This window comes from Paraburkholderia lebeckiae, assembly GCF_014201005.1.
GTDB classification, from domain to species: Bacteria; Pseudomonadota; Gammaproteobacteria; order Burkholderiales; family Burkholderiaceae; genus Paraburkholderia; species Paraburkholderia tuberum.
Genome location: NZ_JACHDK010000022.1, coordinates 1 through 86,946, shown reverse-complemented (window position 1 = coordinate 86,946; position 86,946 = coordinate 1). Strand labels below are relative to the sequence as shown.

The following is an 86,946-nucleotide window of genomic DNA, read 5'->3' as shown; positions in this document are numbered from 1 at the left end:
TTCACGCGATGCGCGAAACCAGCCCCAAACTTGTCTATCCACCGCCGGATCGATTCATGACTGACGATCACGCCACGCTCGAACAGCAACTCCTCGACATCGCGCAGGCTGAGCTGGAACCTGAAATACCAGCGTACGGCGTGGCTGATGACTGACGCCGGGAACCGGTGACCGTGATACAGCGATTTCGTTTTCTTCATCACTTCATCTTAACTGACCGCAGCGCCAACGTGACAAAGCCCAGTGATAGCAGCGGACGTCGCGCCGTAGCGGTGCCTGCAGTTGCGTGCCGTCTGTGGAGGGCAACGATCACGGCCAGGGAATGTTCCGGTCAATCCGGGCGCGTCCATACCCCGGCTCGGCGTGAGCGCTTCGCGCACGCAACGAGTGACGCCCAATTGGCGGACGGAGCGCCCAGTGTCTGCTGCCGGAGAAGGAACATGACCGAGCGTTGCGGGATTCTGATCGTTTACTACTCGCGAACCGGCACCACGCGACGTGTTGCCGAACTGCTCGCGTCCGAACTCGACGCCGACATCGAACCGATCCGCGAACGCGCCGGGCCACGATCGCGTGATGGCGCACGCGGCTACGTCAGATCGGTGATCGATGCGCTGTGCCATCGGCGCGCCGCCGTGATGCCGGCGCTGCTCGACGTCGCCGCGTACGACCTGGTCATCGTCGGCGCGCCCGTCTGGGCAGGCGGCGCGTGCGCGCCGGTTCGGGCGTGGCTGGAATCGAACGGAGGACAGATCCGTCACCTGGCGCTGTTCTGCTGCGAGGGCGCGCGCGGCAGCGGATCGGCGCTGAAGCAGATGTCGGAGGCGGCGGGCAAGACGCCGCTTGCGGCCTGCGTGATCAGCGGCAGCGACCTGTACCGCCGCAGGGACGCCGACAAACGCGTTGCGTTCGCGCAGACGGTCAGGCAAAGAATGGCGGCGCGGCGGAAGACGGAGTGGCTGGTGTAGCGCGGGCGGTCGCACGCGCGCTCGGGAAGGATGCAACTAAACCCGCAGCGAACCGCGCAACGCGCCGAAGTCGGTGCGTGGATGACGGTGCACCGGCGTTGCGTCCGGTACCGTGAAAGCTCGGCTTGTCGAGCTCCGGACGAATGACATCCGCGAGGTCGAAAGGGAAACGGTGACGCGCCGCGTCGTAGCGCCGTGCCGCTTCGTCATAGCGCTCGCGCGCGGTTTGATCGTCGTCAATGGAACGTGGATCGGCATTGCCGTGCGGATGTCTCCGGAGGCCGTGGCCACGCGTCGCTTGCAAGGTTTGATCCGGATCAGCTTGCATGTTGGGCGGGCCGCTATCGTGAGGGAGTTGCGGAGCCGCTCGTCGAGCGCGCGATGCACGAACGTGCGCGCGCGGCGCAAGCAGCAGGGAGTCTCGATGACCAGCAAGCTCAGTGAGATCGAAAGCCGCACCGCTTCGGCGAGGCAACTCGAAACGGTGATTGGCGCGATGCGCGGCATCGCCGCCGCGCGCGAGCGCGAGGCGCAGGCGCGGCTCGCGGGCATCCGCTCGACGGCGGCGACCGTCGGCGAGGCGATCGGGATGGTGCTGGCTGCCGCATCGTCGGCACATGCGGCGCAATACGCGCCACCGGAAGGCACCGCGCGCATTCTGATCGTGCTATGCACCGAGCAGGGTTTCGTCGGCGGCTTCAACGAGCATCTGCTGGCGCGCGTCGAACGATTGAAGGCGGACGAGCCGGGCGAGATTTTCATCGTCGGCACGCGCGGCGTGATGCTCGCCCACGAACGCGCATTGCATTACGGCTGGTCCGTGGGAATGGCCTCGCACGCGGAAGACGTGATGCGCGTGGCCAGTCAGCTCGCGGACGCGGTGTTCGCGCGCTTTCGCGATCAGGCGTCGTCGCAGATGTGGCTCGTGCACGCGACGCCCGGCCCCGGACTCGACGAGCGCATCGTGACGCGGCGGCTGGTGCCGTTCGATTTCACGCGCTTCCGGGTGGCGTCGCGCGGGCAGGCGCCGCTTTTGAACCTGCCGCTCGACGGCTTGCTGAGGGGCCTCACCGAGCGCTACGTGTACCTCGAACTGTGCGAAGGCCTGATGCAGTCATTCGCGGCGGAAAGCGCGGCGCGCGTCGGGGCGATGCTGGCGGCGAGCCGTCATGTGAAGGACCGGCTGCAGGAACTCACGCGCGACTATCGGATCGTCCGGCAGGACGAGATCACCGCCGAAATCGCCGAAATCGCCGAACTGGCCGCGACGGGCGCCTGCGTGCCGCCGGCTACGTCGGCACAAGGGCAGTCGTGAAGCGCGCCGCGTGCTGGCTCTGCGTGTCGCTGACCGTGTCGTCCGATCGTTCAACTGGGGTCAGCCGTGTTTCCGCCCGTTGAACAGGCACCGGCAATGAGCGCGCGCTACTTCTAAGCGCCCACCGGTATCAACGGATCGGGTAAAGCATCGGCCAGCCGTGATCGACGCGGACGCGACCTCGATCACGCGCGCAGATCAATGACCCCGCGTCGCGTCGGAACACGATCAGCGTGTCGCAAACGGCGCTGACTGCATCAGTGCAAGCACGGGTCGCCAGAACGCGGGCGAGTCGAACGCCGCCATCGGTACCGCGGTGTCGAATGACAAGGTCAACGCCTGTTCCGCGGGCGTCAGTGCGTCGGCGCTCGCGAGTTGACGCGCGAGCGTCGCGGTGTCGGCGTCGGATAGATCGCGCGGACCATGCCGGCGCGCTTCGATGCGTTGCGCGAGCACCGTTGGTTCGGCACGAAAGTAGAGAATGCGGGCCGGTACGCCAAGCCGTTGGGCGAGCGCGAAAAACGTGTCGCGGTGACGGAACTCGAGAAAGGTCGCGTCGACGATCGCGCTGTAGCCGCTTTGCAGCACGCGGTGCGCGAGTCGAAGAAGGTGGTCGTAGATCGCGTGACGTGCAGCTGGCGTGTAGCGTTCGGCGCCAAGCGAGGTTTGCGCGTCGGGCGCCGGCCGCACACGCTTGCGTTCGGCATCGCTCGACACTCGCACCGCGCCGCACAGGTCCGCAAGGGCCCGGCTCGCGACCGATTTTCCCGAACCGGAGTAGCCATGACACAGCAGCAAAACGGGTCCCGGCTTCTGCGTTTGCGCCCGCGCCACCTCGAGGTAGCGCAGGGCCGGATCCGGGATGGCGACATTGCGGCCCGCTACGTATCCCGCTTTCAGGCACGCGACCCACGCCCGCACCAGCGCGCGATAGGCGACGTACAAAGGCATCAGCGACAGCGCCGCATAATCGCCCGACGTTTCGAGCCAACGGTTCAACAGTCGATTGGCCATACGGGGCTCCGCTCGCGCGCACAGGTCCATCACGAGAAACGCGACGTCCGCTGCGACGTCGATCCAGCGGAGCGCATCGTCGAAGTCGATACAGTCGAACATCGCGATTGCGCCGCGCCAGCGAACCACGTTGTCCAGATGCAGATCGCCATGGCAGCCACGCACGAAACCCTCGGCGCGGCGCCGCTCGATCAGCTGCGCGAGTTGGTCGAGCTGTCGCGCGCACCACGCGGCAATGCCGGGCAGCGCGGGATGGCTGCAATTGGCCAGCAGCGCCGCGTTGATCGTTTCGATCTGCGTTCGCACCAGCGTGGCGCTCCCGTAGCGCGACGACGGCGCGTTGCGGGGCGCCCTCGGGTGATAGTCGGCGAGCCGCTTCGCCGCGCCGTCGATGTCGCGCAGCGTTAATGCTCCCGTTGCAGCGAGACTCGAAAAGAGCATCGCCTCGTCGAAGCGGCGCATCTTGACCGCGTGATCGACGGTCACGCCGCCGTCCCCGAGTGTCAGCACGCCGGCGTGGCGCGCAATCGGCAGCACGCCGGCGTAAATACCTTGCGCGAGTGGCCGGTTCAGACGGAGCTGGGCTTCGCAGCAGCGCTTGCGGGTCGCGGTGGCGGTAAAGTCCGCGAAACCCGGTGCGACGGGTTTGATGATCTTGTACGCGAAGCGCCCGGCGAGATACACGACGGATATGTGCGTTTCGATCCGGACGATCCTGCCCGCCGGATGACGGTACGTGCCCGGCCTGCGCAGCGTCGCGTCGAGTCCGCGCACGCTGCGGCGCGCGGCGCGGACCCGGTTGGCGAGATGCTGGATGCCGCGCATGCTTGCATTGGCGCGTCGTGAAGAAAGCTTACGGCTCCGTGGCGAACTCATGCCGGACTCCACCTCGCGGGCAGCTGCGCGGCCACTTCTTCGTGGCGACCGGTCGAGTCGACCGAGCCCGCGACAACCAGGCCGGAATTCGCAACGAGCGGCACGCCGGGCGCGCGTTCGACGATCACGCTGCGGCCGCTGAAACCAGGCATGACCTTGACGGCCTCGGCGAGCGCATTGACGCCATTGAGCAGCAATTGCCGGGCGTCATGGTGAAGCACGAGCGTCTCATTCGGCACGGTTGACCTCCGCGTGGTGGGACGGCCGGCGCCCGCCTTGCGCGCGAGCCGGAATCGTCTACTCATTTAAGCCATCGGGTATGGTAACCGGCTTGATCTGTATCAACGAGGCGGTAGCCGGGCATCGCCAGTCGGTCGGCAACTGCCTGTACGCTTCCATACGAAATGGAGCGTGGGTCACCGTTTGACCCCAGTCGAGCCGCGTGCGATCGTGGCAGCAACGGCGCCGGTGGAGCAGCGGATGAAGCGATTCGATATTTTCAATGGCGATGCCGACGGCATCTGCGCGCTGCATCAGTTGCGGCTCGCCGAGCCTGCCGACACCATCCTGATCACGGGAGCCAAGCGCGAGATAACGCTTCTGCAACGCGCGAACGCGCAGCCGGGCGACAGCGTGACCGTGCTGGATATTTCGCTCGACTCGAACCGCGAGCCACTCATCGCGTTGCTGGATCTTGGTGTAAAGATCGACTATTTCGATCATCATTTTCCCGGTCCCATCCCCGCACACGCGTTGCTGACGACGCATATCGATACGTCACCGGATAAGTGCACTGCGCTGATCGTGGACCGCCATCTGCAAGGCCGGTACACGCGATGGGCGGTGGTCGCGGCCTATGGCGACAACCTGCATCGGGCAGCGCATCGGGCCGCCACTGCGTGCGCGGTGAACTCGTCCGATGAGCACAAACTGCGCGAACTCGGCGAAGCGATCAACTACAACGCCTATGGGGACAGCGTCGTCGATCTTGCCGTCGATCCTGTCGAGATGTATCGCGCCATTCAACCCTATTCGGACCCGCTCGAGTTCATTGCGTCGACCAGCGTGCTGCCCGAACTGCAGGCGCGACGAACGGAAGACCTCGAGCTGGCCTTGGGACTCGCGGTAATGCGGCGGCTCGCCAATGGAACGCTGCACATTCTTCCCGACGCGGCGTGGGCGCGGCGCGCGCGAGGCGATTTCGCCAATCTCGTCGCGCGACGCGACCCGGCGCGAGCGCACGCGGTGCTGACGGCCCGCGCCGATGGCCGATACACGGCGAGCGTACGGGCTCCGCTCGATTGTCCGCGAGGCGCCGACGTCCTTTGCAGGAAGTTCGGAGGAAACGGCAGGGTCTCTGCCGCCGGTATCGACGGGCTCGATCGCGCGCGGCTCGACGAATTCGTGACAGCGTTCAGCGTTGCGTTTTGCCGCGACGTTCGTGGAGCGGGTGACCGGTAGGGCCGTGAAAACTTCTCCGTTCGGGAGGAACGCTTGATGCGGCCGATTGATGGCATAGTGGGTCTGGCACCGCGCACCGACGTTGCGGGAGGAAAAGCGATGGGCAACCTGTTTCGCGACCGCGCCGACGCTGGCAGACAGCTGGCCCACGCACTGCGCGACTATCAGGGTCGCGGCGATCTGGTGGTGCTGGCTCTGCCGCGCGGCGGCGTTCCTGTCGCGTTCGAAGTCGCACGGGCATTGCATGCCAGGCTCGACGTTCTCGTCGTCAGAAAGCTTGGGGCGCCTCAAGACGAGGAACTGGCGATGGGCGCCATCGCGACGGGGGGCGCCCTTCATCTGGAAAGGTCGGTGCTTCGCGAACTGCAAATCAGTGACGCCCAATTGGCCGACGTGATCGCGCGCGAAAGAGCCGAACTCGCGCGCAGGGAACTGGCGTACCGTGGGGAATGTCCGCCGGTGCCAGTACAGGGCAAGACGGTGATCGTGGTCGACGACGGCATCGCGACGGGGGCGTCGATGCATGCGGCGCTCGACGCGCTCGGCAGCAGACATCCCGCTCGGATCGTGGTGGCGGTCCCGGTGTCGCAATCCGATGCGCGCACGGCATTCGAAGGAATCGCGCACGCGTTCGTGAGCGTGCTGCAGCCGGATTGGCTGATGGGGATCAGCGGGTTCTATGTGAATTTCGACCAGACGACCGATGAAGAAGTCCGCGCCTGTCTCGCCGCCGCGCGCGGTTGGGAGCCCGAGCAGGGCTCGGACTCGACCGGATGACGGCGCCATGAAGGCAGATACGGCGGCGGGCCGTGTCGAACATGGGGCATCTATCGACGGCTCACGTTCCGACCGACACGTACAAGAGCACGATCGGCGCCTTCGAACCATTTGGTGTCGCCGAGCGTAATGGCGCGCCATAGGTGCAGCGCAAATCCACGAATCTCGACCATTGGACGCGCACGCCCGCGCCGACGCCCGCGAGCAGACCGGGGTTATTTTCGGCTGGCTGGTCGATCGTGCTCCATACGCGGCCCGCATCGAAAAACACAAAGGGTTGCACGACTGCGTTGCTCGCGCCGAGCGAGATCGCAGGCGTGCGCACCTCGGTCTGAATGTTCCAGCCGCGATCGCCCAGCGTGACGTATGGGTCGTAGCCTCGCACACTGGACTCCCCGCCGAGCCCCATCTCCTCGCTCGGTAATAACGTGTTCGGCGTCCACTGAAACGTTCCGTTCGTGATCAGCGTGAAGCCAGCCCCAAGCGCGGTGGCACGAGACGCAGTCAACTGCATATAGATGTAGCGGGCCGTCGCGCCCTGCCGCGCGGCGTTAAATGCCTCGTCCTGATTGTTGCCATCCAGTCCGCCCGGACTGGCGACGAGTGTCGCCGCGGCGTGCGCCGTGCCAGCCTCGGTCGGTTTGCTGATGTCGTATGACAACACGAACTGATGTATGTGCGTATTCGAGTTGAAAACCTGGGAGCCGCCAAATTCCAGATCGTTGTTGCTGCGCTTGAAGTCGTATCCGATCTGGATCAACTGCGTCGTGTCCGTGATGGTCGGCAGACGCAAGTCGTAGCGAAAGCTGAGCTGCGCAGAAATGCCCGTTTGCCCATACGTGTCGGGCAACCGTGGCGTGCTCTGCGCGTAGACGCCGAACAACTCGATACTGTCGAGCCAAGGCAGCGGCGCCGTGTAGTTCAGCGCGTGCGCGGTGAAGCGGGCGCGGTTCGGGCGGCCTTCGATATTCGGATTGCCGCTGAAAAAATCGTTGCTGGCAGTGAATTGATAGGCGATCTGCTGATCGAGACCAAGCAGGTTGCCGTAGCCTATGCCTGCAAAGAACCGATCACGGCCGAGGTCCGGCACGCCTTCATTGTCGTAACCCGCGCTTACGCGAAGCGGCAACCGGTCTTCGGTTTGCAACACGACGTCGGTCGTGTCGGCGGCCTCTCCGGGCGCAAAAACAGCATCGACCCGTCGATAAGGATTCGCGTTGAGCACCGCAAGTCCCTTCGAGACCGCCGATTGCAGGATCGGTCCGCCGGGCTCGAGCGGCATTTCACGTTCGAGAAGCCTGCTCGAAAAGTAGGTGTTGCCGCTGGCGTGAACCCGACCCAGTTTGAATTCGGCAATGGCGATACGCACGACACCCGAGCTCACGTCCTGTTCCGGTACGTAGACGTCGACGAGCGGCTTCCCCGCCGCCCGATAACGCGCTACTACGGCGCGGCGTATCTCGGCGAGGCGGCCGAAGGTCAGCGGCTTGTCGAGGTCCGTGTCGAAGCTCTGCAGGAAGGCGTCGTCGAGTACGGGCAGTCCTTGCGCGACGATACGACCTTGCTGCCTCGGCGATGCCGCCGCGGACGAGCCGGCCGGTTCGAAGATGAGCCCGGCAAGCCGCTCGACAGCGATCCGTGCGGACTCGGCCTGCGCTTCTGTGGAGGAGGGTGACGACGCGCTTCGCGGCGCCTGCGGTGCGGGTTGCGGCGCGAGGTCGCGCCATGCCTGTGCCGCTACTGGTGAGGTCTGCATGATGCCCGCAATGCACGTTGCGATCATCAGGACAGCAGTGCGGACGGCGGATCGCGGTTTCATCGATCGCTTATATGCAAAGCGCTGTGCCTATTGGCTGCCTGGCAGCAGGCTGCGGCGACCAGCAAGCCGCCGCCCTCGACCCGATGTCGCGCATGCAATACGAGCCTTCCGTCGTTCATGGCGATACCTATTAACGGGTGTGGTGCATCGAGTGCGGAGCCGCACCTCGAAATTATTCTAGTCGAAGCGCTTGCAGAGTTTCCAAAAGCGACCCGAACCCTCTTCGCACCTTGCGAGGAAACATTTGGCAAGGGTTTCCACCATATGTACTGGCCCGCATCTTGTCTTTACTCTTCAGACTTGTCATACAACTTCCGCCATGACGATTCTCTCATGCGCCTACAACTATTTGTCCGGAGGGGACTCCATGTCCAAGCTGTCGTGCGATCTTGATAAAAATGCGCCCGCAACGGGCGACACCTTGCGCATTTCGCGCCGTGGCTTCATTGGCCTAGGAGGCGCGCTAGCCGGCAGCGCACTCCTGCAGGCTTGCGGCGGCGGCAGCGGAGTTTCCGCTTCCGCGGCAGGCGGAAGCGGCAGTTCCACGCCAGCGACGGGAAGCACGCCGTCAACGGCTGCGGCCGACCCGATCTGGGGTCCCAACGGTTCAGCGACGAGCATCATTAATGCGCTGCAGAAAATCACGCAGAGTGCGTTCCCGGCCGTCGATTTCCAGGTCGAACAGTACGGTGCGCAACCGTGCGCGGTCATTGCCCAGGCCAACCCCTACACCGGCAGTTCATCGCCCCTGAGCACGGGGGCCGGCGCGACCAACGCACCGGGATCGTTCGATTCGCGTCCCGCTTTCCTCGCGGCAATCGCGGCCTGCAGTGCAGCCGGTGGCGGCCGGGTCGTGGTGCCGGCGGGCACGTGGTATTGCGCGGGTCCCATCGTGCTGCAGAGCAACGTCAATTTCCATCTGAGCGCGAACTGCACGATCTATTTCAGCCCGAATCCTGCCGACTATGCGAAGGACGGTCCGGTCAACTGCGGCGCCAACGGCAACCTTTACTACAGCCGCTGGCAGGCGAACGACTGCCTGAACTTCGGCTCGCCCGTGTACGCGCGAAATGCGAACAACATCGCGCTGACTGGCGAAGGCCCGACATCGGTGCTGAACGGTCAGGCGATGACGCCGTTCGCCGGAAGTGGAAACACCAGCACTTGCTGGTGGACCTACAAGGGTTCCAGCGGCGCATACGGCTGCGCGGGGTCGACCACGCCGTCCCAGGCCTATACGAACCCGAACAACGTCGATCTGATGGTGGTCGCCCCTACCATTTCGGCCTCGCTCTACACGCTATTGACCAATCCGGCTACGCCGTGGCAGCAAGACCAGAACTACCTGCCGGCGCTCTCCGAAGCGGGCGTGCCGCTCGCGCAGCGAATCTTTGGTCTCGGCCACTATCTGCGGCCGTGTATGGTTGAGTTCATCGGTTGTACGAACGTGCTGATGGAAAACTACCGAACCAACAACACGCCGTTCTGGCAGCATCATCCGACGGACTGCACGAACGTCGTGATCCGTGGCGTGACAGCCGACAGTATCGGACCGAACAACGACGGCTTCGACCCCGACGCCTGCAACACGGTGCTGTGCGACAGCGTAACGTTCAACACCGGCGACGACTGCATCGCGATCAAGTCAGGCAAGGATCTCGACACGGAGTACGGACCCGCGCAGAACCATGTGATCCAGAACTGCATGATGAATAGCGGTCACGGCGGCATTACGCTCGGCAGCGAGATGGGTGGCGGCGTGCAGAACATCTACGCGCGCAATCTGACCATGCTCAATCAGTTCTGGGCAACGAATTCGCTGAACATCGCGATCCGTATCAAGACGAACATGAACCGTGGAGGCTACGTCAAGAACTTCTACGTGAATGGCGTCACGCTCCCGCACGGCGTGAGCCTGACGGGTGGGGGCTACGGCAGCAAGATGCTGACGGGCAGTCCGATCAACGGCACCGTGCCCATCGGTGTGGCCACCGCAACAGCCGCCAACCCGTCCGCGTCTCAAGGCGGCCTGATCACGTTCGATTGCGATTACCAGCCTGCCGCCGATGCGATTCGCACACGCCCCGCACTCATTGACAACGTCAACATCACGAACGTCAATGCTTCGAACGTGACATTGGGCAGTACAACCGGCTCCTGTTTCCAGGCCATCGTTGCACAAGGTCCAGTTGCGTTCGACTACAACGGTCCGGCGCCTGCGCCGACCGTACCGGCAATCACGGGAGTGACGATTTCCAACTGCGACTTCGGCACGCCTGTGGCCGCAGGCCCCGCGAGCGCCAGCACGCCGGGTCCGATCTACCTCTACAACGTGCACGACATTACGTTGCAGAACGTGATCATCGCTGGGCAGACGCTCAATCAGACGCTGTCGGATCCGCGTTAAACACGACGCACCAAAGAGCGGCGAGGGCCGCTCTTTGGCGTCGCACAGCCAAAGTGAAGTTGTCGCGCCGGGGGCTCTCAAGACGAGCCACTTTGCAGCTCGCTCATCAGGCTCGCCGCGTAGGCCGGAATATTCGCCGCTGGCTGTGGCGCGGCGAAATAGTATCCCTGAACGATCTCCGCAGCCGGCCTCGGCAAGGAAAGCCAATTGTTCCGCTCGTTCGACGCCTTCCGCGACGACTTCGAAACGCAAATTGCGGGCGAGTGCGATGATCGCACCGATAATCGTCTCATCCGCGAGACTGCTGCCAATGCCGCGGATGAACGACATGTCGATCTTCAGACGGTCCGCGTGAAAGCTGCGCAGGTAAGCCAGGCTCGAGTAACCGGCGCCAAAGTCGTCGATCGCTATGGACACGCCAATGTCGTGCAGGGTGGGAAGGGCGCCCGGTGCAACCAGGCCTCCTTCGGTAATCTCCAGTTCGAGCCGGTCCGCGGCCAATTGTGACGCGGCAAGAGCACGACGCACGACGGCGCCGAAATCACTCGAAGTAAGCTGGCTGGGTGACACGTTGACCGACATGCGCAGCTCCGGCAGCACTTCCTCCCAGCGCTTTGCCTGTGCACAGGCAGTTTGCAGCACCCATTCTCCGATTGACGCAATCAAACCGATGTCTTCGGCCAGGGGTATAAACGTCGTTGCAGGTGTTTCCGGCCGCGCGGAATGATCTGCGATCTGCGGGCGCTCGCCACGCGACCGGCTGCACACCGCGCCGCCTGACTGGAGGGAGAAGATTTGAAACGTGAGCCGCCAACAGCTTGAGATTTCACCAGGAGTTTGCGCGTAGAATCCATTCACGAATCCAATACGCCAGCGTCCGGCCAGCCATGCATGCCACGTCACGATACGACGCAGTTGCGTGTGTTATCCACTGGCTTGCCGTGTCGCGGTCGTGCCTACCGTTCGTCGATGGGCACACATCGGGAGCGCTATAGTGAAAAGCTCTGCCACACGCTACGGTTCGATTGCCCAATTCCTCCACTGGTGCACGGCAATTGTCGTGCTCGTGACGTTCATGTATGGGCCCGGCGGATCTGAACAGCGCGTCTACTCTTCGGTGCACGAGTTCGACCGGCGACTGCACGAGACTTTGGGTTTGTGCGTGTTCGCGCTCACCCTCGTCCGCCTGCTGTGGCGAGCATACGACGCGCGTCTCGAGACACCTCCAGTTTCTCGCTGGATGGCTTTGATGGCAACAACCGTTCGATGGATGCTGTATCTGCTTCTCCTCGCGCTTCCGCTTACCGCCATCTCGGGCGCGTGGCTCGAAGGGCATCCGCTGACGCTGATCGGCGGTTACGATATTCCGCCTTTACTCAGTAGTTCGCATGAAGCAGGCTCAGCCCTCGCATCGCTGCACGCGTGGCTCGGCGACGCCATTATGTGGCTTGCGGGGTTGCACGCATTCGCGGCTATTTTTCATCACGCATTCCTTAAAGACGACGTCCTGATCGCGATGCTTCCGCGCTGGTTTCCGGCGGGACGGGCACGTACTGAAGGTCGTAGTTCGAGTAGCTAAATTGCGCGAACGCACCGATCCTGTCGGTGATCTTGCCGGCGAGGAAGATGCTGGCTGAATCGAAAATCGGCAGACCGTCTTTGGGCGAGACGATATTGCCGCTGGCATCATGGTTGAGCCTCGTCCTGGTCACGTCGAGCATCGCCATCACGGCCACTGGAATCGTACGTTCACCGAAGGTATATCCGTTCAGCTTGAACATTCGACCGTACGGCGTCAGTTCGGGAAACTGTCCGCCCGCGTGACATGCCACGCAGCTTTGCCCTGTTTGACGGGAAAATATAGGCAGCGCTCGAACTACCGCTAGATCTTCATGCGCTGCAGAACGCGGTCGCCGGCGACGAACTGATGAAACATCGCCGCTGCGATATGCAGGCAGATCACGCCGAATAGAACCCAAGCGAGGACGCCGTGAACATCGCCCATCGCATGTCCGAATGACGAACCCGGTGCCGACAGTGAGGGCAACGAAACAAGTCCGGCGAGGCGGACCGTCCACGTGCGCGACGAAGCGTTGATCCAGCCGAGCAGCGGCACCAGCACGAGCAGCACATACAGCGCGAGGTGCGTGAGCTTCGAAGCGGCGCGAAACAGCGGCGGCAGGTTGTCCGGCGGCGACCGATGGGTCACGCGCCACAGCACCCGCAACACCATCGCTGCGAGCAGTGCGGTGCCGACGCCAAGGTGCCAGGCGATTTCGCCGTCCGGCACGGTATCGCGGTGCACGTCCGGCATCGTCCAGCCGATCACGAACTGCGCGGCAACCAGCCCGACGACGAGCCAATGGAGCAAACGTGCGACGATGTCATAGCGGTGTTCAGTGGAGACTTGCATAGGGGAGCCTATGAGTTGGATTCAGTCGAAACAGATCGTACACGGCCGCGCCTTAAGGGCAGGTTAAGGGCCGGTTGCCAAGGCCGCCTGTCTGCGCCGTTCCAACCACTCGAAGACGGCCATTCCCGCGATCATCGCCGCCACGAACACCCACGCTTTCACCGACCCGAGTCCGAGCGCGACGAGCGCCGGGCCGGGACAGAACCCTGCAATTCCCCAGCCGACGCCGAACGCGAGGCTGCCCACCATCAGCCTTCGCGTGACGTGCGTTGACGCGGGAATCTGCATCGGCAATCCGAGCAGCGACTTGTCGCGGCGCTTCGCGATCGCGAAGCCGATTGCTGCGACAGCCACCGCGCCGATCATCACGAACGCGAGCGACGGGTCCCAGCGTCCTGCGAAATCGAGGAAGCCCAGCACTTTGGCGGGGTTGGCCATGCCCGACAACAGCAGGCCGAAGCCGAACAGCAGCCCGCATACGAATGAAACGACTGTTGCCATCCTAAGCTCCGAGAAGATGTCGCATGATATAGACGGTGACGAAGCCGGCCGCCATGAACGTCGCCGTCGCTACGAGCGAGCGCGTGGCGCCGCGTGAAATGCCGCACACGCCGTGTCCGCTCGTGCAACCGCTGCCATAGCGGGTGCCGATGCCGACCAGAAAGCCGGCCGCGATCACGGCCGGCCACGACGCGTCGACGGTGATCGCGACGGGCGCACCGACCGCGCGCGCGATTACCGCGGCAGCGACCAGCCCGGCAACGAAGGCGACGCGCCATGCGCCGTCTCGCCTGGTCCAGCGCAGCAGGCCGCCGACTATCCCGCTGATTCCGGCGATGCGGCCCAGCAAAAGCACCATCGCCGCAGCCACGGCGCCGATCAGCAGGCCTCCGCACAGGGACGCGAGCGGGGTGAAGTGGTCGAGATCGATCATCGTTCAGGTTGACTGTTGTGTGGGTTGGAGGCAAGCGGCAGCGCTTACATCAGCGCCGCTTTGACCAGCAGGCCGAGCGCCACGCAGACGAGGATGCTCGCAAAGCCCAGTTGCACCTGACGCGCGGCGATGTGATGCGACGCAAGCCGTCCGCTGAGCATACCGGCGGCGGTGGCGCCAGTGAACCACAACGCGACTTCGAGTGGAAGCGTTGCGCCGTGCGTGGCCGTCGCGAGAACGCCGCCACTGCCGACGAGTGCGATCACCATCAGCGAAGTCGCGACGATACCGTGCATCGACACGTCCGTCAGCCTGCGCATCATCGGCACGATGATGAAGCCGCCGCCGACACCGAGCATCCCCGTCATCAATCCCGTCAGCGAACCGGTGGCCGCGAGCGCGGCTGCGGTCGGCCAGGTCCAGCGAAAGCGGCCGGTCGCCGGGTCGACATGCGCGACGCAGATTGACGATTGTGCCTCGCGCGACGCGCGGCGCGCGAGCGTCTGACGCAACAGCCGGAGCGCGACCACCAGCATGACCGCGGCAAACAGCGCGAGCAGCACGCGTTGCGGCAACGCATGCGCGAGACGCGCGCCGGCGGCGGTCGCGGGCACCCCCGCGGCGGCCATCAGCAGCGCGGCGCGATAACGGACGAGCCGCTTGCGGAATGCCTCGAGCGCGCCCACAGCGGCGCTGCCGGCCACCGCGACGAGCGCGACCGGCGTGGCCTGCTGCAGCGGCCAGCCCATGCCGAACACGAGCGCGGGCACGGCAAGAATGCCGCCGCCCGCGCCGGTCAGCCCGAGAATCGCGCCGACCAGCGCGCCGAGAAGAAGAGACAGCAGCATCGATGACCCCGTGAGCAGTGTGTGCAAGCGCTCAGTCCGCCAGTTGCGGGTTCGCGAGCCATTCGCGTCCCTTCAGCATGCCGCGCCAGTAGAGCGGCGGCAGGATTCGCTCTTTCAGCAGCCACGCGAGCCGCGATGGCTTTTTGCCGTCGATGAGCCACGCGGGAAACGTCGGCGCGACCTTGCCGCCGTACAGAAACTCGGCGAGCACGATCTTCCCGCGCTCGACGGTGAGCGGGCATGAGCCGTAGCCGTCGTAGGTCGCAAGGCCGCTCGCCGCGCCCAGCGCGGCGAGCACGTTGTGCGCGACGACCGGCGCCTGCTTGCGCGCCGCGGCGGCGGTCTTCGCGTTGGAGGTGCTGGTCGCGTCGCCGAGTCCGAAGATGTTCTCGTGGCGCTTGTGCCTCAACGTGGTCTGATCGACGTCGAGCCAGCCGGCCGCATCGGCGAGCGCGCTGTCGCGGATGAAGTCGGGCGCCTTCTGCGGCGGCACGGCGTGCAGCATGTCGAAGCCGGTCTCGAACGTTTCCTTGCTGCCGTCGGCGAACGTCTGCGTGAATCTCGCCATTTTCGCGTCGCCGTCGACCGCACTCAGCGTGGAGCCGAAGTTCAGCGCGATGCCGTAACGCTCCACGTATTGCATCAACGCGGGCACGTAGTCGGCGACGCCGAACAGCGCCGCGCCGGCATTGCGGAACTCGACGCCGATATGTTGTAGGCGCCCGCTGCGGCGCCAGTGATCACACGCGAGATACATCGCTTTCTGCGGCGCGCCGGCGCATTTGATCGGCATCGGCGGCTGCGTGAAAAGCGCCCGGCCTCTTTCGAGCTGCTGCGTCAGCTTCCACGTGTACGGCGCGAGGTCATACCGGTAATTGGACGTGACGCCGTTGCGACCGAGCGTGTCGGCGAGGCCGTCGATCGCGTTCCAGTCGAGTTTGAGGCCGGGGCACACCACCAGCTGGCGGTATTTGACGGGGCGCGATCCGTCGAGAATCACGAGGTTTTCCGCCGGCTCGAAGCGTGTGACGGCGGCCTTGATCCGCGTCACGTTCGTGGGCAGCACGCTTGCCATCGGACGTGCTGTCGTTTCCGGCTGGAATACGCCGGCGCCGACCATCGTCCAGCCCGGCTGGTAATAGTGCGTGTCGGCGGGATCGATGACCGCGATGTCGAGATCGGGGCTGCGCGCGAGCAGGCTCGATGCCGTCGCGATGCCGGCCGCGCCCGCGCCGACGATCACCACGTCGTGCTGGTGCGCCGGCCGCATCGGTTGCGCTGCGACGGCAGGCGCATCGGCACCCGGCTTCGAAGGGGCTGTGAGTTTCGTGTTCCGCATGTCTGGTCCTCCTGTTTGCTCCAGGCCGCCGCGCTCACAGCGCATCGACCGGTACCTTGATGTATGACACGCCATCGCTTTCGGGCGGCGGCAGGTGGCCCGCTCGCATGTTGACCTGCACCGAAGGCAGGATCAGCACGGGCATCGCGAGCGTGGCGTCGCGGGCCGTGCGCATCGCGATGAACGATGCTTCGTCGACGCCGTCGTGGACGTGGATGTTCCGTTCGCGCTGCTCGGCCACCGTCGTTTCGAAGAGCAGCGGACGGCCGTCAGGCTGGTAGTCGTGGCACAGATACAAGCGGGTTTGCGGCGCGAGACCGAGGATGCGCTGGATCGAGCGGTACAGCGCCGCCGCATCGCCGCCCGGAAAGTCGCAGCGCGCCGTGCCGTAGTCGGGCGTGAAAAGCGTGTCGCCGACGAACGCGGCTTCTTCGCTGCCGTCGCTCGCGACATAGGTCACGCAGGCAGGCGTGTGGCCTGGCGTATGCATCACGCGCACTGACAGGTCGCCGACGGTGAACGTCTCGTCGTCGGCGAACAGGCGGTCGAACTGCGAGCCGTCGGTGCAAAACTCGGGACCCGCGTTGAACAGCTTGCCGAACACGGCTTGCACGCGCGTAACCAGCGCGCCGATCGCGATCTGACCGCCGAGCCTCGCTTTCAGATATGGCGCGGCGGACAGGTGGTCGGCGTGGACGTGGGTTTCGAGTATCCATTGCACGCGCGCGCCGAGGGACTGCACGCGCGCGGCAAGGCGATCCGCAGTGGCGGTGCGGGTGCGTCCCGACTTCGGGTCGTAGTCGAGCACGGTGTCGATCAATGCGCAATTCCTCGTGCCTGCGTCCATCAGCAGATAGCTGACGGTCGATGTTGCAGGATCGAAGAAGCCCTCGACGGCGAGCTTACCGTTTGCCATTTCAGTGGGTTCCTTACGATAGCGGACTAAGCCGGTCCGGGCGCCCACTAAAGCAGGAGTCGCGCCATCTAGTCGTAGCATCGCAAGGCTCGCCTGTAACGCACTGATTTTTATCGGTTTGTGACGCGCGATAGGGCGGATCGAAGATGCGCCCGCCTGACGATTGGCATGACGCGTGGCATAGAGTCACTGCCATTTGGCAGTCGTGGCAGACATGGCCGTTCCCGCGTATAGTGCGGCACTCCCGGAGTAACGACGATGATCCTGCCCAACCTTCCGCCCGCCGCTTCGCCCGAGCTTTTGCCGCGCCCGCCAGGCGCGGCTGACGACGTGCCCGCAGTGGTACCCGACGTAAGCGCGCTGGTGTCGTATCTGGAACACGATCCGCAACCGGCGATCGTGCTCGATCCGCACTATCAGATTCTGGCCGCGAACCGCGCATATCAGAGCCAGTTCGGCGTCGAAGGTCAGGCACACATCGGCCGCCGCTGCTATCAGGTTTCACATCACTACGACGTGCCCTGCGATCAGGCGGGCGAGCACTGCCCGATGAAGCGCGCGAGCGAAATTCGCGGTGCGGATCGCGTGCTGCATGTCCATCACACACCGAGAGGCCCGGAGCACGTCGACGTCGAATTGCGGCCGATCTTCGACCGGCACGCGCGAATCGTCGCCTATGTCGAGCGTCTCGCCACGGTCAGGAGCGCGTCCGCGCGGCCTAGCTCCGAAGGTCTGGTCGGGCGCGCGCCGGCATTCAACCAGGCGATTTCCGCTTTGCAGCGCGTCGCGCCTTCGATGCTGCCGGTGCTGCTGCTCGGCGAATCGGGCACCGGCAAGGAGTTGTTCGCGCATGCGCTGCACGAGGCGAGCAGCCGCGCCCAGGGGCCATTCGTCGTGGTGGATTGCTCGGGCATCACCGAGACGCTGTTCGAAAGCGAGTTGTTCGGCTTCGAGAAGGGCTCGTTCACCGGCGCGACGAGCCGCAAGCAGGGCCTCGTCGAAACCGCGCAGGGCGGCACGCTGTTTCTCGATGAAATTGGCGACGTCCCGCTGTCCATTCAGGTGAAGCTGCTGCGGCTGATCGAAACGGGCACCTTCAGGCGCGTGGGCAGTACCGATATGCTGCGCGCCGACTTCCGGCTCGTCGCGGCCACGCACAAGCCGCTCGAGCGGATGGTCGCGGACGGCCAGTTCCGTGCCGATCTGTATTTCCGGATCAGTGCGTTTCCGATTCATTTGCCCGCGGTGCGCGAGCGTATCGACGACATCGCGCTGCTCGCGGATTCGATCCTGCGGCGCATTGCATCGGCGCGCGCCGGATCGTCGCATAAAGCGTCGATTTCCACGGATGCGATGGCGCAGTTGCGCGCCTATGCGTGGCCCGGCAACATCCGCGAATTGCGCAACGTGCTCGAGCGCGCCAACCTGCTCGCCGACGGTGGCGTGATCCGCGCCGAACACTTGCCGCAGGCGGTCCGCGACAGGGCTTCCGGCGGTGGTCAGGATTCGCTGGCGGTGGGCGTGGGCTTGCCGCGCAAGCTGACCGATGCGGAACTCGCGCGCGCAGCGGCGCAATTCCGCGGAAAACGCAGTGAGCTTGCCGCGCAGCTGGGATTGAGCGAGCGCACGCTTTATCGCCGGCTCAAAGCGATCGCGGGCGGTGAGGGGGCCTAACGTTTCCTCGGCGTAGTGGGCGTTCACATCTTCTCCCCCTCGCACGGTCAGTGGCTTAGCTGCAAGTGAAACTGCTTGCCGAGTTCACGTCTCCGCTGGTATAGCGGGCCACCTTCGGATACGCGCAGAGCGGACGCGTGCGCCCGGCACCCCAGCTAGTCGGCACCTCGCTATTCGGTATCGCGTTGGTCGTGTCGCGAGCCGTTGCGATGACCCGGTTCGGCGCTTGCCCTTGCTCGACCCATGCCACCATAGGCGTCAGCATGTCGAACTGATCGGCCGTCGGACCGCCGCTGCAGTGGTTCATCCCTGCTACCGTGAAGAGCCGGGCGAAATTGCTCGCGTCACCACCACTAGCCGTCGACAAGCGCTGATACCAGTCGGTCGTATCGTTCGACGAGAACACTGGATCGCTCGTCCCGTGATAGACGATCAACTTCGCGCCCCGGCTCCTCAGACCGCTCAGATCAGTCTCGTTCGGCGGGGTCATGAATGACCACGAAGACTCGGAATAGACACCGCTCGTTGCGAAGATCTTCGGCGCGTCACTGTCCATGTTGAAGTTCAGAGCGTAGGCGCCGATGGAGCTGAGCAGCGAAGCGCTCTGAGGCGGTGAAGTAAATACAAAGGCCGCCGCGGCCGGGTCAAGGCTGATGGAATTGCCTTGCTTCCACGCGGCCCAGCCTGATCCGTTGACACCGACGTCATACGGAAAGCTCGCATAGAGCGCAGTGCCACCGCTATTTTTCGCCCCAGAGAAAATATTTCCAACGGCTTGCTTTTGAACCGCCGTAAGACAGGTGCCGTCGCGCCCATTGCTCGAACATGTCGGTACGTCCGTGGCCAGGTCGAAGCTCGCCTGGCACGCTTTGATGTCTTGTACCATCCCGTCCGCTACACCATCCAGCGAATCGCACTTCGCGACGATCTTCGACGCGATGAGCTGCCTTTCAGCAGTCGTCAAGCCGGTGGTGATATCGGCAATTCCGGCCGACGTTTTGGCGGTCGCGACGGTAGCTAGCTGTTGTGCGCTCCACATCTGCCCGATCGCCGCCTTTGGCAAATGGAAGCCGGGGTCGCCGGCAATGATGCCGTCGTAATCCGCGAAAGACCTGGCTGCCGCCACCATCGCATGACGGCCGCCGTTCGAGCAACCTTCGAAGTAGCTGCGGTCGGGGCCCTTGCCATAGGCCAACTTGATCACCTGCCGGGCCATTGGCGTGAGCGTAGCAACGGCGTTATAGCCATAATCGAGGCGCGCCTGGGGATCGAGACCAAACAGCGGGTTTTGCGACCCGGAATGACCTGCATCCGAACTGATCACGGCGAAGCCCATGTTTAGCGCGTTGTTCAGCGGGCCCCCGCCACTGAGCACCCCCGTCGCCGATGTCACATTACCGTCGAGACCACCGTTGGCCTGATAGAAAAAGCGACCATTCCACGCGATAGGTAGCCGCATTTCAAAACCAATCGCGTAAGTTTGGCCGTCAACGGCGCTCGTGCGTTGATTCATTTTCCCTTCGATCACGCAATGTTCGGGCACGGGCTTTCCCGCCACCGTGAGCGTTCCGGCCGGCACGTCGGTAACGGACGTGAACGTCGTGGCCGCAAACGTCAACCTGGCGGCGAGCGCGCTGCAGTTCCCTGACAGCGTCGCGGGTCGTGCTGCGGAAAGCTGAGGCAATTGTGTCGCACGGGTGGAGAGTGAGTCGGAACCGCCGCCGCAGGCCGCCAGCATCGCGGACACTGCCGATACGCACATAGCAATTGAAGTTCGTTTCATTCTCGCGCCCTATCAGAACATGTGTTTAATGCCGACCATCACGCCCGTTTGACCCATGCCTGCGCCTGGCGTGGTCCCACCGCCGCCACCGCTGACCGAATAGCGCGCCTTCGCGCTGTTCGCGAGATACGCAGCCTGCGCATAGACCGACGAACGCTTGCTCAGAAGATAGGTGGTGCGTAACGTTCCCATCGTGGCGCGGGTATCGTGGTCGCTATTGATGATCCGATACACCTCGCCATCGAGGAGGAACGCAGGCGTGACCATGTACGAAGCGCCCAGGAAGAACAGATCCGAACGGATATTCGGTACTGTCGGCGACTGGGTCACTACGCGGCGTCCAATCCAACCTGCGCCGATCTTCGCGCCTGCGTACTGCGCATAGGCGCTCAGTTGGGTACGGGCGTCCTTGTCCGCGGCGTTGATGAGAGGTGTCGGCGCAATTCCGTCGAAGAAGTTGGCGGCTGCGGTCGCGCCGCCGCGTTGCTCCTCGTACGACGCAGCAGCGCCGAAATATTGAGAGTCGTACTTGAGCATTGCGGACCAGTCGCGGCATTCCGTGGCGTGGCCTGGAACCGAGCCGGTACAGGTTCCTTGTCCCGGGGAGTTGCCGGTACCCGCCGCGTCCCGTCCGAATGAATAGCCCGCGCCCAGCGTAAAGCCCTTGTACGAGCCAAGATAGGTGATGGAGTTATCGGCGCGTGCGTTGGGCACATAGGCATCCAGGGAGCCCATGCCGTAAATGTCCGGACCGATGATGTCGGCGCCCTGAACCGCAAGATAGGTCATCGTGTACTGACGGCCGAACGCGAGCGTTCCATACGGGCTTTTCATGCCGACGAATGCCTGGCGTCCAAACAGCCTCCCGCCCTGTCCAGAACTGCCGTCGCGCACGTTAAAGCCGCTTTCGAGCGTGAAGACAGCGCTGTAGCCGCCGCCTAGATCTTCGTTGCCGCGCAGCCCCCAGCGTGATGGGAACTCTCCGGTAACGGATGGCATGCGAAAGACGCTGTCGCCCTTCGCGTTGGCGTGCGAGACATACTCGATCCCTGTGTCCACGATGCCATACAACGTGACGCTTGATTGCGCAAAGGCTCCAGTGCTCAGCGCGCATAGCGCACCGAACATGAGAACGTGAGTCGACTTCAATTGCATGGTGACGTCTCCAGACCAGTTGTATGTTTTTTTGTTGAACTGCGGTTGAGGATCTTCGGGTTTCAGGCGATTGCAGCGATGAGCGTTGACGGGGATGCTGGCCCCGATCGCCATTGATGCAATATCAGGCCAGCTGATATAAAGAACAAAATAAAGCACGTCCTGGAAGACGCGCCTGTCGGTCGCGATAGTTACGTATTTGATATCAGGCATCCTGACAACGCAAGCGCGAAATGTTCGGTAGATACCCTATGCAGCGGGATGGATGCGAGGCGAGCATTGATCGGTGACGGCCGCCCTTCCGACGAGCAGCGCAAACTGTACGAGCTCGCCTACGCGCAGGTCCACTTCAATATGGACGCTCGCTGGCTCACCGGTGTCGCCCACGCTGGCGCTGCGCATGCGGTGGGGCGAAGCTTGCCGGCAGGCCATCCTGCGTATCGAGCGCGATGTGCTCGAGCGTCATGCACAGCGACATTTCGGCGACGCGGCGCGTGGGGCAATCGAATTCGAGCCAGAATTCGCACTGACGTCGGCACAGGGGCAGTGCCTGATGCAGTTGCTGCCGATGCTCGTGGAAATCATGAGTACGCAGGCGGGCTCTGGTGCAAATAGGTGGTGTGGACAAGATTTTCGTATAGAAAAGATACCTCATGAAACAGACAGGACGGCCTTCCAGAGTGCGGGTGCAGCGGTATCTTTGAGGCCGAGCTTCCCGAGACTGAATTGGCGTTTGCGAATACGGTGTACCAACTCAATACCTGAGAGAGTGATCGCTGCGTTCCTGAAACGTTTGAGGCCGAGCATGACTTTCGTCCGGGACTTGATGTTGCGGTGGTCCTGCTCGACCGAATTATTGAGATAATTCGAGCATCGGACCCTCGAGTCCTCAGGCGGCAAGCCGTCGGCCTTCATCTCGCGCACGGCGCGGTGCGAGGCTGCGTAACCATCAAGCGTGATGGTCTTCGGTGGCTGGCCTTGATGTTTGATTGCCTTCCTGAAAAAGGCTTTTGCCGCCTTCACGTCGCGCCTGGCGCTGAGCATGAAGTCTACCGTCTGGCCCACCCGATCCACCGCTCGATAAAGATAGACCCACTTGCCGCAGCTTGAGATAAGTCTCGTCGACACGCCACGTCTGGCCAGTAGGCCTACCAAAGCGGTTCCACCGTTTGACGAACTCCGGCGCAAAGCGCCGCACCCAGCGCAGGATCGTCGTGTGCGCCAGCGACAGACCCGTTCCGCCATCATTTCGACCAGATCGCGCAGGCTAAGCTTGTAGCGCAGGTACCAGCGAACACACGGAATGATCACATCGCGGTCAAAGTGACGGCCTGCGAACAGTTCGTCAAGGCTCTTCGGCTTGCTCATCGTCGGCTCTCAATTCGTTCAGCCCCGATACCTTAACCGACTTGCCCCCGCGCTGTTTGCACCAGAGCCGGTCGAACGCCCTTTCGATGCGTCCGCAACAGAAAGGAGCACAGAAGCCGCCCTCCGACAGGGATACAGCATCAAGAAGTGGCTGATGTTACCTTTTCAGGCCGGTTTGGTAATGAAGAACGGCTTATACCGACCTATTATGTGCGCTAATTTGCCACGCCCCCGGGCAGCCGATACGGGGGATTCTTTTCCGGAGCAGTGATGTACGCAGACAGTATTGATAAGTTCTCGAAAGCCGGTGCGTATAAAGTGTCGGTCGTTCTCCGCTCGCCGCTCACTTTCCTTATCGGCGCGGCAATGGCTGGCGCCTATATCGGGTTCGGCGACATTCTTATGTTTTCAGTTGGCTCGCATGTCGATCCAGCTTATGTGCACCTCATCATGGGGGCGGTTTTCGCGTGTGCCCTCACCATCGTGGTATTCGCTGGCTCCGATCTGTTCACCGGCACGGCGATGTATATGCCGCTTGCTGTATTTCGGGGTGAGACCGGCGTGGGTGGCATGCTCCTGGTGTGGGTGACATGCTGGATCGGCAACCTGATCGGCGCTGTCGTGCTCGCGGTGATACTGCACGCAGCCGGGGGGGGAGTACTGCTAACCGACGGTTCAGAGATTTTCTTCAAGACGGTCGAGACGAAGATGGCGACGCCTGGGGTCCCGCTGTTCGCGAAGGGCCTCCTGTGCAACTGGCTTGTCTGCCTGGCGATCTGGATGGCAGCTCGAACGAACAATGACGGTGCAAAGCTGGGACTGATCTTCTGGCCCGTGTTTGCGTTTGTTGCCTGCGGCTTCGAGCACAGCGTCGCAAACATGTTCGTGTTCGCGCTTGCACTAATCGGCCAGCACCCGGCCAACATCACGTTTGCCGGCGCTTTGCATAACGAACTTTTTGTCACGCTAGGCAATCTGGCCGGTGGTGGAATCTTCGTCGGCCTTGGCTATTGGCTGCAAGAGAGCGGTCTTGGTCATCCTTCGAAAGCCCGCGCAGCCGTATCCGCGAGCGGCGTTCGCACGAACTAACGCGGCGATTTTTCTCGGGACTTCGCTTTGCCCCGCAGATGTCCGCGCGCGACAATTCGGTGCCGACAGAACCAGCGAGCGGTCCGCCTCCGGAAAGCGATTCGCAAAGGCGGCGGCAATCACGCGAACTGCCGACAATGGTAGCGGTGCCGATGTCCAGTGCCCACATGAGGTCCGTGAGCGCGTCGGCATGGCCCTCAATTCCCGGTGTCGCAACCCGCAATGGTGCGCTCTGACCGTAACCCGGAGCGACCCACGCCACGACCCGAAAGCTGTCCTGGAGACCGGCCGGCTGGGCGCGATACCCCGCGGAAGTCGAACCGATACCGTGAAGTAGAACTGCGGCGCGTCTCCCAGACACGGCGCCTGGCTATCGACCGTTCTTGTTTCGGAGCAGCGGCTCGGCATCCATATTGTCCAGTTCTGTGCTGCCGCTGCGATATCGGGCGATTCGCTTTGAGCCTGGCAGTAGCGATGGCGACGGCGAGTACCGCTGCGATCGTCAGCAAGTCGGCCGATAGCGCCGCGGCAACCGCTTGCGTGCGTGTATGGAAGGCGGACGCCGCGACCTGCAGCGCGGTGTCGGCAACAATCGAAATGAGCGTTCCCCAGACAAAACAGGTCAGCCCCTGGCGACCGACCGTGACCACTGGCGGTAGCGCCGCGGCCAGCCGGTCGATCCAACCGAGCCGGCTCAACTGGGCGACCAGCCAGGCTATCGAGACGAAGCTGACGACTCTCAGGGGACTCAGGTGCTGTTTCAAATAGCCGGGTTCCGGCTGGTTGTCAATCAGCAACCTGTAAGCGGCAAAAGCCAGCGCGATGACAAGCGCGATCCAGGTCAGCCGCAGTCCGGCGCGCGAAGCCTGGAACATGGCGGACACCGGATGCAGCCGGCATAGCATGCCAAGCATAAGCATCAACTGCCACGCGAACGGATCGAATGACCAGCCGATAGGGTCGGCGCTCGGCAGCAGATGCGCAAGCGAAGGTGCGCACAGCCACAACGCCAGGCTCGCCAGCAGCGCGGTGGCAGGCTGGCGGCGAACGACCGGCGCGACCAGCGGCACACACAGCGCGAACCCGATATACATCGGCAGCACGGCAGCCAGATCAGGCTGGCGCCGTAGCGTGGCGATATCGAGTAGCGTTTGGAGCGGCCGGACCAAAAACAGTGGCGCATCGGTGTAGGTTAGTACGGCGGTGTGAATGTGCAACGCGATCATTGCCAGGCCGCACAGCAGCATCAGAGCGGCCGTCAGGAGATAGCCACGATAGATTTCCCAACTGCGTTTTAGAAAGCGGCGCTGAGCCTGCGCTGCGCCACCGCGCGCTGTCATCGCGCAATAAGCGGCGGCGCTCGCATAGCCGCCGAGAAAGACGAAGACTTCGGCCGCGTCGCAAAATGCATAGGTATGCAGTGTCAGATGCGAGAGAGCGCTGTGCGAGACGTGGTCGAGTGTAATCACAATCAACGCCAGGCCGCGCAGGAAATCGACGCTCTTTGAACGAGTGGAATCTCGACTCACGGTGGTTTTTTCGCAGTAAGGAATGCTGGGCGAAGGAGATCGATATCCACAGTACTGCTTATATTGCGAGGTCGTAAAATCGGCCGGCGGTGGACAGATGGGTTCCGCGAACACACTTCATCTGTCCCTTGGCGATCATGTGCGTTACTTCGATGCCTGCCCAGCAGGATCCGGGCGCAGCGGAATGTCTTGAATCCCAGCATGGATCGCGTGCGTCGCCTGATCGCCCGACGGTCCTGTTCGACGAGGTTGCCGAGGATTCCACGCTCAGCCATCATTTCAGGATTACATCCAACCGATAGTGAAGGCGTTTGAGCAACTTGCTACGGCGGCGTTTGGCGTCTTCATTGTCGGTTACATCGTTCGTTTCAAGGACGCTCACCATCGCAGATCGTCTTACTGCGACAGAGCCCGACCCTGTGCGTCGAGATACGGTCCCAGTAACGACAGGTCAGGCGCCCCAAGGCGATCATGGGCCGTCTGTAGCTGATGCCAGTATGGATAGAGCAGGGGCGGCGCGCTCACCGTGTCGAGCCGCTCGCGCTGCTGTGCGGTCAACGTAAGATTCGCGGCGCCGAGGTTGTCGAGCAGTTGCGCTTCGTTACGTCCGCCGATAATGACCGAGGTGACGGCGGGGCGTCCGAGCGTCCACGCAAGCGCGACCTGCGCGGCCGAGACATCGTGCTCGCCGGCAATCTCGACCAGTGTGTCGACAATCGACCACAGGCGCTCCGCGTCGCGGATCGGCGGCTCGGTCCAGCCGGCGAGCTGGCGCGTTCCCTCGGGCGACGTGTCGCGGCGGTGCTTGCCGGACAGCAGGCCACCTGCGAGCGGGCTCCAGACAAGAATGCCGAGCCCTTGATCGAGCGCGATCGGCGCGAGTTCGTATTCCGCTTCGCGTGCTTCGAGCGTGTAGTGAATCTGTTGGCTCACAAAACGCGGCAGACGATCGCGTTCGCTCACGTGCAACGCCTTCATCAAATGCCAGCCGGAGTAGTTCGAGCAACCGACATACCGGATCTTGCCGTGCCGAACCAGCAGATCAAGCGCTTCAAGCGTTTCTTCCAGCGGCGTGAGTCCGTCCCATTCGTGCACCTGATAGAGGTCGATCACGTCGGTCTTGAGGCGCCGCAGGCTCGCTTCGCAGGCCTCTATCAGATGATGCCGCGACAGACCCCGATCGTTCGGACCGTCGCCCATCGGGAAGCGGGCCTTCGTGGCGATCAGCACGCCGCCTTTGCGTTTGCCGCCGAGCGCTTCGCCGACGATTTCCTCCGACGCGCCATTGGAATAGACATCTGCCGTATCGATCAGGTTGACACCCGCGTCGATGCACATGTCGATCTGCCGGCGCGCATCGTCGAGACCAACCTCGCCGACGCTCGCGAATTTACCCTTGCCGCCCATCGTCATCGTGCCTAGCGTGATGGTGGACACCTTCAGGCCCGAACGGCCCAGTTGACGGTATTCCATGATGAAGCAATCTCCATAAATGTTGCCCGGAATCCACGGCCGCGGTGCGGTCGTTAAGTCCCCACTGCGCGAGCACTTCGTGCCCGGTGGTCCTCTGACGCTCCGGAGCATCCGACAATATCGAAGATCGACTTAACATTCCAATAGAAAGATATGATCCAATTGTGCGGTTTTCGTGATTAATCGTCTGTGGTGAGAAGGGTGCTAACGTGGACTTGAAGCAGCTGGAACATTTCGTAGCGGTCGCAGAAGAGCGGCATTTCACGCGCGCGGCGCGGCGACTTAACCTCGTTCAGTCCGGCTTGTCCGCATCGATCCGCTTACTGGAGGACGAGCTGGGCGGACCGTTGTTCATCCGCAGCACGCGGCGAGTCGACTTCACCCCTGCCGGCGAAGTGCTGTTCGCGCAAGCGCGGCGGGTGCTCGCGGCCGCGCGCGACGCGCGCCACGCCGTGACGCAAGTGCACGGGCTCGCACGCGGCCGGCTCAGCATTGGCGCCATTCACGGTCTCGCGCCTTATGTCGATCTGCCTGCTACCTTGGGGCGGTTTCGGGCCGCGTTCGGCGGGATCGATATCCATCTGACACTCGATGGCTCGCGCGCGTTGATCGACGAGGTGCGGGAAGGACGTCTTGACCTCGCTTTTACCCAGCCCTCGGATTCGCCACCGGACGATCTCGGATCGCAAATGTTCGCGTGTGAGGGAATGGTCGTCGTCTGCGCGACGCATCATCGACTGGCGGGGGCTAACGGGCTAAAGCTCGCGGATCTTTGCGAAGAAACGTTCGCCGATCTGCGTCCAGAATGGAGCGTGCGACGGCTCGTCGATCGAAGCTTTGCCGCCGCCGGGCTGCAGCGCCAGATCAGCTTCGAGGTCAACGACATGCCGATGTTGCTTGAATTGGCGGCGCAGGGGCTTGCGATAACGATCGTGCCGGAATCTGTCGCCTCCGCCAGGGTGCGCGACACGCGTGGCGCGCCGATCGCCACGGCGACTCTGCGCGAAGCCGAGGAGCCGTGCTGGGAACTCGCGGCTGTTTTCAAGGGCAGCGCCGCAGAACCACTCGTGCCCGTCGCCCGTGCTTTTCTGGATTTGCTCAAATTACCCGCAGTGGCGACCTGACGCTCCACTGCATCAGGGCAATTATTGGGAACGTTCGCAAGCAAAGCCAGGCAGCAACACCGTGTCGGGCGAGGCGCAAGGCTTCGATGTGATCGGTTCGAAGGCGGTCCCGGATCGCTTCGATCAAGCCGAGATTTAATCGGCTGCTCGTCGTATCGTAGCGAATCAGTTCGTCGGCCAACGCGAGATAGGCGGGGCGTTCGTTAGTATCCAGTGCTGGCTTATCAAACATGACGTGCGCCCCTCGGGCTCTCATGGCAACATCGAGCGATTGTAGGTGGACGAAATTCACAGCATGCACGTGGTATTCGAATCCAGGGGCGGGCAAGAAGACCGCGGCCAAAGCGGGCGACGAGAACTTTTTCCTCTTCGGTCTGACTGCTGAACAGATAGAGCGGGTCAAGCACGAAAGGTATCGTCCCGCTGTGCATGTCGAAAGCAATGCCGAGTTGCGCGAAGCGCTCGATCTGATCGCAGGCGGATTTTTTTCCCGCGGGGACCCGCAGGCGTTTCGCCCACTCGTCGAGAACCTGCTGCAGGTCGATCCATTTCTCGTACTCGCCGACTATGCGGACTACGTGACTTGCCAGGACCGGGTAAGCGCCGCTTGGCAGGACCCCGGGCGCTGGACGCGCATGTCGATTCTCAACACGGCGCACTCGGAGAAATTCTCGTCCGATCGAGCGATTGATGAGTACTGTGAAAGAATCTGGAACAGTTGCCCGGTAAGAATTGTCCTTGACAGCCCCCGACACCGCACCGGTCCTCCCGCCTGAGCCATGGTATTGGCCCCGTCCGATGGCAAGCGCTTCGGCTATCTGGGTTCCGGGGTCTCTGAAATCTAAGCCGCGATGCTGATCGGCCCAAGGATCCGCAACTGCTTCATGGTGCGCGGATTCGACGACAGGAAGGAGATGCAGTCATGCATTTCCCACGTATTTCATCGCGAGGATGCAAAACCGAAATTTGACATAATGTAATAAGTCCGGGCTAACTTTAGCTGGCACTAAACCTGTGGAAACCAGACTCCACAAGCGTTAGCGTGTAGTGCCAGCGACCGAAAACCCTTGGATACGCTGCTGGAAATTTTTTCCAGTACGTCCTCCCAAACCTTCCGCACTTCTTCACTTTTTGCCCGTTGAATTTGCATCGCGGCGAAAATCTCCGCCGGCGAAATGCCGATCAACTTGGCAACCTTGATAGCCGTTTCCTCGTCGAAGTTCGACCTACCCATGCGGTAATTGCTAATCGCGGAAGGGCGGATGCCTAGCATCTTCGCTAAGGCGTAGTCGGACGGCAATTTCTGAGCTGTTTTAGCTGCGTCTAGGTAATGATCGCAGGTGAATTTCATCATGAAACCCCTTGTTTAAAGTCGCTCCCGGTTGCTTGCCGGGCACCGAACCAAGCTGTCTACTGCTAATCGTTTCGCTCGGCGATTGCCGAAACATCGGCGGAATCACCAATCAAATAAAGTTCCCATGCATTGCGCCAAATTGCCTTCGTACAGTCATCGCGCGAGCGCTCTGCACGCGCCGCGGCAATGACTTCGAAGGGATGAATCCCAAGAATTTCGGCCGCGCGAATGGCCGTGGGGTCACGGAAAAATGATTGGCCTGTTCGATATTTGCTGACAGCCGCACGCGTTACACCCAAGGCTTTTGCGGCTGCGTAGTCGGATGGAAGGCCCAATCGCGCCTTCACATCGTCGAGCCACTCGACGGTAGTTTTCATAGACAACCCCCAACAGTTCAACCCGTCTCGATGATAGTTCAATAGTCATGTCTATTGAAATAGACATGCCCCTTGATGCGTCAAGGTGCTTGACTATGTCATGGGCCTTGTCTATTCTTCGAAGCGTCGCCCGGCACTGGTTCTCAACCCCGCCGGATTGGACTTGCTATCCGATAGCCGGGCGCTTTTTTAAATTTTCATGTTCAAGGGGTTGAACAAGGGGATTGCAAATGCTGGTTTCTCAGCAACAAACACTTACACCTTCGGCGCTCGCGCGCCAGCTCGTCGAGCCATATTTCCGTGCGTGGATGGACTCAATGATTGGCCTAGTCCAGAAATGGACTTCAGTTCACACCGCACCGCATCGCGGGGTGGTGGCATGAGCGCCCGGCCGACAGATTCATCGCGTGACATTTTCAGGTGGACAGTCGTGGACTCCTGCTATGAACTCGACGTGATCCGCGAGTTCGAGCGGCGCGGCCAGGTAATTCTCACCACTGCAAAAGGGTTGCTTCGCGATCGCGCCCGTGAAGCGCTGCACCTTCTGAACGGCATGGCCGGGGAGTGGTGAACATGAAACGCAATAAGGGTTCGTCATACATCGCCATTGACCCATCGCATCATTTCGTCGTCTTTTTTCCGGTCGTGTGGGACTTGGTACCCGCGGGAACAGTGGAAACACTTGAGACTGCCGTTGTGACCCACAGGGGCGAGGACGACTTTGCGCGATCCGGCAGGGTCATCGAAGCAAGACTGGCAGATGTAATGCTCCGGTTGCGGCGGGGGTTCATCGCCGGATGCGGCGACGCTTGGAGCGAGATTCACACGATACGTAAAGACGCCGTCACCGAGATGGACAAGCGCGTAGCGGCTGCGCTCTACCATAGCTTCATTAACTTTTCGCAGTTCCTCTGTGGCGGCGAAATGCTTGCCCTGAAGTTCGAGGAGCTGGGTGTTATGAGCGAGGAGGCTGTTCTGAACTTCGAGCAGCTTCGCGTTCATGTCCGCAATGGTGGGTGCGACTTTGTTGAGGTCGCGCAATTCAAGCGCCGTTTTGCCGAGCTCAATGGCGGACTTGAGCGCGCCGACTGCCGAGCCGAACGATGCGAAATCCATACTGATCAATCTCCTTCGAATATCGGGGGAAATTCAGGCGACCGGAATTGTACGCGCGAGCCGGACGACACAGGGACGGCCACATCATGAAACCGATCCGCTATGAAGTCCTGTACGAAGGTGGGCCGGTCATGATCCTGGGCGAAGCCGTCGAAATCGAGAACGATCTAGGGCTTACATTCGGCGTCCACTGTAACGGTTGGCTTCCTCGCGAACACGATCATAGGTGGATCGTGACGCACACCGCGTCGGGACTGATGACGGGCTGGGGCGCGACGCGCGCCGGCGCCGTGCTCTGCGCAGCGGAAAGGGTCCGCAGTGCTACTGCGGGCGGATATCTCGCGGCGTCTATCGAAAGGGCGATGCGAACGCGTGCAGTCGCGATCTCGGCCGTCGCGGCTATCGGTAAGGCCAGAAACCAATCACAAATCCGCGCTCCATAGCCCGCGTTCGCCGGGCTCACTTTCCAGTTTCATCAAACGTCGATCTAGCTAGTTGACGCGCACCGAAAGACAAACGTGAAGTGCACTAATTCGAGGGGTTGAACAGTGAATACTAATAGGACTACTGATTTTATAGAGATGGAGACACGAGCGATTCAACGCATGGTGCGCGCGAGCAACGTCGAGCAAATGCTGCGACGCCGCAGGCGCGACGAGTTCGAAAAGCAAAGCGCCGTGCTGCGCCGCGTCGACGTGCTGCCTTTTATGAGGGGGCGTTGTGACCAGTCGTGAAATCGAGCCGGGCATCGTTGAATGTGGCCCGTTTCAGAGCTCGCCAGAAGCGCGCGGCGGCTATTTTGAATTCAGCGGCCGCGAGCTTCACTGGTACGAGCATTTGAAGGGCGGCCGCAATGTCGCATTTGGACTATCGCGCGCAGAAGCGCTGATGGTCGCGCGAGACTGCTGTCGAAGAAGCCGGACAACGAGAACATGAACAAGGCCACACCAGCGGCCGCGATTACCGCGCCGCTCATATCCTACTTTGGCGGAAAGTTCCGCCTCGCCGCCTGGGTGCTGTCGCATCTGCCACCACACGAAATTTATGTCGAGCCGTTTGGCGGCGCTGCGAGCGTGCTCTTGCAGAAGCCGCGCAGCAAGGGCGAGATTTACAACGATCTGGACGGCGAGATAGTCAATTTGTTTCGTGTCGTGCGCGATCGCGCGTGGCGCGCGCGGCTCATCGACGCGCTGACGTTGACGCCATATTCGCGCGTCGAATTTGCCGAGGTGTGGGGAGGAACACCCGATCCGGTCGAGCGGGCAAGGCGCCTTTGCGTTCGCGCGCAGATGGGATTTGGTGCAATGGCGTCAACGCGGCCGTTGCAGAGCTCGACCGGGTTTGCGGCCGACATGCAAAGCGACGGCGCAAAGCAATGGTCGCGGTACCCGAAACGTCTCGGCGCGATCGGCGAGCGTCTGCAGGGCGTCATGATCGAAAACCGACCGGCCGTCGAACTGATCGCGCATCACGACGCGCCGGACGTGCTGTTCTATGTCGACCCGCCTTATTTGCCAGAGACCCGGTCCGGTCACGCAGACGGCGGTGGGCGTGATTACCGACATGAAATGACGACCTTGGAACATGCGGATTTGCTCGCCATGCTTGCGAACCTTCGCGGAATGGCAGTTGTGAGCGGATACGCCTCACCAATTTACGAACGTGCGCTAGCAGGATGGGCGCGGGTGTCGCATAAGTCGCGCGCCCAGGGCCAAAGGGGCTCGGTAGCGCGCGAAGAAACCCTATGGATTTCGCCATCCGCGTGCGCGGCATCTGGCATCGAACCGGGCCATGTTAAATCGTCTGGCGATGAAACCGAATTGCCGCTCTTTGTGGAAGCGGCCGGGCGGACGTGACATGAGCACGCTCGCCTACATCACACCGACGCCGCGGGAAATGCTGATCGAGGATTTAGGCGAGTTGGGCGTAGGCGCAGGCGCTTTGCGTGCGTTGCCCGATCTGTCTATCCCACCACGTACCGCGGAATCGGACCGCGCAGAAGCCGACGCAATGCAAGTGCTTCGCCCGTTGCTGCGCGAAATATCAAAGCGTCGTTTTCTTTACCAATAGGGGCGCAGTGATGCAGGAATCGAAACACAAAATTTTGCCGCTTTGGGCGATCTGGCTGATCGCGATTGCCGTCGTCGTCGCGTGGTGTGTCGCGAATCCCGACGACGATGCGCGGACGGTGGAACCGGCAACAATGCATCGAGCGAGCAACGTATGAGCATTCGATTCGGCTCGGTCTGCTCCGGTATCGAAGCTGCCTCGGTTGCGTGGTATCCGCTCGGCTGGCGCGCTGCCTTCCTCAGTGAAATCGAGCCGTTTCCGTGTGCCTTGCTCGCGCATCACTATCCGGCCGTGCCAAATTTTGGCGATATGACCGCTTTCAAGGGGTGGCCTAATGCAGCTATCGATCTTCTCGTCGGCGGAACTCCCTGTCAGTCCTACAGCATCGCCGGGCTTCGAAAGGGACTGGCAGATCCGCGTGGCGACCTCACGCTCACCTATCTTGCCATTGCTGCGCGATATCGCGCCCGCTGGTTGGTATGGGAAAACGTCCCCGGTGTTTTGTCATCAAATGACGGACAGGACTTTGGAACCTTCCTCGGGGCGTTGGCAGAACTCGGGTATGGGTTCGCCTACCGCGTTCTTGACGCTCAGTACATCCGAGTGGAATCACACGCTCGCGCCGTCCCTCAACGACGACGGCGTGTGTTCGTTGTCGGATATCTTGGAGACTGGCGACCACCTGCAGCGGTACTTTTTGAGCGAGAAAGCCTGTGCGGGCGTCCTCCACCGCGCCGCGAAGCGGGGCAAGGAATTGCCCCGACCCTTAGCGCGCGCACTGGAGGCGGTGGCGGGCTCGGAACCGACTTCGAATGCGACGGCGGTCTGATTCCACAAGTGGCTCGACCGCTCACTACAAGTAATCAGCGAATCGACGCGGAAACGGAAACTCTGCTTGTCTCTCACACATTGCGCGGCGAAGGATTTGACGCAAGCGAAGACGGAACCGGGCGCGGTGTGCCATTGATCCCGATTGCGTTCGATTGCAAAGCTGGCGGCAACACCGCGTTCAGCATTGGTCCGGTAGCTGGGGCGCTTCGCGGCGAGGGGCATGGCGGCGGCCACGCAGCCGTCGCAAGCGACTGCGGTGTACGCCGTCTCACCCCGCGCGAGTGCGAGCGCCTGCAGGGCTTTCCCGACGACTACACACTAATCAATGTCCTCAGCAAGCCAGCGGCAGACAGCCCGCGTTACAAGGCACTAGGCAACAGCATGGCCATTCCGCCTATGCGTTGGATTGGCGAGCGGATTCAACTGGTCGACAAGATGTTCGGCGAGAACGGCGCGCATGCACCGAAAAAGGTAGTCGCATGAGCACACGACCAGTCATGCACGTCGTCTCAGTGTCATCGGGAAAGGACAGCCAGAAGGTGCTGCTGAAAGCGCTAGAACGGGTGCCGCGTGAATCCATCCGCGCGATCTACTGCGACACTGAAAACGAGCATCAGCACGTCTATGACCATCTGACGTACCTTCAACAGGCGCTGGACATTCCCATTGTTCGGCTGAAGGCGGATTTCACTGAGCAGTTGCTCGCAAAGCGCCTGTTCATCGCGCGCGACGTTCGAACGCGGCGTGAATATAAGCGCGTGCCGAAGATAGATCGCAATGGTCAGCCCGTCTATCAGAAAGATAGGGCCGGCAATGTGCACATGTTCGCCGTGTACGACGACGAGACCGGTGAGTTGCTACGCCATGAACCGAGACAGGTCATCGGCTGGGACGCCGGGCGCAAAGTGAAATGGTCGAACAAGGCAAAGCGGCGAGCACTGTCCGTGATGCACCCGAGCGGAAACGCGTTTCTTGATCTGTGCATGTGGAAAGGACGCTTCCCTTCGCGCAAGGCCCAATTTTGTACGGAGGAACTGAAGCGGAACATCGCCGTCGCGTATCAGATCGATCTCATCGACGCCGGCTACAACGTTGTCAGCTGGCAGGGCGTGAGGCGCGATGAATCGCAAAACCGGCGCAACGCGAAAGCGATAGAGCGAGTGGGACGCGGTCTATGGATCTACCGCCCGATCGTGAACGACACGGCCGAACAGGTCATCCACTTTTCACGCGAACGCGGAGTGCAACTCAATCCGCTATATCGCGAAGGGCGGAGCCGGGTGGGTTGCAATCCGTGCATCAACGTCAATAAAGCGGAACTGCGCCAGATCGTCGCGCGAGACCCTGAGCATATCGATCGGATTGAAAAGTGGGAAGTAATCGTCGGCATGTGTTCCAAGCGCGGTTTCTCGACGTTCATGACCGATGCGCACTCAGCGAAGGATCGGCGCCGCGTGTATGCCGACCTCAATATCCGCGCGCGCGTCGAGTGGGCCAAGACCACCCGCGGCGGCCGGCAATATGACTTACTCGCGGACGTCGAGCCGGCAACGGCGTGCTCGTCGGCATATGGCCTATGCGAGTGATTTTCAACGGCCAGCAACTAACCACCTCACCACAAGAGTCGCATAGGCACGCAATGAACTACCGACTAAATCAATTACTGGCGGGCTCGAGGACGGCATGAGCTATCACCGGATGTCGTCAGACGAACAGTGGGCAAGGGAGCGTCTACACGGATTGCCGGTGCGCTGGCGCGCGCGCATCGAGCGGCAATGGCGCGAGCGGTACGCTGCTTGCAATATCGATGCACGTCGCGTTGCAAATCTGTTCCTACTCAACATAACGGAAAACCTTAAGGCGATCCGTTTGCCTTTGAAGGCGCGCGACGAGCATATCTGCGCATGCGCTGAAGATCGCGCCGTCGAATGCCTCGCGCTCGCATCGGTCTACGGGGAAATCAAGGATAGGCGTGCAGCGCTTGAACGGCTTGTGCGCCGCTTTCACTGCGAGCCACCAGCGGCCGAACGTGTATCGAGGCGAACAGGAGAAATCATCGGCATGAGAGATCAGCCGGCGATACTTCGTATGACAGATGCAAAGTGGTGGCGCGAACAATTGCGCAAAATGCACGCGCAGTTTGTTGAAGCTGCGGCGATTCAGCTCGACTACGTGAACGCGCAGTGCGATATCTACGTGTCAAATGAATCGGTGGCCCGGCGCGGTCAACAGAAGAAGCGCAATCGGCGGATGCTCGAAAACACGATCGCGACCAACGAGGACGGCGACAGCTTTCCGCTCGCAGAGCTGCACGACAAATCTGTTTCCTGTCCATCAATCAAACGCGGCGAGTTGATGACGCGTATCAAGGGTTTCGAGGATATCGCGAGAGAAAGCGGCCACGTCGGCCTGTTCCTGACGCTGACATGCCCGTCGCGCATGCACCGGTTCACGAAGGGCAAAAGAATTCGCGTATCAAAAGGGCGGATCGTGCAGACCCGCAATCAGGTGCGGCCGAATCCACGATACGACAACACATCGCCCCGTGATGCTCAACGCTACTTGTCGACCACGTTCGCCCGGCTGCGCTCGTTCCTGAAGCGTCACGGCGTCCAGTGGTACGGGTTCCGCATTGCCGAACCGAACCACGACGGCACGCCGCACTGGCATCTGCTCGTTTTCTTTCCGCCGCATCTTTTCCGGCGTCGTCCCGGCGAGCGAAAACCCGGCCAACGCGGCCGCGTTAAGGACGTGTTCGAGGTAGACGAGCGTTGCGCGCTACTGCCACGCCTGTGCGCCTGGGTGCGCCGCTATGCGCTGATGGATTCGCCCGATGAGCGCGGTGCTAAAAATCATCGCGTCGACTTCAAGGCGATCGACTGGCAGCGCGGCACGGCCGCCGGCTATATCTCGAAGTACGTCGCAAAAAACATTGACGGCCACGGTATCGAGGCCGATCTCGCAGGCAATCCGGGGCTTGAAACAGCCTTACGCGTCGAGGCGTGGGCGTCGACGTGGCGCATTCGTCAGTTTCAGCAGGTAGGCGGACCGCCGGTCACGACGTGGCGTGAAGCGCGACGCCTGGACAAGGTTCCTGAAGGTGCACCAAAGGTACTCGACGAAATGTATGAAGCGGTCAACCGGATTCAGCGCGACGACGAGTCGGACGTCTCGCCGGCATCGTGGGCCGATTACGTGCGCGCGAATGGCGGTATTCACTGCGGCCGCGATGATCGGCCGGTTCGTATTTATCGCGAATTCGACTCGCGGATGGGCCGCTATGGTGAGCCGGTCGGCGACGTGGTGAAGGGGCTGGAAGCTCGTGAAATCCGCTTGGAGCGAGACGGCATTGTCGAATTGCCAAAACTGCGCAGCATGGTTGTTTTCACGTCCCGCCATACGTGGACGATCGAGCGGCGCAAGCCGACCGATATCGAGCTCGATCGCGCGCGCCACTCGACCGCGCAACGCCTGAATCTAGGGGTGGGTTTGGCGCACGCAGTGCGCCCTTGGACTCGTGTCAATAACTGTACGCATGCACCGCCTTTCGCGGCCGGCGCTGATCGCGATCGCGAGCCAGATCCCGACATAACAGACTGGCTCGCCGACTACGATCGCGCCGATCTAGCGGCGCGATCGCCCAAACCGCAACACAAACGAAGGAATTCGCATGAACGATATGTCGATTAAGTGCCCGGCGTGTGACGACGCGCTCGAGGCGCGTCATTCCGAAAGAATGTCGGACACGTTGCGTCGCCTGTACTTCTGGTGTCCGTTGTGCGGTTTTCGCGCGCCGGCAACGCTCGAGGTGTTGCACTCGCTTTCGCCGCCGGCACCGCGCTATATGCGCGACGATCTGGCGTTGCTGCCGGCCCGGCCGCTTGGCGGATCGGTCAATACTCGCACCGCCAAGCAAGTTCGGGGCTGAAATGCGGTGGACGATGCCTTGTCCGTGTTGCGGCGCGCGCGGTATAGCGCGGGCTATGCAGCAGACGTCCGCTTTGCGCTGGACGGTGGATTTCCAGTGCGACCGTGTGACGTGCGGCCACACATACCGCACCGAATTAACGATGCTGCCGGCGACGCCGGTTCAGAAGGCGAAACGTCGCGACACGCTGCAACTCTTTGATGATCTGCCGCTCGGCGAATCACTGCTGGTCGGCGACTCGCCGCCGGGGAATGGGGACAATGACGGTTGAAATCGAAGAAGGCGCAGCAAGCGCTGCTGCGCGATGGGCATGCATGGGGCTGGCCGTGGCCGCAACCGGAACCGCGCTTGCGCTGTCGGTGCTCAGCGGCTGGCAACGCGGTGGCACAAGCGCGGAGCGCGGAAACTGGATTGCGCTCGGCGCCGTGCTGGTGGTCAGCGCCCACCTGTTGCCAGCGCTAGTGCGCGGCGCGAGCGGACCTGTTCGCGCCGTCGCCTTCGCGCTGTGGATTGCATGCCTCGCGAGCGCTGGCTACGGCCACGCCGGTTTCTTTCTGCTCGCGCAGCAGCACGCCGGCGAGCTGCGCGCGCGGTCGATGGTTGTCGACTCGCCGGCGGTGGCTCGCACATTGCCGGCCGTGATGATGGAGCGTGTCGCCGTCGTTCGCCAACTCGGCGAAGCGCAGGCGCAACGCTGCACGGGACGATGCGCGGCGCTCGAGGCGCGGCGGGCGACGCTGGCAGCTCAGCGCGACGCGCTCGACGCTGAAGCCGACGAACTACGGCGCGACCAGGGCGCCGCCGACATGGCCGCCGCGCGCAGCAACGCGCGGCGCGCTGATCCGGTCACATCCCGACTGTCGGGCCTGTTAGCCGCGCCGGTCGCGCGGGTCGATCTGTTGACCGGGCTTATGCTTGCCGCCGTGCTGGAAGGGGTTGCGTGTCTGCTGTGGACGATCGCATTGCTGCCGGTAACGCGACCGGTAGTAACGCGAGTCGCGACCAGTCGCGCGAAAGCCGCCGACCGGCGCAAGTCGGGCGAAGCGACGCCACCGGCTATTCGAACCGCGGCGCGTGCGCCGGTAACGCCACGGCCAGCGGCGCGAGATGTCGACGAAACCGCGCGACTCGCGCGCGACGTTAAAGCCGGGCACGTCCGGCCGACCGTCGCCGATATCAGGCGGCATCTGCGCTGTTCGCAAGCGCGGGCGACCGCTTTGCGGCGGAAAGTCGTCGATCTCGTTCCGGCCTAGATCCGTGGGGATATCCGTATGAAGCGAGGAAAGCATCGGCCAGCGGAGAAGCCCGCACGATCCGAAAGGCGCGACGATACGGCGCTCTTGAACTGGATCGAATCAGTGCGCGGCTCGGATATCCGCCCGTGGGCTGACGGCTTCGAAGTCGTGACGCACGACGGAACAACGCTCTTTGCTGGCGGCTCGACCGTGCGGCTCGCGATCAAAGCAGCGATCGAAGCTCGAAGCAGGCCCCCGATCGACGGTCGGCGTCAGGATTCGGAAAAAAGCCGATGGACGACGCGCCGATGCACTTCGCCGGGTTATATTGCGCCGAACGATCAACGCGAGGGTGAAATGAGCGATTTGCTGGAATGGGTCGAAAAGTCTGCGATCGAAAACCTGAAAACGCACCATGCGTGCGCTGATGTGATTGCAAAGGACGCGGCCACTACATTGACCATATTTCTCGCTGCGGTAGGCGGGGGGCTGGCGTATGGGGCAAAGGCGATCGAGGGCGGTGGTGTTAGCTGGTTATCGGTCGGCGCAATGACCTTTACAGCGTGGTTCCTCATCCTGAGTCTACTTCTCGTCCAGCGATGTCTGATGTTCCGTGAACTGCCGTCGATCTATAACGAGCCCAAGAATCTATATCAACCAGAGTTCTCGCTGGATGCGATTAAGGAAGTGGAGATCGAAGGGCTGCAGGGAAGAATCGACGCCGCAGCACAACGGAACGCGCAGGTTGCGACATCCCTGAACAGGCTGCGGCTGGCGGCCGCAGCATCTCCAATTCCGGTTATCGCCGCGGCGGTTGTGGCGTGGAAGGCTGGGGCTTAGGCGCGTCTTTCCTGACTCCGTCGTGCGCCGGGCCGCGATAGACCGGTTGCGGAGGTGGTACGACTGGCTTATTTTCAGATCCAGACAGTCTCATTTGTACTCCCGTGATTTTCAGGTGTGAGAGCCGTAAACATACCAGAGTGCTTGAGAAGGCCGCCACGGCGGGGTTTTTTGTTGTTCGCCAATTTTCGCGAAAGGCGCTTGCCGACCCGGTTGCAGCCGTTCGACTCACCACTCGAAAGTGACGCTTCGCAGGCAAGGGGTACTGCTGCCTACGGGAATGCCGATGCCGAGCAAATTCAGCTGCTCAGGTCTGCAACGTCCAGACGTAGCTACAGTCGTTTGATCAAGCTCTTGACCCACGACATGCAGAACTCGATGGTTTGATCTATTTGCTGCGGAGCCAAATCTGGCATGTCTTTGGAGCCAGGTCCATGTCCCAAGTCGTTCCGCACGTCGCTGTAAAACCGCTGCATTGATTGCCGTTCCCAGCCCTCGATGAATGCGCCGTTCGCCTTGCTCTCAAGATGATTCAGGAAGTCGGACACACCTTTCTCATTACCGGCAGTCCACTTTTTGAGTTCGCAAATAATCTTGATAGTGCTTTCCAGTGCCTTGGCGGCGTAGAACGATGGATCGCGGCCGCCCGTATCTCTGCGATCGATCGCCTCGGCCATGTCAATGCTGACGTTCTTCCACTGAGCATCCTTTACCAAAAGCCAGAATGGTTGCTCGACTTGTTCTTGCAGCCGCTCGTCCTGCGTAATCTGCAAGTACCCATTGTGGTAGTGCAGTGGCATGCCAGCTTGCTTTAGGCGCTCGTTCAGCTCATGCACATTCGCCGCGAACGTCGTGTTCATGCCATCACTGATCGCTCGCACGCTGTCGGACAGCGCGCCAGGAAGTTGCGTGGGTCTCCGGGGCATCCTGTCTTGGAATTCAGCCTCGGCCAATCGTCGCGGAAACTCAGCGTTCGCTTGAGCTATTTGCTCTTCTCGCGTGCGGAAGGCCAATTCGACGAAGCTTAGGCGACGCTTGACGAACATGTCGGGGTCAAGGTCGTCAGTGAATTTGACGTTCAGCCACTGCTCGACCACCAAGTTCATGTCGTACCAACCCGAGTTCGTGAAGGGTTTGCCCATCCACTCGGTCTGGTAGGAGTAGTACTTCGGCGACAGTTCCTTGACCCCGATCTCCATTGACAGGCGGTCGTGAATAACAGTCCAGATCGTCTTAACACTCTCGTCGACCTTCTGGTCGTACCCGGAGTACTTCCAAATCTGTTCGTTGACGATTCTATATGCCTGAACAAAGAGTGCAGATTCCTTTTGCCCGACGCTTTCGAACATCGGGCGATCCGCGTACCTGCGAAAGAAGACATCAGTAAGCATGGTCAAATTCTCTCATTCCACCACTTGGTGGTGACGGTCTCATAAGATTCTCCCGGCTCATTCGCAGGCTGTCAGATAGTACAGACGTATTTCACGCATGCGTCGAACTGTCTAGCGCTTCACGCGCGGCACGCTCTAACACATGTTCCGACCATTGATTCACGCTTTCGTCGGCCATCGCGGCCGCGATCGCGATGCGCGCATGGATCGCCGGGTCGATGCGCAGCATGAATTTTCCCGAGGCTGGCTTTTGCGGCTCACGGCCAGCCTGGGCACAGTCGTCGAGATAATGATCGACGGCCGCATGAAAGTCGCGCGTCAACTCGTCGACCGTCTCGCCGTGAAAGCTGATTCTGTCGTCGACGCCGAGCACATGGCCCACAAAAATACTGTCGCGGCCGTCGAATTCAACGCGGGCGAAATACCCCTTATAGGTCATGGCGTTAGTCATGGCTTGATCCTCATTTCGATAAACCAGTCGCGCAATTCTTCCACCTGATACCGCTTTGCTTCCTTGCCTGGGTGCGGGCGGTGAAGGTAACGGCGTTGCCCGTCCAACTCGAAGGCGATGCGCGACCCCGCGCCTTCGTGAATGCTGCCGCCCAGAGCGACGACAAGCGACTCGATATCAGCAAACACGATCCCGCCCAACGTCGGTTTCGTAAAGATCGCGGTCAATGTGCGGCCGTGTTTCGTTTTCATGTCCGCATGATATCACGGAATGATACGGAAATGCTATCAAAAAATGATATCAATCGAGCGAAAACCCCGGCTAGAATCGGCGCGTAAATCCGGGCTTCTGAACGGCCGGCCGGCGAACAGTGCGCGCGCGGCCTCGCGGATGTCTCGCGAGCCCGTAGCGGTCCGGTTTCGCGGCCACGCGGGCGGCCGGCGAGCGGGGCAACGGGGGCGGGGGCGTCGATCCCGCCCCCGAAATCGCAGTCACCCTCCGCGCCTGCGATCAAAAAATCAGGCGTTTCTAGACGCACCTTCACTCGGTCCGTCGAACCCGCCCAGCCGGCAAGCGCGCCGATTTTGGATGCCTGCCGCTAGACGCGCCTAGACGCAGCAAGGGCAGGGCTAGACGCGGGGTCGAAAATCGAGGGTTTTCGGCCTACCGGGGCGCCGCTGCGCTCGTCTCGGGCGGGACGACGTAATCGCCAAACTGGACGATTTTTTCGCCGGCCCAATCGTTGATCCGCTCAAACTGCTGTTGAAGCGGCACGATTTCATTGCGGCCGAAGACGCGCGCGGCGGTGTCCGCGGCGCCGAAGCCGCCCGTATTGCTCGGCACGATGCCGATAAGCTGCGGCGGCACGCGGTGCGCGGCGAGGCTGTCGTCGCGCGTCACATTCTTGATGTTGAAAAATTCGTCGCGCGCGGCGACTTCGGAAATCGGAATCAGCTCGAGGGCGCCTTTCTCGCCGCGGCCATCGCGGCCGGTCGAATGGATAAACAGATTTCGGAAATTGCCCAGGTTCTTCGATTCGCGCAGTTGCTTGCGAATTTCGTCGACGTCGTTGGGATCGACGGAAGGATCGTTCAGGTACAGGATGAACCCGGCATGCGACCCGTTTGCATAGTAGCGGCGGCGGAACAGCGTCGCCGACTCGTTCAGCCAGGCCGCCTGCAGGGAGGCGATGTATTCGGGCATTCCATACACTTCCTGATTGACGTCCGGTTCCATAAGCTGAAAAACGGAACCGGCCGGGAACTCGTGCGCGATCTGCCAGCCGTCGAGCTGTACAAACGTTTCGAAGTCTGTTTTACGGCGCGTGTCCTTGGCGAGCGTGGGGCGATAGTTGACGGCGCCGCCAAATGCGTTCGTTTCCCGCTCGAGGTAGCAATCGCCAAAAACCAGAAAGTCGAGCGCAAGGCGCCGGAACGCGTCGCGCGAAAATTTCCTGTGCTCGACGAACGTCGACGCCAATACGTTGCGTTTGAAATACAGCGCAGATGCATGGTGCGTGCCGGCGCGAAGGGATTTCGCGAGTCCGACGCGGCTAATGGGCGGCTCGAAATAGTCGTTGATCGTCCACAACTCGCGGTAATTGAAAATGTCCGCGCTTTCGAGCGCGGTTACGGCGTCGCCAAACGTGAACGACGTCAGCGACGATAGCGGATCGCGTGCAACGATTTCGCTGGCGGCGCTGATGGTGGTGAGCGAATGGGACATTAGAAGAACTCCACGGTGCTACGGGCGCGCTGTGCGCCTTCGAGCGGTTCATTGTCGAGCGCATGCAGACAGGCCCACGCGAGGTCGGCGTGGCCCGTGTCTTCGCTGCGCGGGGCGGTATAGGTGAGGCGCGTGCCGCTCGCCGTCATCGAGCGGCGGATCGACATGAACGACTGGACCAGATCCGTCATGCCGGCGTGGAACTTGAGGCGGCCTTTCCCGATCACGGACAAGCCTTTCAGGATCAGGCGTGTTTTAACTTCCGGCGAATACTGAAGCGCGCGCGTGCGCGGAAAGAACTGTCGCACGAGCTGATAGACACCGTGACCGATGCCAGTCGCGTCGATAGTGATATCCGTCACGTTGTAACGCTGCGTTATCGCGCGGATGCTCTCGGCCTGCGCTTCGAAATCCATCCCGTGCCAGCGGTGGCGCTCCAGCACGCGGAATTTGCCGTTTGGTTCGGACGATGGTGCAATGACAACGCAACCCGCGGCATCGCCGCTCAGTGCCGGATCGTATCCGACCCATACCGCGCGCAGACCATAAGGCCGGGCTTCCAGCGGCTTCACGTCGTCCCACTCGACCCAGGAATCGACCATGCACGCTTTCATCGCGTCGAACGGAAAAACCGACGCCGTGTCGTCGACGAAATCGCACATATACAGGTTGGCGAAGTCGGCGGGGCTGTTGTGCTGGCGCAGCTCGTCGACGTCAAGTTTGTCGAAGCCCGCGGCGACGGCATCCTCTACAGTCACCATGTGGCGCCACTGCCCATCGGGGCAGATCAGGCCGCGAGCGAGCGACGTGTGCGAGACGTCGATTTCAACGCGATCCTTTTCGGCGCGGCCTTTGTTGTAGTGCGAGCCGGTCCAGAACGAATACGCTTCGTGCGTCGTCGTCGACGGCGTTGAAAAGTGCGTCATTCGCAAATGCTTGTGCGTCGCCATGCCCTGGGCGACTTTGTTCAGCGTTGCGAAATTGCTGACCCAGAAATACTCGTCGAAATAAAGGTCGCCGTTGTAGCTCTGTGCGGTGCGCGAGCTCGTGCCCAGGAAAATGAGCGACGCGCCATTCGGAAGGATGATCGGATCGCCGGTCAGTTCAACTTCGGCCGCTTGCCATGCGAATTTCTGGATATACGCGCGAAACACGTGCGCTTGCGCGCGGCTCGCGGATAGGAAAATCTGGTTGTAGCCGGTCTCCAATGCACGCGCGAGCGCTTCGTGCGCGAAATAGAACGTCGCGCCGATCTGCCGTGATTTCAGAATGTTCCGGCGACGCATCGCGCGGTTCGCATACCACACGTGTTGGTGGCCGATCAGGGAGTCCCTGACGGCGGAAATCAGTTTTTGCGACTGTTCTTCGGATATCGCGTTGCGCCGCGATTTGCGCCCGGCCGCGCGCGTCGTGTCACGGCCGGCGCTGCCAGCCGATTCGCCGGCGCTCTCGCCATTGGCCCGCGCCGCTCGCGCGCGGATGCGGTGAAACCGTTCAACCTCACGGCCAAGCAGATCGATTTCCTTGAAATCCTTCCCGTCTTTGTTGTCCTTTGCGATCAGCACGCGCATGCGCTGCTCGAGCGCGGCGTCGATTCGATCGGTTACGTCTGCTTCGCCCCAACGTTCGCGCTGTTTCCACGTTTCCACGGTCGAGCGCTTTTCGCCGATGTAATCGGCGATGGCGGTGATTTTCCAGCCGGACCAAAACAGATCGCGCGCGACGCGGCGCACGGCCAGATTGACGACGTTGGAGACAGCGGGGTCATCGGTCGCCGGGAAATCGGCAAAGGGGTTAAAGGCGCTCATGCAACGAGCGTATCGCGCGCGCAAGCGCGTGCGCGCAGCGGCAATCTGTACACAGTCGCACGAGCAACGCCGCACATTGAAGCCTCGGAAACGCTCGCGCACGATGCGAAGGGTAGCGCAATCGGCGCCTTGGCACAGACAGCGGCCGCAACGAACAGGACAGGGAGAAACGCAAATGACGTTGAAGTTCAAACGGGTCGCGACGGAAGGCGCGACGACGGACGGCCGAGAAATTTCACGCGCGCAGATCCAGGAAATGGCCGACACATACAATCCGGCGACGTACGGCGCGCGCGTGTTTTGCGAACATATGCGCGGCATGGTCCCGGATGGCCCGTTTCGAGCCTATGGCGACGTCCGCGGCTTGAAAGCCGAAACCGTCGAAGGCGGAAAGCTCGCGCTGTTCGCGCAGATCGACCCGACCGACGATCTGAAGGCGATGACGAAAAGCCGTCAGAAAATCTACTCGAGCGTCGAAATCGATCCGAACTTCGCGAACAGCGGAAAGGCGTATCTGGTGGGTCTCGGCGTGACCGACAGTCCGGCGAGTCTCGGCACGGATGTGCTCACGTTCGCGCAGCAACACCCGGAAATGTTCCGCTCGCGCAAAGTGCGGCCGGAAAACGTGTTCGCGGCCGCGGCTGAAATCGACACGGATTTCGGCGAGCACGACACGCCGGCGGAGAAAGACGGCTTCACACGGATGATGGAATTTTTCTCGAAGAACTTCGGCGGCAGCTCACGACAGGAGGCGCCGCAAGCAAGTTCAACGCCGCCGGTGGCGCCACCGGCCAACGGTGGCGCTGGCGTCCAACAGTCGTCAGCACTGGATGCTGCAGGCGTGCAGATGTTTATGGCGGCGCTGACCACGCTGAACGAACAGAACAACACGTTGCGCACGGAAGTGGCGGGCGTCAATCAGAAGTTTTCCGATCTGGCGGCTAGGCTCGAAAACACACAGTTCAGCCAGTCGCGGCCGCTTTCGACCGGCGGCAACGGCGGCGATCTGACGGATTGCTGATCGGCGAGGCACCCCGGAACCACACAACGCGCAACACGAACAGTCGAAAGGATCAATCAGATGACACCGCAAACCCGCGCCGCGATCGAGGCATATTCGAGCCGTATCGCGCAGCTTAACGGCGTGCCGACCGCAAGCCAGCAATTCAACGTTGCGCCCAGCGTGCAGCAGACGTTGGAGAAGCGCATTCAGGAATCAACCGCTTTCCTGGGGGCGATCAACGTGATCGGCGTAACGGCCCAGCAGGGCGAAAAGCTCGGGCTCCTCGTCGGATCGACCATTGCGAGCACGACCGACACGAGCGCGAAAGAGCGCGAACCCTTCGACCCGACGGACATGGACCCGAATGCGTACATGTGCACGCAAACGAACTTCGACACGGCGCTGAACTACTCGAAGCTCGACGCATGGGCGCATATGCCGAATTTCCAGACGATGATTCGTCAGATGCAGGTTGTTCAGACTGGTCTCGACCGCATCCGCATCGGGTTGAACGGTACGTCGCGCGCGGCGACATCGGACCGGGAGCAAAACCCGAATCTCGAGGACGTGAACGTCGGCTGGCTCGAGAAGTTCCGCACGCAGGCGCCCGCGCAGGTCATGAGTGACGCTATCGTCATCGGGCCGGGCGGCGACTACAAAAACCCGGATGCGCTCGTGCATGAAGCGGTCAATTCGCTCATCGCGCCGTGGCACGCGGACAATCCCGAACTCGTCGTCCTGTGCGGCCGGGAAACGCTGCTCGATCGCTATTTCGTCGTGCTCAATGACGACAACCGGCCGGTCGACCAACTCGCGGCCGCGACGATCGTCAGTCAGCAGCGCATGGGCGGTATCAAGGCGATGCGTGTGCCGTTCATGCCGCGCGGCAAGCTCTTTATCACGCTGCTCAAAAACCTGTCGCTCTACTGGCAGATCGGCGGCCGCCGGTCGACCCTCATCGACAATCCCAAGCGCGACCGTTACGAGTTTTTCAACTCCAGTAACGACGCATACGTGGTCGAGGACTACGAGGCGGGCTGTCTGATCGATGACGTCGAATTCGCGGGCGCTGCTGCGCTGGCCGAAGCATAAGGACCGACATGACTCGGGACACGCCAATTTCCCGGCATCTGAAGAAAATCGCGGCCGCGGGCGGCGATGCCGGGCGACCCGCGGGGAGTGCGCCGCGCCTTCAGGCGCGCGCGCAGGATCTGATGCGCGCGAAGCTCGCGGCCGATCAGCAGCGGTTGAAGGCGACGAAATCGATTGAAAAAAAGATCGAGATCAAACGCGAAGTGCTGCCGGATTATGGGCCGTACGTGACCGAAGTTGTCGCACGGGACGCGGGCGGCCAGGATGACGTATTGCTTACGCTGATGGTGTGGCTCGTCGACGTCGGAGCCATCTATGACGCGCTCAACATCGCGGAATACGCGATCCGGCACGGCCTCACGATGCCCGCGCCTTTCGAGCGTTCGCTGGCGGAAGTTGTCGCGGAGAGTATCGCGGAAACGCCCGATGTGCCCGCGACACTGCTCGCGCGCGTGATCGCGCTAACGGACGATCACGACATGGTCGATCAGGTGAGGGCGAAACTGTACAAGGCGTACGGGCTCGCGGTCGGCGCCGATCGTCCGGTCGTCGCGGCCGAAGCGCTGCGCCGGGCACTCGCACTAAACGACAAGATCGGCGTCAAGCGCGATATCGCCCGTCTCGAAGCGTCTATTTCCGCGTCTGGCGGGTCTGAAAAGGCCGCAGACGCCTAACCGTGTCCCCCGCGACAGGGCGGCACGCGCACCACGCGCCGGCATTGTGTCCGGCCTGTTGGTGCGCGTCCACCGCCCACTCTGTCGTCATATGGAGAACCTGTGAGCGGATTTGTTTCGACCGCGCCCATACCGGCGACGACTGCGCCGGCGCCAGACGATCCACCGGTCGACCCGGTCATCGACGGCGATGGATGGTATCCCGACATCGAGCTGCGCGACGCGCGCGCCGTGCTTCGTCTCGACGGCACGGTGACGGACGCACGGCTACGCGAGGCGGTGCTCGAGGGTGTTTTTCATACGGTCGAAGTGCTGGCCGACTGGCGCGAGAAACAGGAAGCGCAGGGCGCGGCCAATCTGGCCGCCACGCGCGCGACGACCATTGGCGGCGAAAACGTTCAGATCGCCCGTTACCGGCGTGCGGTCTACGGCTGGGCGCTCGCGCTGCTGGTCGAGCGGTATCGCGGTTACGACACGTCGAAGGATGGCGAGCGGCGCGTCGATGCGCTTGCGATCTCGCCCGATGCTGCACGGCGCGACGCCTATTGGGCCGTCAGCGACATCATGCGCCGGCCGCGGCTGACTGCGGAGTTGATCTGAAATGAACGTTAGGGCGCTGCAGGGCGAAACGATCGACGCAATGTGCTGGCGTATCTACGGCCGCACGGATGGCGTAGTCGAGGCTGTACTGGAAGCGAATCCGGGTCTGGCGGCGCAGGGGGTTTTTCTGCCGGCCGGATTCCCCGTGAGCATGCCGGACCCGACAGGCGTCACGGGTACCGCACAACTCGTGCAGCTTTTCGATTGAGGTGGATATGCGAAGCACGCCGCAATTCTGGAGGATGCTGATGGTTGACGTTGTGTTGCGTGCCGCAATCGCGGCACTGGCGGTGTGGGTAGTGGTTGGCGGATTCATGATGCCGTACTCGGCGATGGAAATGATGCTTTACGTCGACAACATGATCGGCGCGCTGATCGCCTTCGTGATGATGGCGGTTGCGGCATTGCTGATTCTCGACGTCCTGATGAACGCGGTCCCGCAGCGCTACAGGTGGCGATGGCTCGACGTGCATCGACACCATGTGTATGTGGCGGCGGCCGCCTGCTATGTGATCCCGCCTTTCGTGCTGGCACGGCTCACCGGCGACTCGCTTGGCACGTGTGCGCCCTGGCTCGGTGTGGCGGTTGCCGCGTTGCTCATGGCCTTCATTGATCAACACGAAAAGCGACACCGGGGGGCAAAGTGCGAAATCTGAGGCGCTATCAGTGGACGTGGCTATGGATCGCGCTGGTGTGGCCGTTTTCCGCGTGGGCGCTCGGCTCTGCACTAGCTGACGAAGTATCGAGCCTGTCCATGTCGGCCGCGCTGATCTGTGCTTTTCTCGCGCTGATTGGTGGGTTGGCGAGCACGCTGCAGAAACTCGCCGAAGGCACCACAGAACATCGCAGCGTGTGGCTCGAAATCTTACGCGACATGGTGACGTCGCTTGTCGCTGGCATCGCGACGTTTCTGGCGCTCGAGTACTTCAAGTCGGACGCGATTCTCGAAGCGGGCGCGATCCTGATCGCAGGCTATGGCGGTTCGCGTGTACTGAGCCGCTATCTCGACCGGTTCATGCAGGCCGTCGACCGCAGCGCAAACACGCCGAAGTAAGACGGCCGAACGATCGGAAACAGACACTTACGGGAAACGACAATGGTGGCACCTGACACGTATATCGAAGCGTTGATTCCGCGCGAAGGCGGATACGTCAACAATAGCGCGGACCGTGGCGGCGAGACGATTTGGGGGATCACGGTCGCGACCGCGCGCGCGTATGGGTACAACGGCGCCATGTCGCAAATGCCGCGCGCTGTCGCGGTCGACATTTACCGGCAACGCTACTGGATTCAACCGCGGTTCGATCAAGTCAACGCGATCGAGGCGGCGCTCGCCGAAAAGCTGTTTGATATCGGCGTGAACATGGGGCCGGCCACGGGTGTGCGGTTCCTGCAACGCGCGCTGAACGTGCTGAATCAGCAGGCGCGAAGCTATCCCGACATTTCCGTCGACGGCGGTATCGGACCGATGACGCTTGCCGCGATGAAGGCGTTCTATGCGCAGCGCGGCCAGGACGGAAAACGCGTGCTGTTCAACATGGTCGCGGCGCAACAGTCCGTGCGCTATATCGAAATCGCGGAAAAAGATGCCAGTCAAGAAACGTTCGAATACGGCTGGCAGTTGAACCGCGCTTTCGGGGTCGCGCAGTGACGCTAAAGTTCGGAGTCATTCTGGCGGCCGTGCTCGCTCTGCTCGGCGGCGTCCATTACGTGCGCGGGCTGCAGGCCGATGTTCAAACAGCGCAACAGGCCGAACGCGACGCGAAACAGTCGCGCGATGATGCGCGACAGCAGGTGACAAATCGCGATCAGGTGATAGAAAAACTGAAGCGCAACGCCGCGGAACGCGACGCGCAGCAAAAGCAGCTTGAGGCGTCGCGCTCGAAGGTCGAAAGCGAGCTCGCGCGCCTGCATGACGACTACCGGAGAATCCTGAATGAATCGCCAGAAGCCCGCGCGTGGGCTGATACTCGCCTGCCTGATGATATTGCCCGCCTGCAAACAGGCCCCGCTATCACCGGCGCCTGTGGTTTCTATCAACGAGTGCCAGACGGTGACGCGCTGCAAACTGCCTGCAACGGCGCCGACGACGAACGGCGATCTGAACAAGGCGCTGACGGCCGCTAAGGGGGCGTGGGCGAACTGCGCGGCGGTGGTCGACATGATTTATGAATGCCAGCAAAAGCGGGCCGCAATGCCCGCGCCAACTTCGGCGCCCGCACCATGAAAAAAATCGATTCGCTGCGCGCGGCCATTACGGCGGCTTTCCCGCAGCTCGCGGAGAACCCCGACAGGCTCCTCGTGTTTATCGACAATGGCTCGGTGACGGGCACCGGCACCAAATCAGCATCATTTCAGTGGACGTATGTTGCCTGGCTGCTGCTGACGGATTTCACCGGAGACAATGACGTATTGATGGCGGCCATTCTCGAATGGGCAAAAGCCAATCAACCGGACCTACTCGATAACCCCGACAATGCAACGACCGGTATCACGTTCGAAGCCGATATTCTGAACAACGCATGCGTCGATCTGTCGATTCGTGTGCGCCTCGTGGAACGTGCCGTCGAGGTCCAACACGAAGACGGCTCGCGCACATTCAAACGCGTCGATGACAGTTTGCCGGCCAATATCAATCTGGACTCGGCCGGATGGCTGCGGCCGCGCGACGCCGCGACCGGCGCCAAACCGATCGACGACACCGGCCCATGAATGACGATCTGACGGCGCCGATCGAGGCGTGGGCGGGCGAACTGCTGTCGAAGCTCGCCGCGCCAAATCGGCGCGCGTTGCTGCTCAAAATCGCGCGCGAGCTGCGCAAGCGTCAGAGCGCGCGCATCGCCGCGCAAAAGAACCCGGACGGGTCCGCCTACGATCCGCGCAAGCGAAAGCGCGGGCGCAGGAAAGCGGGCGCGCGTGCGAGCGTCGGCCGCATTAAGCGACAGGCGATGTTCGCCAAACTCCGCACGGCGAAATGGCTGAAAGTCGAAGTGACAGACGGCGGCCTTGCCGTTGGGTTCGAGGGTCGCGTGGCGCAGATCGCGGCGGTCCACCAGGAGGGGCAGCGCGCGCCCGTCGATCCGCACGGTCCGACCTACCGGTATCCTCGTCGCGTGCTGCTCGGTTTCACTGACGCCGATCACGCATTTATCCGCGACATGCTGGTCGAGCACATAAACTCGTAATCGTCGCGCCGCTCCACTGGCGCGCGCATTCCCCCTGATTCTGTACCCAGTCCGAGTCCCGGCGCGATCACTCGCCCGGCGTGTGCGCGCGCGGCACGATTAGCGTATTCAGGAAATTCGCACGGGATCACGGTGGACAAGGCAAACGAAGCGCAGCGCAGGGCGCGGAACACGATCCAGACAGGGCGGGTGATCGACGTCGACGTTTCCGATGCAGCGGCGCCGCGCTGTCGCGTGGCGATCGGCGATCCGTCGATCGACGATCAGGGACAGGAGTCCGACTGGATTCCGTTCGAAGCGGCGCGCGCCGGCAGCATGCGTTCATGGAGCGCGCCGACGATCGGTGAACAGGTGCGCGTGGCATGCCCGAATGGCGATCTGTCACAAGCGACCGTAACAGGTGCGCTGTATTCCGAAGAAAACCCGGCGCCGTCCGCGAGCATCAGCGAGCACGTGTTTCAGTTTGGCGACGGCGCGCGTATCACGTACGACGAAGAAGGCCACGCGCTGACGGTCGCATTGCCGGAAGGCGGCGTTATCAGAATGGCGGCGCCGGCGACCGTCGAGATCAACACGAAAACCGCCACGGTGCAGGCGTCGCAATCCATCACGTTCGACGCACCGCAGACCACCTGCAAGGGCGCGCTGACTGTCGAGGGTCCGCTTTCCTTTCTGTCTGGCGCAACGGGCGAGGGCGGCGAGGGCGGCGCATCGGTCATCAGGATCAAGGGCAGCGCCGAATTTACGGGCCCCGTGTCCGCGCCCGATTTCGACTCCGGCGGCGTTAGTCTCGTCAATCACCCGCACGACGCTCAGGGCGAATTCGCGCGAACCAGCAAACCGATCCCGACAGGCGGCGGCTCATGATCGGCATGAACGCCAACACCGGCCGCTCCATCAGCGGTGCTGCCCATCTTTCGCAATCGGTCGGAATCATCCTGACGACGCCGCTCGCACTCCGCGTCAAGCGTCGCGCGTTCGGATCGGAATTGCCTGATCTCGTCGACGCTATCGGCAACCGCGAAAGCATGGCGCGCATTTATGCGGCGGTCGCAACGGCGCTGATGACGTGGGAGCCGCGTCTCGTGCTGGAGTCGGTCACTTTCGACAGTGCGGCGATGGCCTCCGGCGAATTCCGCGATGGACGACTTCCTGTGCTGATCAAGGGTTACGAAGTGACGAACGGAACGCGTGTACCTATCCGCACGACGGTCGCCGTCAAGGGGAATCAATGAGTACGGCGCCGATCGATCTGTCTCGTCTGCCTGCCCCGGATGTTGTCGAACAGATCGATTTCGAGGCAACTCTGGCGGAACGCAAGGCCGGCGTGATCGCGCTCATGCCGGAAGATCGACAGGCGGAAGTGGCCGCCACACTTGAACTGGAATCCGAACCGCTAACGATTGCTCTGCAGGAAAGCGTCTATCGCGAGATTTATCTGATCCAGAAAATTAACGATGCCGCGCGAAGCGTCTTGCTGGCGTTCGCTGAAGGAACGACGCTTGAGCATCTGGCCGCGTTCTTTGACGTCGAGCGGCTGGAGATCGAGCCGGCCGACCCTGAAACCGGCGCGGCCGCCGTGATGGAAAAAGACGGCGATTTGCGATATCGAACGCAGCTCGCGCCGCAAGGGTTCTCTGTCGCCGGGCCGGAACTTGCCTATCAGTCGCACGCACGCAACGCACACGGCGACGTGCTCGACGCCTCAGCAACGTCGCCAGAACCCGGCGATGTGCTCGTGACGATCCTGTCACGGCGTGGCGACGGCACGCCGGATCAAAGCGTCATTGATGCGGTGAACGCGGCGTTGAGCGATGACGACGTGCGACCGATTACGGACCACGTGAAGGTGCAGGGCGCTGAAGTTGTGCGATATAGCGTCGTCGCGAGGATCAGACCGTTTTCAGGACCCGATTCGAGCGTGGTCCTGCAGGAAGCTCTCGATCGCCTGGCCGACTATCGGGAACGGTCACACCGGCTCGGGCGCGAGGTCACGTTATCGGGCATTTATGCGGCGTTGCACGTCGAAGGCGTCGAGCGTGTAACGCTCATCGAACCGGCCGCGGACGTGACGGTAACGAGGACACAGGCGCCCTGGTGTGACCCGGCGGACGTCGATGTAGCGATGGAAAGCCCCGATGACGAATAGTGTATTACCGCCGAATGCAACACCGTTGATGCGCGCGATTGCCGCGATCAACGCGCGCATTGGCGAATTGCCGGTTCCGATCGCCGACCTGAAGAACCCTGACACGATCCCGCTCGATCTGTTGCCGTGGCTCGCATGGGAAGTCGGGGTGATGACGTGGAGCAACGACTGGCCGGAACGGATCAGGCGTGCTCGTGTGAAGGCCGCTATTCCGATCGCCATGCGCGCCGGCACGGTCGCGGCGGTTCGCGCGGCGGCGCAGAGTTTCGGCGGAAATATCGCCATACGCGAATGGTTCGATATGGAGCCGCCGGGCGAGCCTTACACGTTTGATCTCTACATGACCGTCGCGGCGCACGACGGCAATCCGGTATCGGCCGCTTACATTGCCGACATTCTGCGCGAGGTCGATCGCGCGAAGTCTCTGCGCTCGCACTACACGTTCACACAAGCGTTTTCGGTAAACGCAACGCAACCGGTTATCGCGGGCGCTCAGGTCGCGACATATCGGCGGCTCTCACTGACGGATTGACAGCAAATCATGGACGAAACAGGAATTCCGTTTCGCATTACCGATGCCGGCCGCGCCGCGTTCGTGTCGCTGGGCAACACGGGCACGAACAAAAGGGAAGTCGTCGAAATCGGCGTCGGGGTGCAACCGTTCGAATTCGCGCCGGACATGACGGTCATGCCGGGGGAATACAAGCGCATTTCCACGTTTGGCGGCCAGAACGTCGCGCCCGATCAGATCCACGTGACGATGCTCGATACTGATCGCGATCAGTACACGATGTACGCGTTCGCGCTGTATCTTGATACCGGCGAGTTATTCGGCCTGTATGTGCAGGACACTCCGATAACAGAGAAATCGCCGCAGGCAAAGATGCTGCTTTCGGCCGACGTCAAATTTGCGTCGTTCGATGCGTCGCAGCTCGTTCTTGGCGACACGATGTTTCTGAACCCGCCGGCGACAACTGATGTGCTGGGCGTGGTGCGGCTCGCCACGCAGGCCGAAGTAGATGCGGGCACGGATGACCGGAGCGTTCTCACGCCTAAAACGGCTGGGACTCTATACGCCAAACGCACGGGTGACGATTTCAGCGGTCGCGTACGGATTAATACGGTGCCCACCCTTACCGATGCGCAGCTAGAGCTGCGGGGCACCAGCGGTGGGCTTGGCCGGGAAGCGAAATTGCGGTTTCGACCGACCTTCGGCACTGGCACGGACACCGGAGCGTGGCTTGCCGCGTCGATTCGCAGCGGATTCGATGGCGGGACATGGGGTAAGGAATATCTCGACTTCTATGTCAACTCTGTCGCCAATAGCGCAGGAAGCGATGCTAATCAGGTCCGCGCAATGAGGATCACGTACGGCGGTCGGGTTTTGATCGGCGTGCGCGACGACGACGGCAAGAAAAGACTTCAGGTCGCCGGCGATTCGGTGTTTGATGGGAATGTGTCTATGACGGGGGCAAAGACCTTCCAGAACGAATACCGGATGGGTATTGCCCGGGACGATCCCACCTATCAGCCGCATTTCGTGTTTGCGAACAGCACCGTGCTGGTTGCGGATCCGCCGGCAGTACAAAGGACTGTCGGTTCAATTTTCTTTCGGTGGGGCTCAACCACGTCGGATGCGCTGGCCGGGCAGGCCGCAGCGGAAATCAACGGTCACATCAACCCGGACGGAAGCAGCACCTTAAGCTGGATTACTCGCAACGGGGAAGCCGGAATCGTCGGCCGCATGTATCTATCGGGCAAGGGTAACGCGATCGTTGGTACGGGCGTCGACGACGGTGAGAACAGACTGCAGGTCAGCGGGTCGGGTGCGTTCAGTGGCTACATCACGGCGAGGACTCCCCTGGTCGGAGACGTATCAACAAAACTTGTCACGACGGAATTCCTGAATTCGGCAATCTCGGCAATCTCGTCGGCGACGATCGGGCAGATCGTATTCGAACCGCGCACGGCAGCGCGTGCGGGCTACCTGAAGGCGAACGGCGCGTTGCTCAATCGTGCCGACTACCCGGTCCTGTGGGCCTATGCTCAGGCGAGCGGTGCGCTCGTCGATGACGGTCAGTGGGGCGCGGGAAATTGGGGATGCTTTTCCACTGGCAACGGCGCCACCACGTTCCGAATTCCTGAGTTGCGCGGAGAAGGAATCCGATGCTGGGACGATGGTCGGGGCATCGACGCGGGGCGCGCAATCGGATCGTGGCAGGACAGCCAGAACAGATCGCACACGCACGCAGCATCGACGGCAGCGGAAGGATCGCACGACCATTTGGGTTGGACAGACGCGCAGGGTCTTCACTCGCATGGTGGCTACACTTTAGCTGAAGGGCAGCATCAGCACGTAGTTCCATGGGGAGAAAACTACTCAGGTTTTCCGTGGGGCACATATGGATCATCACAGATAGGTTCGAGTCAGCACGACAATGACAACTTCTGGATGCTCACAAGCCCGGAAGGCTTGCACCAACACCAGCTATACGCAGATGGTAATCACGCGCACGCAGTAGGTGTTGCGGCAAACGGTTCTCACAGTCACGCAGTCACAATCAACGCGGACGGCGGCACAGAAACGCGCGTGCGATCGGTCGCGCTTCTGGCGATGATCCGCGCTTACTAGGAGGGGGAGCAATGCTTGTACATCAGTACGACTCGGGAACCGGCGCTTATGTCGGCAGCAGCATGGCGGATGCGGATCCGCGCAATGATGGGCGATGGCTATTTCCTGCATTCAGCACGACGGATCAACCGCCTGATAGGACGGCAAGGACATGGCCGTTTTACAGGGATGGCGCGTGGACGCTGTTGCCTGATTATCGTGGGCGCATGCTGTACAGGACGGATAGCGGTGAGCCAACGGAAATAGTAGCGCCAGGCGTCACACCGGAAGAGTTGGGGCTCACGGAAGATCCGAGGCCGTCAGATAGGCATACGTGGATAAACGGTGAGTGGGAAGTTTCGCCGGAGCTGATCGAGCAGGAAAAGCGCGCGGCGATGATGGCCGAATTCGAAGATCGCATGCAGCGCGCGAAAAGCGAAAACGCCGGAAAAGCGGACGCGCTCACCGCGGGACTGCTCGATGATGAAGCGGTCTACTACTTCAAGGCGTGGTCTGCGTACCAGATGGCGCTGGTGAGTGCGATCGGAACCGCGGCGTCGCTGGACGACGTGCAATGGCCCGATACACCGGCCCCGTGGACGCCGCCACCGCCGGAAGCGGAGCCTGAACCGGAACCGCAGATTCCACCGGAGCCACATTTCGAACCGGAGCCCGAAGCGGATTCAATGGAACCAGCCGCGTCGCAGACGACACGCTCACGAAAAGCGAAACGAAACAGGAATGAACCGGCGTAACGCCGCAACACCGGCGGGCCGGTTGCCCGCTCTGACGACAGGAGTTCGACATCATGGCGCAGGACTTTCACCACGGCGTAACCGTCGAAGAATCGCCCGATAGCGTACGGCCAATAACGACGATTTCGACCGCCGTTATTGGCATCATCTGCACGGCAGACGATGCCGACGAAGATGCTTTTCCGCTTGATACGCCCGTGCTTCTGACGGACGTGGAAGGCGCGCTCGGCAAGGCTGGCACGTCGGGCACGCTGTACAAGGTGCTCAATGCCATTTCGCTGCAGGCGCGGCCGCAAACCGTTGTCGTGCGCGTCGCGGAAGGCGAAAGCGCGGCCGAAACAACGTCAAACGTGATTGGCACGGTCAAGCCCGATGGGACGCGTACCGGCATAAAGGCGCTCGAGGCGGCGTCCGGCATTGTCAGCGTGAAGCCGCGCATTCTTGCTGCGCCGTGGCTCGACACGCAACCGGTTGCGAACGCGCTGGCGTCGCTCGGACAGGCAACGCGCGCAATGGCGTATGTCGCCGCGCGAGACGACGACGGCGAGCTCGTTCAGACGAAAGAGGCGGCCGCGCTGTACCGCAAACAGTTCGGCCAGCGCGAAATCATGATCATCTGGCCGGATTTCATTGCATGGGACGATCAGGCGTCCGAGTCGATCGAGGTTCCGGCCGTCGCCTACGCGGTCGGTCTGCGCGCGAAAATCGATCAGACGATCGGCTGGAACCGGACGATTTCCAATATCAGCGTCAATGGGGTGACCGGCATCAGCAAATCCGTTTCGTGGGATTTGCAAAACCCGGCGACCGATGCGGGTTTCCTGAACGAAAATCAGGTTACGACGCTGGTCAGCCGCGATGGCTTCCGATTCTGGGGTTCGCGCACGACGTCGGACGATCCGCGATTTGAATTCGAAAGCTACACGCGCACCGCGCAAGTGCTCGCGGACACGATCGCAGAAGCGCAAATGCCGGTTATCGACGGCGTGATTGTGCCAATGCTGCCGCGTGACATCATCGCTTCGATCCGCGCCAAATTCCGCTCGATGGTCGCGCAGGGTCAGTTGATCGGGGCGGGCGCCGATTTCCCGGTTGACCGCAACGGCGTCGCTGAGCTGATCGACGGCAAGCTCGCCGTGCGATACCGCTACACGCCGACACCGCCGCTCGAAAACCTGACACTCATTCAGGTCCAAACGGACGAATACCTGATGGATTTTGCCCAACAGGTCGCCGCAGGCTAACGGACTGGCCGGCGCGATCGCGCCGAGCCATTGATACAGAAAGGAGTGCAAATCATGGGTATGCCAGCGGTCCTGAAACACTTCAATGTGTTTCAAAACGGCGTGTCGTATCGGGGCAAGGCGGAGGAAGTCACCCCGCCGAAGCTGACGCGGAAAATGGAGGAATGGCGAGGCGCCGGGATGCTCGGACCAATCCAGCTCGATATGGGTATGGAGGCAATGGAATTCGAGTGGTCGGTCGGCGGCATCGACAAAGATATGTTGACGCAGTTCGGCGCGATCACTGCCGACGCAATCATGCTGCGCTTCGCCGGCGCCGTGCAGAACGATGATACCGGCGACTGGTCGGCGGTTGAAATCGTCGTACACGGCCGCCAGAAGGAACTCGATTTCGGCTCATTCAAGCCGGGCGACAAGACGACCGTCAAGGCGACGATGCCTCTCACGTACTACAAGCTGACGATCGACGGCGAGGACGTGATCGAAATCGACATGATCAACTTTATCGCCGTGATGGGTGGTAAGGACGTGCTCGCCGAAGTGCGGCGCATTCTCGGTATCTGATCGCGCGCGGTCGCGGGGTCGTGCATTCATTTATTCAACTTTCAGCAACAGGAGCAAACTCAGTGAACAGCCCACTTCAGAATAGCGATGCAGTGCTCGGCGCTCAGGAAGCCAGTCAATTCGCGACCGACATGAGTGCGTACACGATCGGCCAATCCGAGCCGGCCGCCGTGGCTGCGCAGACGCCGGACAACGCGATCATGCTCGACGAGCCGATCCGCCGTGGCAATACTGACATCGGCCAAGTTGTATTGCGCAAGCCAAGTTCAGGCGAATTGCGCGGCGTGCGGCTCGATGATCTGTTGAGCGGCGACGTTAATGCGCTGCTGCTCGTGCTACCGCGCATTTCCATGCCGACTCTGGTCAAGCACGAGGTCGACGGACTCGACCCGGCCGATCTCGCCAAGTTCGGCGAGGTCATCATCGGTTTTTTTCTGCCGAAGGCGCAGCGCGAGAAATTGGCATCCCGGTCGTAGTCGAAGACGCTATGGCAGACATCGCGACCGTGTTCGGCTGGACGCCTGACGTGATGGGCGCAATGTCTGTCGACGAGCTCTCAGACTGGCGGGAACGGGCGCGCGCCCGTTATGAAAATGATGTGATAGCCCGCAACCCTTGGGCGGAGAAAAAGTGAATCAGGATCTGAAGCTGCGCGTCGTGTTCGACATGGTGGATCGCGCCGCGCGTCCACTGAAAAACGTCATGGCGGGCAGCAAGGGACTGTCGCGCGCCATTGCGGAAACCCGGAAAGAACTGGCCGGACTGCAGAAGCAACAAAAGACCGTGAACGCAGTCCGCGCGCTGCGTACGGAAATGGGACAGACGGCGTCAAAGCTGAAGGAAGCCCAGGGCAACCTGGCCGGACTGCGGGAAAAGCTGAACGCAACGAGCGAGCCGACGAAGCGCTTGCAGAACGAATTCCGGCGGGCGTCGAATTCCGTGGTGACGCTCACGCAAAAACAGGAACAGCAGCGCAACCGCCTGGGCGAACTGAATAGCCGCATGCAGGAAGCCGGGCGCGGCACACGCACGCTGGCGAATCATGAAAACGCATTGCGAACGAGTATCGAGCGCACGAGTACGGCGCTCGGCAAGCAAAGCAAGCGTATGCAAACCATGCAGGCGGCGAGCGAGCGCCTGGGCAAACGACAGGCGCTGGCGTCGAATATGGCTGTCGCCGGATATGCGGCCCGCGCGACTGGCGGGCGGATGGTGGGCGGCATTGGAAGTGCTCTCGATCAGGCGAAAGCATATGAGCAACAGCTGTCGCAGTTCCGCGCGCTGGGTGTCAGCAACAAGGAGCTAAGCGGAGCGGTGGGTTTCGCTGACAGGATGGACGTCAAGGGAGTAAGCAAGCTCGACCGCCTGAAGCTCCTGAAAGAAACCTACACGATCACGCGCGACATGCACCACGCCGAAGAAATGGCGCCACTTCTCGCGAAGATGAAGGTGGGCATCGAAACAGTAATGGCCGGCCGCGGCCACGGCGAAGGCCACGGCGAGCAAGCCGAACAGATGCTGATGGATCTGGTTAAGACGACGGAATTGCGCGGCTCACTCAAGAGCCCCGCGGCGTTCAAACAGGCCGTCGACAACGCCACCAAAGCCTATGTCGCTTCCGGCGGCACCGTGAAGCCTGAAGATTTCCTGAATGCGATCAAGACGGGCGGCGTAGCGGCAAAGCAGCTCGGCGACAACGCCTTTTATTTTGGTCTGTTGCACACGATGCAGGAAATGGGCGGCTTTCGCGCGGGTACGGGGCTCATGAGTGCGTACACGAATTGGGCGCAGGGACGCACGACGCAGCAGTCCGGCGAGGACTTGGTAAAGATGGGTCTGATCGATGAAAAGTCGGTCAAGTACGGGAAAACCGGACACGTTACGAAGATCATGGGCGACGCGCTCAAACAGGTCGATCTGTACAAGACCGACCCGTTTGAATACCTGATGAAAGTCGTTATTCCGAAAATAAATCCGACTGGCAAGCTGAACGATCAGCAGGTCATCGGGAAGATCAGCCAGCTATTTTCGTCGCGCAAGGGCGGCGATCTGTTTTCGTCGCTGTATCTCGAGCGCGCGAACATTCTGAAGCACCGCGAGAGTGCGCCAAAAGCGTTCGGCGTCGACGCGTTGTATCGCGAAGGGATGGGCACCGCGTACGGCGGCGAAATGGATGCGCTCGCGAAAAAGGCGACGCTCGAAAAGGAGCTCGGGGAAAAGATTTTGCCGATGTACAACCGCGCGCTCGGTTTGACCGCGTCGTTGATCGACCGCGTGACCGGCTTTACGGAACGGCACCAGACGGTGACAAAGGCGCTGGTGGTAGGGCTCGCTGGGCTCGGCCTGCTGATCGGCGCCGGTGGCACGATAACGCTCGGTCTCGCGTCGATGATCGGTCCGCTTGCGCTGACGCACTACGGCATTGAAATGCTTGGCGCCAAAGGCTCAGTCACAGCACGTATGCTGGACGTCATGGGCGGCGGCTTCAAGGCGTTCGGCTCCGCCGTATTCACCGCTGGACGGGCGCTACTGATGTCGCCGATCACATGGATCGTGCTCGGAATCGCCGCGGCGGTCGCGTTGACCGCATACCTCATTTACCGCTATTGGGAGCCGATTTCGGCGTTTTTTCGGTCCCGATGGGCGCAAATCAAGGAAGCGTTCGGCGGCGGCATTGAGGGTGTAACGAGACTGGTGCTCGACTGGTCGCCGCTCGGCGCGTTCTATACCGTTTTCCGCGCCGTCATGTCGTGGTTTGGCGTCGAGCTGCCGGCGAAGTTTTCGGACTTCGGTCTGAACATGATGGCGGGACTTGTCAACGGCATGACGACCGGGCTGGCAACAGTCAAACAGGCCGTGATGAATGTCGCAGACTCGACGGTCTCGTGGTTCAAGGAAAAGCTCGGCATTCATAGCCCCAGCCGCGTATTCGGCCTGCTCGGGGGCTTTATCGGACAGGGCGCGGCGATCGGCATCGAGGGCGAGCGGCCACGCGTGGCCGGCGCTGTCGCGAGGCTCGCCGGAACGGCCGTCAACGCGTTTGGTGCGGGCGCTGCGCTGTTCGCGTCCGACAAACCCATGTTCGACCGGCGCGGCCCGATCGCCGCGGCGCCAATACCGGCCGGCGGCGGTGCGACGACCTATACGATCCACTTCAATTTTCCGGCCGGCGCGAGCATGCCGGATTCGTCGGCACTCGCGACGCTCGAAACGCGGTTCCGCAATTTGCTCGAGCAACACGAGCGGGACAAGGCGCGTCGCGCTGGATCGAGTTTTTCGGACAGGGGGTAATTCGCAATGGTCGTGCTCTGTCTTGGTCAGTTCGTGTTCAGCATAAGCACGGCGCTGTTTCATGAGCTGCAGCGCAAACGCAACTGGAAGCATGCGAAAAACTCGCGCGTCGGCGCGCGTGATGCAAACCAGTACAACGGGCCGGGCGACGACTCGATCACAATCGCCGGCGTGATTGCGCCGGGGCAGCTCGGCACCGCGGCATCGCTCGACATGCTTACTGACATGGCCGACACAGGCGCGGGCTACGTGCTCGTGGATATGCTAGGCAACGTCCACGGCGTTTTCACCATCGGCTCACTTGACGAAACGCAGACCTATCACGACGTGATCGGGATTGCGCAGAAAATCGACTTTACGCTGACGCTCGATCGCGTCGACGATCTGGCGCTGACCGGCGCCACCGCGGCGAGCGGCGTTGCGGCAACCGGCGCACGGCCGGCCGGTTCGCTTGATGCCGCACCGGTCCCGGATGCGCCCGCGTACGTGAAGCCGAAAAAGAAGGGGTAAGCGTGTCGACACTTTCTTTGCTGCCGGCCGCCGCAGCTCAGGGCATTCCACAACCGCAGGCCGATTATCGGCTCACGCTCGACGGGCGCGATCTGTCACGCACGGTCGCCAGGTATCTGATCAGCCTTTCGCTCACTCAGTCGCGCGAGGATGAAGCCGACATGCTCAATCTTGTGTTGGACGATTCCCGCGGCGATTTGGCGATCCCGAAACGCGGCGTCGAAGTGCGTCTGTCGATCGGCTGGGTCGGCGAGGCGCTCGTCGACAAGGGGACATACACCGTCGACGAAGTCGAGCACGGCGGCTCGCCGGACCGGATAACGGTCAGCGCGCGCTCGGCGTCGATGACCGACGAAATGCACGTTCGGCGCGACACGAGCTGGCACCGCAAAACGATCGGCGATATCGTCAAGGCGATCGCCGCGCGTCACGGTCTGAAACCGGCGCTTAATGACACGCTCGCGAGTACGACCATCGCCCATATCGATCAGACCGGCGAAAGCGATCTGTCATTCCTGACCCGGCTCGCGAAACGTTACGACGCCGTGATGACCGTCAAGGATGGACGGTTGCTGTTCATGCCGATCGGCACCGGCGCGAGCGCGAGCGGCCAGCCGTTGCCGACACTCCTGATCACGCGTATCGACGGCGACTCGCACCGTTATCACGTGTCGCAGCGCGAAAGCTATACGGCGGTTCGTGCGCGCTGGCATACCGCGAAAAAGGGAAAGCAGGAATCTGTCGTCATCGGCGGCGACAACAATAAAAACGTGAAGTTGCTGCCCGAAACGTACGCGTCGCGCGAGGAAGCGACGGCGGCCGCGAAGGCCGAATATGCGCGCACCCAGCGCGGCCAGGCGACGTTCGATCTCTCGCTCGCGCTTGGTCGACCGGATGCTTACCCGGAAATGTCGGTCACGGCGACGGGCTGGAAACCGGAGATTGACGAAATCCCGTGGCTGATCAAACGCGTTGTCTCGAAGATGGACAGTAGCGGGGGATTTACGACCGATCTCGAAATGGAGATGGCTGACGATCCAACAACAAACCGTCACCGATCGCACTTCGCAAAAGCCCGTTAGCGAAGGATTTCGAGACAGTCAGTCCGGTTCGGCGGCAAACATCACGCTGGCGTCTGTGATGGTCATCATTAGCTTGACGCCATTAAACTTCCGCCGCGCAACCTCATTGGGCTCAGCGACATGAGCATGAATAAGTGCCTCAATTTCGGGGGTTATGGTACTGGCCGATCCGTTCGGGGTTGCTGCGCCTAACGCGGCAGTAGCCGCATAGCCGATATCTGATACGGAGCGTTTTGTGCCGTCACTTGCACCCATTAGCAGCACGGACATTACCTTGCCCGACTTCGAGTCCACCCTGCCCATGACTTGCAGATGATCGTTCAGTGCGATGCTGAAGCCGCGCGCATCTGTAGCACTATCGATACGGGTACTTTTAACTTTGATGCGGTACGGCTTATTCATGCTCAGCATAATGTCGTTGAACCGACGCTCATACTCGACGGGCGTGACGTCAAGGTGATCTGATTCCGGCATTTCAGATGCAGTGGACATGGACGCAGCGAAATCGCTTGAAAGAGATTTGTCCTGTGCGGCGCGCGCTGGCGGCATTTCAGACGCGGCGGCGACAGCCTCATTTCGGGTGGTGGTTTGCACGGGAAACAGCACACCAACCACGATAACCAGAGAAAAAACTCCACCCAAAATGATTCCGACCCACTTGAGAATCTTCTTCATGCATAACCCCTACTCAAAATACATAATCAACGGTTTACAAGCGAAGGCGCGGGATTTTAACATCGCGCCTCGTCGTTTTATCTCATTAATCTAGAGAAGGGGAATTGAAGTTCCTCGCAGATCAGCGCTTCATCGAGGAGAAACGGGGGCGTCGTCGCCACAGAAAAGCGGGCCGTGGCGCCATCTTCGGATTTCGACTTTTGCCAGGGTGCGCCAACGGCGCAGGACGTCGGAGAATTGGCCGGCCGCCTTCGCGCGTCGGATTTTGCCCGCAACGTCCCAGCCTTTCAAATACAGTTCATAGGCGCGACGGCTCGAAAGGAAATGAGGCGCGACAATGCTCACCCATGCGAGGCATTCCTGTTCTTCGGTCACAACGTCGGCCAGTTCGGAACCTTCAGGAAGGGGCGGTGTGTCGGGTTCGGCGGCGACGTTCGCGCGCCAGATCCGCAGGAATTCGATTCGCCACCACGGGACGGGGGATCGACCGGCCAGCCAGTTCCGCACACTGCGCGTGCAGCAGTGCAGCACTTCTGCAACCCGGTCAATCGTCAACCCTTCGGTTAGCTTAACGAATTGTTCGCGCCTGTCATTGTCCGCATCAGAGCTCATTATGGCGTCTCCAGCGGGGTCCATTCGGCGATGCACGGCATATTGCTTGCTGCTCGCCGTTGTTGTAGGGGAAGTTATAGAAATATGCGATGCCTAAATAAAATTTATTTTGTCTTTTCGCTTCGTTAGCTAATAGCTTTTTTTTGCGCTCGATAGGCGCGCGACGACGCTGCCACGGCTTGGCGCGGCGGATTTCCATTCTGAATTTATTTACCTTTTTTATCTAAAATGCATTGACGCTCAATCTTATTCCGCTGATTGCAGATTTATCGATTTGTTAAACAGTATTAATATTGAAAGCGCGCTCGCTGGCGCATCTCGATCGGCTGGTTGAAGAATTTGCGGCATCTTGCTTGCCATAGTGCGATCGATGGTTCTAAGGCTTGAGACTTCGGTTAGCTGTTAGCCCGGACTTGACATAATGTAATTTATCAACGAAAAGTCTGTTAGTCCAAAGTTCAGATGTCGCGTTTCCGCTAAATTGAAATGTCGTGTTTGCGGGTTCAGGCTGGCGGCCAGTATCTCTTCAGGAGCGCTGGCCATGAACGGACGTGGATTCGTCACGATCAGCATGCACGAGCTCGAGCGCGTGAAGATCATCGAGGCGGTCGTCCAGCATCGCCTGACGATGGTACTGGCGGCTGAACGGCTGCTGCTCTGGGCGATCGTGCAACTGGGCAAGCCGCTGTCGTCGCTCACGCACGAAGACCTGCAACTGTTCCGGCAATTCCTCAAAGATCCGCTACCGCGCGCGCTGGGTCGCCGACGGCGGGCGCAAATACCCGCGCCATGATCCGCTCTGGCGGCCGTTTTACAATACGCTCCGGCCGAGTAACCAGTACCAGGCGATGGTGATCATCAACGCGCTGTTCGCGTGGCTCGTCGAAGCCGGCTATCTGGCTGGCAACCCGCTGTCGCTGTCCCGGCAGCGCACCCGCCGCTCAAAGCCACGCATCACGCGCTACCGCGACCGCGAACTGTGGAACGAAGTGAAGCTCCATATCGACAGCTTGCCGAAGGACACCCCGCGCGAGCGGGAGCGCTACCTGCGCGCACGGTGGCTGTTCACGCTGTTCTATCTCGGCGGCCTCCGTATCTCGGAGGTCGGCGGCAACACGATGGGCAGTTTCTTCTGCCGGCGCGATGCCGACGGCCACGAGCGCTGGTGGCTCGACGTGCTGGGCAAGGGCGACAAGGAGGGGCTGGTGCCCGCCTCGGCGGAAATGATGGTGGAACTTGGGCGCTACCGGCGTGAGCGCGGCCTGTCCGCCCTGCCTTCAAGACATGAGGACACCCCGCTCGTGCTGGCGCTGGGCAAATCCATGAAGCCGCTTACCCGCTCCGCGCTGCATACGATCGTGAAGGCGATCTTTGCCGGCGCGGCCGAACGGCTCCGCCTGCGTGGCGACGGCTTCGCGGCACAGGCGGATCTGCTCGAACAGGCCTCCGCACACTGGTTGCACCACACCGCGGGTTCGCACATGGCCGACGGCGGCGCCGATCTGCGTACCGTGCGCGACAACCTGCGCCACGCGTCCCTGACGAGCACCAACATCTACCTGCACACGCCCGACGAAAAGCGCCATCGGGAGACAGAGGAAAAGCACCGCATTGAATGGTAGGCCTTGCCTGAGCGGTCAGTGGCGTGTCGCTGCGATCGGGAAAACCAGGGCGTGCCCCACGCACTCCGCATGTGCATCGCGCCGACGCTGCGCGACCACCCACCGCAGATCGCCGCTCGCGGTATTGCACGGTACGGGCCGCCGCGTCTTCTTCGCTTCCAGTGATTTTATAACCTGTTTTCTCCGGAGCGCCTGACCCTGCTGAAAGGCCGGGAGCATGAAGGGGGTGACGGTATAGCCAGCCGACCGCAATCCGCCCCGTAGTCGCTGACTATCACCACGCAGTTGCCTGAATGCATGTCTATGTCACAGTTCGGAGAGTGTCTTGCGAACACACAACTTTGCCTCCCGGCTCCAATAAAAAAACCCCTCCAGAGAGGGGGCGATGAAGCGCTCGCGAACCGTGCTTTTCGCATCGGATCAAAGCGCCGTCAATTTCCCCATAATGAGACTTGCGAGCATCTCTGCGAGCCTTGCCGTCACACCAGCTTGATCGATGTCGGGTCTGCTGTCAGATAGCCGACCGACGCGCCGAAGCGATCCCTGTAATTCGCGCGCACAAGCGGATCGAGCGTGTCCCTGAGCGCCGGCGTATGCTGGCTGCCCCAGTCGCCGGCATGCTGGAAGTTGCTCATGATGTAGGTCCAGCCGTTGAGTTCGTCGACCGCATGCAGACCGGTCGATTCGGCGCCGGCGGGTGTCGACAGCAGACGCGTGAGCTGCTTCGTGTCGACGTTGTACGCCCACAGGAAATTGTTCACGTGGTAGCCGCTGTCCTCGCCGATAAAGAGCGTTCGCAGCTTCTCCGAGAATTTCAGGTTGTCCGGGTTGGCGACCAACTCCGGGTCGGCCTTGTTGCCGAGCGCGTCGGCGGCGATGTCCTTGCCGACCAGCAGCGCGCTGGTGTGCACCGGCACCCACTCGCTGTTGATCGCGCCACCCTGGTTATCCTTCTGACCGCCCGCGAGCTTGTGCTGAAGCACGCCGCCGGCGTTGATCGCGGCGTCGACGGAAATGTTGCTCTCCGCGTTCCAGCCCTTCGCGTTGCCCTTCACCATCGAGTCGACGATGTTCTGCAAAGCGGAGTACGCGATCTTGTCCTTGATGTTGACCGTCGTCCCTTCCATCTTCGTGAAGCCCATGCTGCCGCCCGCCAGGTAAGCGTAGCGATGGGTTTCGAGGAAAGCCGCAACCTTCTCCTTGCCCGGCATGATCCTGACCCACTGCGCGGTGCCGCCGGCGAAGATCTTCCGGTAGTTAGCGTCGGCAGGATCGGTCCACTTGACGTCGATGACGTCCTGCGGCCGATTCGACTTCGCCATGGCCTCGACTTCCGCGCTCGTCGCGTGACCGAGCCTGATCCACGTCAGGTCCGCGCCCGCCGCGGCCGGATCGACCGAGAAGCCCGCGCCCACTTTCGCCACATACAACGTGCCGGCCGACAGGTCCTTCTCGTTGTCCGCCACGAACATGAAGAGGCCGCTGTTGGTCGCGTCGTCGCCCATCAGGACCGTGCGGTTGTCCGGCATCACCTGCACCAGTTCGTGCGAAATGCGCCCGAGGCAATAGTGCTTTCTGACCGAGCCGGTGCCATCCGCCTTGACCGTGATTTCCGGCAGATGACCATAGAGATACGGGTTGAAAGCAATGTTCGTGTTGCCGTACAGGTTATCGTTGAACGCCTTGTACTGCGCCAGATTGCTCGAGCTGGCCGTGAACGCATCCGGCTCGTATTCCTCGCTCGACAGATGCGTGTTCCACGGCGACAGGCTCGCGCCGCAGGTGATCCACAGTCCATTCGCGGGCGACGTGTCGACGTTGTGATACTTGACGAGCGTCAACTTGCCGGTGGCCGGATCCTGATCAAGCGTCAGCACCGCGATCGGCGACGGGAGGCGGCCATACATGTCAGTGCCGGACTGCGAGCGCGTCGTGTATTCGAACTGGACGACAGCGAACACCGTGTTGCCCTTTACGCCGGCGACCTTCGCGCCATCGATCTTCAGCAGCGACGTACCGTCCGGCGAGTCCGAAAAGAACTGGCGCCGTTGCGCGGGCACCGAATCGTCATCGATCGGCTGGTTGTTGATGTCGAAGTACCCGCCTGCCAGCACGGTGCCGCCGTTGCCGTCCGGGACCAGATCGCCGGTCATGAAGAACGGCTGGTACGCGAGTTTGTAAGCCTTTTGGGAGCCGTCGGAATACGAAACCGTCAGGCCTGAGCCGACCGTGGTGGTTGCCATCAGCGACGGATTGGCGAGCGACGGCGGCGGCATGTTGGTGAAAGACGCCGAAGTGAAGTTCGCGACCGGGGTGGCAGGCGTAGTAGGCTCGGCGGAATTGGCCGACGGAGTCGCCAGATCGCCGCCGCAAGCGGTCAGCATCGACGCCGTGGCGATGCCGCCTAGCGGCAGCATCGGCGCACCGGCAAGTAGTTTCAGGGCCTTGCGGCGGGAAATGTCGAACGGCTCTGCCATGTTGTCGTGATCCAGGGTTCGGGTAGCGTGGGTGAATGCACAGCCGGCACGCAGTCAGCCCCAAACCACATGGTTCACGCTCGCGCCGCTATGACGCGTGGATTCTATGAAGTTAATATGAAAGTATATTGACAGGCTTTAGTAATTTTTGAATCAGCCTGGTCAGCCGGCCTGCCCCGCCTCTAGCCCGGGCGGCGAAATTCGTTTTCGACCCAGGCCACAGCTCGCCTTGCTGAGCTTGACGCTGGGCGCGCCCTGCACTTGCGCCAACTGCTCGCCGAAGGTGTCGAGCGCGGTCAGCAGCGCGTACGGTTCGATGTCGTCCGGAACAATGTCCAGCGTGATGTCGAGTTCGTCGTTACGGTCCGCGCTCGCCACCCGCACTTCTTTATGGAGTTGCGCACGCCGTTGCTGCTCATGGCGGCACAGGACTTCTGAGGCGGTCTTCACCAGCGTGTTGAACGCCGACGTGTCGAGGGGTTTCGGATCCTTCTTGTTGCGGCCCATCGTCCACGGCCCGACGAGCGCCGGTTCCGCTTCGCCGTCCTTGATCATTTAGACGGCCCAGCCTTCGTCGTCTTCGTTCTTGATGACGCGCGGTCCAGCCGTCGTCGCGCCAGCCACAGACGTGCTTCGTGCACGGCTTCGCCTAATCCGGACGAGCCTTCCGTCGTGGAATCAGCAGCGGTGTCGGACGATGGAAGGGGTGTATGCAACGCTGCACGTTTGGCGTCGACACGAAGCCCAGCGCGAATAGCTTTTGCGCTTTACGTCCGGCGGACCGGTTCTGTTGGGCGGTTTCAAGGGTGAAGCGCAACGGGGTTAATGAAACGCAGGCGGAGGCAGTGAAGCGGCTTCGAGCATGCGTGCGAAGACCTCCAGAGGCGAGTGAAATGCGTGCGTAGCACGTAGCCTGCTATTCATGCTGTCAGCGATGGCGTCAAGTTCATCCTGGCTGCACACGGACAGATCCGTACCAACAGATTGCGGCGTGGCGGGCTGCTTGCCAGGCGGCCAACGCGAATGCTGCCGAGCAGGCGCGCGAGCAGCGTCATCAGTCGAAAGATGGCAAGAAGCGCATCCAGCAGCTTGAGAAGGAATTGCAGCGCAAGGAGAAGGCGCTGGCGGAAGCGGCTGCGCTTGTGATTCTGAGCAAAAAGTCCGGGCGATCTGGGGATGTCCCGCTGAATCTGGTGAGGGCTATTGCATATGGCTCGTCACTACATGGCCGCGCGGCCCTTTCCTACCCCAGGTCCAAAAACTCTCTGTACGGCGTCAATTCGCGAATTTACGTCGAGCTTTTCGAAGATATTTTTCAAATGCCACTTGACCGTCTCGGGTGCCAGTTTCAACGACCGGCCGATTTCCTTGTTCGAAAGACCGCGGGCAACGCACTCGAGTACCTCAAACTCCCTCGCACTAAGAACATCCGGTGACAGCGGCACGGCCTCAACATGCGCGGGCGACGCAGCCGGTGAATTGCCGAAGGCATCAAAAGCTGTAAGCAGCCTGTCGACATACGCCGTTTCTGCCGTAGGAACATTCGCTGAAGCCAAGCGAAATTGCTGTAGCAACGCGCGCACGGGTGGCCCCTCATCCACGAAGCTGTTAATCATGCCGCTCTGCCTTCCGAGCCGTAGCGCTCGTTCGAGCGCATCAAGCGCCTTTTCGGACGCTCCGCATTGCGCGAGCGCGCATGAGAACAGCAAGAAAACCACAGCCTCCGAATAGCGCCTGCCCGTAGCAGCCAGAGTATCAAGCAACGGTGTGAGAAGCGTGACGGCTTCATCTGCACGATCCCCGGCGATCAGTACGCGAGCCTGCAGGAGACAATAGCTTGTCCAGGTGTCTACCGCGCACCCAGTCCGCCCTTCGCACATCATTGGCACGCTCTTACTCAGCTCGTCGGCGATCTGCCTCGCTTGAGCAACGTTGCCTTCTACAAGGAGCAATCTTACCGTTTCGGCATCCAACGCCAACTTCAGACGTAGCCAGTGTCGGGTTACGGCAGCCTGTCGACCGTCTTCGACAATAGCCAGCGCCGAACCCATCTCCCCGTCGCGCCACAGCAAGCGTGCTGCAGACAGTATATGGCGCATCAAACCAGTTAGCGGCGAGGTTTCCAGTGCAGCGGTCGTGCGGCCCGCGATCATCCTCCGCGCTTCAGGCAGTTCGTTGCACTCATAGTAGATCGCAGCAAGGCAACTGGCCGCCCAGGTTGCGCAGGATGACGAGTGGCCCCATGCTTTTTCGATGCGGTGGAACATCGCCTCAAAAATTCGCCTTGATTCAGACAGCTCGCCATGCATAAATGCAGCAACACCGAACGACGAGCGTCGAAACATATCCGAGTAGTCGGGCTCCTGACCCTGTTCAACTCGCTCGCCGACGGCGTCGCGTATTTCACGTATCTGGTCGAACCTGCCCATGTGCATCAAGCCGAAGAGCTGCGCGAATTGCGCACAGCGCTGCACCCACGGCGCTGTAGGCGCCATTGAGGCTTGAGCAGCACGCCCTAGTTCGAGCGCCCGCTCGCTTTCCTCCACCATGGTGGCGATCAGTGCGCTGACCGCGTTGATCTCCGCCAATGCCGCTTCCTCTACCATGCTGGTATCCTTGCGACGCCCCCGAAAGAATTCGTTGGTAACAGCAGCAACCTCCCTCGAGGCGGCGTCCGGCTGAATCGAGAACACGAGCGCCCATGCTTTCGTCAGGCGCAAACGAAGCCGTCTCTGGATGACATCCGGTGGCAGTTTCCCGATCCAACCTAGCAACGTGTTCAACTCCCCGCGCTCGAGCATCTCCGTCGCACAGTTTTCAACCCACTGTGCCGCCTGCTCGAGTTCGCCTGCAGCCAAGGCATGTCTGACTGCCTCGGGCCAAAGACGTACTCCTGCAAACCATTGGGACGCACGACGGTGCAGCAACGGGACGTGTTGCGGCATCTGGCGAAGAAGGCGCCGACGAAGTGCGTCGGACAGAAGCGCATGATAGCGGTACCAGTGCCGTGTTTCATCCAGCGGCCGGATGAACACGCTGTGCCGCTCGAGCCAGTCGAGCTGGCCCCCGCTTCCACTTCCCTTGCCCATGATGGCATCGCACAACTCAGGGGCGAGTCGTTCAAGAATCGACGTGTACAGCAGAAACTTCAGCATATGAAGCGGCAGATGTGCGAGCACGGTATCGTTCAGGTACGAATCGATTCCGGAACTGACTCCGACCAGGGCACCGGCGACCTTGGCCGCATCGCCCACATCGCGTAGCGCAAGAGCAGCAAGTTGCAAGCCAGCGACCCACCCCTCCGTTGCCTCGTTCAGCAACTCAACACTGGTCCGGTCAAGCGGCACGGTGCCTGTCCGGTCAAAAAATGCCTGCGCATCGGCGATCGAAAAACGGAGATCGTCGACATCAATACGTACTAGTTCCTCTGGAGCTCGAAACTGACCAACCATCAAGGCCGGTTCACCTCGCACCCCGAGCAGGACATGCATGTTCTCGGGGGCATAGCGAAGCAGACGGGAAGTAATCGCAAGAACTGGTTTCGCGGTCAGACGGTCGGCGTCATCCAGCACGAGAAAAACGCGCCTGCCGGATGCAGCGATCCCGTTCAGGAGTATTGAAATGACCGTTCTGATAGGAGTCAGCGGATCGTGATCAAGGATCTGTTGCGCTTGCGAGGCAATTTCCGCCGAGGCCCTGGCGAATGCGGCCACCAGGTAAGCGCAGAACTGCTGCGGATCATCGTCTTCTGCGTCGAGGCTGAGCCATGCAACAACATGCTTTCGCTGCGACAGCGCTTCACACCAACCAGCAAGCAATGTCGTCTTGCCGAACCCCGCCGGGGCGGTCACGACGGTGATGCTGCGAACCGGCCGCTTATGCAACCACTTAAGCAACACGGGTCGTTGCACGCAGCCAGACGGAATACGCGGCGCGATCATTTTGGTCTGGATCAATGACACGCTCCACTCGCGATCGGAACTGTTTGAAGAGGCTTCCATGACTATTCCCCACCCCGCCGAACCACCGCCCAAAAGGACGTCTCCGTTGTCTGTACGGGGGACGTTTTATGTATACGTTGAATTGCTTTAGTACTCAACACGAATTGCTCGCTATCTTAATATCCAGAAACACCCAATCCGCGTAAATCGTAGAAACGATTCGCGAAGTTGCTACGGCGCGACATCGCGTCTGACGACGAAGGTCACCGTGCCCACGTGCATGGAAAATTACGACAGCACCCAAGTGCAAGTGACGGCCCCGTGATGGCGCCGCTGGCGCAGGCAGCAACGAAGTGGCGGCGCCAATCGCAACGGAAGCGGGCAACAGAAGTGGATCGGGAAATGGAAGCAGAGTAATCGCGAATGACGTCGACTTTTAAAAAATTCACATCGAGCTATTGGCCTTCTGATACCTTCGGGCCTGCATCAAACGCCTCGCCACCTACTCATGATTCGACTGCACGCACGATATGACTGGACCATGAGCGCTCCAGTCTCTAGAACCATTCCTTGCTAGCGTTGAAATCACTTGAGCGGCATCTGACGGTATGCATTGCTGATGCCGCATATCGTTTGGCACACGTATAAATTGAATGTCAGATATTGAAAAGTAGCTGATGCTGACGATAGTCTCTCATACGCGTATCGGAAGCGCTGTGCCATTGGCATGGCCAAGCCGCTGCCCACCTGTGTCCGCATATGTGTGGAAGCAGTTATCCTCCGGCATTCTTCTTTGTGCGCGACGCGACGCGCTTTATTCAGCAGTCCAGACACTTTGCTGGGAACCGCGACGCATTGAGCAGAATGCCGTCTTTGCTCTCGCACTGAAGGAACCTTGCACGGACGTCGTGACGGATGAGCCATCCGCGTCTCGCCATTCGCAAGCGCGTCGGCGTGTGTTCGCCGGACCTGCGTTTCTGATTGGTGGGGTCGTCGTCTGCGCGTGGATCGCGTTCGGTCATCCTCCGCTACGTGAATCCTGGTTTCAGGCTGATGTCGTCTCTGACCCGGCCAGGCAGCGAGCGGTGGCGCCCCGCAAACTCCTCAGCCAGTGCAAAGTCCCGCAGCCGCGCAGCACGGCGCTACCCGTGGCGATTGAAACGGATCGCATGCCTGCGCCGGTCACGATGAAAACGAAGGTCGTTCGCGCCAGACCACAACCGGTTGGCAACGGCACGTCTGACGTGTCACGCAAACATCGACAGCATGACCGTCAGGCAGCGCCGCACACTTGGCTACCGTCGGATTCGATGGGCGAGCAAACCCGCCTCGAGGCCGCGCATCGGCCGCACGCGCGTGATCGCGCCGCGGATCGACACCAGTGGGCACGACCGTCGATGAGCGGCGCTAACCAGGATGCGTCGTTTGGACATTGGCCCGACGAACGACCCGTCACTGCGGTGACATGAGGATTGACAGCCGCCACCAACCCGGATGCAACCGACTGGATGAACCATATCGTGCAGCGCCGAATCACAGACGTAGCCGAACAGCTTTCCGGGTCCAGGTAGCGTTGCCAGGTTCGTGCTCTCAGAGCGTTCCGTCGCATCACGAGCTGATGGCGCGCGTCGCGCGCAGAGTCCGCGACAGCCCGCCGATGCAGGGCCGGCTTCAGACCAGACGCAAGGAAACGCGCCCTGCTCCGATCCGAAGTCCTGGCCGATGCTGCTCTAGCAGGCCGTTGGCAGGAGCCAGGGGTTGGGTTCAGCACGCTCTTCCGACGCCTCACAGACCAGCGTTTCGCTTGCCGCGCTATGCACGACAACCTCGTCCAGGCGGTATCCGTGCGTATAGACGGTGCTCAGGCGCACGCCGTTCTCCGAGTGCAAAGACAGCTTTCGCCGCAACCGATAGATATGGGTGTCGATCGTGCGGGACATACTATCGAGTTCGCGTCCCCAGGCAAGCTTCGCCAACAGGTCCCTGGAAACCACGCGCCCGATATTGGCGAAGAGAAACGCGGCGACGTCGAATTCCTTCGCCGTCAACTCTATTGTCTTGCCGTGAAGAGAGACGTTGCGGCGCTCCACATCGAAGACGTAGGGCCCCACGGCTATCGGGTTATCGACCTTTTCCTTGCGGTAGGTGCGACGCAATAAGGCGCTGATTCTGGCAACCAGTTCGATCGCGCGGAACGGTTTCACAACGTATTCGTCGGCGCCCGCATCGAGCGCACGCACAACGTCGACCTCCAGCACTCTGCTCGTCAGGAACAGCACGGCGACATCCCGACCGATATTGCCGCGTATCCAGTGCAGGACTTCTAGTCCGGTCATTCCGGGTAATTTCCAGTCGAGCACCACGAGATCGACTTGATTGATCTTAAGGAAGCGCACGGCATTTTCGCCAGAATCCGCCCGGCTTATTCTGTGCCCCGGTTGCTGCAATGCTTTTTCAACAGCCGAAGCTTGCGCAAGATCGTCTTCCACCAACAGGATCTTCATGTGTCACCTCTTTCTTTCGAGCCGACGGACCTGCGAATCGAGCATCCGGCGGAACGAACCGGAGTGCGCGATCTGGACCGCCCCATCGGGATGGCCGAGTCGAGTAGGCGCGCCCCCCTCACGGGGCAGACATCCGGCGATCGTTCTGGGTTGCACCCCCAACAAACGCCGTCGTTCCGCATAAACTTTGCGAACTTCTGAAGTTCAGGATAACCAGTGTGCATCGGCAACATAGCCCCCCATATGGGGGGCGGGAGATCTGTTCGGCGGGTTGCAGGCCATCCGTCTCCCCGCCATGTGAAGATCACAACCGAGGCCAACGCAATGCTTTCGAAACGAGATCGAAATATCGGGCAGCGATGCATATCGGTCAGCGATACGGGCGAGTCATCAGTTCGTCGAGCAGCGCGGCGTAGGTTGCGACCAACTGCGCGTTGTTCGGCAAATACCGTTCGATTAATGCCCGTTGCCGCTCCCGATACGACGACGCCTGCGCATCGTGTGTGTCGATGGCCTCGATGACGCGTCGCGCGCCCTCGGTGGCATCGTTATCGCGATAGTAGTAGCCAAGATCGTCACAGAGCGACGCGTTGTGTATCAGCGGGTAGCCTTGCCAGCACACTTCCAGGTAGAAGTAATTAAGCGGATTTTCCATCTGGTGCGAGACGACGATGTCCGTATTGCCGGCGAGGAATGCTGGTGTGTCGTAACGCCCGAGAAACACGGCCTTGTGTTCCTTCACGATATTCAGCTGATTGAGCAACGTGATGAATTCGAGGCTTTCCGTCGCGATCGCCTCCGCATTGGTCACCTGCAGAATAGCGATGCTCTCGGGCCGCTCGCGATAAGCAAGCTCGGCGATCAACGCGGGATACAGGCAGAACTTCACGACGTTGATATTCGGCTCCATCACGCTCAGACGCTTCGCGCCAGACCGCGGCTGGTATTCTCCGGCATGTTCGATGGCAGCGACGCGTTCATCGAGAAACATGGGACTCCATACAAACGGCACGACGCGTGCGGTCTGACGCCGCAAGACCTCGAAGTAGGACTGGCTGATATGCGCAACCTGTGGAATGAGCCAGATGTCGTCGTAACGCTGATTGACGAACAGGTTTTCACCCCACAGCCGCCTGCGAAAAAGCACCGACTCCATCGCGTGAATGTATTCGAACCCGCAGCAATAGGAGACGAGGCGCGCGCCGCGCTGCTTCAGGTAATCGGTCCGCGCGCCGTCGATCTGCCCTCCGAGTTCGATCAGCACATCCACCGAGTCTTTCGCGGCTTCGAAGCCGACCGTCGGATAGCGGGCGAGATCCCACGGCAACGCCGGCGTAACCGGCACCGCCGTCGTATTGACCAGCACCACACCGGCCACCTGCGGGCAATGCCGCAACGCCTCGGCGAGGAATACTGCGTTCTGTTTGATGCCGTTGTTCCACAACGCCTCGCCCGTGTGATGCAGGCCGATCGTGATGCCGATGCGCAGTGCGCTCATTTCGCGCCGGCGCGCACGGCGCTCTCCGCGCCCTGGGCTTGGGCTTGGGTCAGACGCGGCGTATATCCGGTCAAGTGCCATTGCCCGTCGGCTCCTAACTGGAAGCTCAACAGTTCGAAAGCCGTGTGGCCATTGGCAAGTGTCGATGCGGAGTCCACGTTCGCATAAAGACCATCGGGCATTCCGGAGACGCCAATGGACTGGATGCGCGTGACCGACGACCAGCCACGCCGTGTCACCGCTCCAAGCGTGTGACGAGCGTCGCTCATTGTCTTGACGAACTGGTCCTGCGGAATTTTCCCCTTGATGAATGGCGCCGCATCCTGCCAGACCTCGGCGTACCTGTTCGAGTCGAACTGCTGAAAGATACGCTCGGCATCGTTCAGCAATTCGTCGGCCGAGTTACCTTGTGCGGCTGCGGCCAGCGCGGCCGACATGGTCAGTGCGCAGACGGCCGCCAGCTTGAAGATCGTGGTGACGTGTTTCAAATGATGCTCCCCGTGTATGAATATGTACTCGTATAAAGAAATAGTGATGTGGATAGTCCTCGCAAGCAAGGACGTGTTCCGGCCCGCTCACTCTCGTTCATAAAGCGCAGCCAACGCATCGCTGTATATCCGCACGTTGTCATCGTGCTCGGGATCGAGCCCGCGCAGGAATGCGTTCGCCGTGCGCCGGTAGGCGTCAACATGCGTATCGTGCCCGGCGAACGCCCGCTGCAATGCCCGGCCACCCTCCTCGCAATCGAAGCCGTGATAGCGATATCCGCAATCACCAATCAGGTGCGAGTTATGAATCAGCGGATAGCCACCGTACAGCGCCTCGTAGTAGACATAGTTCTGCGCGTTTTCCCAGTGATGACTCACGACGACATCAACATGCTCCGAGACCACGCGACAAAATGGAAAGCGCCCTTCGAACGAACTCAGGCCATGCTTCACGATATCGAGGCTGCGGACGAAACCGTTGAAGCTCACGTGCTCTTTCATATGGAACGTGTTGTACGCCCACACTTTTTCGATCATGTCCGGATTCGCACGATGCGCCGCTTCGCAGGTCAGCAGCGGAATGAAGCTCGTCTTCACCATGCAGATGTTGGGCTCGAACAGACCGGCCCGCCAACGGCGACGTCCCGGCTGGTAGCCGAAGTTGAGCCCCTCCGGTAGACGCGCCGCTTCGCGCTCCAGCATGACGGGACTCCACAGATGCGGCATCACGCGCACTGGACAGCGGAACGTACTGGCGTAATACGGCACACAAGTATTCTCGTACTCAGGCAGCGTCCAGACTTCGTGATACGGCGCGGCCGTGAATAACAATCCATGCGACTTGTCGAAGATCATGCGCTCGATATCGATCACATAATCATTGCCCACTCGCATCGACACGATCTTGCCGCCGCGCTCGCGAAATGCCACGACCCACTCGCGCGCAAGTTGCGCGCTCATTTCGATCATCACGTCGAGCGTCGCGGCCGCTTCGTCCATATCGATCAGCGGCACCGGCGAATCAGCCAGAAAATTTCGCGCGTCCTCGGGACTGCCGTCGCCTCCTCCCGCCACGAGATACGTGGCTTCGACTAGCGGCGAGCGCATCAGCAGCATCACCAGAAAAATGCAGTTCTGGTAGATGCCGTTTTCCCAGACCGACTGCTCGCCCTTGCGCACGAAGATCGACACGCCCACGCGTAAGTTTCGGGGGACCGAATGGGGATAGGGTTGGACACTCATGGGCGGCTCGCGGAATTGGCAAATTTCGTGTTACGGCACAGATGCAGGAGCCGGGCCGCATAGGCGTCGAGATTGTGCTGGTTGAACGGATCGACTTCGGCGAACACGCGTTGCGAGCGGGCGCGGTAGTCGTCGATACCGCTTGCATGTGCAACGGCCGCGCGCTGCAATTGCACGGCGCCATCGCGCGCGTCGAAGCCGTGGTAGTAGTAACCTGCTTCGCGCAGCCACGGCGAGTTGTGAATCAGCGGATAGTCGCCATAAAGCGCATCGAGATAGCTGTAGTTCTGTTCGTTCTGCCATTGATGCGACACGATCGCATCGGCATGCTGCACCATGAAGCCGACAATGTCGTGCCGGCCATGAAACGTGGCTTTGTGCTGACGCACGAGGTCCAGCGAGTTGGCCAGATAAAGCATCGTAGGATGGTCTTTCATGTGCAACGTATTGAGCACATGCATCGCTTCCACCGCGCCGGCATCCGCACGGTACGCCTCGTCGCACACCAGCATCGAAATGGTCGAGGCCTTCACGACCGAAATGTTCGGCTCGAAAATCGCCACGCGCAGGCCGCGTCGTGCGCTGGCGGCGACAACATCGCCCGCGTTGCCGGTAGCATCGCGCGCGTCGAAACCGTAGCGAAGGCCGAGTTCCTCGACCTCCCTCACCCGTTGCTGAATGAACTGCGGATGCCAGATGAACGGCACCTCATGCAAGTCGCAGCGGTTCAGCAGGCGCATCATCGGCGCGTACGCTGCGTCTTTCGGCAAATACCAGATTTCGTCGCAACGCTCGGGCCGCGGCGAGTATGAGGGCTTTGAGAAGATCGCCGGTTCGACGAGATTGACATACGGCTGACCGCAGCAGTGAAACACCACTTTCTTGCCACGCGCACGTATCAGATCGAGCCATTCGATATCGAGTGCGCCTCCCATTTCGATGACCACGTCCACTTCGTCGGTGGCCTCGCGCACCCTCGTCAGCCTGAGATTGCGTGCGGCCAGATCGATTTGCGGCGGCATCGCATTTTGGTCGCCGACATCGATCAGCAGCACCGATTCCACAAAGGGCAAGCGCTGAAACAGTTCGGCAAGAAAGAAGACATTCTGGCCAAGGCCGTTCTCCCAGATGCTCTGCCCACTACGACTAATAACGGAAATTCCGATTCGCACGATTCAGTTCTCTACGCAATGTCATCAACCCTCGCTCGTCGCCAGGGTTTGCAGCTTGATTCGCCATACTGGCGAAAATGATTCGAGGCCACATCGCCTCGATGGATATTGGCATGCTCACGAAGCCACCGTGGGTTGTGCATACTGCTCCAACGCCACCGCGACCCGCCCTATGACCTCGGCCCAATCCCCGGGCGTCGCTTGCCGGTAGATACGCATTACGTGCGGATACCAAGGGGAATCGGTCCTGCCGTGCATCCAGCGCCAGTCCGTCCACGGCTTGTGCAGCAGGAGCCAACACGGCTTGCCGAGCGCCCCCGCGAGGTGTGCGACCGCGGTGTCGACGGAAATCACGAGATCCAGTTGGCTGACGAGGGCCGCCGTATCGGCGAGATCCGTCAGGTCTGGCGCGGCGCACACCATCGGCAATTGCTTCGCCAGAGCCGCAGGTTCGTCTTCGCCTTGCCCTTTCTGCAGACTCACGAACGTTACGTCCGGCACCGACCAAAGCGGCGCGAGCGACAGCAGACCAGGCAAAGACCGGTCTGCGTCGTGACTATGTGAAATCGAGCCCTTCCAGACGAGTCCAACCTTGATCCCGTGTGCGGGCAAGCAGGTACGCCAACGCCGTACCCGATCGGGCAGCGCGCGCAGATACGGCAGACGTGCGGGAATGTTTGCGGTCGTGGTGCCGACATGCAAAGGCAGGCTCATACTCAACGACCAGAAATCGTGCGGTCCGACTTCCTGCATATTGCAGACCACTTCATCCACGCCTTCGAGCGTCTTCAGGAGTTCCTGCAACGGCTCGGGGCAAAACAAAGTAAGACGGCGCAGGCCTCGCGCCTTCAAGAGCGGCACGTATCGGGCAAACTGGATGGAGTCGCCGAGACCTTGCTCGTGACAGATCACGAGTGAGCGGCCGGCCAGCGGTTCGCCCCGCCACTGCGGATAGCCCGGATCGGGGAGTAAAACGGGAGTCGTCCGATGCATATCGTAGCGAGCCTCCGCATGCTGCCAGCCCTCCGCGTATCGCCCCTGAGCCAGCAGCAGGAGCGCCAGATTCCAGCGGGCATCCGCGAAATCAGGGCACTCCTGCAGCACGCTCCGGTATGTCGCCTCGGCGTCCGCGTAACGTTGCTGCTCCCGCAGCGCTGTACCAAGATCGTTCTGCGCGTCGGCGTACGCCGGATCGATTTCGAGCGCGTTTCTGAAGGCCAGTTCGGCCTCGCCGAAACGGCCTGCTCGCAGAAGCAGTAAGCCGAGGTTGTAATGCGCGCGCAAGTAGCTGGGATCGTTGCCGATCACGCGACGGTATGCGGTCTCGGCCTCGTTGGTGCGCCCCATGTCTTGAAGAAGGACGCCGAGGTTGTTCAGCGCGTCGTTCGACGCAGGGGCGAACGTCAATGCCTGACGAAGCGCGTGCTCCGCCTCGTCCCTGCGCCCCGTCGCCATGAACAGCAGACCGAGGTTGAAGTGGGCCGGTGCATGGTCGTGCTTCAGTTGGATCGCGCGGCGGCATGCTGCCTCTGCAGCCGCATGCAGTCCCTGCTGGCGTAGCACATCACCCAGGTTGCCGAAGTAAACGGCAGTCGGCGTGATGCCAACTGCCTGCTGCATCAACGCCGCAGCCTCGGGCAACGCGCCTCGTCCGGCGTGAATCAAACCCAGCAAATGCAGCGCATCGGCGTGCCGGGGATCGTACTCGAGTACGCGGCGATAACCTGCTTCGGCTTCCTGAAGATGCCCGCATCGATGTGCCTCGAACGCCCGCAGAAAGATCGCTTCGCACGGCACCATCACGCGCTCGCCTTTTGAGTCAACTGGTGCGTTGCCGTCACGACTAGCGCCGCGAGATCACGCGCGACATGCGTCAGCACCGGTTCCCATTGGCCATAGACCTGTTGCCGGTACAGCCGGATCGACGGATACCACGGGCTATCGTTACGTTCGATCATCCAGGTCCAGTGCGGTCTGACGTCGAGCAAGACCCACGCGCGCACGCCTAAAGCGCCGGCCAGATGTGCGACCGACGTACACACGGTGATCACCAGATCCAGGCTGTGCAGCAAGGCCGCCGTGTCATCGAACGACCGGAGTTCGCCAGTTGGGTCGGACACACTCATCCCGGCCTCGCGCATCGCTTTCGTCTCACTGCCGGCGCCGATCTGCAGGCTGACAAAATCGACACCCCGCACGGCGCCGAGCGCGCTCGCAAGGACGCGCGGGTCGACTGAGCGCAACGGATTGCGCTGATGCGTGCGACTGCCGCTCCAGACCAGCCCAACCTTGAGTCGGCCCGTGTCCGACTCGTGCCGCGAACGCCAGGCACCGACCTTCGCGTGATCCGTCTTGAGATAGGACGTCGCGGCGGGAAGCTGGTCCGGCGTCACACCGAACGCAAACGGCAGGCTCCCGAGCGGCAAGTGGTAATCGATCGCAGTCTCGGGAAGCGGCTGCTCGCTCGGGATGACCGTCTCCACCTCATCGCCAAGGCTGCGCTGCATGAGCGTCAGGAGGCTCGCATAGCAAATGAAGATGAGCTTGCCCCCCGCCTTCCTGACATTTCGGGCAACGAGCGGCAGGAACCGTGCGAATTGCAGAACATCGCCGTTGCCCTGTTCACTCCACACGGCAACGCTCTTGCCGGCCAGGGATTGCCCTGTCCATCGCGGCATCGGTAAATTAGGCCAGCTGCCGCTCAATTCAGGGGAGCCGTCCCATCGCGCTTCATGGTTCAACCAGCCCGCCGCATAGTCGCCACGCAGCAATTGCAACATCGCGAGCGACCAGACGTAAGACATATTGGCCGGCTCAAGCTCTACCGCGCGTTGCGCAAAATGCAGCGCCATGTCCCATTGCTGCAATTCACTGGATACATTCGCGCAGCACTGCAGCGCAACGGGATAGTTAGGTGCGAGCGAACAGGCACGCTCTGCTGCCACCTGGGCTGCTGTCGGATCGCCCCGTTTCAGTAGCATCGTCGCGAGATTGGTCCAGGCCAACGCATTGCCGGGATCATCACGGAGAACATCCCTGAGCAGCGATTGCACCTCGTGGTAATTTTCCGTCGCAATGTAGGCGGCCGCCATATTGTTGCGCAGCATTGGCAACGCTTGATCGAGCCGCATCGCACGCTCGTAAGCGTCGAGCGCCAGATCATGCCGCTTGCCGAGCTGGTACGCGAGGCCAAGCGAGAACCAGCCTGAAGCGCTCCCAGGCATGCGTTCGCAATACGTTGCCGCGACGCGTTGTGCCACATCGAACCGGCACAGACCGCACAGGAGATCGATCCAGTCCAGTACCCATTGCTCGCCTTCCGTACCTTTGCGGTACGCTCGCTCGAACCACCCATCGGCCACTTCGCGCTCGCCAAGATCCCGCGCGACATACGCAAGCTCTGTCACCACGCGGGTGTCGTCCAAAGCGCCCTGCAATGTACGATCCAGCAATGCACGGGCTTCCGCGTGGCGTCCTCGCAGACGCAAAAGCCGCCCAGCCGCCGCCACTATGCCCGGATCGCCGGGGGGCGAAGCACCGTGAGCCTCCAGCAGACGCCAGGCGCCAACGAGATCCCCCTCGGCCATCAATTCATCAATACGTTCGGAGTACGATGCCATCGCGCTGCTCATTGTGCACAATCCCTCCAAAACGGCCCAACTCCGGCGCTCCAGGCCCACGGGCGCAGAACGGTCCAACGTGATGCAAGCTCGCCTGCGCTCATCCAAAGCCTCGGCGCTGGAGTCTGCACGTTGTGCTCCTGTTCACGTGCCTCATGCTCCTCCTCATGCGAGGAAGAGACGTGATTGACTGCGTTGCGCGGTCTCCTCGACATCCCCTACCTCAACTGCGCGATGATAGAAACCGCGGCGGCAAGACCCAAAACGAAACCAGTCGCCCGACCCTGCCACGCCCCCGCGCGCGGCCGGGTTTCGGCGAAGAGCGTGCGTCGGGAGCGCGCACATACGCGCCATAGCCAGGGCAAGACAAACAGGATGACAGAAGCCAGCAGTACAACCAGACATAGCTGCACAACGTCCGGCGTCATGCCGCCTATGCCGTTCGCGAACCAGTTGAAATAGCCGACGACAGACATCGTCAAGCACGTCACCAGCCCTCCCGCCAGCAGATTGGATATGAAACGATCGGTGTAATCCGTCACACTCATACGCGCTCCTTCACTCGCGCCATCCGCCTTACCATTGATAGCCAATGCCAGCTCCAACCACACTGCCCGATCCGCTGGTACTCGCGCCGCCCTTGATCTTCAGATTGTCGGTAAGGCGTGCCGAGAAGCCGATCGCGACCGCCGAGTAGCCCTTGTAGTTGCCCGAGCCGATCCCGATCGCCAAGGTTTTGCCCGGGTCGACGTCGGGAATCATCGTCAGAGCGGTTGCGCCCGCGATACCGGAGTACGCCTGCCGCGCCAGCGCGTTCACGCCCTGCTGAACGGAGTTCAACTGCGACATGTTGACCGCATCGGTCGGATTCACACCCGGCGCCACGTTCGTGAGGGTCCGCTCGCTGCCCGGCGAGCCGAACGACACCGAATTCGCCTCGTTGGCGATCGAGCCGGAGCCCACCGCCACGGAGTTCGGCGCGGCGGCCACCGCGTTCGAGCCAATCGCCGACGAATTGGAGCCCGTCGCCTGTGCACCCGAACCCACCGCAACGCTATGGGCCGAGCTCGCGGTCGAATTGCCGCCGACCGCCACCGATTCAGTCCCCGTAGCACTCGCCGCACTACCGGTCGATTTCACAGAGACATACTGCGACGACGTGCTGGCGACTGTCGACTGCGAGGTCTGCGGAAGCTGGGCGCCGAGTGAACCGTTGCCGAGCGAGCTGATTTGCGTTTCGAGCGCAAACAACTGGCTGCCGTTGATCGCATCGGTGCTGGTGGCGGAGATCGTGCCCGCGGCTACATTGGTGAGCGCGACCGCCGAGCTCGCACCGACGCCGCCGAGCGTCACGCTGTTATGCGTGGCGCTGTCGTACAGCACGGCGTCGTTTGCGACCGAGGCCACCGCCTGCAACTGGCTCACGTTCACCGCATCGGTCGGCGCCGTACCGGCGGCGACGCCGGTCAGCTGACGCGCGCCCGCGGTGCCGGTGAAGTCGACGCTGGTGCCGCCCGTGCTGGCTCCCACCGTGATGACCCCGTTGCCCGGCGCGCCGCCTACCTGCTGCACGAGACCGATCGTGCCTGTGGCGATGCCCGTGGACAGCGCGCTGACGCCGCTGGTTGCCGTACTAACGCTGGTGGACAACAGTGCCACCGTGCTGTTGGTCGTGCTCAGGCCCGTCGACAGGGACGCCACGCCGCTCTGAACCGTGCTGAGGCCCGTCGAGGTCGACGTCGACAGCGAGGTGAGGCTGCTGTTGGTCGTGTTCAGGCCTGTCGACAAGGACGCAACGCCGCTCTGAACCGTGCTGAGGCCCGTCGAGGCCGACGTCGACAGCGAAGTGACCGTGCTGTTGGTCGTGCTCAGACCTGTCGACAACGATGTCACGCCGCTCTGGACCATGCTGATGCCCGTCGAGGCCGACGTCGACAGCGACAGGAGACCGGTCGAAGTCGAAGTGGACAGCGACGCGACCGTGCTGTTGGTCGCGCTCAGGCCCGTGGACAGCGAATTCACACCGCTCTGCGCCGTGCTGATCCCCGTCGAGGCCGACGTCGACAGCGACGAGATACCCGTCGATGCGGAGGTCGACAGCGAACTCAGGCCCGTGGACAGCGAATTCACGCCGCTCTGCGCCGTGCTGATGCCCGTCGAGGCCGATGTCGACAGCGACGAAATACCCGTCGACGTGGAGGTCGACAGCGAACCCAGGCCTGTGGACAGCGAATCCACACCGCTCTGCACCGTGCTGATCCCCGTCGAGGCTGACGTCGACAGCGAGCTCATACCCGTCGACAGCGAAGAGATGCCTGTCGAGGTCGACGTCGACAACGACGAGATACCCGTCGACGTGGAGGTCGACAGCGAACTCATACCCGTGGACAGCGAATTCACGCCGCTCTGTGCCGTGCTGATCCCCGTCGAGGCCGACGTCGACAACGAACTCACACCCGTCGAGAGCGACGTGACCGCGCTGTTAGTCGTGCTCAGGCCCGTCGACAGTGACGAGATACCCGTCGATGTGGAGGTCGACAGTGAGCTCAGACCCGTGGACAGCGACGAGAGGCCCGTCGAGGTCGACGTCGACAGTGACGAAATACCTGTCGACGTGGAGGTCGACAGCGAACTCATACCGGTGGACAGCGACGAGATACCCGTCGATGCGGAGGTCGACAGCGAGCTCATACCCGTCGACAGCGAAGAGAAGCCCGTCGACGTGGAGGTCGACAGCGAGCTCACGCCCGTGGACAGCGAATTCACGCCGCTCTGCGCCGTGCTGATGCCCGTCGAGGCCGACGTGGACAGCGACGAAATACCCGTCGACGTGGAGGTCGACAGCGAACCCAGGCCTGTGGACAGCGAATCCACGCCGCTCTGCACCGTGCTGATCCCCGTCGAGGCTGACGTCGACAGCGAGCTCA

Annotated in this window: 82 protein-coding genes and 12 pseudogenes; 51 read left to right on the top strand and 43 right to left on the bottom strand. The window is 61.4% G+C overall.

Going from position 1 to position 86,946, the window contains the following annotated elements:
* A pseudogene (locus HDG39_RS34715) lies at positions 1 to 200 on the bottom strand (IS6 family transposase); the annotation flags it as partial.
* A gap of 240 nt (positions 201 to 440) precedes the next feature.
* Between HDG39_RS34715 and HDG39_RS28765 the strand changes: the two are divergent.
* Both HDG39_RS28765 and HDG39_RS28760 read left to right on the top strand, forming a co-directional pair.
* Positions 441 to 968 carry a flavodoxin family protein gene (locus HDG39_RS28765; protein ID WP_184010791.1) on the top strand — a complete coding sequence of 176 codons (528 nt, stop codon included), beginning with the start codon at positions 441 to 443 and terminating at the stop codon, positions 966 to 968.
* Between the two features lie 424 nt (positions 969 to 1,392).
* The gene (locus tag HDG39_RS28760; RefSeq protein WP_184010789.1) at positions 1,393 to 2,283 is read left to right on the top strand and encodes a F0F1 ATP synthase subunit gamma; all 891 of its coding nucleotides are present in this window, start codon (positions 1,393 to 1,395) and stop codon (positions 2,281 to 2,283) included.
* Positions 2,284 to 2,511: 228 nt separating this feature from the next.
* Here HDG39_RS28760 and HDG39_RS28755 read toward each other — a convergent pair whose 3' ends face one another.
* Positions 2,512 to 4,173 carry a bifunctional aminoglycoside phosphotransferase/ATP-binding protein gene (locus HDG39_RS28755; RefSeq protein ID WP_184010787.1) on the bottom strand — a complete coding sequence of 554 codons (1,662 nt, stop codon included), beginning with the start codon at positions 4,171 to 4,173 and terminating at the stop codon, positions 2,512 to 2,514.
* Positions 4,170 to 4,478 (bottom strand): hypothetical protein, encoded by a 309-nt coding sequence (locus tag HDG39_RS28750; protein ID WP_184010785.1) that lies wholly within the window; start codon positions 4,476 to 4,478, stop codon positions 4,170 to 4,172. The genes HDG39_RS28755 and HDG39_RS28750 overlap by 4 nt, the downstream gene beginning before the upstream one ends.
* Before the next feature lie 175 nt (positions 4,479 to 4,653).
* Between HDG39_RS28750 and HDG39_RS28745 the strand changes: the two genes are divergently transcribed.
* Together HDG39_RS28745 and HDG39_RS28740 are read left to right on the top strand one after the other, a co-directional pair.
* Positions 4,654 to 5,634, top strand: coding sequence for an acetyltransferase (locus HDG39_RS28745; protein WP_184010783.1), 981 nt, complete (start codon positions 4,654 to 4,656; stop codon positions 5,632 to 5,634).
* A gap of 99 nt (positions 5,635 to 5,733) precedes the next feature.
* A complete protein-coding gene (locus HDG39_RS28740) occupies positions 5,734 to 6,411 on the top strand; it encodes a phosphoribosyltransferase (protein ID WP_184010781.1) in 678 nt (225 codons plus the stop codon).
* A gap of 61 nt (positions 6,412 to 6,472) precedes the next feature.
* Here HDG39_RS28740 and HDG39_RS28735 read toward each other — a convergent pair whose 3' ends face one another.
* Positions 6,473 to 8,194 carry a ShlB/FhaC/HecB family hemolysin secretion/activation protein gene (locus tag HDG39_RS28735; RefSeq protein WP_184010779.1) on the bottom strand — a complete coding sequence of 574 codons (1,722 nt, stop codon included), beginning with the start codon at positions 8,192 to 8,194 and terminating at the stop codon, positions 6,473 to 6,475.
* A gap of 403 nt (positions 8,195 to 8,597) precedes the next feature.
* On the opposite strand from HDG39_RS28735, the gene HDG39_RS28730 reads away from it, so the two are divergent.
* Positions 8,598 to 10,637 carry a glycoside hydrolase family 28 protein gene (locus tag HDG39_RS28730; RefSeq protein ID WP_184010777.1) on the top strand — a complete coding sequence of 680 codons (2,040 nt, stop codon included), beginning with the start codon at positions 8,598 to 8,600 and terminating at the stop codon, positions 10,635 to 10,637.
* Positions 10,638 to 10,874: 237 nt separating this feature from the next.
* On the opposite strand, the pseudogene HDG39_RS28725 reads toward HDG39_RS28730, so the two are convergent.
* Positions 10,875 to 11,405: pseudogene (locus tag HDG39_RS28725) on the bottom strand (EAL domain-containing protein); the annotation flags it as partial.
* Between the two features lie 151 nt (positions 11,406 to 11,556).
* Here HDG39_RS28725 and HDG39_RS28720 point away from each other — a divergent pair.
* Positions 11,557 to 12,216, top strand: a complete 660-nt coding sequence (locus tag HDG39_RS28720) for a cytochrome b (protein WP_311667605.1) — start codon at positions 11,557 to 11,559, stop codon at positions 12,214 to 12,216.
* On the opposite strand, the pseudogene HDG39_RS28715 reads toward HDG39_RS28720, so the two are convergent.
* The 7 genes and pseudogenes from HDG39_RS28715 to HDG39_RS28685 all read right to left on the bottom strand — a co-directional run.
* Positions 12,191 to 12,505: pseudogene (locus HDG39_RS28715) on the bottom strand (cytochrome C); the annotation flags it as partial. The gene HDG39_RS28720 and the pseudogene HDG39_RS28715 sit on opposite strands and share 26 nt — an antisense overlap.
* A 14-nt stretch (positions 12,506 to 12,519) precedes the next feature.
* Positions 12,520 to 13,050 carry a cytochrome b gene (locus HDG39_RS28710; RefSeq protein ID WP_184010775.1) on the bottom strand — a complete coding sequence of 177 codons (531 nt, stop codon included), beginning with the start codon at positions 13,048 to 13,050 and terminating at the stop codon, positions 12,520 to 12,522.
* A gap of 63 nt (positions 13,051 to 13,113) precedes the next feature.
* Positions 13,114 to 13,551 carry a YeeE/YedE family protein gene (locus HDG39_RS28705; RefSeq protein ID WP_184010773.1) on the bottom strand — a complete coding sequence of 146 codons (438 nt, stop codon included), beginning with the start codon at positions 13,549 to 13,551 and terminating at the stop codon, positions 13,114 to 13,116.
* Between the two features lies 1 nt (position 13,552).
* Positions 13,553 to 13,984 (bottom strand): YeeE/YedE family protein, encoded by a 432-nt coding sequence (locus tag HDG39_RS28700; RefSeq protein WP_184010771.1) that lies wholly within the window; start codon positions 13,982 to 13,984, stop codon positions 13,553 to 13,555.
* A 44-nt stretch (positions 13,985 to 14,028) separates the two neighbouring features.
* A complete protein-coding gene (locus HDG39_RS28695; RefSeq protein ID WP_184010769.1) occupies positions 14,029 to 14,832 on the bottom strand; it encodes a sulfite exporter TauE/SafE family protein in 804 nt (267 codons plus the stop codon).
* Positions 14,833 to 14,863: 31 nt separating this feature from the next.
* A complete protein-coding gene (locus HDG39_RS28690; protein WP_184010767.1) occupies positions 14,864 to 16,171 on the bottom strand; it encodes an NAD(P)/FAD-dependent oxidoreductase in 1,308 nt (435 codons plus the stop codon).
* 34 nt (positions 16,172 to 16,205) lie between these two features.
* Positions 16,206 to 17,087, bottom strand: a complete 882-nt coding sequence (locus tag HDG39_RS28685) for an MBL fold metallo-hydrolase (protein WP_184010765.1) — start codon at positions 17,085 to 17,087, stop codon at positions 16,206 to 16,208.
* 258 nt (positions 17,088 to 17,345) lie between these two features.
* On the opposite strand from HDG39_RS28685, the gene HDG39_RS28680 reads away from it, so the two are divergent.
* Positions 17,346 to 18,761, top strand: a complete 1,416-nt coding sequence (locus HDG39_RS28680) for a sigma-54 interaction domain-containing protein (RefSeq protein WP_260328321.1) — start codon at positions 17,346 to 17,348, stop codon at positions 18,759 to 18,761.
* Positions 18,762 to 18,816: 55 nt separating this feature from the next.
* Here HDG39_RS28680 and HDG39_RS28675 read toward each other — a convergent pair whose 3' ends face one another.
* On the bottom strand, positions 18,817 to 20,544 hold the full coding sequence (locus tag HDG39_RS28675) for a tannase/feruloyl esterase family alpha/beta hydrolase (RefSeq protein ID WP_184010763.1): 1,728 nt from the start codon (positions 20,542 to 20,544) through the stop codon (positions 18,817 to 18,819).
* Positions 20,545 to 20,556: 12 nt separating this feature from the next.
* The gene (locus HDG39_RS28670; protein WP_184010816.1) at positions 20,557 to 21,699 is read right to left on the bottom strand and encodes a porin; all 1,143 of its coding nucleotides are present in this window, start codon (positions 21,697 to 21,699) and stop codon (positions 20,557 to 20,559) included.
* A 286-nt stretch (positions 21,700 to 21,985) separates the two neighbouring features.
* Between HDG39_RS28670 and HDG39_RS28665 the strand changes: the two are divergent.
* Positions 21,986 to 22,285: pseudogene (locus HDG39_RS28665) on the top strand (AraC-like ligand-binding domain-containing protein); the annotation flags it as partial.
* Positions 22,286 to 22,350: 65 nt separating this feature from the next.
* On the opposite strand, the pseudogene HDG39_RS28660 reads toward HDG39_RS28665, so the two are convergent.
* Positions 22,351 to 23,067, bottom strand: a pseudogene (locus HDG39_RS28660) (IS6 family transposase).
* A gap of 270 nt (positions 23,068 to 23,337) precedes the next feature.
* Here HDG39_RS28660 and HDG39_RS28655 point away from each other — a divergent pair.
* Entirely contained in the window at positions 23,338 to 24,156 is an 819-nt protein-coding gene (locus tag HDG39_RS28655) for a formate/nitrite transporter family protein (RefSeq protein ID WP_184010760.1), read from the top strand.
* A 197-nt stretch (positions 24,157 to 24,353) separates the two neighbouring features.
* Here HDG39_RS28655 and HDG39_RS28650 read toward each other — a convergent pair whose 3' ends face one another.
* From HDG39_RS28650 to HDG39_RS28640, 3 genes and pseudogenes are all read right to left on the bottom strand, one after another.
* Positions 24,354 to 25,685, bottom strand: coding sequence for an OpgC domain-containing protein (locus HDG39_RS28650; protein ID WP_311667599.1), 1,332 nt, complete (start codon positions 25,683 to 25,685; stop codon positions 24,354 to 24,356).
* Between the two features lie 58 nt (positions 25,686 to 25,743).
* Positions 25,744 to 25,942: pseudogene (locus tag HDG39_RS28645) on the bottom strand (IS6 family transposase); the annotation flags it as partial.
* Between the two features lie 139 nt (positions 25,943 to 26,081).
* Positions 26,082 to 27,158: an aldo/keto reductase gene (locus HDG39_RS28640; protein WP_184010758.1), complete on the bottom strand. Its 1,077-nt coding sequence runs from the start codon at positions 27,156 to 27,158 to the stop codon at positions 26,082 to 26,084.
* 209 nt (positions 27,159 to 27,367) lie between these two features.
* Here HDG39_RS28640 and HDG39_RS28635 point away from each other — a divergent pair, with 209 nt between their 5' ends.
* Complete coding sequence (locus HDG39_RS28635) at positions 27,368 to 28,282, top strand: LysR family transcriptional regulator (RefSeq protein ID WP_184010756.1); 915 nt, start codon at positions 27,368 to 27,370, stop codon at positions 28,280 to 28,282.
* On the opposite strand, the gene HDG39_RS28630 is transcribed toward HDG39_RS28635, so the two are convergent.
* On the bottom strand, positions 28,257 to 28,514 hold the full coding sequence (locus HDG39_RS28630; protein WP_184010755.1) for a hypothetical protein: 258 nt from the start codon (positions 28,512 to 28,514) through the stop codon (positions 28,257 to 28,259). The genes HDG39_RS28635 and HDG39_RS28630 overlap by 26 nt on opposite strands.
* Before the next feature lie 85 nt (positions 28,515 to 28,599).
* Here HDG39_RS28630 and HDG39_RS28625 point away from each other — a divergent pair.
* Positions 28,600 to 29,058 (top strand): annotated as a pseudogene (locus HDG39_RS28625) (glycogen/starch/alpha-glucan phosphorylase); the annotation flags it as partial.
* Between the two features lie 230 nt (positions 29,059 to 29,288).
* Here HDG39_RS28625 and HDG39_RS28620 read toward each other — a convergent pair.
* Together HDG39_RS28620 and HDG39_RS28615 are read right to left on the bottom strand one after the other, a co-directional pair.
* The gene (locus tag HDG39_RS28620) at positions 29,289 to 29,636 is read right to left on the bottom strand and encodes a helix-turn-helix domain-containing protein (protein ID WP_311667594.1); all 348 of its coding nucleotides are present in this window, start codon (positions 29,634 to 29,636) and stop codon (positions 29,289 to 29,291) included.
* Positions 29,637 to 29,698: 62 nt separating this feature from the next.
* On the bottom strand, positions 29,699 to 30,013 hold the full coding sequence (locus HDG39_RS28615) for a hypothetical protein (protein WP_184010754.1): 315 nt from the start codon (positions 30,011 to 30,013) through the stop codon (positions 29,699 to 29,701).
* A gap of 430 nt (positions 30,014 to 30,443) precedes the next feature.
* Here HDG39_RS28615 and HDG39_RS28610 point away from each other — a divergent pair, with 430 nt between their 5' ends.
* Positions 30,444 to 30,584 carry a hypothetical protein gene (locus tag HDG39_RS28610; protein WP_184010753.1) on the top strand — a complete coding sequence of 47 codons (141 nt, stop codon included), beginning with the start codon at positions 30,444 to 30,446 and terminating at the stop codon, positions 30,582 to 30,584.
* A gap of 23 nt (positions 30,585 to 30,607) precedes the next feature.
* On the opposite strand, the gene HDG39_RS28605 is transcribed toward HDG39_RS28610, so the two are convergent.
* On the bottom strand, positions 30,608 to 31,129 hold the full coding sequence (locus tag HDG39_RS28605) for an RING finger protein (RefSeq protein ID WP_184010752.1): 522 nt from the start codon (positions 31,127 to 31,129) through the stop codon (positions 30,608 to 30,610).
* An 86-nt stretch (positions 31,130 to 31,215) separates the two neighbouring features.
* On the opposite strand from HDG39_RS28605, the gene HDG39_RS28600 reads away from it, so the two are divergent.
* From HDG39_RS28600 to HDG39_RS28555, 11 genes are all read left to right on the top strand, one after another.
* Complete coding sequence (locus HDG39_RS28600) at positions 31,216 to 31,572, top strand: hypothetical protein (RefSeq protein WP_184010751.1); 357 nt, start codon at positions 31,216 to 31,218, stop codon at positions 31,570 to 31,572.
* Positions 31,573 to 31,734: 162 nt separating this feature from the next.
* A complete protein-coding gene (locus tag HDG39_RS35310; protein ID WP_260328319.1) occupies positions 31,735 to 31,863 on the top strand; it encodes a hypothetical protein in 129 nt (42 codons plus the stop codon).
* 198 nt (positions 31,864 to 32,061) lie between these two features.
* Complete coding sequence (locus HDG39_RS28595; protein WP_184010750.1) at positions 32,062 to 32,985, top strand: DNA adenine methylase; 924 nt, start codon at positions 32,062 to 32,064, stop codon at positions 32,983 to 32,985.
* Between the two features lies 1 nt (position 32,986).
* Positions 32,987 to 33,199 carry a hypothetical protein gene (locus tag HDG39_RS28590; RefSeq protein ID WP_184010749.1) on the top strand — a complete coding sequence of 71 codons (213 nt, stop codon included), beginning with the start codon at positions 32,987 to 32,989 and terminating at the stop codon, positions 33,197 to 33,199.
* A gap of 153 nt (positions 33,200 to 33,352) precedes the next feature.
* Positions 33,353 to 34,513: a DNA cytosine methyltransferase gene (locus tag HDG39_RS28585; protein ID WP_184010748.1), complete on the top strand. Its 1,161-nt coding sequence runs from the start codon at positions 33,353 to 33,355 to the stop codon at positions 34,511 to 34,513.
* A complete protein-coding gene (locus tag HDG39_RS28580; RefSeq protein WP_184010747.1) occupies positions 34,510 to 35,616 on the top strand; it encodes a phosphoadenosine phosphosulfate reductase domain-containing protein in 1,107 nt (368 codons plus the stop codon). The genes HDG39_RS28585 and HDG39_RS28580 overlap by 4 nt, the downstream gene beginning before the upstream one ends.
* Positions 35,617 to 35,776: 160 nt before the next feature.
* A complete protein-coding gene (locus tag HDG39_RS28575) occupies positions 35,777 to 37,720 on the top strand; it encodes a replication endonuclease (protein ID WP_184010746.1) in 1,944 nt (647 codons plus the stop codon).
* Positions 37,701 to 37,958: an ogr/Delta-like zinc finger family protein gene (locus HDG39_RS28570; RefSeq protein WP_260328318.1), complete on the top strand. Its 258-nt coding sequence runs from the start codon at positions 37,701 to 37,703 to the stop codon at positions 37,956 to 37,958. Before HDG39_RS28575 ends, HDG39_RS28570 begins: the two co-directional genes overlap by 20 nt.
* Position 37,959: 1 nt before the next feature.
* Positions 37,960 to 38,229 (top strand): Ogr/Delta-like zinc finger protein, encoded by a 270-nt coding sequence (locus HDG39_RS28565; RefSeq protein ID WP_184010745.1) that lies wholly within the window; start codon positions 37,960 to 37,962, stop codon positions 38,227 to 38,229.
* 55 nt (positions 38,230 to 38,284) lie between these two features.
* Entirely contained in the window at positions 38,285 to 39,211 is a 927-nt protein-coding gene (locus tag HDG39_RS28560) for a hypothetical protein (RefSeq protein WP_311667588.1), read from the top strand.
* A gap of 87 nt (positions 39,212 to 39,298) precedes the next feature.
* Entirely contained in the window at positions 39,299 to 40,033 is a 735-nt protein-coding gene (locus HDG39_RS28555; protein ID WP_260328317.1) for a hypothetical protein, read from the top strand.
* Between the two features lie 332 nt (positions 40,034 to 40,365).
* Here the strand turns inward: HDG39_RS28555 and HDG39_RS28550 are convergent, their stop codons facing one another.
* The 5 genes from HDG39_RS28550 to HDG39_RS28530 all read right to left on the bottom strand — a co-directional run bounded on the left by HDG39_RS28550 (position 40,366) and on the right by HDG39_RS28530 (position 45,408).
* Positions 40,366 to 41,424 carry an AbiJ-NTD4 domain-containing protein gene (locus HDG39_RS28550; protein WP_260328325.1) on the bottom strand — a complete coding sequence of 353 codons (1,059 nt, stop codon included), beginning with the start codon at positions 41,422 to 41,424 and terminating at the stop codon, positions 40,366 to 40,368.
* A gap of 91 nt (positions 41,425 to 41,515) precedes the next feature.
* Entirely contained in the window at positions 41,516 to 41,875 is a 360-nt protein-coding gene (locus HDG39_RS28545; RefSeq protein WP_184010743.1) for a type II toxin-antitoxin system HicB family antitoxin, read from the bottom strand.
* Positions 41,872 to 42,126, bottom strand: a complete 255-nt coding sequence (locus HDG39_RS28540; RefSeq protein ID WP_184010742.1) for a type II toxin-antitoxin system HicA family toxin — start codon at positions 42,124 to 42,126, stop codon at positions 41,872 to 41,874. Before HDG39_RS28540 ends, HDG39_RS28545 begins: the two co-directional genes overlap by 4 nt.
* A gap of 412 nt (positions 42,127 to 42,538) precedes the next feature.
* Positions 42,539 to 43,600: a phage portal protein gene (locus tag HDG39_RS28535; RefSeq protein WP_184010741.1), complete on the bottom strand. Its 1,062-nt coding sequence runs from the start codon at positions 43,598 to 43,600 to the stop codon at positions 42,539 to 42,541.
* Positions 43,600 to 45,408, bottom strand: a complete 1,809-nt coding sequence (locus tag HDG39_RS28530; RefSeq protein WP_184010740.1) for a terminase large subunit domain-containing protein — start codon at positions 45,406 to 45,408, stop codon at positions 43,600 to 43,602. Before HDG39_RS28530 ends, HDG39_RS28535 begins: the two co-directional genes overlap by 1 nt.
* Before the next feature lie 175 nt (positions 45,409 to 45,583).
* Between HDG39_RS28530 and HDG39_RS28525 the strand changes: the two genes are divergently transcribed.
* From HDG39_RS28525 to HDG39_RS28410, 25 genes and pseudogenes are all read left to right on the top strand, one after another.
* On the top strand, positions 45,584 to 46,429 hold the full coding sequence (locus HDG39_RS28525; RefSeq protein WP_260328315.1) for a GPO family capsid scaffolding protein: 846 nt from the start codon (positions 45,584 to 45,586) through the stop codon (positions 46,427 to 46,429).
* A 60-nt stretch (positions 46,430 to 46,489) separates the two neighbouring features.
* Complete coding sequence (locus tag HDG39_RS28520) at positions 46,490 to 47,503, top strand: phage major capsid protein, P2 family (protein WP_184010738.1); 1,014 nt, start codon at positions 46,490 to 46,492, stop codon at positions 47,501 to 47,503.
* Positions 47,504 to 47,511: 8 nt separating this feature from the next.
* Positions 47,512 to 48,177, top strand: a complete 666-nt coding sequence (gene gpM, locus HDG39_RS28515) for a phage terminase small subunit (RefSeq protein ID WP_184010736.1) — start codon at positions 47,512 to 47,514, stop codon at positions 48,175 to 48,177.
* A 102-nt stretch (positions 48,178 to 48,279) separates the two neighbouring features.
* Complete coding sequence (locus tag HDG39_RS28510) at positions 48,280 to 48,777, top strand: head completion/stabilization protein (RefSeq protein WP_184010734.1); 498 nt, start codon at positions 48,280 to 48,282, stop codon at positions 48,775 to 48,777.
* A 1-nt stretch (position 48,778) separates the two neighbouring features.
* Positions 48,779 to 48,985, top strand: coding sequence for a tail protein X (locus HDG39_RS28505; protein WP_184010732.1), 207 nt, complete (start codon positions 48,779 to 48,781; stop codon positions 48,983 to 48,985).
* A gap of 7 nt (positions 48,986 to 48,992) precedes the next feature.
* Positions 48,993 to 49,433: a hypothetical protein gene (locus tag HDG39_RS28500; protein WP_184010730.1), complete on the top strand. Its 441-nt coding sequence runs from the start codon at positions 48,993 to 48,995 to the stop codon at positions 49,431 to 49,433.
* On the top strand, positions 49,421 to 49,831 hold the full coding sequence (locus HDG39_RS28495; protein ID WP_184010728.1) for a phage holin family protein: 411 nt from the start codon (positions 49,421 to 49,423) through the stop codon (positions 49,829 to 49,831). Before HDG39_RS28500 ends, HDG39_RS28495 begins: the two co-directional genes overlap by 13 nt.
* Positions 49,832 to 49,873: 42 nt before the next feature.
* On the top strand, positions 49,874 to 50,428 hold the full coding sequence (locus HDG39_RS28490; protein ID WP_184010726.1) for a glycoside hydrolase family 108 protein: 555 nt from the start codon (positions 49,874 to 49,876) through the stop codon (positions 50,426 to 50,428).
* Positions 50,425 to 50,790 (top strand): annotated as a pseudogene (locus tag HDG39_RS35305) (protein lysB); the annotation flags it as partial. The gene HDG39_RS28490 and the pseudogene HDG39_RS35305, both read left to right, overlap by 4 nt.
* Entirely contained in the window at positions 50,714 to 51,004 is a 291-nt protein-coding gene (gene lysC / locus HDG39_RS34710; protein ID WP_221305891.1) for an Rz1-like lysis system protein LysC, read from the top strand. The pseudogene HDG39_RS35305 and the gene lysC, both read left to right, overlap by 77 nt.
* Entirely contained in the window at positions 51,001 to 51,489 is a 489-nt protein-coding gene (locus HDG39_RS28480) for a phage tail protein (protein WP_184010721.1), read from the top strand. Before lysC ends, HDG39_RS28480 begins: the two co-directional genes overlap by 4 nt.
* Positions 51,486 to 51,962, top strand: a complete 477-nt coding sequence (locus HDG39_RS28475) for a phage virion morphogenesis protein (RefSeq protein WP_184010805.1) — start codon at positions 51,486 to 51,488, stop codon at positions 51,960 to 51,962. Before HDG39_RS28480 ends, HDG39_RS28475 begins: the two co-directional genes overlap by 4 nt.
* A 132-nt stretch (positions 51,963 to 52,094) precedes the next feature.
* Entirely contained in the window at positions 52,095 to 52,829 is a 735-nt protein-coding gene (locus tag HDG39_RS28470; RefSeq protein WP_311667581.1) for a phage baseplate assembly protein V, read from the top strand.
* A complete protein-coding gene (locus HDG39_RS28465; RefSeq protein ID WP_184010719.1) occupies positions 52,826 to 53,197 on the top strand; it encodes a GPW/gp25 family protein in 372 nt (123 codons plus the stop codon). The genes HDG39_RS28470 and HDG39_RS28465 overlap by 4 nt, the downstream gene beginning before the upstream one ends.
* Positions 53,194 to 54,111, top strand: a complete 918-nt coding sequence (locus HDG39_RS28460) for a baseplate assembly protein (protein ID WP_184010717.1) — start codon at positions 53,194 to 53,196, stop codon at positions 54,109 to 54,111. Before HDG39_RS28465 ends, HDG39_RS28460 begins: the two co-directional genes overlap by 4 nt.
* Positions 54,101 to 54,643: a phage tail protein I gene (locus HDG39_RS28455; RefSeq protein WP_184010715.1), complete on the top strand. Its 543-nt coding sequence runs from the start codon at positions 54,101 to 54,103 to the stop codon at positions 54,641 to 54,643. Before HDG39_RS28460 ends, HDG39_RS28455 begins: the two co-directional genes overlap by 11 nt.
* 9 nt (positions 54,644 to 54,652) lie before the next feature.
* On the top strand, positions 54,653 to 56,743 hold the full coding sequence (locus HDG39_RS28450) for a phage tail protein (protein ID WP_184010712.1): 2,091 nt from the start codon (positions 54,653 to 54,655) through the stop codon (positions 56,741 to 56,743).
* A gap of 11 nt (positions 56,744 to 56,754) precedes the next feature.
* Positions 56,755 to 57,477, top strand: coding sequence for a tail fiber assembly protein (locus HDG39_RS28445; RefSeq protein ID WP_184010710.1), 723 nt, complete (start codon positions 56,755 to 56,757; stop codon positions 57,475 to 57,477).
* Between the two features lie 53 nt (positions 57,478 to 57,530).
* Positions 57,531 to 58,721 (top strand): phage tail sheath subtilisin-like domain-containing protein, encoded by a 1,191-nt coding sequence (locus HDG39_RS28440; protein ID WP_184010709.1) that lies wholly within the window; start codon positions 57,531 to 57,533, stop codon positions 58,719 to 58,721.
* A gap of 54 nt (positions 58,722 to 58,775) precedes the next feature.
* A complete protein-coding gene (locus HDG39_RS28435) occupies positions 58,776 to 59,285 on the top strand; it encodes a phage major tail tube protein (RefSeq protein WP_184010707.1) in 510 nt (169 codons plus the stop codon).
* Positions 59,286 to 59,305: 20 nt separating this feature from the next.
* The gene (locus HDG39_RS35710) at positions 59,306 to 59,761 is read left to right on the top strand and encodes a phage tail assembly protein (protein ID WP_311667575.1); all 456 of its coding nucleotides are present in this window, start codon (positions 59,306 to 59,308) and stop codon (positions 59,759 to 59,761) included.
* 11 nt (positions 59,762 to 59,772) lie between these two features.
* Entirely contained in the window at positions 59,773 to 59,919 is a 147-nt protein-coding gene (locus tag HDG39_RS28425) for a GpE family phage tail protein (protein ID WP_184010705.1), read from the top strand.
* The gene (locus HDG39_RS28420; protein ID WP_184010703.1) at positions 59,916 to 62,576 is read left to right on the top strand and encodes a phage tail tape measure protein; all 2,661 of its coding nucleotides are present in this window, start codon (positions 59,916 to 59,918) and stop codon (positions 62,574 to 62,576) included. The genes HDG39_RS28425 and HDG39_RS28420 overlap by 4 nt, the downstream gene beginning before the upstream one ends.
* A 6-nt stretch (positions 62,577 to 62,582) precedes the next feature.
* The gene (locus HDG39_RS28415) at positions 62,583 to 63,086 is read left to right on the top strand and encodes a phage tail protein (protein WP_184010701.1); all 504 of its coding nucleotides are present in this window, start codon (positions 62,583 to 62,585) and stop codon (positions 63,084 to 63,086) included.
* A 2-nt stretch (positions 63,087 to 63,088) separates the two neighbouring features.
* Positions 63,089 to 64,168, top strand: a complete 1,080-nt coding sequence (locus HDG39_RS28410) for a phage late control D family protein (protein WP_311667572.1) — start codon at positions 63,089 to 63,091, stop codon at positions 64,166 to 64,168.
* An 18-nt stretch (positions 64,169 to 64,186) separates the two neighbouring features.
* On the opposite strand, the gene HDG39_RS28405 is transcribed toward HDG39_RS28410, so the two are convergent.
* The 3 genes from HDG39_RS28405 to HDG39_RS28395 all read right to left on the bottom strand — a co-directional run bounded on the left by HDG39_RS28405 (position 64,187) and on the right by HDG39_RS28395 (position 65,654).
* The gene (locus tag HDG39_RS28405; RefSeq protein WP_184010699.1) at positions 64,187 to 64,843 is read right to left on the bottom strand and encodes a hypothetical protein; all 657 of its coding nucleotides are present in this window, start codon (positions 64,841 to 64,843) and stop codon (positions 64,187 to 64,189) included.
* Positions 64,844 to 64,972: 129 nt separating this feature from the next.
* Complete coding sequence (locus HDG39_RS28400; protein ID WP_184010690.1) at positions 64,973 to 65,455, bottom strand: IS21 family transposase; 483 nt, start codon at positions 65,453 to 65,455, stop codon at positions 64,973 to 64,975.
* Positions 65,445 to 65,654 (bottom strand): hypothetical protein, encoded by a 210-nt coding sequence (locus tag HDG39_RS28395; RefSeq protein WP_184010688.1) that lies wholly within the window; start codon positions 65,652 to 65,654, stop codon positions 65,445 to 65,447. The genes HDG39_RS28400 and HDG39_RS28395 overlap by 11 nt, the downstream gene beginning before the upstream one ends.
* 342 nt (positions 65,655 to 65,996) lie before the next feature.
* On the opposite strand from HDG39_RS28395, the pseudogene HDG39_RS28390 reads away from it, so the two are divergent.
* Positions 65,997 to 67,077: pseudogene (locus HDG39_RS28390) on the top strand (tyrosine-type recombinase/integrase).
* A 479-nt stretch (positions 67,078 to 67,556) separates the two neighbouring features.
* Here HDG39_RS28390 and HDG39_RS28385 read toward each other — a convergent pair.
* From HDG39_RS28385 to HDG39_RS35300, 3 genes and pseudogenes are all read right to left on the bottom strand, one after another.
* A complete protein-coding gene (locus tag HDG39_RS28385) occupies positions 67,557 to 69,554 on the bottom strand; it encodes a PhoX family protein (RefSeq protein WP_184010686.1) in 1,998 nt (665 codons plus the stop codon).
* A gap of 182 nt (positions 69,555 to 69,736) precedes the next feature.
* Positions 69,737 to 70,270: pseudogene (locus HDG39_RS28380) on the bottom strand (hypothetical protein).
* Positions 70,271 to 70,376: 106 nt separating this feature from the next.
* Positions 70,377 to 70,532: pseudogene (locus HDG39_RS35300) on the bottom strand (IS30 family transposase); the annotation flags it as partial.
* Between HDG39_RS35300 and HDG39_RS35940 the strand changes: the two are divergent.
* A pseudogene (locus HDG39_RS35940) lies at positions 70,529 to 70,739 on the top strand (hypothetical protein); the annotation flags it as partial. The pseudogenes HDG39_RS35300 and HDG39_RS35940 sit on opposite strands and share 4 nt — an antisense overlap.
* 35 nt (positions 70,740 to 70,774) lie before the next feature.
* Here HDG39_RS35940 and HDG39_RS28370 read toward each other — a convergent pair.
* The 10 genes from HDG39_RS28370 to HDG39_RS35705 form a co-directional block, all read right to left on the bottom strand.
* Entirely contained in the window at positions 70,775 to 73,555 is a 2,781-nt protein-coding gene (locus HDG39_RS28370; RefSeq protein ID WP_184010684.1) for a winged helix-turn-helix domain-containing protein, read from the bottom strand.
* A gap of 1,670 nt (positions 73,556 to 75,225) precedes the next feature.
* Complete coding sequence (locus HDG39_RS28365; protein WP_184010683.1) at positions 75,226 to 75,999, bottom strand: response regulator transcription factor; 774 nt, start codon at positions 75,997 to 75,999, stop codon at positions 75,226 to 75,228.
* 370 nt (positions 76,000 to 76,369) lie between these two features.
* The gene (locus HDG39_RS28360; protein WP_184010681.1) at positions 76,370 to 77,497 is read right to left on the bottom strand and encodes a DUF2827 domain-containing protein; all 1,128 of its coding nucleotides are present in this window, start codon (positions 77,495 to 77,497) and stop codon (positions 76,370 to 76,372) included.
* Positions 77,494 to 78,054 carry a DUF4019 domain-containing protein gene (locus HDG39_RS28355; protein ID WP_409259213.1) on the bottom strand — a complete coding sequence of 187 codons (561 nt, stop codon included), beginning with the start codon at positions 78,052 to 78,054 and terminating at the stop codon, positions 77,494 to 77,496. Before HDG39_RS28355 ends, HDG39_RS28360 begins: the two co-directional genes overlap by 4 nt.
* 18 nt (positions 78,055 to 78,072) lie before the next feature.
* A complete protein-coding gene (locus HDG39_RS28350) occupies positions 78,073 to 79,227 on the bottom strand; it encodes a DUF2827 domain-containing protein (RefSeq protein WP_184010679.1) in 1,155 nt (384 codons plus the stop codon).
* Complete coding sequence (locus HDG39_RS28345) at positions 79,224 to 80,399, bottom strand: DUF2827 domain-containing protein (protein ID WP_184010677.1); 1,176 nt, start codon at positions 80,397 to 80,399, stop codon at positions 79,224 to 79,226. Before HDG39_RS28345 ends, HDG39_RS28350 begins: the two co-directional genes overlap by 4 nt.
* Before the next feature lie 117 nt (positions 80,400 to 80,516).
* Positions 80,517 to 82,199 (bottom strand): tetratricopeptide repeat protein, encoded by a 1,683-nt coding sequence (locus HDG39_RS28340; protein ID WP_221305890.1) that lies wholly within the window; start codon positions 82,197 to 82,199, stop codon positions 80,517 to 80,519.
* Positions 82,199 to 84,031: a tetratricopeptide repeat protein gene (locus tag HDG39_RS28330; protein ID WP_260328311.1), complete on the bottom strand. Its 1,833-nt coding sequence runs from the start codon at positions 84,029 to 84,031 to the stop codon at positions 82,199 to 82,201. Before HDG39_RS28330 ends, HDG39_RS28340 begins: the two co-directional genes overlap by 1 nt.
* A 206-nt stretch (positions 84,032 to 84,237) precedes the next feature.
* Entirely contained in the window at positions 84,238 to 84,567 is a 330-nt protein-coding gene (locus HDG39_RS28325; protein ID WP_184010672.1) for a hypothetical protein, read from the bottom strand.
* A 28-nt stretch (positions 84,568 to 84,595) separates the two neighbouring features.
* The gene (locus HDG39_RS35705) at positions 84,596 to 85,807 is read right to left on the bottom strand and encodes a YadA family autotransporter adhesin (protein ID WP_311667610.1); all 1,212 of its coding nucleotides are present in this window, start codon (positions 85,805 to 85,807) and stop codon (positions 84,596 to 84,598) included.
* 22 nt (positions 85,808 to 85,829) lie between these two features.
* Here HDG39_RS35705 and HDG39_RS35700 point away from each other — a divergent pair.
* Positions 85,830 to 86,946 (top strand): hypothetical protein (locus tag HDG39_RS35700; protein WP_311735900.1); only part of this gene is annotated, 1,117 nt, incomplete at its 3' end.

Excerpts from the sequence above, each read along its gene's own strand:
- HDG39_RS28710 (WP_184010775.1), bottom strand. The coding sequence starts at position 13,050 with ATGCAAGTCTCCACTGAACACCGCTATGACATCGTCGCACGTTTGCTC.
- HDG39_RS28350 (WP_184010679.1), bottom strand. The coding sequence starts at position 79,227 with ATGAGTGTCCAACCCTATCCCCATTCGGTCCCCCGAAACTTACGCGTG.
- HDG39_RS28405 (WP_184010699.1), bottom strand. The coding sequence starts at position 64,843 with ATGAAGAAGATTCTCAAGTGGGTCGGAATCATTTTGGGTGGAGTTTTT.
- HDG39_RS28500 (WP_184010730.1), top strand. The coding sequence starts at position 48,993 with ATGCGAAGCACGCCGCAATTCTGGAGGATGCTGATGGTTGACGTTGTG.
- HDG39_RS28630 (WP_184010755.1), bottom strand. The coding sequence starts at position 28,514 with ATGTTTGATAAGCCAGCACTGGATACTAACGAACGCCCCGCCTATCTC.
- HDG39_RS28400 (WP_184010690.1), bottom strand. The coding sequence starts at position 65,455 with ATGAGCTCTGATGCGGACAATGACAGGCGCGAACAATTCGTTAAGCTA.
- gpM (WP_184010736.1), top strand. The coding sequence starts at position 47,512 with ATGACTCGGGACACGCCAATTTCCCGGCATCTGAAGAAAATCGCGGCC.
- HDG39_RS28455 (WP_184010715.1), top strand. The coding sequence starts at position 54,101 with ATGACGAATAGTGTATTACCGCCGAATGCAACACCGTTGATGCGCGCG.
- HDG39_RS28730 (WP_184010777.1), top strand. The coding sequence starts at position 8,598 with ATGTCCAAGCTGTCGTGCGATCTTGATAAAAATGCGCCCGCAACGGGC.
- HDG39_RS28450 (WP_184010712.1), top strand. The coding sequence starts at position 54,653 with ATGGACGAAACAGGAATTCCGTTTCGCATTACCGATGCCGGCCGCGCC.
- HDG39_RS28605 (WP_184010752.1), bottom strand. The coding sequence starts at position 31,129 with ATGGATTTCGCATCGTTCGGCTCGGCAGTCGGCGCGCTCAAGTCCGCC.
- HDG39_RS28340 (WP_221305890.1), bottom strand. The coding sequence starts at position 82,199 with ATGGTGCCGTGCGAAGCGATCTTTCTGCGGGCGTTCGAGGCACATCGA.
- lysC (WP_221305891.1), top strand. The coding sequence starts at position 50,714 with ATGAATCGCCAGAAGCCCGCGCGTGGGCTGATACTCGCCTGCCTGATG.
- HDG39_RS28465 (WP_184010719.1), top strand. The coding sequence starts at position 52,826 with ATGATCGGCATGAACGCCAACACCGGCCGCTCCATCAGCGGTGCTGCC.
- HDG39_RS28460 (WP_184010717.1), top strand. The coding sequence starts at position 53,194 with ATGAGTACGGCGCCGATCGATCTGTCTCGTCTGCCTGCCCCGGATGTT.
- HDG39_RS28615 (WP_184010754.1), bottom strand. The coding sequence starts at position 30,013 with ATGAAAACTACCGTCGAGTGGCTCGACGATGTGAAGGCGCGATTGGGC.
- HDG39_RS28690 (WP_184010767.1), bottom strand. The coding sequence starts at position 16,171 with ATGCGGAACACGAAACTCACAGCCCCTTCGAAGCCGGGTGCCGATGCG.
- HDG39_RS28415 (WP_184010701.1), top strand. The coding sequence starts at position 62,583 with ATGGTCGTGCTCTGTCTTGGTCAGTTCGTGTTCAGCATAAGCACGGCG.
- HDG39_RS28490 (WP_184010726.1), top strand. The coding sequence starts at position 49,874 with ATGGTGGCACCTGACACGTATATCGAAGCGTTGATTCCGCGCGAAGGC.
- HDG39_RS28760 (WP_184010789.1), top strand. The coding sequence starts at position 1,393 with ATGACCAGCAAGCTCAGTGAGATCGAAAGCCGCACCGCTTCGGCGAGG.
- HDG39_RS28585 (WP_184010748.1), top strand. The coding sequence starts at position 33,353 with ATGAGCATTCGATTCGGCTCGGTCTGCTCCGGTATCGAAGCTGCCTCG.
- HDG39_RS28640 (WP_184010758.1), bottom strand. The coding sequence starts at position 27,158 with ATGGAATACCGTCAACTGGGCCGTTCGGGCCTGAAGGTGTCCACCATC.
- HDG39_RS28525 (WP_260328315.1), top strand. The coding sequence starts at position 45,584 with ATGACGTTGAAGTTCAAACGGGTCGCGACGGAAGGCGCGACGACGGAC.
- HDG39_RS28475 (WP_184010805.1), top strand. The coding sequence starts at position 51,486 with ATGAATGACGATCTGACGGCGCCGATCGAGGCGTGGGCGGGCGAACTG.
- HDG39_RS28535 (WP_184010741.1), bottom strand. The coding sequence starts at position 43,600 with ATGTCCCATTCGCTCACCACCATCAGCGCCGCCAGCGAAATCGTTGCA.
- HDG39_RS28385 (WP_184010686.1), bottom strand. The coding sequence starts at position 69,554 with ATGGCAGAGCCGTTCGACATTTCCCGCCGCAAGGCCCTGAAACTACTT.
- HDG39_RS28590 (WP_184010749.1), top strand. The coding sequence starts at position 32,987 with ATGAGCACGCTCGCCTACATCACACCGACGCCGCGGGAAATGCTGATC.
- HDG39_RS28675 (WP_184010763.1), bottom strand. The coding sequence starts at position 20,544 with ATGAAACGAACTTCAATTGCTATGTGCGTATCGGCAGTGTCCGCGATG.
- HDG39_RS28505 (WP_184010732.1), top strand. The coding sequence starts at position 48,779 with ATGAACGTTAGGGCGCTGCAGGGCGAAACGATCGACGCAATGTGCTGG.
- HDG39_RS28360 (WP_184010681.1), bottom strand. The coding sequence starts at position 77,497 with ATGAGCGCACTGCGCATCGGCATCACGATCGGCCTGCATCACACGGGC.
- HDG39_RS28695 (WP_184010769.1), bottom strand. The coding sequence starts at position 14,832 with ATGCTGCTGTCTCTTCTTCTCGGCGCGCTGGTCGGCGCGATTCTCGGG.
- HDG39_RS28745 (WP_184010783.1), top strand. The coding sequence starts at position 4,654 with ATGAAGCGATTCGATATTTTCAATGGCGATGCCGACGGCATCTGCGCG.
- HDG39_RS28395 (WP_184010688.1), bottom strand. The coding sequence starts at position 65,654 with ATGGAAATCCGCCGCGCCAAGCCGTGGCAGCGTCGTCGCGCGCCTATC.
- HDG39_RS28550 (WP_260328325.1), bottom strand. The coding sequence starts at position 41,424 with ATGCTTACTGATGTCTTCTTTCGCAGGTACGCGGATCGCCCGATGTTC.
- HDG39_RS28600 (WP_184010751.1), top strand. The coding sequence starts at position 31,216 with ATGAAACCGATCCGCTATGAAGTCCTGTACGAAGGTGGGCCGGTCATG.
- HDG39_RS28655 (WP_184010760.1), top strand. The coding sequence starts at position 23,338 with ATGTACGCAGACAGTATTGATAAGTTCTCGAAAGCCGGTGCGTATAAA.
- HDG39_RS28425 (WP_184010705.1), top strand. The coding sequence starts at position 59,773 with ATGGCAGACATCGCGACCGTGTTCGGCTGGACGCCTGACGTGATGGGC.
- HDG39_RS28740 (WP_184010781.1), top strand. The coding sequence starts at position 5,734 with ATGGGCAACCTGTTTCGCGACCGCGCCGACGCTGGCAGACAGCTGGCC.
- HDG39_RS28520 (WP_184010738.1), top strand. The coding sequence starts at position 46,490 with ATGACACCGCAAACCCGCGCCGCGATCGAGGCATATTCGAGCCGTATC.
- HDG39_RS28325 (WP_184010672.1), bottom strand. The coding sequence starts at position 84,567 with ATGAGTGTGACGGATTACACCGATCGTTTCATATCCAATCTGCTGGCG.
- HDG39_RS28435 (WP_184010707.1), top strand. The coding sequence starts at position 58,776 with ATGGGTATGCCAGCGGTCCTGAAACACTTCAATGTGTTTCAAAACGGC.
- HDG39_RS28480 (WP_184010721.1), top strand. The coding sequence starts at position 51,001 with ATGAAAAAAATCGATTCGCTGCGCGCGGCCATTACGGCGGCTTTCCCG.
- HDG39_RS35310 (WP_260328319.1), top strand. The coding sequence starts at position 31,735 with ATGGTGCGCGCGAGCAACGTCGAGCAAATGCTGCGACGCCGCAGGCGC.
- HDG39_RS28545 (WP_184010743.1), bottom strand. The coding sequence starts at position 41,875 with ATGACTAACGCCATGACCTATAAGGGGTATTTCGCCCGCGTTGAATTC.
- HDG39_RS28445 (WP_184010710.1), top strand. The coding sequence starts at position 56,755 with ATGCTTGTACATCAGTACGACTCGGGAACCGGCGCTTATGTCGGCAGC.
- HDG39_RS28680 (WP_260328321.1), top strand. The coding sequence starts at position 17,346 with ATGATCCTGCCCAACCTTCCGCCCGCCGCTTCGCCCGAGCTTTTGCCG.
- HDG39_RS28755 (WP_184010787.1), bottom strand. The coding sequence starts at position 4,173 with ATGAGTTCGCCACGGAGCCGTAAGCTTTCTTCACGACGCGCCAATGCA.
- HDG39_RS28750 (WP_184010785.1), bottom strand. The coding sequence starts at position 4,478 with ATGAGTAGACGATTCCGGCTCGCGCGCAAGGCGGGCGCCGGCCGTCCC.
- HDG39_RS28620 (WP_311667594.1), bottom strand. The coding sequence starts at position 29,636 with ATGATGAAATTCACCTGCGATCATTACCTAGACGCAGCTAAAACAGCT.
- HDG39_RS28365 (WP_184010683.1), bottom strand. The coding sequence starts at position 75,999 with ATGAAGATCCTGTTGGTGGAAGACGATCTTGCGCAAGCTTCGGCTGTT.
- HDG39_RS28685 (WP_184010765.1), bottom strand. The coding sequence starts at position 17,087 with ATGGCAAACGGTAAGCTCGCCGTCGAGGGCTTCTTCGATCCTGCAACA.
- HDG39_RS28595 (WP_184010750.1), top strand. The coding sequence starts at position 32,062 with ATGAACAAGGCCACACCAGCGGCCGCGATTACCGCGCCGCTCATATCC.
- HDG39_RS28540 (WP_184010742.1), bottom strand. The coding sequence starts at position 42,126 with ATGAAAACGAAACACGGCCGCACATTGACCGCGATCTTTACGAAACCG.
- HDG39_RS28570 (WP_260328318.1), top strand. The coding sequence starts at position 37,701 with ATGAACGATATGTCGATTAAGTGCCCGGCGTGTGACGACGCGCTCGAG.
- HDG39_RS28370 (WP_184010684.1), bottom strand. The coding sequence starts at position 73,555 with ATGGAAGCCTCTTCAAACAGTTCCGATCGCGAGTGGAGCGTGTCATTG.
- HDG39_RS28670 (WP_184010816.1), bottom strand. The coding sequence starts at position 21,699 with ATGCAATTGAAGTCGACTCACGTTCTCATGTTCGGTGCGCTATGCGCG.
- HDG39_RS28705 (WP_184010773.1), bottom strand. The coding sequence starts at position 13,551 with ATGGCAACAGTCGTTTCATTCGTATGCGGGCTGCTGTTCGGCTTCGGC.
- HDG39_RS28580 (WP_184010747.1), top strand. The coding sequence starts at position 34,510 with ATGAGCACACGACCAGTCATGCACGTCGTCTCAGTGTCATCGGGAAAG.
- HDG39_RS28700 (WP_184010771.1), bottom strand. The coding sequence starts at position 13,984 with ATGATCGATCTCGACCACTTCACCCCGCTCGCGTCCCTGTGCGGAGGC.
- HDG39_RS28330 (WP_260328311.1), bottom strand. The coding sequence starts at position 84,031 with ATGAGCAGCGCGATGGCATCGTACTCCGAACGTATTGATGAATTGATG.
- HDG39_RS28530 (WP_184010740.1), bottom strand. The coding sequence starts at position 45,408 with ATGAGCGCCTTTAACCCCTTTGCCGATTTCCCGGCGACCGATGACCCC.
- HDG39_RS28440 (WP_184010709.1), top strand. The coding sequence starts at position 57,531 with ATGGCGCAGGACTTTCACCACGGCGTAACCGTCGAAGAATCGCCCGAT.
- HDG39_RS28765 (WP_184010791.1), top strand. The coding sequence starts at position 441 with ATGACCGAGCGTTGCGGGATTCTGATCGTTTACTACTCGCGAACCGGC.
- HDG39_RS28735 (WP_184010779.1), bottom strand. The coding sequence starts at position 8,194 with ATGATCGCAACGTGCATTGCGGGCATCATGCAGACCTCACCAGTAGCG.
- HDG39_RS28565 (WP_184010745.1), top strand. The coding sequence starts at position 37,960 with ATGCGGTGGACGATGCCTTGTCCGTGTTGCGGCGCGCGCGGTATAGCG.